The organism is Lacticaseibacillus chiayiensis, assembly GCF_004123795.1.
In the GTDB taxonomy this organism is placed as follows: domain Bacteria; phylum Bacillota; class Bacilli; order Lactobacillales; family Lactobacillaceae; genus Lacticaseibacillus; species Lacticaseibacillus chiayiensis.
In genome coordinates this window covers 1-115,343 of sequence record NZ_MSSM01000005.1, presented here as the reverse complement: position 1 = coordinate 115,343, position 115,343 = coordinate 1, and the positions used below count along the sequence as shown (strand labels likewise).

General features: G+C 47.5%; 118 protein-coding genes, 1 tRNA gene, 3 pseudogenes and 1 other annotated feature (1 of these 123 running past the window's edge). Of the genes and pseudogenes, 105 read left to right on the top strand and 17 right to left on the bottom strand.

Annotated features, from left to right (window positions below; all coding sequences use genetic code 11):
• From nrdR to rplT, 9 genes are all read left to right on the top strand, one after another.
• Window positions 1–275 carry the 3' portion of a transcriptional regulator NrdR gene (gene nrdR / locus BVJ53_RS02755; RefSeq protein ID WP_129301037.1) on the top strand. 193 nt of this gene lie to the left of the window's left edge, so 275 of the gene's 468 nt are visible here — the last part of the coding sequence; its start codon lies beyond the left edge, outside the window; it ends in the stop codon at window positions 273–275.
• A gap of 69 nt (window positions 276–344) precedes the next feature.
• The gene (locus BVJ53_RS02750; protein ID WP_129301036.1) at window positions 345–1,697 is read left to right on the top strand and encodes a replication initiation and membrane attachment family protein; all 1,353 of its coding nucleotides are present in this window, start codon (window positions 345–347) and stop codon (window positions 1,695–1,697) included.
• Window positions 1,697–2,653 carry a primosomal protein DnaI gene (dnaI, locus tag BVJ53_RS02745; RefSeq protein WP_129301035.1) on the top strand — a complete coding sequence of 319 codons (957 nt, stop codon included), beginning with the start codon at window positions 1,697–1,699 and terminating at the stop codon, window positions 2,651–2,653. Before BVJ53_RS02750 ends, dnaI begins: the two co-directional genes overlap by 1 nt.
• 462 nt (window positions 2,654–3,115) lie before the next feature.
• Window positions 3,116–5,089, top strand: coding sequence for a threonine--tRNA ligase (gene thrS / locus BVJ53_RS02730; RefSeq protein WP_129301034.1), 1,974 nt, complete (start codon window positions 3,116–3,118; stop codon window positions 5,087–5,089).
• 154 nt (window positions 5,090–5,243) lie between these two features.
• Window positions 5,244–5,633, top strand: a complete 390-nt coding sequence (locus BVJ53_RS02725; RefSeq protein ID WP_129301033.1) for a hypothetical protein — start codon at window positions 5,244–5,246, stop codon at window positions 5,631–5,633.
• Window positions 5,626–6,321, top strand: coding sequence for an enhanced serine sensitivity protein SseB C-terminal domain-containing protein (locus BVJ53_RS02720; RefSeq protein ID WP_129301032.1), 696 nt, complete (start codon window positions 5,626–5,628; stop codon window positions 6,319–6,321). Before BVJ53_RS02725 ends, BVJ53_RS02720 begins: the two co-directional genes overlap by 8 nt.
• Before the next feature lie 196 nt (window positions 6,322–6,517).
• A complete protein-coding gene (infC, locus tag BVJ53_RS02715; protein ID WP_171024638.1) occupies window positions 6,518–7,033 on the top strand; it encodes a translation initiation factor IF-3 in 516 nt (171 codons plus the stop codon).
• 77 nt (window positions 7,034–7,110) lie between these two features.
• Window positions 7,111–7,311 (top strand): 50S ribosomal protein L35, encoded by a 201-nt coding sequence (rpmI, locus tag BVJ53_RS02710; protein ID WP_003565872.1) that lies wholly within the window; start codon window positions 7,111–7,113, stop codon window positions 7,309–7,311.
• Window positions 7,312–7,345: 34 nt separating this feature from the next.
• Window positions 7,346–7,702 (top strand): 50S ribosomal protein L20, encoded by a 357-nt coding sequence (gene rplT, locus BVJ53_RS02705; protein WP_129301031.1) that lies wholly within the window; start codon window positions 7,346–7,348, stop codon window positions 7,700–7,702.
• Between the two features lie 193 nt (window positions 7,703–7,895).
• Here rplT and BVJ53_RS02700 read toward each other — a convergent pair whose 3' ends face one another.
• The 5 genes and pseudogenes from BVJ53_RS02700 to BVJ53_RS02680 form a co-directional block, all read right to left on the bottom strand.
• Entirely contained in the window at window positions 7,896–8,459 is a 564-nt protein-coding gene (locus BVJ53_RS02700) for an LOG family protein (RefSeq protein ID WP_129301030.1), read from the bottom strand.
• Window positions 8,460–8,536: 77 nt separating this feature from the next.
• Window positions 8,537–9,505 carry an NADP-dependent oxidoreductase gene (locus BVJ53_RS02695; RefSeq protein WP_129301029.1) on the bottom strand — a complete coding sequence of 323 codons (969 nt, stop codon included), beginning with the start codon at window positions 9,503–9,505 and terminating at the stop codon, window positions 8,537–8,539.
• A gap of 5 nt (window positions 9,506–9,510) precedes the next feature.
• A pseudogene (locus tag BVJ53_RS02690) lies at window positions 9,511–10,153 on the bottom strand (alpha/beta hydrolase).
• A gap of 15 nt (window positions 10,154–10,168) precedes the next feature.
• Window positions 10,169–11,137, bottom strand: coding sequence for a ring-cleaving dioxygenase (locus BVJ53_RS02685; protein ID WP_129301028.1), 969 nt, complete (start codon window positions 11,135–11,137; stop codon window positions 10,169–10,171).
• Window positions 11,130–12,029: a VOC family protein gene (locus BVJ53_RS02680; RefSeq protein WP_129301027.1), complete on the bottom strand. Its 900-nt coding sequence runs from the start codon at window positions 12,027–12,029 to the stop codon at window positions 11,130–11,132. Before BVJ53_RS02680 ends, BVJ53_RS02685 begins: the two co-directional genes overlap by 8 nt.
• A 241-nt stretch (window positions 12,030–12,270) precedes the next feature.
• Here BVJ53_RS02680 and BVJ53_RS02675 point away from each other — a divergent pair, with 241 nt between their 5' ends.
• From BVJ53_RS02675 to BVJ53_RS02620, 12 genes are all read left to right on the top strand, one after another.
• Window positions 12,271–12,807: a YqeG family HAD IIIA-type phosphatase gene (locus BVJ53_RS02675; protein WP_129301026.1), complete on the top strand. Its 537-nt coding sequence runs from the start codon at window positions 12,271–12,273 to the stop codon at window positions 12,805–12,807.
• The gene (gene yqeH, locus BVJ53_RS02670) at window positions 12,788–13,912 is read left to right on the top strand and encodes a ribosome biogenesis GTPase YqeH (RefSeq protein WP_129301025.1); all 1,125 of its coding nucleotides are present in this window, start codon (window positions 12,788–12,790) and stop codon (window positions 13,910–13,912) included. The genes BVJ53_RS02675 and yqeH overlap by 20 nt, the downstream gene beginning before the upstream one ends.
• Before the next feature lie 84 nt (window positions 13,913–13,996).
• Window positions 13,997–14,308 carry a YhbY family RNA-binding protein gene (locus BVJ53_RS02665; protein ID WP_129301024.1) on the top strand — a complete coding sequence of 104 codons (312 nt, stop codon included), beginning with the start codon at window positions 13,997–13,999 and terminating at the stop codon, window positions 14,306–14,308.
• Window positions 14,309–14,316: 8 nt separating this feature from the next.
• The gene (locus BVJ53_RS02660) at window positions 14,317–14,967 is read left to right on the top strand and encodes a nicotinate-nucleotide adenylyltransferase (RefSeq protein ID WP_129301023.1); all 651 of its coding nucleotides are present in this window, start codon (window positions 14,317–14,319) and stop codon (window positions 14,965–14,967) included.
• Window positions 14,960–15,559, top strand: a complete 600-nt coding sequence (gene yqeK, locus BVJ53_RS02655; protein WP_129301022.1) for a bis(5'-nucleosyl)-tetraphosphatase (symmetrical) YqeK — start codon at window positions 14,960–14,962, stop codon at window positions 15,557–15,559. Before BVJ53_RS02660 ends, yqeK begins: the two co-directional genes overlap by 8 nt.
• Window positions 15,560–15,562: 3 nt before the next feature.
• Window positions 15,563–15,922 carry a ribosome silencing factor gene (gene rsfS / locus BVJ53_RS02650; RefSeq protein WP_010487900.1) on the top strand — a complete coding sequence of 120 codons (360 nt, stop codon included), beginning with the start codon at window positions 15,563–15,565 and terminating at the stop codon, window positions 15,920–15,922.
• Window positions 15,919–16,656, top strand: a complete 738-nt coding sequence (locus tag BVJ53_RS02645; RefSeq protein ID WP_129301021.1) for a class I SAM-dependent DNA methyltransferase — start codon at window positions 15,919–15,921, stop codon at window positions 16,654–16,656. The genes rsfS and BVJ53_RS02645 overlap by 4 nt, the downstream gene beginning before the upstream one ends.
• 47 nt (window positions 16,657–16,703) lie before the next feature.
• Window positions 16,704–17,849, top strand: coding sequence for a nucleotidyltransferase (locus BVJ53_RS02640; RefSeq protein ID WP_129301020.1), 1,146 nt, complete (start codon window positions 16,704–16,706; stop codon window positions 17,847–17,849).
• 57 nt (window positions 17,850–17,906) lie between these two features.
• Entirely contained in the window at window positions 17,907–18,455 is a 549-nt protein-coding gene (locus BVJ53_RS02635) for a YceD family protein (protein ID WP_129301019.1), read from the top strand.
• 268 nt (window positions 18,456–18,723) lie between these two features.
• Window positions 18,724–20,142, top strand: a complete 1,419-nt coding sequence (gene gndA / locus BVJ53_RS02630; RefSeq protein WP_129301018.1) for an NADP-dependent phosphogluconate dehydrogenase — start codon at window positions 18,724–18,726, stop codon at window positions 20,140–20,142.
• Between the two features lie 387 nt (window positions 20,143–20,529).
• Entirely contained in the window at window positions 20,530–21,216 is a 687-nt protein-coding gene (locus BVJ53_RS02625) for a response regulator transcription factor (protein ID WP_003565833.1), read from the top strand.
• The gene (locus tag BVJ53_RS02620) at window positions 21,216–22,802 is read left to right on the top strand and encodes a HAMP domain-containing sensor histidine kinase (RefSeq protein ID WP_167470155.1); all 1,587 of its coding nucleotides are present in this window, start codon (window positions 21,216–21,218) and stop codon (window positions 22,800–22,802) included. Before BVJ53_RS02625 ends, BVJ53_RS02620 begins: the two co-directional genes overlap by 1 nt.
• Before the next feature lie 162 nt (window positions 22,803–22,964).
• On the opposite strand, the gene yidC is transcribed toward BVJ53_RS02620, so the two are convergent.
• Together yidC and BVJ53_RS02610 are read right to left on the bottom strand one after the other, a co-directional pair.
• On the bottom strand, window positions 22,965–23,951 hold the full coding sequence (yidC, locus tag BVJ53_RS02615) for a membrane protein insertase YidC (protein ID WP_129301017.1): 987 nt from the start codon (window positions 23,949–23,951) through the stop codon (window positions 22,965–22,967).
• 58 nt (window positions 23,952–24,009) lie between these two features.
• Entirely contained in the window at window positions 24,010–24,291 is a 282-nt protein-coding gene (locus BVJ53_RS02610; RefSeq protein ID WP_025013374.1) for an acylphosphatase, read from the bottom strand.
• 245 nt (window positions 24,292–24,536) lie between these two features.
• Between BVJ53_RS02610 and BVJ53_RS02605 the strand changes: the two genes are divergently transcribed.
• From BVJ53_RS02605 to BVJ53_RS02550, 12 genes are all read left to right on the top strand, one after another.
• Window positions 24,537–25,298 (top strand): TrmH family RNA methyltransferase, encoded by a 762-nt coding sequence (locus BVJ53_RS02605; RefSeq protein ID WP_129301016.1) that lies wholly within the window; start codon window positions 24,537–24,539, stop codon window positions 25,296–25,298.
• Between the two features lie 83 nt (window positions 25,299–25,381).
• Window positions 25,382–25,885, top strand: a complete 504-nt coding sequence (locus BVJ53_RS02600) for an HD domain-containing protein (protein WP_005684434.1) — start codon at window positions 25,382–25,384, stop codon at window positions 25,883–25,885.
• A 230-nt stretch (window positions 25,886–26,115) separates the two neighbouring features.
• A complete protein-coding gene (locus BVJ53_RS02595; protein WP_129301015.1) occupies window positions 26,116–26,502 on the top strand; it encodes a winged helix-turn-helix transcriptional regulator in 387 nt (128 codons plus the stop codon).
• A 380-nt stretch (window positions 26,503–26,882) separates the two neighbouring features.
• Window positions 26,883–27,929, top strand: a complete 1,047-nt coding sequence (pheS, locus tag BVJ53_RS02590; protein WP_129301014.1) for a phenylalanine--tRNA ligase subunit alpha — start codon at window positions 26,883–26,885, stop codon at window positions 27,927–27,929.
• 1 nt (window position 27,930) lies between these two features.
• Window positions 27,931–30,342 (top strand): phenylalanine--tRNA ligase subunit beta, encoded by a 2,412-nt coding sequence (gene pheT, locus BVJ53_RS02585; protein ID WP_129301013.1) that lies wholly within the window; start codon window positions 27,931–27,933, stop codon window positions 30,340–30,342.
• A 178-nt stretch (window positions 30,343–30,520) separates the two neighbouring features.
• A complete protein-coding gene (mltG, locus tag BVJ53_RS02580) occupies window positions 30,521–31,672 on the top strand; it encodes an endolytic transglycosylase MltG (protein ID WP_129301012.1) in 1,152 nt (383 codons plus the stop codon).
• A gap of 232 nt (window positions 31,673–31,904) precedes the next feature.
• The gene (gene udk, locus BVJ53_RS02575; RefSeq protein WP_129301011.1) at window positions 31,905–32,543 is read left to right on the top strand and encodes a uridine kinase; all 639 of its coding nucleotides are present in this window, start codon (window positions 31,905–31,907) and stop codon (window positions 32,541–32,543) included.
• A 66-nt stretch (window positions 32,544–32,609) separates the two neighbouring features.
• Entirely contained in the window at window positions 32,610–33,080 is a 471-nt protein-coding gene (gene greA / locus BVJ53_RS02570; protein ID WP_010487938.1) for a transcription elongation factor GreA, read from the top strand.
• 227 nt (window positions 33,081–33,307) lie between these two features.
• The gene (gene liaF, locus BVJ53_RS02565) at window positions 33,308–34,012 is read left to right on the top strand and encodes a cell wall-active antibiotics response protein LiaF (protein WP_129301010.1); all 705 of its coding nucleotides are present in this window, start codon (window positions 33,308–33,310) and stop codon (window positions 34,010–34,012) included.
• On the top strand, window positions 34,009–35,073 hold the full coding sequence (locus BVJ53_RS02560; RefSeq protein WP_167470154.1) for a sensor histidine kinase: 1,065 nt from the start codon (window positions 34,009–34,011) through the stop codon (window positions 35,071–35,073). The genes liaF and BVJ53_RS02560 overlap by 4 nt, the downstream gene beginning before the upstream one ends.
• Window positions 35,066–35,731: a response regulator gene (locus BVJ53_RS02555; RefSeq protein WP_010487944.1), complete on the top strand. Its 666-nt coding sequence runs from the start codon at window positions 35,066–35,068 to the stop codon at window positions 35,729–35,731. The genes BVJ53_RS02560 and BVJ53_RS02555 overlap by 8 nt, the downstream gene beginning before the upstream one ends.
• Entirely contained in the window at window positions 35,712–36,011 is a 300-nt protein-coding gene (locus tag BVJ53_RS02550) for a HesB/YadR/YfhF family protein (protein WP_129301009.1), read from the top strand. The genes BVJ53_RS02555 and BVJ53_RS02550 overlap by 20 nt, the downstream gene beginning before the upstream one ends.
• A 98-nt stretch (window positions 36,012–36,109) precedes the next feature.
• Here BVJ53_RS02550 and BVJ53_RS02545 read toward each other — a convergent pair whose 3' ends face one another.
• Window positions 36,110–38,692, bottom strand: a complete 2,583-nt coding sequence (locus tag BVJ53_RS02545; protein ID WP_129301008.1) for a YfhO family protein — start codon at window positions 38,690–38,692, stop codon at window positions 36,110–36,112.
• A gap of 145 nt (window positions 38,693–38,837) precedes the next feature.
• On the opposite strand from BVJ53_RS02545, the gene BVJ53_RS02540 reads away from it, so the two are divergent.
• From BVJ53_RS02540 to BVJ53_RS02520, 5 genes are all read left to right on the top strand, one after another.
• The gene (locus BVJ53_RS02540) at window positions 38,838–40,964 is read left to right on the top strand and encodes a peptidoglycan D,D-transpeptidase FtsI family protein (RefSeq protein WP_129301007.1); all 2,127 of its coding nucleotides are present in this window, start codon (window positions 38,838–38,840) and stop codon (window positions 40,962–40,964) included.
• Window positions 40,965–41,154: 190 nt separating this feature from the next.
• On the top strand, window positions 41,155–41,844 hold the full coding sequence (locus BVJ53_RS02535; RefSeq protein WP_129301006.1) for a rhomboid family intramembrane serine protease: 690 nt from the start codon (window positions 41,155–41,157) through the stop codon (window positions 41,842–41,844).
• Window positions 41,841–42,095: a YqgQ family protein gene (locus BVJ53_RS02530; RefSeq protein WP_129301005.1), complete on the top strand. Its 255-nt coding sequence runs from the start codon at window positions 41,841–41,843 to the stop codon at window positions 42,093–42,095. Before BVJ53_RS02535 ends, BVJ53_RS02530 begins: the two co-directional genes overlap by 4 nt.
• The gene (locus tag BVJ53_RS02525) at window positions 42,088–43,050 is read left to right on the top strand and encodes an ROK family glucokinase (RefSeq protein WP_129301004.1); all 963 of its coding nucleotides are present in this window, start codon (window positions 42,088–42,090) and stop codon (window positions 43,048–43,050) included. Before BVJ53_RS02530 ends, BVJ53_RS02525 begins: the two co-directional genes overlap by 8 nt.
• Before the next feature lie 22 nt (window positions 43,051–43,072).
• Window positions 43,073–43,480, top strand: a complete 408-nt coding sequence (locus BVJ53_RS02520; protein ID WP_129301003.1) for a rhodanese-like domain-containing protein — start codon at window positions 43,073–43,075, stop codon at window positions 43,478–43,480.
• Window positions 43,481–43,550: 70 nt separating this feature from the next.
• Here BVJ53_RS02520 and BVJ53_RS02515 read toward each other — a convergent pair whose 3' ends face one another.
• The gene (locus BVJ53_RS02515; RefSeq protein WP_010487958.1) at window positions 43,551–43,730 is read right to left on the bottom strand and encodes a DUF3042 family protein; all 180 of its coding nucleotides are present in this window, start codon (window positions 43,728–43,730) and stop codon (window positions 43,551–43,553) included.
• A 68-nt stretch (window positions 43,731–43,798) separates the two neighbouring features.
• Here BVJ53_RS02515 and miaA point away from each other — a divergent pair, with 68 nt between their 5' ends.
• Both miaA and BVJ53_RS02505 read left to right on the top strand, forming a co-directional pair.
• A complete protein-coding gene (miaA, locus tag BVJ53_RS02510; RefSeq protein WP_129301002.1) occupies window positions 43,799–44,758 on the top strand; it encodes a tRNA (adenosine(37)-N6)-dimethylallyltransferase MiaA in 960 nt (319 codons plus the stop codon).
• Entirely contained in the window at window positions 44,742–46,004 is a 1,263-nt protein-coding gene (locus tag BVJ53_RS02505) for a methionine gamma-lyase family protein (protein ID WP_129301001.1), read from the top strand. Before miaA ends, BVJ53_RS02505 begins: the two co-directional genes overlap by 17 nt.
• Before the next feature lie 97 nt (window positions 46,005–46,101).
• Here BVJ53_RS02505 and BVJ53_RS02500 read toward each other — a convergent pair whose 3' ends face one another.
• Window positions 46,102–48,192: an Orn/Lys/Arg family decarboxylase gene (locus tag BVJ53_RS02500; protein WP_129301146.1), complete on the bottom strand. Its 2,091-nt coding sequence runs from the start codon at window positions 48,190–48,192 to the stop codon at window positions 46,102–46,104.
• A gap of 306 nt (window positions 48,193–48,498) precedes the next feature.
• On the opposite strand from BVJ53_RS02500, the gene BVJ53_RS02495 reads away from it, so the two are divergent.
• The 3 genes from BVJ53_RS02495 (at window position 48,499) to BVJ53_RS02485 (ending at window position 52,857) form a co-directional block, all read left to right on the top strand.
• Window positions 48,499–48,861, top strand: coding sequence for a MerR family transcriptional regulator (locus BVJ53_RS02495; protein ID WP_010487965.1), 363 nt, complete (start codon window positions 48,499–48,501; stop codon window positions 48,859–48,861).
• A gap of 18 nt (window positions 48,862–48,879) precedes the next feature.
• The gene (gene glnA / locus BVJ53_RS02490) at window positions 48,880–50,220 is read left to right on the top strand and encodes a type I glutamate--ammonia ligase (protein ID WP_129301000.1); all 1,341 of its coding nucleotides are present in this window, start codon (window positions 48,880–48,882) and stop codon (window positions 50,218–50,220) included.
• A gap of 243 nt (window positions 50,221–50,463) precedes the next feature.
• On the top strand, window positions 50,464–52,857 hold the full coding sequence (locus tag BVJ53_RS02485) for a Xaa-Pro dipeptidyl-peptidase (RefSeq protein ID WP_129300999.1): 2,394 nt from the start codon (window positions 50,464–50,466) through the stop codon (window positions 52,855–52,857).
• A 245-nt stretch (window positions 52,858–53,102) separates the two neighbouring features.
• Here the strand turns inward: BVJ53_RS02485 and BVJ53_RS02480 are convergent.
• Window positions 53,103–53,176, bottom strand: a tRNA-Arg gene (locus tag BVJ53_RS02480).
• 175 nt (window positions 53,177–53,351) lie between these two features.
• Between BVJ53_RS02480 and BVJ53_RS15440 the strand changes: the two genes are divergently transcribed.
• The 16 genes from BVJ53_RS15440 (at window position 53,352) to recN (ending at window position 64,329) form a co-directional block, all read left to right on the top strand.
• Window positions 53,352–53,474, top strand: a complete 123-nt coding sequence (locus tag BVJ53_RS15440) for a hypothetical protein (RefSeq protein WP_129300998.1) — start codon at window positions 53,352–53,354, stop codon at window positions 53,472–53,474.
• A gap of 239 nt (window positions 53,475–53,713) precedes the next feature.
• On the top strand, window positions 53,714–53,923 hold the full coding sequence (locus tag BVJ53_RS02470; protein WP_129301145.1) for a hypothetical protein: 210 nt from the start codon (window positions 53,714–53,716) through the stop codon (window positions 53,921–53,923).
• Between the two features lie 175 nt (window positions 53,924–54,098).
• Window positions 54,099–54,167 (top strand) — a sequence feature (ribosomal protein L21 leader region).
• Window positions 54,168–54,197: 30 nt separating this feature from the next.
• Complete coding sequence (gene rplU, locus BVJ53_RS02465) at window positions 54,198–54,509, top strand: 50S ribosomal protein L21 (RefSeq protein WP_005684402.1); 312 nt, start codon at window positions 54,198–54,200, stop codon at window positions 54,507–54,509.
• A gap of 11 nt (window positions 54,510–54,520) precedes the next feature.
• Window positions 54,521–54,871 carry a ribosomal-processing cysteine protease Prp gene (locus BVJ53_RS02460; protein ID WP_129300997.1) on the top strand — a complete coding sequence of 117 codons (351 nt, stop codon included), beginning with the start codon at window positions 54,521–54,523 and terminating at the stop codon, window positions 54,869–54,871.
• 18 nt (window positions 54,872–54,889) lie between these two features.
• Entirely contained in the window at window positions 54,890–55,180 is a 291-nt protein-coding gene (gene rpmA, locus BVJ53_RS02455; protein WP_003564659.1) for a 50S ribosomal protein L27, read from the top strand.
• 74 nt (window positions 55,181–55,254) lie between these two features.
• Window positions 55,255–56,322 (top strand): M24 family metallopeptidase, encoded by a 1,068-nt coding sequence (locus tag BVJ53_RS02450; RefSeq protein ID WP_129300996.1) that lies wholly within the window; start codon window positions 55,255–55,257, stop codon window positions 56,320–56,322.
• 87 nt (window positions 56,323–56,409) lie between these two features.
• Entirely contained in the window at window positions 56,410–56,973 is a 564-nt protein-coding gene (gene efp / locus BVJ53_RS02445; protein WP_129300995.1) for an elongation factor P, read from the top strand.
• A 20-nt stretch (window positions 56,974–56,993) separates the two neighbouring features.
• Window positions 56,994–57,449 carry an Asp23/Gls24 family envelope stress response protein gene (locus BVJ53_RS02440; RefSeq protein WP_129300994.1) on the top strand — a complete coding sequence of 152 codons (456 nt, stop codon included), beginning with the start codon at window positions 56,994–56,996 and terminating at the stop codon, window positions 57,447–57,449.
• Between the two features lies 1 nt (window position 57,450).
• Window positions 57,451–57,858 (top strand): transcription antitermination factor NusB, encoded by a 408-nt coding sequence (gene nusB, locus BVJ53_RS02435; protein WP_129300993.1) that lies wholly within the window; start codon window positions 57,451–57,453, stop codon window positions 57,856–57,858.
• Between the two features lie 125 nt (window positions 57,859–57,983).
• Window positions 57,984–58,835 (top strand): bifunctional methylenetetrahydrofolate dehydrogenase/methenyltetrahydrofolate cyclohydrolase FolD, encoded by an 852-nt coding sequence (gene folD / locus BVJ53_RS02430; protein WP_129300992.1) that lies wholly within the window; start codon window positions 57,984–57,986, stop codon window positions 58,833–58,835.
• Window positions 58,828–60,177 carry an exodeoxyribonuclease VII large subunit gene (xseA, locus tag BVJ53_RS02425; RefSeq protein WP_129300991.1) on the top strand — a complete coding sequence of 450 codons (1,350 nt, stop codon included), beginning with the start codon at window positions 58,828–58,830 and terminating at the stop codon, window positions 60,175–60,177. The genes folD and xseA overlap by 8 nt, the downstream gene beginning before the upstream one ends.
• Complete coding sequence (locus tag BVJ53_RS02420) at window positions 60,170–60,397, top strand: exodeoxyribonuclease VII small subunit (RefSeq protein WP_010487989.1); 228 nt, start codon at window positions 60,170–60,172, stop codon at window positions 60,395–60,397. The genes xseA and BVJ53_RS02420 overlap by 8 nt, the downstream gene beginning before the upstream one ends.
• Complete coding sequence (locus tag BVJ53_RS02415; protein ID WP_129300990.1) at window positions 60,394–61,242, top strand: polyprenyl synthetase family protein; 849 nt, start codon at window positions 60,394–60,396, stop codon at window positions 61,240–61,242. The genes BVJ53_RS02420 and BVJ53_RS02415 overlap by 4 nt, the downstream gene beginning before the upstream one ends.
• A complete protein-coding gene (locus tag BVJ53_RS02410; RefSeq protein ID WP_129300989.1) occupies window positions 61,242–62,072 on the top strand; it encodes a TlyA family RNA methyltransferase in 831 nt (276 codons plus the stop codon). The genes BVJ53_RS02415 and BVJ53_RS02410 overlap by 1 nt, the downstream gene beginning before the upstream one ends.
• A 102-nt stretch (window positions 62,073–62,174) precedes the next feature.
• Window positions 62,175–62,627: an arginine repressor gene (locus BVJ53_RS02405; RefSeq protein WP_025012428.1), complete on the top strand. Its 453-nt coding sequence runs from the start codon at window positions 62,175–62,177 to the stop codon at window positions 62,625–62,627.
• A gap of 4 nt (window positions 62,628–62,631) precedes the next feature.
• Window positions 62,632–64,329, top strand: a complete 1,698-nt coding sequence (gene recN / locus BVJ53_RS02400; protein ID WP_129300988.1) for a DNA repair protein RecN — start codon at window positions 62,632–62,634, stop codon at window positions 64,327–64,329.
• Window positions 64,330–64,734: 405 nt separating this feature from the next.
• Here recN and BVJ53_RS02395 read toward each other — a convergent pair whose 3' ends face one another.
• The gene (locus BVJ53_RS02395; protein WP_049169511.1) at window positions 64,735–65,037 is read right to left on the bottom strand and encodes a hypothetical protein; all 303 of its coding nucleotides are present in this window, start codon (window positions 65,035–65,037) and stop codon (window positions 64,735–64,737) included.
• Between the two features lie 96 nt (window positions 65,038–65,133).
• On the opposite strand from BVJ53_RS02395, the gene BVJ53_RS02390 reads away from it, so the two are divergent.
• From BVJ53_RS02390 to ftsY, 26 genes and pseudogenes are all read left to right on the top strand, one after another.
• Window positions 65,134–65,844: a patatin-like phospholipase family protein gene (locus BVJ53_RS02390; RefSeq protein WP_129300987.1), complete on the top strand. Its 711-nt coding sequence runs from the start codon at window positions 65,134–65,136 to the stop codon at window positions 65,842–65,844.
• 66 nt (window positions 65,845–65,910) lie between these two features.
• The gene (gene gmk / locus BVJ53_RS02385; RefSeq protein WP_025012432.1) at window positions 65,911–66,537 is read left to right on the top strand and encodes a guanylate kinase; all 627 of its coding nucleotides are present in this window, start codon (window positions 65,911–65,913) and stop codon (window positions 66,535–66,537) included.
• A gap of 60 nt (window positions 66,538–66,597) precedes the next feature.
• Window positions 66,598–66,846: a DNA-directed RNA polymerase subunit omega gene (rpoZ, locus tag BVJ53_RS02380; protein WP_129300986.1), complete on the top strand. Its 249-nt coding sequence runs from the start codon at window positions 66,598–66,600 to the stop codon at window positions 66,844–66,846.
• A 218-nt stretch (window positions 66,847–67,064) separates the two neighbouring features.
• Window positions 67,065–68,264 (top strand): bifunctional phosphopantothenoylcysteine decarboxylase/phosphopantothenate--cysteine ligase CoaBC, encoded by a 1,200-nt coding sequence (gene coaBC / locus BVJ53_RS02375; protein ID WP_129300985.1) that lies wholly within the window; start codon window positions 67,065–67,067, stop codon window positions 68,262–68,264.
• Window positions 68,265–68,268: 4 nt separating this feature from the next.
• Window positions 68,269–70,686 (top strand): primosomal protein N', encoded by a 2,418-nt coding sequence (priA, locus tag BVJ53_RS02370; protein WP_129300984.1) that lies wholly within the window; start codon window positions 68,269–68,271, stop codon window positions 70,684–70,686.
• Between the two features lie 51 nt (window positions 70,687–70,737).
• Entirely contained in the window at window positions 70,738–71,694 is a 957-nt protein-coding gene (gene fmt / locus BVJ53_RS02365) for a methionyl-tRNA formyltransferase (RefSeq protein ID WP_129300983.1), read from the top strand.
• Complete coding sequence (gene rsmB / locus BVJ53_RS02360; protein ID WP_129300982.1) at window positions 71,681–73,021, top strand: 16S rRNA (cytosine(967)-C(5))-methyltransferase RsmB; 1,341 nt, start codon at window positions 71,681–71,683, stop codon at window positions 73,019–73,021. The genes fmt and rsmB overlap by 14 nt, the downstream gene beginning before the upstream one ends.
• Window positions 73,022–73,030: 9 nt before the next feature.
• A complete protein-coding gene (locus tag BVJ53_RS02355; RefSeq protein WP_129300981.1) occupies window positions 73,031–73,774 on the top strand; it encodes a Stp1/IreP family PP2C-type Ser/Thr phosphatase in 744 nt (247 codons plus the stop codon).
• On the top strand, window positions 73,771–75,759 hold the full coding sequence (gene pknB / locus BVJ53_RS02350; RefSeq protein ID WP_129300980.1) for a Stk1 family PASTA domain-containing Ser/Thr kinase: 1,989 nt from the start codon (window positions 73,771–73,773) through the stop codon (window positions 75,757–75,759). The genes BVJ53_RS02355 and pknB overlap by 4 nt, the downstream gene beginning before the upstream one ends.
• Window positions 75,756–76,660: pseudogene (gene rsgA / locus BVJ53_RS02345) on the top strand (ribosome small subunit-dependent GTPase A). Before pknB ends, rsgA begins: the two are co-directional and overlap by 4 nt.
• A gap of 284 nt (window positions 76,661–76,944) precedes the next feature.
• Window positions 76,945–77,595 (top strand): ribulose-phosphate 3-epimerase, encoded by a 651-nt coding sequence (rpe, locus tag BVJ53_RS02335; RefSeq protein WP_129300979.1) that lies wholly within the window; start codon window positions 76,945–76,947, stop codon window positions 77,593–77,595.
• Window positions 77,592–78,260 carry a thiamine diphosphokinase gene (locus BVJ53_RS02330; protein WP_129300978.1) on the top strand — a complete coding sequence of 223 codons (669 nt, stop codon included), beginning with the start codon at window positions 77,592–77,594 and terminating at the stop codon, window positions 78,258–78,260. Before rpe ends, BVJ53_RS02330 begins: the two co-directional genes overlap by 4 nt.
• Window positions 78,261–78,415: 155 nt before the next feature.
• Window positions 78,416–78,601, top strand: a complete 186-nt coding sequence (gene rpmB / locus BVJ53_RS02325; protein WP_010488015.1) for a 50S ribosomal protein L28 — start codon at window positions 78,416–78,418, stop codon at window positions 78,599–78,601.
• 222 nt (window positions 78,602–78,823) lie between these two features.
• Entirely contained in the window at window positions 78,824–79,186 is a 363-nt protein-coding gene (locus BVJ53_RS02320; RefSeq protein ID WP_010488017.1) for an Asp23/Gls24 family envelope stress response protein, read from the top strand.
• A 60-nt stretch (window positions 79,187–79,246) separates the two neighbouring features.
• Window positions 79,247–80,923: a DAK2 domain-containing protein gene (locus BVJ53_RS02315; protein WP_129300977.1), complete on the top strand. Its 1,677-nt coding sequence runs from the start codon at window positions 79,247–79,249 to the stop codon at window positions 80,921–80,923.
• A gap of 109 nt (window positions 80,924–81,032) precedes the next feature.
• Window positions 81,033–83,072 carry an ATP-dependent DNA helicase RecG gene (recG, locus tag BVJ53_RS02310; protein WP_129300976.1) on the top strand — a complete coding sequence of 680 codons (2,040 nt, stop codon included), beginning with the start codon at window positions 81,033–81,035 and terminating at the stop codon, window positions 83,070–83,072.
• Between the two features lie 23 nt (window positions 83,073–83,095).
• Complete coding sequence (gene plsX / locus BVJ53_RS02305) at window positions 83,096–84,121, top strand: phosphate acyltransferase PlsX (protein ID WP_129300975.1); 1,026 nt, start codon at window positions 83,096–83,098, stop codon at window positions 84,119–84,121.
• Window positions 84,122–84,174: 53 nt separating this feature from the next.
• A complete protein-coding gene (gene acpP / locus BVJ53_RS02300) occupies window positions 84,175–84,417 on the top strand; it encodes an acyl carrier protein (protein ID WP_129300974.1) in 243 nt (80 codons plus the stop codon).
• Window positions 84,418–84,819: 402 nt separating this feature from the next.
• Window positions 84,820–85,842: an ABC transporter ATP-binding protein gene (locus BVJ53_RS02295; RefSeq protein WP_129300973.1), complete on the top strand. Its 1,023-nt coding sequence runs from the start codon at window positions 84,820–84,822 to the stop codon at window positions 85,840–85,842.
• A gap of 2 nt (window positions 85,843–85,844) precedes the next feature.
• Complete coding sequence (locus BVJ53_RS02290) at window positions 85,845–86,798, top strand: ABC transporter ATP-binding protein (RefSeq protein ID WP_129300972.1); 954 nt, start codon at window positions 85,845–85,847, stop codon at window positions 86,796–86,798.
• Window positions 86,798–87,760, top strand: a complete 963-nt coding sequence (opp4B, locus tag BVJ53_RS02285; RefSeq protein WP_129300971.1) for an oligopeptide ABC transporter permease — start codon at window positions 86,798–86,800, stop codon at window positions 87,758–87,760. The genes BVJ53_RS02290 and opp4B overlap by 1 nt, the downstream gene beginning before the upstream one ends.
• Before the next feature lie 16 nt (window positions 87,761–87,776).
• Window positions 87,777–88,688 carry an ABC transporter permease gene (locus tag BVJ53_RS02280; protein ID WP_129300970.1) on the top strand — a complete coding sequence of 304 codons (912 nt, stop codon included), beginning with the start codon at window positions 87,777–87,779 and terminating at the stop codon, window positions 88,686–88,688.
• 203 nt (window positions 88,689–88,891) lie between these two features.
• The gene (locus tag BVJ53_RS02275; RefSeq protein ID WP_129300969.1) at window positions 88,892–90,685 is read left to right on the top strand and encodes an oligopeptide ABC transporter substrate-binding protein; all 1,794 of its coding nucleotides are present in this window, start codon (window positions 88,892–88,894) and stop codon (window positions 90,683–90,685) included.
• 91 nt (window positions 90,686–90,776) lie between these two features.
• Window positions 90,777–91,472, top strand: coding sequence for a ribonuclease III (gene rnc, locus BVJ53_RS02270; protein ID WP_010488038.1), 696 nt, complete (start codon window positions 90,777–90,779; stop codon window positions 91,470–91,472).
• Between the two features lie 19 nt (window positions 91,473–91,491).
• Window positions 91,492–95,046, top strand: coding sequence for a chromosome segregation protein SMC (gene smc / locus BVJ53_RS02265; protein WP_129300968.1), 3,555 nt, complete (start codon window positions 91,492–91,494; stop codon window positions 95,044–95,046).
• The gene (gene ftsY / locus BVJ53_RS02260) at window positions 95,046–96,041 is read left to right on the top strand and encodes a signal recognition particle-docking protein FtsY (protein WP_129300967.1); all 996 of its coding nucleotides are present in this window, start codon (window positions 95,046–95,048) and stop codon (window positions 96,039–96,041) included. The genes smc and ftsY overlap by 1 nt, the downstream gene beginning before the upstream one ends.
• Before the next feature lie 212 nt (window positions 96,042–96,253).
• Here the strand turns inward: ftsY and BVJ53_RS02250 are convergent, their stop codons facing one another.
• Together BVJ53_RS02250 and BVJ53_RS02245 are read right to left on the bottom strand one after the other, a co-directional pair.
• Window positions 96,254–96,568, bottom strand: coding sequence for a hypothetical protein (locus BVJ53_RS02250; RefSeq protein ID WP_129300966.1), 315 nt, complete (start codon window positions 96,566–96,568; stop codon window positions 96,254–96,256).
• 103 nt (window positions 96,569–96,671) lie between these two features.
• A complete protein-coding gene (locus BVJ53_RS02245; RefSeq protein ID WP_129300965.1) occupies window positions 96,672–96,863 on the bottom strand; it encodes a hypothetical protein in 192 nt (63 codons plus the stop codon).
• A 244-nt stretch (window positions 96,864–97,107) separates the two neighbouring features.
• On the opposite strand from BVJ53_RS02245, the gene BVJ53_RS02240 reads away from it, so the two are divergent.
• From BVJ53_RS02240 to BVJ53_RS02170, 13 genes and pseudogenes are all read left to right on the top strand, one after another.
• On the top strand, window positions 97,108–97,449 hold the full coding sequence (locus BVJ53_RS02240) for a putative DNA-binding protein (protein ID WP_129301144.1): 342 nt from the start codon (window positions 97,108–97,110) through the stop codon (window positions 97,447–97,449).
• Window positions 97,450–97,461: 12 nt separating this feature from the next.
• Window positions 97,462–98,898: a signal recognition particle protein gene (ffh, locus tag BVJ53_RS02235; protein WP_010488046.1), complete on the top strand. Its 1,437-nt coding sequence runs from the start codon at window positions 97,462–97,464 to the stop codon at window positions 98,896–98,898.
• 95 nt (window positions 98,899–98,993) lie between these two features.
• Window positions 98,994–99,269, top strand: a complete 276-nt coding sequence (rpsP, locus tag BVJ53_RS02230) for a 30S ribosomal protein S16 (protein ID WP_003564756.1) — start codon at window positions 98,994–98,996, stop codon at window positions 99,267–99,269.
• 12 nt (window positions 99,270–99,281) lie between these two features.
• Window positions 99,282–99,536: a KH domain-containing protein gene (locus BVJ53_RS02225; protein ID WP_025012452.1), complete on the top strand. Its 255-nt coding sequence runs from the start codon at window positions 99,282–99,284 to the stop codon at window positions 99,534–99,536.
• A gap of 310 nt (window positions 99,537–99,846) precedes the next feature.
• Window positions 99,847–100,152 (top strand): annotated as a pseudogene (locus BVJ53_RS02220) (helix-turn-helix domain-containing protein); the annotation flags it as partial.
• A 272-nt stretch (window positions 100,153–100,424) separates the two neighbouring features.
• The gene (rimM, locus tag BVJ53_RS02215) at window positions 100,425–100,943 is read left to right on the top strand and encodes a ribosome maturation factor RimM (RefSeq protein ID WP_129300963.1); all 519 of its coding nucleotides are present in this window, start codon (window positions 100,425–100,427) and stop codon (window positions 100,941–100,943) included.
• Entirely contained in the window at window positions 100,933–101,721 is a 789-nt protein-coding gene (gene trmD, locus BVJ53_RS02210; protein WP_129301143.1) for a tRNA (guanosine(37)-N1)-methyltransferase TrmD, read from the top strand. Before rimM ends, trmD begins: the two co-directional genes overlap by 11 nt.
• Before the next feature lie 199 nt (window positions 101,722–101,920).
• Window positions 101,921–102,268: a 50S ribosomal protein L19 gene (gene rplS / locus BVJ53_RS02205; protein ID WP_010488055.1), complete on the top strand. Its 348-nt coding sequence runs from the start codon at window positions 101,921–101,923 to the stop codon at window positions 102,266–102,268.
• Between the two features lie 521 nt (window positions 102,269–102,789).
• The gene (locus tag BVJ53_RS02190) at window positions 102,790–102,966 is read left to right on the top strand and encodes a hypothetical protein (protein ID WP_129300961.1); all 177 of its coding nucleotides are present in this window, start codon (window positions 102,790–102,792) and stop codon (window positions 102,964–102,966) included.
• A gap of 31 nt (window positions 102,967–102,997) precedes the next feature.
• Window positions 102,998–103,243 carry a DUF896 domain-containing protein gene (locus tag BVJ53_RS02185; protein ID WP_129300960.1) on the top strand — a complete coding sequence of 82 codons (246 nt, stop codon included), beginning with the start codon at window positions 102,998–103,000 and terminating at the stop codon, window positions 103,241–103,243.
• Between the two features lie 60 nt (window positions 103,244–103,303).
• On the top strand, window positions 103,304–103,525 hold the full coding sequence (locus tag BVJ53_RS02180; RefSeq protein WP_010488061.1) for a YneF family protein: 222 nt from the start codon (window positions 103,304–103,306) through the stop codon (window positions 103,523–103,525).
• Window positions 103,526–103,718: 193 nt separating this feature from the next.
• The gene (locus tag BVJ53_RS02175; RefSeq protein WP_129300959.1) at window positions 103,719–105,476 is read left to right on the top strand and encodes an ABC transporter ATP-binding protein; all 1,758 of its coding nucleotides are present in this window, start codon (window positions 103,719–103,721) and stop codon (window positions 105,474–105,476) included.
• A complete protein-coding gene (locus BVJ53_RS02170; protein WP_129300958.1) occupies window positions 105,466–107,274 on the top strand; it encodes an ABC transporter ATP-binding protein in 1,809 nt (602 codons plus the stop codon). Before BVJ53_RS02175 ends, BVJ53_RS02170 begins: the two co-directional genes overlap by 11 nt.
• 84 nt (window positions 107,275–107,358) lie before the next feature.
• Here BVJ53_RS02170 and BVJ53_RS02165 read toward each other — a convergent pair whose 3' ends face one another.
• From BVJ53_RS02165 to BVJ53_RS02155, 3 genes are all read right to left on the bottom strand, one after another.
• Window positions 107,359–108,141, bottom strand: coding sequence for a DUF1003 domain-containing protein (locus BVJ53_RS02165; RefSeq protein WP_129300957.1), 783 nt, complete (start codon window positions 108,139–108,141; stop codon window positions 107,359–107,361).
• Between the two features lie 40 nt (window positions 108,142–108,181).
• Window positions 108,182–109,576 (bottom strand): APC family permease, encoded by a 1,395-nt coding sequence (locus BVJ53_RS02160; protein ID WP_129300956.1) that lies wholly within the window; start codon window positions 109,574–109,576, stop codon window positions 108,182–108,184.
• A gap of 240 nt (window positions 109,577–109,816) precedes the next feature.
• Window positions 109,817–110,467: a lysophospholipid acyltransferase family protein gene (locus BVJ53_RS02155; protein ID WP_129300955.1), complete on the bottom strand. Its 651-nt coding sequence runs from the start codon at window positions 110,465–110,467 to the stop codon at window positions 109,817–109,819.
• Between the two features lie 82 nt (window positions 110,468–110,549).
• On the opposite strand from BVJ53_RS02155, the gene BVJ53_RS02150 reads away from it, so the two are divergent.
• The 7 genes from BVJ53_RS02150 to BVJ53_RS02120 all read left to right on the top strand — a co-directional run.
• On the top strand, window positions 110,550–111,284 hold the full coding sequence (locus BVJ53_RS02150; RefSeq protein ID WP_129301142.1) for a tRNA1(Val) (adenine(37)-N6)-methyltransferase: 735 nt from the start codon (window positions 110,550–110,552) through the stop codon (window positions 111,282–111,284).
• Window positions 111,274–111,558 (top strand): GIY-YIG nuclease family protein, encoded by a 285-nt coding sequence (locus tag BVJ53_RS02145; RefSeq protein ID WP_129300954.1) that lies wholly within the window; start codon window positions 111,274–111,276, stop codon window positions 111,556–111,558. The genes BVJ53_RS02150 and BVJ53_RS02145 overlap by 11 nt, the downstream gene beginning before the upstream one ends.
• Window positions 111,559–111,695: 137 nt before the next feature.
• Window positions 111,696–112,484, top strand: coding sequence for a 30S ribosomal protein S2 (gene rpsB, locus BVJ53_RS02140; protein WP_129300953.1), 789 nt, complete (start codon window positions 111,696–111,698; stop codon window positions 112,482–112,484).
• Window positions 112,485–112,568: 84 nt separating this feature from the next.
• Window positions 112,569–113,450, top strand: a complete 882-nt coding sequence (gene tsf / locus BVJ53_RS02135; protein ID WP_129300952.1) for a translation elongation factor Ts — start codon at window positions 112,569–112,571, stop codon at window positions 113,448–113,450.
• Between the two features lie 230 nt (window positions 113,451–113,680).
• Window positions 113,681–114,400 (top strand): UMP kinase, encoded by a 720-nt coding sequence (pyrH, locus tag BVJ53_RS02130; protein WP_010488080.1) that lies wholly within the window; start codon window positions 113,681–113,683, stop codon window positions 114,398–114,400.
• Complete coding sequence (gene frr, locus BVJ53_RS02125; RefSeq protein WP_129300951.1) at window positions 114,400–114,957, top strand: ribosome recycling factor; 558 nt, start codon at window positions 114,400–114,402, stop codon at window positions 114,955–114,957. The genes pyrH and frr overlap by 1 nt, the downstream gene beginning before the upstream one ends.
• Before the next feature lie 143 nt (window positions 114,958–115,100).
• On the top strand, window positions 115,101–115,343 hold a 243-nt coding region (locus tag BVJ53_RS02120), incomplete at its 3' end, for a helix-turn-helix domain-containing protein (protein ID WP_158280558.1).

Sequence of the window (115,343 nt, the reverse complement as noted above, 5' to 3'; positions counted from 1 at the left end):
AGATTCTGAAAGGGCTGATCCGGGCGGCAGAAAAACGGCCGGTCACCATGGAGCAGATGCAAGGAATCGTTGATTCGGTCGAAAATCAGCTGCGTGCCATCGGCGAAAATGAAGTTTCCAGTCAAGCGATTGGAGAATACGTCATGTCCAAGCTAGCGGATGTTGATGACGTGGCGTATATTCGTTTTGCCAGTGTTTATCGTCAGTTCAAAGATATGTCCGTCTTCATGCAAAAGCTTCAGGATATGATGAAGAAGGAGAAGGCCAAGAAATAGTGAGCAGGAAACAAGCGGACCTGAGGCAGCTGTCTCAGGTCCGTTGTCTGAAAAGAGGTGAATTTCGATATGCAGCGTCCGGATACGTTTATGCCACAAGCAGGTTTTGTATTGACCAAGGCAGGTTATTTTAGTGATTTTGACGAAAAAGTAGCTATTTCGCTTTATCAACCGCTCGTGGGTCCGATTCCCATGGCACTTTATCTAAGCTTATGGCAGGAAGTCAAAGACCGTGCTCTGGTGACGGATCGGCGACCGCAACTCTGGCTGTTGGATTTGTTGGATATCGACATTGATCAACTCTTTGTGGCCCGCGTCAAACTGGAAGCGGTTGGCTTATTGCGAACCTATACGCAGGTTGATTCACTGGGACGCTATTATGCCTATGAACTTTACCCGCCAGTGCAGCCGGATGCCTTTTTTAAAGACGATTTGATGGGCTTGTTGCTTTATGACAAGGTTGGCGAAAAAAGGTATGACGAACTGGTCGCACAATTCAGTCTGAAACCAGTTCGTCGCCCGGAATGGCAGGAGATTACGGCAAAATTTTTGGACGTGTTTCGGTTTGACCACAATTTGCGTGAGGAACCGAGTGCGGTCGTTGCGGCTAAAAAGGCCATGGATCAAAGTCAGCCCCAGTTACCGCGGCTGGGCAACGGTGAAGGTTATGATTGGGAGCTTCTGCAATCGCTGTTAGCCAACAGCAATATTCAGTCAGGTCAATTAGCCAAGCATCAAGAGGCACTTTATCAAATCGCTGGGTTTTACGGGATTCAACCGCCTGATTTTGCGCGGCTAATCAGTCGGGCGACCGATGTGATGACGGGCAAAATCGACTTGAACGCTTTGCGGCGGCTAGCCGAGCAAAGTTATACCCGTCAGCAGCCACGAACCAAGGTGCAGCCAGTGGCAACCAAACCGCCAAAAGTCGCAAGTGCTGACGAGGCGCTGTTGAAACGGGCAAAAAGTATGCCGCCACGTCAGTTTTTAACCGCGACCAAACAGGCTAAGAATGATCGGATGTATCCGGCCAATAATGAACTGCGAGCGGTACAGAGTCTTAGTGAACGCAACGTTTTTGATGCCCCTACCATTAATATTCTGATTGATTATATTCTCCGAACGAATGACAGTATCAATCAAGCGTTGATGGATGCCATCGCAAATAGCTGGTTGAAGGCCAATGTGACGAGTCCGGAAGCAGCGTTGCAGCAGATTCATACGTTTGAACAAGAAAAAGCCACCGGGAAAAGGCGTTATCAAGCTCAGAATAAAGGTGTGCGGCAGGAAAAGCTGCCAGATTGGGCTAAGGAAGGTTATCGACCCAAGAAAAAAAAAGTCAGCGAAGCAGATCGCCAGACGTTGGCTGCGCAGTTGGAAAAGTTACGCCAACTCGGTGATGAAAAGGGAGGGACGAACTAGTGGAAGATATGCGCAAACGCTTGGCAATGTTAATGGACTCTCGGCAGTGGCGGGAGCGATATTTTAAGATGGTCAAAGCAGCCTTGCAGGATTCTGATGTCCAGACCTTCCTTAAGCAACACGAGGCAGAGTTAGCTGACGATGCGATTGATCGCGGCACGGCCAAAATCTATGAATTCGTCAGTGAGCGCAACAAGATTGCCCGCGGTGACTTACCATTGGCACCCGGCTATCAACCCACGCTGGTCGTTGCCAACGGGCTGATTGATGTTGCATATGAGCCGACAGATGCAAAGATGGCGGCTGACGAAGAGGCAAAACAGGCATCGCTGGTGACTTCGGTTAATATGCCTAAAGATATTCACGATGCAAGTCTCACGAATTACGATCCGACTGATGAGCGGGTGGATGCGCTTCTGGCCGCAAACCGGTTTGTTTTGGCAGTTGTCGCTGATCCCAAAACTTTTCATCAAGGCCTGTATTTAAGCGGTCCATTTGGCGTTGGGAAAACCTATTTGTTAGGCGCCATTGCCAATGATCTTGCCAGCAAGGGCGGCATTGCAACCACGCTGCTCCACGTCCCGACCTTTGTTGTTGAAATGAAAAGTGCCATTGGCAGCAATACGGTCTTGAAAAAAATCGATCGTGTCAAACGCGCGCAGGTACTGATGCTTGATGATATCGGCGCTGAAAGTATCAGTCCGTGGGTACGTGACGATGTGCTTGGCATTATTTTGCAATATCGCATGCAGGAAAAAATGCCGACGTTGTTCAGCTCCAACAAAAGCATGGCCGATTTAACCGAATCCTTGGCCGGAACTGACCGCGGCAATTCCGAGATGCTAAAAGCACAACGCATTATGGAACGAATCCGTTTTCTGGCTAAGGAGGTCACGGTTGGCGGAGAAAATCGTCGCAATCCGATGACAAATAAAGTGCCAAACGATAAAGAATAACGCAATTTTCAGAAAACCGCTTGCACCCAGCCGCGCAATGTGGTTCAATGTAGCTATCGAAGACGGAAGCAATAAAGGATCATCCGACAGAGAGCAAGGCCACGGCTGAAAGTCTTGCAAGACCTGATCCGAACCACTTCTCGAGATTGCCGAAAAGGCCCGATTGCGCAGGTTACGCGTTTAATGAAGTGGCCCGCAGCAAGACTGTCGGCAACCTGGGTGGAACCGCGATCACAAATCGTCCCTGATGTCTCTTAGGAGATGTTGGGGACTTTTTTTTAAGCGTGAGCCAGCCCGGTTAGAAACCGGAGAGTAAGTGGTCTTGGGCGTGATGGCCGGTCTTTGGCCATTGCGACCAAGGCCTTACACGCAGATTTCTGGGCTGGCGAACGCGTTATGAAGTGAGCACCAACCACCTCCCCGGATGATCTCTTCGAAAAAACAACAAAGGAGTCTTACTTTATGGCATTAGATATTACGTTCCCTGATGGCAATGTAAAACAGTTTCCAGACGGCACAACGGTGAAAGCCATCACAGAAGGCATTAGCAATAGCCTGGCAAAAAAAGCAGTTGCCGGTAAGCTTGATGGCGAATTGATTCCGTACGACGAACCAATTGCACATTCTGGCAAATTGCAGATTATGACAAAGGATGATGCTGAAGGGCTGACAGTTTTGCGTCAGACAGCGGCGTTTGTTTTGGCTGCTGCACTCAAGGCTCTCTATCCTGATATCCATTTTGGTAACGGTGAAGCAATCGAGGATGGTTTCTACTACGACACCGACCGGTCAGATGGCCAGGTCAGCGTCGATGATTTGCCAACGGTTCAGAAGAAGATGGAAGAAATCGTTAAAGCCAACGCCGCTTTGGAACCGGTTGTCCTCAGTCGTGCCGATGCTTTTGCGCGCTTCAAAGACGATCCGTTCAAGAAGCAATTGGTCGAAGCAGCTGGCGATCCGATCAAGGGCTACAAGTTGGGCGACTTTGTTGATTTTGAAGAAAAGGTCCTGCTACCGAGTCTCAAAGATTTGAAGCATTTCAAACTGCTGTCAGTGGCGGGCGCTTATTGGCAAGGCAAGAGCAGCAATCCAATGCTACAAAGGATTTACGGCACCGCCTATTGGAGTGAAAAGGGCCTTGAAGACGATGCTCAACGGCGCAAGGAAGCAGCCGAACGTGATCATCGAGTGATTGGTCGCGATCTGGATCTTTTCTTTGTCGATCCTAAAGTTGGTGCCGGTCTGCCTTACTGGATGCCAAATGGCGCAACGATTCGGCGGGTGATCGAGCGGTATATCATCGACAAGGAAATTGCCGATGGGTATGAACATGTTTATACGCCAGTGCTTGCTAACCTTGACTTGTACAAGACGTCCGGCCACTGGGACCATTATCGTGAAGACATGTTCCCGCCAATGGACATGGGCGAAGGCGAAATGCTCGAATTGCGGCCGATGAACTGCCCGAGCCACATTCAGATTTACAACCATCATATTCGCTCCTATCGCGAATTGCCGTTGCGTATTGCTGAATTAGGCATGATGCACCGTTATGAAAAGTCGGGCGCCTTGTCCGGCCTGCAGCGTGTTCGTGAAATGACGCTGAATGACGGCCACACCTTTGTCGCCTTGGATCAGGTTCAAGAGGAATTCAAGAAGATTCTGCGCTTGATTATGGACGTTTATGAAGACTTCAACATCACTGATTACAGCTTCCGCCTTTCCTACCGTGATCCTAAGAATACCGAAAAGTATTTTGACGATGATGAAATGTGGACTCGCAGTCAGAGCATGCTTAAAGGTGCGATGGATGATTTGCATCTTGATTACTATGAAGCTGAAGGTGAAGCCGCCTTTTATGGGCCAAAGCTGGATATTCAGACCAAGACGGCCTTGGGTAATGACGAAACAATGTCAACCATCCAGTTGGACTTCATGTTGCCAGAACGTTTCAATCTGACCTATGTCGGCAAAGACGGTGAAGAGCATCGTCCGGTCATGATTCATCGTGGGATTGTCGGCACGATGGAGCGCTTCATCGCTTATCTGACCGAAATCTACAAGGGCGCGTTCCCGACTTGGCTGGCACCAACACAGGCTGTTTTGATCCCGGTTAACAATGATCTACACTTGGATTATGTCAACCGCATCAAGCGCCAGATGCTGGCAGCTGGCTTGCGTGTCAAAGTCGATGATCGTAATGAAAAGATGGGCTACAAGATCCGCGAAGCCCAGACCAAGAAAATTCCATATACGGTCGTTGTCGGTGACAAAGAACTCAACGATGCTGCCGTTTCGGTTCGACGTTACGGTGATGAGCATACTGAAGAAGAAGCCGGTAACATGTTCATTGACGCTATGGTTGCCGAAGTGAAGAACTACAGTCGCGATGGTAAGGCCAAGTCCACTGAAGCGAAGAAGGTTTTAGGCGATTAATGCAATTGCCTTAAAAGACATAGGGGAAGGTCTGGGCTATTTGACCAGTCCTTTTTTCTTCATCGTTGCTCCAAACCAGCCATCCTTTAGCCTTGATTGCCATGTGTGATACACTGGACACATTTACGACAGACATCGAAGAAAGGGTGACTAGGTGGTTATTGCGTTATGGACTTCATGGCTCGTTTTATTTTTTGTCACAAAAGTTTTGGCAGCCAGCTTGTATTTCGTTGTTTTGCTGGTTTACTTGAGGTTGCCCTGGCGAACTCCCAGTCAACGCGGCCGCTGGCTCATTGCGCATCGCGGTCGTGGTTTACTGGTGCTGATGGGGATCGTGATGCTTCTAACGGCACTGGCCGCGTATGGCATTGCCAATTGGTGGTTCGGCAAAATTGAATTTCAACCTCAAGGCGTGGCGGTTTTCGGCAGTGTCGGCATCGTTTTATTGTCATGGCTGATCGGCTTACCTAAAAAATTACGGGATTTTCGATACAAAATGACGATTGATTTACATCATGACAACGGAGATGACAACAATGACTGATGAGCCACAAATTCAAAATCCCCAACTGATTCATCTGATGCGACTTTTACGAACCGATCAAAATGAAGACACGCAGGCGGCATTTTATGCTGGTTTAAAAAGTGCCAGGTTTATGCTGCCAGTAGGAACGGCACGCACAGGTGATCCGACCGTGGTGATGCTCACCGATGACAATGGGCATGACTATTTGCCGATTTTTACGGATCAGGCAAACTTTGCCAAAAGTCCGGATCACGATCATTTTGCGGTTGCGACAATTGCTGATTGTGCTAATTTTCTATATGAGGATCGCGACATTTTCGGCGTGGTCATTAATCCGTATGACGAAAACATGGTGTTATCCCGTGCCAATTTGTTTTATGTTGCCAAACCGGATCAGGCCAAACATGGAGAGGCCGTTCGAATTAGCGAGGCAACTCAGGAAACCGCTGACCTTGTTGATCGATTACGTGATTATCTTCCTAAAATCCCCAGCGTGCACGCAGCTTATCTTGTCACCATGATTCGGGCTGACGACGCACAAAGCTTGCTACTGGTTGTCGATGCCGATAAAGATGCTGATTTACATGCATTGGTCGGTTTTGCAGAAGCCTATTTACCGGAAACTCAGCAATTTCATGTCAGCCCAGCCGACAATGAACTAGGTAGATATGTCAGCGGTGAGTTCGCACCCTTTTACCAACGATAACATTGATAGGATCCCTCTTGACGCGGACGGATTGCTCCTGTATAGTTATCGGTGTTGAGAAAAAGCAGAAGTTCCCGCTTCTCGCCCATGTCTTTAGACCTCTAGGCTCATTAGTTCGGTATTTAATGAACAGCGGGGTCTTTGTGGCCACGCTGTTTTTGTTTTTTCTCTGAAATTCACACGGAGGTGAACAACCATAGCAAGAGATCTGATAGTCAATGACAGTATTCGCGCACGTGAAGTTCGATTGATCTCCCAGACCGGTGAACAGCTCGGCGTTAAGAGTACGCGTGACGCCTTGGCCATTGCCGAGGATGCAAACTTAGATGTTGTTTTAGTATCGCCAAATGCCAAGCCACCGGTTGCCCGCATCATGGACTACGGGAAATTCCGATTCGAGCTGCAGAAGAAAGAGCGCGATGCTCGGAAGAAACAAAAGACTGTCACCATTAAGGAAATCCGCCTGAGCCCGACCATTGGTGAAGCAGATTTCAATACCCGGCTTAAGAACGCGACGAAGTTCCTGAAAAAAGGGGACAAGGTCAAAGTGAGCGTTCGATTCCGTGGTCGAGCAATTACGCACAAGGATCTTGGTCGTAAGGTTCTTGAACAGATGGCGGATGCCGTTAAGGAAATTGCTACTGTTGAAACGCATCCAAAGATGGATGGTCGCAGCATGTTCTTAATGCTTGCACCGCGAGCCGATAAGTAATCATCGGCTAATGTTACAAAGGCGTGCACGGCTTTGAGTAGTCGTGCGCGCATTGATGTTTAGAGGAGGAAAAAGACATGCCAAAATTCAAGACCCACCGCGCTTCCGCAAAGCGTTTTAAGAAAACCGCATCAGGTGCCCTTAAGCGCGGTCACGCTTATACGTCACACCGTTTCCACGGCAAGACGAAGAAGCAGCGTCGTCAATTGCGTAAGTCAGCATTGGTATCCCACTCAGATATGAAGCGGATCCGCCAGATGCTCAGCCAGATGAAATAATAAGCTATCGGATTTGATTTGAGGAGGAATTCTAATGCCACGTGTTAAAGGTGGAACAGTTACTCGTAAGCGTCGTAAGAAGGTACTGAAACTCGCTAAGGGTTATCGTGGTGCCAAGCATTTACTGTTTAAGGCAGCCAGTGCCCAGGTCATGGTTTCATATCGCTATGCATTCCGCGATCGTCGCGCCAAGAAACGTGATTTTCGGCGTCTCTGGATTGCTCGGATCAACGCAGCTGCTCGCATGAACGACATTTCATACAGCAAGTTGATGCACGGCCTGAAAGTTGCCAATGTCGACATGAACCGTAAAATGCTCGCCGATCTTGCAGTCAGTGATCCAGATGGTTTCAAGGCCTTGGCAGACACTGCTAAAAAAGCTTTGGCTTAATAACGTTATAAATGTGTTTACTGATCCGCGAACCAAAAATGGAGAAAACTTTATGTCCAATGGTCAGCATTCGAGCCATTTGCACTTAGGTTTTTAAACGGGTCGGTTTATGCTTACTTAAAAAAGCACGTCATTTCATTCATCTGAATGAAACGGCGTGCTTTTTAAATGAACCGAATGATCATTTGTCTGTCTAATGATATTGCCGTACCCCAAGCGGTTGGTAATTTGCGATAAACGTGCTAATTTCCTGTAAATCAGATGAAAACAAGATATTATCGAACGCATCCTGATCAAAGAACCCTTGATCCACAGCCGTTTGATACATCTGCTGCAATGGTCGATAGTAACCATTTTGATCAAATAAAATGGTAGGACTCGGGTTTAATCCGATGCGCGAAAACGAAATGGCTTCCGTGATTTCTTCAAACGTACCGGGACCACCGGGTAATGCGATATCGACATCAGCCAATTCAATCATCCGTGCTTTACGGATGCCCATATCCGCAACCACTTCCAGATGCGTTAGGTTGGGCATTGCCAGACCACGATCCGCCAGTACCTGGGGCATAACGCCAATCACCTTGCCACCATGTTCGAGGGTGCTGCCAGCCACTGCACCCATCAACCCCAGCTTGCCACCGCCGTAAACCAAGGTGTCACCACGCTGGGCAATCCAGGCACCGACCCGGGTAGCCGCCTGAAGAAATGCGTTATCAGCACCATGATTGGCACCGCAATAAACTGCAATTCTCATATCTTCCCGCCTTTCCGTGCATGCGGTTATCATACGGCGGAAAGAAGTTAGTCGCAAGCAGTTTTTCTCAAGGTGGGCTACAGATGGTTGACGTCTTTACGAACAGGATGGATGATATGCCGATTCTGCATGACGACTAATTTTCCCGGAGCATGATGTGTCTCTAACATTTCGTGGCCGGCAATAACACCGTTGACATCAAATGGAAAAGTCTGGGCAACGCGGACCTGTAAGCCCCATTTTTGGGCAACATCCGTGAGGTAAGCAAAGCCATCGTGAACGGAATAGTCTTTCGATGGATTTAGCTGCAAATGCTTCACGGCAGGCTTGCTGCTGAGATCAACGTCGGCATAAGCGGTCGTCACATATTGACCATCTGGCTTAACCAACTTCAATGCGGCACCGTGATCGGCAGCGCCAAAAACGGCATTGACCACCGCATCAGCTGCATCCGTCGGCAAATCATCGGTATAGCCGAAGACTTGATCCGCGCCTAATTGATTCAAATAGTCACGGTGCTGATCACCAGCCACGGCAATAACGTTTAATTTTTCGAATTTGGCAATTTGAACCAAAATGGCACCGACACCGCCACTAGCGCCAACAACGCCCAGCGTTTGTCCGGGCTTCAGATCTAACATGTAGTGAAGAATATTAAAGGCGGCCAAACCGACCTGAGGTAATGCCGCTGCATCCAGGAAGCTCAGAGCAGTCGGCTTTTTGTAAACCTTAGAAGTCGATGCTGTCACAAATTCACTATAGCCGCCGATTGGCCGATAATTCAAAACCACATCGCCAACTGCAAAATCATTAACGCCTTCACCCAACTTGGTAATGCGTCCAACCACATCTGTTCCAGGCACCACAGGAAACTTAACCTTACGAAACGCTGCCTGTTCACCCCGTCGCAATGAGGCATCATACGGATTCAGTCCAAAACCCAGAACCTGCAACTGTACCTGACCGGGTTTCGGTTCCGGAACAGGGGCTTCAATACTTTGAAAAACACTTGGTTTGCCATATGCTTCAAACCCAAAACGTTGCATCAGATTCACCTCCGTTGCCAATCTTGCAGTCGGCCGCTGTCAGCCAACCATGATTTGGCGTTTGCTAGCTCTGCCTCATTTAAATTGTGACTTTGATCGTGCCGAAAAATGGTGACGTCAGCACCTCGTTCCTTGAGATAAGTTGCCAGTACCTTAAAGTTCTGGGCAGGAACGATGGGATCTTTGTCACCATGAGACATCCAGACTTTGACATCACTTAAATCTTGTTGGGAATCGACCGTAGAAAGGGCCATCGGGTGGAAGAAGATGCCCGGTGTGAAAAGTATCACGCCGCGTTAACAAGGCACGCGCAGCAACATTTGCGCCGTTTGAATAACCGACAACGATAAATCGGTTATAGTCGATATTGAATTTTTGGCAAAGCTCGTTCAATACCGAAAAAAGCCAAGTCGTTTCCTGTTCTAGGTTGGCTAAATCAAATCCGCCGTTTTCGGAATGACGGAAATAACGGTTCATCCCTTCTTCCTGAATACGGCCACGAATTGACAGCATCGGGCTATTAGGCGACAGGTATTTGCCAATCGGCAGCAAGTCATTTTCATTACCACCTTGGCCGTGCAGCAATAACAAGGGAGAGACGGTCGGATCGCCTTTTACAAACGTATAATTGACATTTTCTTCTGCCATAACAACCTCCACGTATTAACGACCGCGCCAATCGGTTTTGACCGGCGTTAGCTGCTTCTCGATCTCAGCACGTTTGCTTTCCAAAAATGGCGGCAACTCTAAGTGAATGCCGGCTTCATCGTAGGTTTCGTCTTGTAAGAAGCCTGGTCCGGTTGTTGCGATTTCAAAAAGAATTTGGGGTGCTGCCCGGAAGTACTCGGATTTAAAGTAGAAACGATCGACATACCCTGATTGCGGCAGGCGATATTGCTTGATGCGATCAATCCAGGTGCCAAGCGTCTCGCGGGTATCAGTGGAGAAGGCCGCATGATGAATGTTGCCAAAGCCTTCAACCGCAATCGGCAGATCTTCGCGATGTTCCAAAATGACTTGAGCACCATGACCGCCATTGCCAACTTCGTAAAGTGACCAGTTGCCGTCTTCAGCGATCTTGGTATAACCCATAATTTCCGTTAATACATATTGCATGTGGCCTAGATTGAAAATCGTCACCGTGACCGGGCCAAGACCGGTGATGGCAAAAGCTTCCGGAACGTCATTGTGTTTCCAAGGCGTACCGCCCGCAACGCCATGATTGTGTTCATCGGAGATAAGTTGGAATTGCTGATCATCCTGATCGTGAAAATTGATGATTTTGGCGTCAAACTGCGTGCTGATGCCATCATTGGCAACGCTTTTTTCCGCAAACCGCTTGAGCCAGTAATCCAAAGCAGCATCGCTTGGGACGCGGAAACTGGCGCGCGAAATCATGTTGGTTCCCTTTTTGCCTTTTTCCTGATTTGGAAATGTGAAGAAGGTCATGTCGGTGCCCGCAGTGCCTTGGTCATCGGTAAAATAGAAGTGATAGGTGTCTAATGCATCCTGATTAACGGTTTTCTTAATCAAGTGCAGGCCGAGCGTTTTACTCATAAAATCGAAAATGGCTTGAGGATCGCTTGCCATGGCGGTGACGTGGTTCATGCCGAGTAACGGATGTTCAATCATGGAAATCCACTCCTTTGGTTTTAAAATAACTTTTAATGGACGAACGCCTTGCTTCGAACTTCGGCGGCAGACCAAGTTTCTCGCCTAAATGCTCAAGCGGCTCGTCCAACGTAAAACCCGGTGACTGGGTTGCAAATTCAATGCGGTTGTCAGCTAAGTCGCGAACGTAAAGACTTTTAAACCAGCCGCGATCGGCGAACTCTTCAACTTCGTAGCCATGCTGTGCGGCAATCGTGCCCAGCCGCGGCAACGCCTCTTCATGATCAACAGTTAAAGCAAAATGATCCATACTGCCACGGCCAAACCGTTTGACATCATTCGTCAGGCTTGGTTGTAATGTCAAAGTGTTGCCCGCTGCCAGCTTAAACTGTCCATGCTCGGCTGTTTGGCCTAGCATTGCTTCGAAGAAGACTTTCTCGGCCTCGTGGTCAGCAACGGGGATGTCAACATTGATCAGTCCGGTGATTTGCCGATTGCCGAGGATGTCGTTAGGAACCGTTAAATGATCTGGCAAAGTTTTCTGGCAGGCAATCAGTCGAACCGGTGTATCAGAAGGATCAACCAACGTAAGACGGTCCGCGGCTTCAGAAATCACACAACCGGCTTGTTGCAGCCGTTCAAACCAAAAAGGCAAAGAGTCGCTGGGAATTGCCAAATCGATTCCGCCTAATTGATTGCGCCCGTCATAACGGTGGCCAAGTCTTTCGATGACGAAAAAAGTCACGACACTGCCAGGCGTTCCCTGATAATCACCGAAAAACAAATGCCGGACGTGAATGTTTTCCTGATTAACCGTATTTTTAACCAATCGCAATCCCAAAACATTTGTATAAAAGTGAATGGTCGCGGTTGCGTCGCCAGTTAAAAGCGAGACATGATGCAAACGGGTCATGGTGCTGCCTCCTATTTTGAAATGCTTACTAAAAATAAGTATAACAGGCTTAATAACGTAATGCGAGCGTTTGACTTCAAACTTATCGTACCTTGTTTGCCACAATAAGGCGATTATTTCGTCTTTTTAAAAAAGCGCTTTCATTAAAGACGTGCTGTAAGCAATCGGCAAACGGCCTCGCGCTGAGTCATCTTTTCCGCTATAATATAATGATATGAACAACCGGAGAGGGGAAAGATTTGTGGCAGTTTTTGAGCCGACTTGGCTGGTAACGAATATCTTCAGTCTGACGCCTGCCAGTCTGAAACAGCAAGGCATTAAAGCGGTGTTGACGGATCTTGATAATACGTTAATGGCGTGGAATCACCCCGAAGGTACCGCTAAACTGAATCGCTGGCTTTCAGATCTGAAAAAAGCTGGCATTCAGGTAGTGGTCGTCTCAAATAACAACGCTAATCGTATCCACAAAGCAATGGCCAAACTTCAAGTCGCGTATGTTGCGCGAGCATTAAAGCCGTTGCCGGTGGGGATTACCAAAGCACGTAAAGAATTAGACTTGAAACGTTCGGAAGTGGTGATGGTCGGGGATCAGCTCCTGACCGATATCTGGGCCGGCAATCTTGCTGGTGTGCGCACGATTCTAACGCAGCCACTGGTCGAAAGCGATGCGTGGAACACGCGGATCAATCGGTTTTTTGAAGGCTTTGTGTTTAAAGCACTTGCTAAAAAACGGCAACTAAATTATCAGGAGGACATTCATGGACACCATCAAAAATGATGAAGAGCGCCGCTGCATAGGCTGTGGCGCTATTTTACAGACAATAAATCCAAAGCAACCCGGATACTTGCCTGCCGTTACTTTAGCTAAAGCTGATGTTGATGATGAGATTTATTGCCAACGCTGTTTCCGGTTGCGCCACTATAATGAAATTGCGCCTGTCACGTTAACTGATGATGATTTTTTACGCTTGCTGAATGCCATCGGTGAAAGCAACGCCCTGATTGTGAATGTGATTGATATTTTTGATTTTAATGGCAGTGTGATTCCCGGTTTACATCGATTTGTCGGCAATAATCCGGTTATTTTAGTGGGCAATAAAGCCGATGTCTTGCCGAAGTCGCTGAATCCGAACAGGTTAAAAAATTGGTTGCAGCAACAAGCCAAAGCGCAGGGGTTACGCCCGGTTGCGACGATGCTGGCCAGCGCCAAAAAAGGCTTTGGCGTTGACGAACTATTGTCAGCCATTGAAAAATATCGGGAGCATCGCGATGTCTACGTTGTCGGCGTCACGAACACCGGTAAATCGACTTTGATCAACCGAATTATTAAGGAATTAACTGGCGTTGAGAACCTGATTACCACTTCGCGTTTTCCGGGAACGACGCTGGATCGGATTATGATTCCGTTGGATGACGGTCAGTCGCTGATCGACACACCGGGGATTATCCACCGACACCAGATGGCGCATTTTGTCGGACCTAAGGATTTAAAACTGGTTTCACCGACATCGGTTATCAAGCCCGCTACCTATCAGCTGAATGAGGGACAAACAATTTTTCTTGGCGGATTGGCGCGATTCGACTATCTTCGCGGCGGTCGTCAGTCGTTCGTGATCTATACGGATAATCAGTTGCCGTTGCACCGCACCAAGCTGGTCAACGCTGATGATTTTTACCAGAAGCATGTTGGCGGGCTACTTGCGCCACCGCAAGCAGATGAAGTGGCCCAATTTCCGCTATTGGTACGGTTTGAATTCACCCCAAAAGAAAAGTCGGATCTTGTTTTTGCCGGACTTGGTTGGATTACCGTACCGGCCGGTGTCACAATTGCCGGGTATGCTCCTAAGGGTGTTGATGTCTTATTGCGAAAAGCCTTCATTTAAGCGTGATTACGATCGCAAGGATACGGCTAGTCCCCGTTAAGTCAAAGTTGGCGCAAGTGCCATCAGAGGAGTTGTTTTAAAAATATGTTAACTGGTAAACAGAAACGTTATTTACGGAGCCTGGCGATGACAACCAAACCGTTGATTCAAGTTGGTAAAAATGGCCTTGGTGATGCGTTTGTCACTGGTGTCAAAGATGCGTTAGAAACACGAGAACTGGTCAAAATTAGTTTGTTGCCAACCGCCGATGATACGCCGCGGGAAGTTGCCGATACTTTACAGGCCGCGATTACCGGTTTGGAAGTGGCTCAGATTATCGGCCGCACGGTGATTGTCTACAAAGAAGCAGCTAAAACCGAGCATCGCCGAATTAGTCTTGAAGTGAACGCACGGTAGGGATTGCGATGGAAAAGACGCAGAGTGTCACCTTAACTCAGCCGGTCATCTCAGTGGCAATGCGCGAACAGATTCTGGGTGTGCATCGTCGCAAGCAGGTGGGTCTGTTCGGCGGAACATTTAATCCGATTCACAACGGCCATTTAATTATGGCAGAGGCAGCCGGTACCGAACTCGGCTTGGAAAAAGTTTATTTCATGCCGGATAATCAGCCGCCGCATGTCGACACGAAAACCGCGATTTCGGCACGACACCGAGTGAACATGGTACAATTGGCCATTGCTGATAATCCGCTTTTTGGATTGGAAGGCATTGAAATTCGTCGTGGCGGCATTAGTTATACCTATCAAACCATGCAGGAATTACGCCGTCTGCATCCGGATACTGACTATTACTTCATCATCGGTGCCGACATGGTCGATTATTTACCCAAGTGGGCCCATATTGATGAACTTGTCAAACTGGTGACTTTCGTGGGCGTTAAACGCCGCGGTTACACACCAGTCAGTCGCTATCCGATTTTATGGGTCGATGCCCCGCTAATCGATATCAGTTCGACCGCGGTGCGTGAACGGGTGCAAAGTGGACGCAGCCTGCGTTATTTGGTACCAGACCCAGTTATTGACTATATTCAAAAAGAGGGATTATATCGTGAATGAACATCAGTATCCTGACAGCTTGACACATGGCTTGAGTCGCAAGGAAATCTTAAATCGACTACGCAATCGCTTGGATGAACCACGCTATCAACATTGTTTGCGCGTGGAAGCAACGGCTATTGAACTGGCTAAACGGTTTGACTTGGATGTTGATCGTGCCGGTTTGGCGGGGTTGTTGCATGATTACGGCAAAGAGATTCCGGTTGAAACTTACAAACGGGTGATTGTCGAAGATGGTTTTGATCCTAGCTTGTTGCAGTATGGACGCGGTGTCTGGCACGGGGTTGTCGGCGTTCATTTTATTCAAACCGAAGTTGGCATTACGGATAAGCAGGTTTTGACCGCCATTGCCCGGCACACAACCGGCGATCCGGAAATGACGCAACTAGACGAGTGTGTCTTTGTTGGCGATTTTATTGAACCGCAACGGGCTTTGCCAGTCGAAGCCAAGGCGCGGAAGGCTGCCGAAACGAATCTGGAAGAGGCTAGTCGCATTGAATTGGAAAATACGCTGATGTACTTGATCGGCGCGCGTAAGCTGGTCTTTCCTAAAACACTGTTAACTTATAACGCATTTTTATCAAAGGAGTAGTCTATGGTCGACGCAAAAACAATGTTAGAAATTGCTGTTAAAGCCGGCGATTCAAAGCGTGCCGAGGATATCGTCGCTTTGGATATGCGCGGCGTGAGTTTATTGGCAGATTATTTTGTCATTATGAGCGGCACTTCGGATCGTCAGGTACAGGCGATTGTGGATGAAATCGAAGAAAAAGAAGAAGCTGCGGGTGTTGATATTCGCCGCATCGAAGGCCAAAAGGGTTCAAAATGGATGCTCATTGATCTAAATGATGTGGTGGTCCATGTCTTTATGCCAGAGGAACGTCAATTTTATAATCTTGAGAAGTTGTGGCAAAGTGCACCGCTTGTCAACGTTGATCAGTGGGTTGAGGCATGATTTACACCACATTTGCTGAAGTTTATGATCAGCTGATGGATCAATCGCTGTACTTACGCTGGCGCGACTATGTCAAAAAAAGGGTGGTGCCGAATCATCAGCCATTGCTGGAACTGGCTGGCGGGTCGGGTTTTCTTGCAGTGATGTTGGCTGAGGCAGGGTACCAGGTCACGAATTTTGATCTATCGGCCGATATGTTGACATTAGCAAAAGAAAAGGCTGTTGATGCTGGGGTCGAATTGAATTTGATTCAAGGCGATATGCGGGATTTGCAAGATTTGCCAACGTTTCCGGTTGTCACGTGTTTTGATGATTCCATTTGCTATATGCCCGATCTTGGTGCAGTTAGGCAAGTCTTCGCCCAGGTGGCGGCATTGCTACCTTCAGGCGGGGATTTTCTTTTTGATGCCCACTCGCTTTACCAGATGGATCAGGTTTTTCCTGGCTATATGTACAATTATCAAAGTGATGACTTTGCCTTTTTGTGGAATAGCTTTGTCGGTGAAAAGCCGCATAGTATCGAACACGATCTGACCTTTTTCATCTATGACGAGGGCTTAGATGCCTACAAGCCGCTAACTGAAACGCACAAGGAACGAACTTATCCGCTGGAAGATTATTTGGCAGCGTTGCAGGCAACCGGCTTTGAAAAGATTGAAGTCACGGCTGATTTTGGCATGCAGCCAGTTTCGGCCAAGAGTACCCGTTGGTTCTTTCATGCGAAGAAGCGATAGCAAAAGCGAACATGATGTCATTGACGAAGACGATTCTGGAGGTGTTTATGCAAGCTGTTGGCATGATTGCGGAATTTAATCCGTTTCACTCGGGCCATGCTTTTGCACTAGCTAAAGCGCGAAGTTTAACACACGCAGATGTCGTTGTGGTGGTCATGTCAGGCAATTATGTGCAGCGTGGCGAACCGGCGATTTTTGATAAGTGGGTACGCGCAGAAGCAGCATTGAGTCATGGCGCCGATATTGTGATTGAATTGCCGGTCACCGGCGCCGTTCAAGCGGCCGATCAATTCGCCCAGGCTGGTGTGTCGGCCTTAGCAGCGTTGCATGTGCCGGCACTGGCATTTGGAACCGAGCATCCTGAGCTAGCCTATTTAAAGCTTGCCGAGCAATTGGCGGCCACTGATTTAACGGATCCAGGTTTTGCCGATTACACGCAGACCTATGCGACCCAGCTTAATGCTGCCTATGCGAAGGTGGCGGGGATTACTCAGACCGATCCGAATTTTATGTTGGGCCTGAGTTATGCTAAAGCGGTTTTGGCATTACAGGTGCCAATGCAGCTTTATCCATTTGGGCGACAAAGCGTTGGACATGATGACCAGCAGATCAAGGCTAATCTTGCCAGTGCTTCAGCGGTGCGGCAGCGCTTGCGTCAAAGGGAGTCCGTCGCAGATATTGTGCCATCAGACTTGATTTCGATTTATGCTGAGCAACAGCAATATGGCTGGTCACAATTTTTCCCATGGCTAAAATTTCGCCTGCAAACAGCTGATTTAGCTGAATTACGGCAAGTGGCGACGATGGCAGAGGGGTTGGAATACCGGTTCACCCAGCAGATTGATGGTGTAAATGATATGACCGAGTTTTTGCGCCGGGTTAAGTCAAAACGTTATACCTATGCTCGATTACGTCGGCTTGCCTTAGCCATCACGCTCAATATGACAACCGCTGCTGTCACGAAAGCTCGGCGCCTGCCACAGTTACATGTTCTTGGGTTCACCTCTGTCGGGCAGCAATATCTGCGCACTGTCAAACACGACCTGCCGTACCCCTTGCTCACACGTGTCAGTGCTGATATGCTTGCACCGGATGGGGTCTTGGCCATGACCCATCGCGCAGATCGATTGATTACAGCCATTAGCGGCGTTGAACAGAATTATGGTCGACCGCCACTCATTCCAGGCGTATGAATCGATTTTTTATCCGAAGGTCCTGGGCTTTCGAATGTATTTTTAAGGAGGATCGCCATGTTGAAATGGACCATTCAGGAATTAATGAAACATGATGAACAACCGCTACACTTTAGTACCACGTTAGATGTCAAAGCTGATTTGCAGGATCGTGATCCGGAGATTCTTGACGTGAGTCCCATTCAGGTGAGTGGGGATGTGTTGTATGATCGCGGCGATTTTTTGGTCAGTGTTAATCTGACCGGTACGCTCGTGGTGCCGTCCACTCGGAGTCTGAAACCGGTGACGATGCCGCAGAACTTTACTTTTAGTGAAATCTATTTAACAGATGAAGGCCATGCGGATCAGTATGAAGATGGCGAAATTTTGATGCCACTCGAAGAATCCGAACTGAACCTTTTGCCAGCAGTCGAGGATCATCTGTTGCTCAGCATTCCGATGCAAGTGCTCACACCGGAAGAAGTAGCCACTGGTGATATGCCTGCCGGAGATGAATGGGAAGTGCTTGCCGAAGATGAGTACAAGAAACGGATAGAAGAGGGAAAGAAGGCAGATAATCCCTTTGCAAAGTTGAAGGGGATGTTTCCGGATCAGGATAAATCGTGATGAGTCTGCCTGTTGCTAAAAAACCAGCTAAGCCTGAATGATAAAAGGTGAACAGATACTAGGTTCAAGTCATGAATTAAGCAGTGCCCACTGGCATAAGTCGGGGCACTGCTTTTTTATAGGTTTGGTCACTACTCAGTCTAAACTTGACTAGCTTGAAAATAATACAGTTTACCTGCCTGGCAAGCCTTCTGAAGACTGTTAAATCAAGGCTGTTTCTGCTAACATGAGTGGTGTAAATGTTGAAATTAATGAGGAGGTCCACGTGATGGATAAACCACAAATCGGGGTTGTTGGCATGGCCGTGATGGGCAAAAATCTTGCCTTGAACATTGAAAACCGCGGCAATACCGTTGCAATCTACAATCGAACCGGAAGTAAAACCAAGGCGGTTGTGGATGAGCATCCAGATAAGAAGTTGGTACCAAGTTATAAAATCGAGGACTTTGTTGCTTCGCTGGAAAAGCCGCGGCGTATTATTATGATGGTCAAAGCTGGCGCCGGCACTGACGCGGTCATCAAAGAATTGTTGCCGCTGCTTGATAAAGGCGACGTTTTAATTGATGGTGGGAATACGTTCTTTGAAGACACCATGCGGCGGAGTGCCGAATTAGACAAATCGGGCATCAACTTCATCGGGATGGGTGTTTCTGGCGGCGAATTAGGCGCGCTCCACGGTCCGTCGCTCATGCCAGGTGGCCAAAAAGAAGCCTATGATCTGGTTGCGCCGATTCTTGAAGCCATCTCTGCAAAAGCTGACGATGGCGCGCCATGTGTGACCTATATCGGGCCAAATGGGGCTGGCCATTATGTCAAAATGGTTCACAATGGTATCGAATACGGTGACATGGAACTGATTGCTGAAAGTTACAACTTGATGCGGAACTTCCTTGGCTTGGATGTTAAAGAAATTGCCGACATCTTCAGCGAATGGAACAAAGGCGAATTGGACTCTTATCTCATTGACATTACCGCCGATATTCTGACACGCAAGGATGATCTTGGCAGTGACAAGCCGATTGTAGATGTCATTTTGGATCGCGCGGGTAACAAAGGCACCGGCAAGTGGTCGTCACAATCAGCACTTGAATTAGGGGTTCCGCAAAGTGTGATCACGGAATCCGTTTATGCACGTTACATCAGTGCAATGAAGCAGGAACGCGTAGCAGCAAGCAAGGTTTTGCCGAAGCCAGTTGCTAACGTTTCGGTCGATAAAAAAGAAGCCATCGAAATGATTCGCAAGGCTCTGTACTTCAGCAAGTTGATGTCGTATGCACAAGGCTTTGAACAGATGCGCTTCGCTTCAGAAAAATACGACTGGAATCTTCAATATGGTGAATTGGCAAAAATCTGGCGTGCCGGCTGCATCATTCGTGCCCGTTTCTTGCAAAACATCACCGATGCTTACAACAAAAAGCCAGATTTGCAAAACTTGTTGTTAGATGATTACTTCCTGAATATCGCCAAGAATTATCAGGAAAGTGTTCGCGATCTGGTCGGTCTTGCAGTTAAGGCAGGCGTGCCGGTTCCTGGTTTCTCCGCAGCGATCAGCTACTACGACTCTTATCGTTCACCAGTTCTTCCTGCTAACCTGACGCAGGCACAACGCGATTACTTTGGTGCCCATACTTACGAACGCACCGATCGTGAAGGTATTTTCCATTATAGCTGGTACCACGAGGCTTAAAATCTTAATAACCAATCAATCGAGTCAATCCGCAATCAAGGCGGGTTGACTCTTTTTTAGTTAGAGGTTGAGCTAAAGATGTACATCGATGGCTTGATAGTCATTATCGATAGACCACTTATGAAAATAAAATTAGAGAAGTACTGAGCGAGTGGGTAACGGGGTTGAGTATGAGAGTGGACCTGTTTATGAGAATCTATCCGGATTGAAAAATGAGAAAATCACCGAGCAAACTTTTTTCAAAGGTAATTGTGCCCATCATCACGCGGCTTATAGCCAAAATGAGAAAACTGTGCTAAACTGGCTTAGCATCGTTTTTTAATGAGAAATCACGAATAAAGCTGCGCTGCGTGTGTGGTGCTACTAAGAAAGCATAAGGAGACCCTGATGAGTAAAATACTGATTATTGAGGATGAAAAAAATCTTGCTCGATTTGTCGAGCTGGAACTAAAACACGAAGGCTATGAAACAGAAGTCCATTTCAATGGCCGCACCGGACTTGAGGCGGCGTTGGCTGAAGACTGGGATGCCATTCTGCTTGATTTGATGTTGCCGGAGTTGAATGGCCTTGAAGTCTGCCGGCGGGTACGTCAGGTCAAGAATACGCCGATTATCATGATGACGGCTCGTGATTCCGTGATTGATCGTGTTAGTGGCTTGGATCACGGCGCTGACGATTATATTGTCAAGCCTTTTGCCATCGAAGAATTACTGGCGCGATTACGCGCGTTGTTACGCCGAATTAGCATCGAAGGCGAAAATAACACGGCCAAACAAACTACGATCAAATATCGTGATCTTGTGATTGAGAAGGAAAACCGGGTTGTTCGCCGCGGTGATGACATTATTGAGCTGACCAAGCGTGAGTATGAATTGCTCCTGACTTTGATGGAGAACGTCAACGTGGTTTTGGCCCGTGATGTCTTGCTTTCCAAGGTCTGGGGTTACAATTCCGATGTTGAAACGAATGTTGTCGATGTCTACGTCCGCTATATTCGTAACAAAATCGATCGGCCAGGTGAACCAAGTTATATTCAGACGGTTCGGGGAACCGGCTATGTCATGCGTTCGTGATGGCAATTAAACAGACAGTTACTGGGCAAAAGAAGAAAAGTCCCCGCATCTCGTTAAAGGTCAAATGGGCCGTAACGGTTGGTGTTGGGATTTTTGTCACTTTTGTCACTTTTTCGATGATTCTATACGGCGCGATGCGACAAATCCTTTTGAATCAGGAGCGCCGAACCGTCACGGACACGCTTAGTACCGTCGTCCAACGACTTTCCCCAGTCAGTGGCGATTTGACCATTGCCCAGGTTGTTCCGCGGTTGGAAGGGACAACAGCATCGGACCAACCTTCGTTACCGGCACCGAGTGAATCACGAGAACGAATTTTCTCCGATTCGGTGATTCAAAAGTTGGCGCAGGCTGATGTGAGCGTATCGGTTTTCTCACGTGATCGTACGAATATTTTTCAGTCGCGGGATACGCCCATCACATTAGGCAAGGTTCATGGTACCGAGGTACAAGAGAGCCATATTGGCGATTTTAATGGTCTGGTAGGCACTGCGCCGATATACTCGGCTACGAATTCTAACTTAATTGGTTATGTACAAGTAACGAATAAACTAACGGCGTTTCATGCGACCATGCACGAAATCACGTTACTAATCGTGGGTTTAAGCTTTGCGGCGGTATTGATTTCAATTCTGATTGGTTATATTTTGGCAACGCGCTTCTTAAAACCAATTAGATTAATCACGAATGCCATTGATGTGGTGAATGAGGAGCCTGAAAGTACTGTCCGAATACCGGCGCTCAAACGTAACGATGAGCTTGGTGATCTAGTGCTCGAATTTAACGGCATGTTAGATCGCATTCAGCGGTACATTGACCAGCAAGGCGAATTTGTGCAGGATGTATCACATGAATTGCGGACGCCGGTTGCCATTTTGGAAGGCCACCTGCAACTGTTGAATCGGTGGGGCAAGGATGATCCTGAGGTTTTAGATGAGTCTTTGAAGGCATCGTTGCAGGAAATCACTCGCATGAAGAGCCTGATTCAGGAGATGCTGGATCTGACCCGGGCCGATCAGGTGGATGTCCAATTTCCTAATGCCGTGGTCGATGTGCATAAAACCGTTCAACAGGTTGTCGCTGATTTTCGTATGATTCATCCCGACTTCACCTTTACGTTAGATGATGACCTCGAGAAGACAACGTATGTTCGTATGTATCGTAATCATCTAGAGCAAGTCATGATTATTTTAATGGATAATGCGGTCAAATATTCGACTACCCGAAAAGAGATCCACGTTTCGATGGCCCAAAGCAGCGGGGATGGCGTTGCTTTGGCCGTGCAGGATTTCGGCGAAGGCATTGCCGAAGCAGATCGGCATCGCGTATTCAACCGCTTTTACCGCGTCGACAAAGCTCGTAGTCGGGAAAAAGGCGGCAATGGGCTCGGTTTATCGATCGCTCAGCAGTTAATCGAAAGTTACCACGGCCAAATTGAAGTTGACTCGGCGCTGGGCCACGGCTCTATTTTCCGGATTGATTTGCCGACGATTACTGAAGCAAAAGCTAAGGCACTTAAGGCTCAGGAAGAAGCCAAGCAGGCGGCTGCGCCAAAAAGCGGTACCACGATTAAAAGTAATTTGTGACTTCGAAGTTGACAGAAAACGAGTAGCGCTTTTCACGCAAAATCGGCTGCAAAGACAAATTTTGTCTCTGCAGCCGATTTTGTTATCGCACGGTTGAAGGTGATCGCGCACAGTATCAAAAAAGCCGCTCGAAAAAACGGGCGACTTGGAAATTTGACCGGCTTATTTGCGCGGTCGCTGCTTACCGGCATTACGCTTGCGTAATTTGTTATGGTCGATAGCATCAGGATCTGCTGGCTGGTGACTGTTGCCAGTTGCGCTTGCCGTAGCGGTAACTTTGCCCCAGTCATCAAAGGTATGTTCATTTACGACAATGACTGGCGGATTTTCTTCCATTTCTTCATCGAGTCGCTTACGAATGTTAGGCGTTACGATATAAGTCACAATGGCTTGTTGAATGATAAGGATGATGCCGCCAGCGCCAAAATAGAGACCCAACCCAGCGTTATACATCATACAAAAAATAAACGTCATGATCGGGTTCAAAAAGGCTGTTGTCTGCATTGCCTTTCGTTGCTCCGGCGGCACGCCCTGCAACATGATCAGGCTGACAACGATGTAAGGCAAGGTTGCTAAAATCGTGACAATGAAGTTGGAATGACCTAACTGAATGCCAAAAAAGGTCGCACGCGAGATTTCCGGTGAGTACGCAATGGCCTGATACAGGCCTGAGAAAATCGGCAACTGAATGAGCATCGGCAAACAGCCCATGGACGGAATCATACTCGTTCCGTTGGCGGAATAAATTTTCCGCATGTAGTTATTCGCGGCTAATTGTTGTTCCGGGGTCTTGGCCTTTTTGGTTGCTTCTTGGACAATTTTCAGTTGTGGCTGAAGGATTTTTTGTTTTTCCTGATAGGCTGTCATGGTCCGTTGTTGTCGCAACATGAGCGGTAACACGATCAAGCGAACCAGTAAAGTGATCACGATTATCGCAATCCCATAGCTGCTTGATGTGCCAACAAACCCAGCGATCCATTCCATCAGATGCTGAAGTGGCAACCCAATGACTTTATAAAAAGTGCCAAAGAATGGATCCGTTGGTGGTTTAAGCGTGACCCCTTGTTTCGTAGTCGGTGAACACGCGGCTAATAGTAAAGGCAATAAGCCCACAATTCCTAGTGTAAATACTTTTTTCGACTTGTGCATGAATAATTTCCCTTCAAAATGTCATCGGGTTTAACTATACTGTATGGGCTGAATGGATTCAACCAGTGACGCGAAAACCGTGGAAATCAGGAATGTTTTCCAGTGGCTTCTCTTCATAAGTCGAAACGTTTGCATAGGGATTGGGGCCTGCTTTAACCTGGGCGACAAATTTGGCCAGATTAAGCGGTTCGCCGGCTGCCTGAATGAAAACAGAGCCGTCAGAACGGTTTTCGATGGTGCCACTAATGTTTAGATTATCTGCAATCATCTTCGTGGCCCAGCGGAAACCGACGCCTTGCACCCGGCCACGGACGACGATTTGTTTTGCGAGTTTGACCAAAAAGACACTTCCTTTCTTGCTATCACGCGCTCCTAGTATCAAAAGCTTCCAAGAGCGCTCATTTCGTGAGAAAACCGCCTGTGAAAAAGCATCAAAGTCTTCTACCGTGCTTTCTCCACAGTCCATACTAGTGTAGCATAAGGCTTATAGTTACGGCGACAATGGACTAAAGTTGGATTTTTAAAAAGATGGCTTGTCGCCAAAAGTGACAAACGCCGAACGTTGGCATTAGAAGGAGAATTTTTATGGAGTATATTTCATCACCTAAGAATGACAGAATCAAGACTGCTAAAAAGTTAACCGTTAAGAAACATCAAAAAGACGCCGGTCGCTACTTATTAGAAGGGCGCCACTTAGTTCAGGAGGCGCTGGCGAGTGGTCAGACGCCTTACGATATTTATGCTACCGAAAAGTATTTGGATGATCGCGTGCTCAAGCCGTTTTATGACAAGATCACCCAGATCTCGGAATCGGTGGCGGAACATCTCAGTGATACCGAAACGCCACAAGGTATCTTTGCCGTGATGCCGCGGCAGGCTGAGCAATTACCTGATCCCTTGAGTGGCCAATTTTTATTGTTAGATGCGATTCAGGATCCCGGTAATGTGGGCACCTTGGTACGTACGGCAGATGCTGCCGGCATTAAGACCGTGATTTTCGGGCAGGGAACGGCCGATGCCTTTGGACCAAAAGTTTTGCGGGCTATGCAGGGAAGTCAGTTCCACGTCCGCATTGTCTCCGCCAAGCTGATGCCGATCATCAAAGCGCTGCAACGTGCCGGCATTCCGGTTTATGGGTCAGAACTCAATGAGAAAGCTAAAAGTTATCGCCAGATTCAGCCAAGTGCCCAATTCGGTTTGATTGTCGGCAATGAAGGCAACGGGATGGATCCTGTTCTTTTAAAGCAAACCGATACAAACCTGTATATTCCCATTCGCGGAAAGGCGGAATCGTTGAATGTTGCGGTCGCAGCGGCAGTCATGATGTTTCATCTGGTTGGGGATTAAGAATCTATTATGAAGGTGCCTTTTGGGCGTGGAAGCTGTTATACTATAAGTGTGTTCATCAAACCACAAAAGGAGCAAATGTCTTGAGCAAAAAACGCGATTGGCAATCGGATGCTGAGTACGTAGGGTATGTGGCTGATTTATTGGCCAAGCCTGAGGTTCAGCGACTGGCAGAACACCCGCAACATCATTATTCTAACCGATTGGAGCACTCGATCAGTGTTTCCTATCAGAGCTATCTGATCGGGAAACGGCTGCATCTGAATGTTCGTGCGATCGCCCGAGCAGGCTTGTTGCACGATTTGTTTTACTATGATTGGCGCAAAACCAAGTTTGACTTGGGGACGCATGCCTTTATCCATCCCCGGATTGCTTTACGGAATGCTGAGAAGCTGACCGAATTGTCACCGATGGAAAAAGACATCATCATCAAGCACATGTGGGGCGCAACAGTTGGCTTGCCTAAATACAAGGAAAGTTTTGTTGTTTCCCTAGTTGATGATTATGCTGCGATGGATGAGGTCGTCGTACCATGGATGCACAAGCTCCGGCATCCGATTCACACTCACTTAAAAGCTTTAAATTAGGATCGTGAGATGACAGTGGAAGTTGCCGCTGTCCACACGGGAACCGCGGAAGCATTTCCGCGGTTCTTTTTTAGAAGAGAGACTGTCCCAAATGAACCTACTGAGTTACTTTATTAGCTAATTGAGCAAGTTTGTCTGGACTTTCTTATACATCGGGTTGTAATATTTTGCCAGTGTGGTATGCTTATACTATCTAAATGTAAGTAAGTGGGAATAATGAGGTGAGTAGAGTGGATGCAACAGTAACCAGTAAATCCGATTGTCAAAGTCAGCAAGTCGCTCTTTGTCCTAAATTTCAGCATACGTTTGAAATTTTAGGCAAGAAATGGAATGGTTTGATTCTGGAAGTGTTATTGAACAATGGCAACTCCCGTTTCAAGGATATTGCGAAGCTGATTCCGCGTTGTTCGGACCGGGTTTTGGTTGAACGGCTGAAAGAACTCGAGGGCGAAGGCCTGATTAATCGGTTGACCCATAAGGACTCAGCGTTGATCGAATATGCACTGACAGATAAAGGCCGCGCTTTGAATTCGGTGATGGCAGCAGCGCACGCTTGGGGCGATGCCTGGGTTTCGGATGAAGAGTGCCACGCTAATGAGACTCAGAAAAACGCGTGATTCACGCGTTTTTTCTTTTTAACGGGGGCCAACTGAAAAATCAGCTCTTGACGTCAGCGCTCAATTTGCTAAGCTTGTTCTATCTAAAAACATAAAAACCATGACGAAAGCCCAAACAGGCTGGTAAGACAGGGAGTGACGTTCAAAGGACTGCGAGACGTCTCTTACCAAAATGTTTGTCTTCACTTTCCGAGTTGACTTTTGAGGTGGCAACACTTAGAAAGCTCCGGCCTGGCCGTTACCTTGTTGAGTGCATGGATCAGTGTATGATCATGAACAAGGGTGGTACCGCGACGCTTCGTCCCTTTTGAAGAGGGACTTTTTTTATGCCTTCAAATGCATAAAATGCTGCTTGCAGTCAGTAATCAAGGAGGAAGAAAATGGATTTTCAAACCAAGCTCGAAGAACTTTTTCAACAAAACAACAACCGCATTAAAGAAGTCGATTCATTGGATGACTTGAATCAGATTCGCATACAGCTATTAGGAAAGAAGGGCCCGATTACCAGCGTTCTACGCGGGATGAAGGATCTCGCGGCTGACGAACGGCCAAAAGTCGGTGCATTTGCCAACAAAATTCGTGATGAGTTGAGTGCCGCGATTGAGACTCGTAAAGTGCAACTGGAACAGGCGGTTATTGATGCCAAATTGGCGTCGGAAACTATCGATGTAACGTTACCGGGCGATCCAGTTGTTGCGGGTACACCACATATCATTATCCAAATTATGGATGATCTTGAAAGTTTCTTTATGGGTATGGGCTATCAAGTTCTGAGCGGTCCGGAAGTTGAGGAAGATCATTATAATTTTGAAATGATGAACATCCCCAAAGACCATCCGGCGCGTGATATGCAGGAAACTTTTTATATCAACAATGAATTGCTGATGCGCTCACAGACGAGCCCAATGCAGGCGCGAACCATGGAAAAGCATGATTTCAGCAAAGGACCGTTGAAGATGATCAGCCCGGGCGTGGTTTATCGCCGCGATGATGACGATGCCACACACAGCCATCAGTTTCATCAAATGGAGGGGTTGGTCATTGATAAGCACATTACCATGGCCGATCTCAAAGGCACCTTATTGGCTATGTGTCAGCACGTGTTTGGCGCCGAGCGAACGATTCGGTTGCGGCCCAGCTATTTTCCATTCACGGAACCGTCTGTCGAAGTTGATGTTTCCTGTTTCCGGTGCGGCGGCAAAGGTTGCCCGGTTTGCAAGTATACCGGGTGGATTGAAGTCCTCGGTGCCGGTATGGTGCACCCAAATGTTCTGAGAGCGGCCAAGATTGATGCCGATGTCTATGGTGGCTTTGCTTTTGGCCTCGGTCCGGATCGGTTTGCCATGCTGAAATACGGTATTGACGATATTCGCAGCTTTTATACAGACGACTTGCGCTTCCTAACGCAGTTCAGCCAGGAGGGTTAAGATGAACGTTTCATATGATTGGTTAAAAGAACTTGTCAATGTACCAGTATCACCAGAGGAGCTGGCTGACAAAGTTTCCCGAACCGGAATTGAAATCGATGGGGTTAAGCACCCTGATGTCGGATTGAAGAAAATTGTGGTTGGTAAAGTGCTGACAAGTCAGCCGCATCCGAATTCTGATCATCTCAAACTTTGTCAGGTGGATGTTGGTGAAGCGGATCCGCGACAGATTGTTTGTGGTGCCCCGAATGTCGCTGCAGGACAAACGGTCATTGTGGCACTGCCAGGCGCGCGGATTGCGGATAATGTCAAAATTAAAAAAGGCAAAATCCGCGGCGAAGAAAGTCTCGGCATGATTTGTGCGCTTCAGGAAATCGGCTTTAATGAAAATGTGGTACCGAAGGCTTATTTAAACGGCATCTATGTTTTCAACGAACCACTGAAGCCAGGTAGTGATGCGTTAGCCGCGTTAGGCATGCATGATGCCATTTTGGATTTTGAAATCACACCAAACCGCGCGGATGCTTTAGGCATGCGTGGTGTCGCGTGGGAGGTCGGTGCCACTTATGCGGAAAAACCGCATTTTGTCGAAAAACCGTTAACTGAGGGCACGAAGCCGATCACCGATTATCTAAGCGCTGAGGTCAAAGATGCCCAAGATGCGTCGAGTTATCAGCTACGGGTCATCGATCGTGTTAAGGTTAAAGAAAGTCCACTCTGGTTGCAGCGGCGTCTCTGGAATGCCGGGGTTCGGCCAATTAATAATATTGTCGATATTACGAATCTAATTATGTTGGCATACGGTCAGCCGCTGCATGCGTTTGATTATGCCAAACTTGGTAGCCAGCACATCGAAGTTCGGCGAGCAAAAAACGGTGAGCCGCTAACCACCTTGGATGGTCGGGAGCATGAACTGGATGATCGCGATATTGTCATCACAAACGGTCAGGTGCCGGTTGCTTTGGCAGGGGTCATGGGTGGCTTGAATTCGGAAATCTCCGAAACAACCACAACCGTTGTCGTTGAAGCGGCCAGTTTTAATCCGGTTAATGTGCGGAAAACCGCCTTGAAATATAATCTGCGCTCGGAGGCGTCTTCCCGCTTCGAAAAAGGCATCAATGTGGCTGATATTAATGACGCGTTGGATGCTGCTGTCGCTTGGATGGCTGAACTGGGTGGCGGTCAATCCGCAAAAGGCACACTGAGTCCGACTGCTATTGAAGCCAAGGATGTGGTGGTAGATATCTCATTAGACCACATCAATCACGTCTTAGGCACTGAGCTGCAAGAAGACCAGATAACCAGCATTTTTCGGCAGTTAGGTTTTGGCGTCACAGTCGCAGACGGCTTGTTTGCGGTTGCGATTCCGCCACGCCGCTGGGATATTCACATTAAAGCGGATTTGGTGGAAGAAGTAGCGCGTATTTATGGCTTTGACAATTTACCAAGCACCTTGCCAACGACAACCATGACAATCGGGGAATATACTCCAAAGCAGAAACGCATTCGGCGGACGCGTCATCTACTTGAGGGATTGGGTTTGACGCAAGCGATCACTTATGGCTTAACAACTGCCAAAGCGGCCGAGCAATTCAAACTGCAACCAGGTAAACCAACCCGGGTTGATTCACCGATGACGACCGATCACGCTGTGTTACGCATGAACATGGTTACTGGGTTATTGGATGTCATTAAATACAATCGGGCTCGTAAAGAAACCAATGTGGCGATTTATGAGCAGGGCCGCATTTTCACCAAAACCGGAGATCAGGTTCGCCCGACTGAAATCGAGTACTTGGGCGGTGCATTGACCGGTCAGGTGACGACTAAGACTTGGAGCCAAGATGCCCGTCCCATCGATTTCTTTTATGTTAAAGGAATTGTCACCCACTTGCTTGAGGATTATTCCTTGACAGAGCCGGTGCGGTTTGTGGCTACGCAGACAGTGGCCGAACTTCATCCAGGCCAAGCTGCCGATATTTTTGTCGGTGACGAGCGTATCGGATTTCTGGGACGCTTGCATCCGGCATTTGCGCACGACCATCATTTGCCCGAGACATTTGTCTTTCAGTTGGATCTTGATGCGTTGTTCGTTGCACCAAAACAGGAAAAGATTGCCCAACCAGCGCCGAAGTTTCCGGCTGTCACACGCGATATTGCACTTCAGGTTGCCGAGACAATCACAAATGCACAAGTGATGGATGTCTTCCGTCAGCATGGCGGCGCTTATCTCCAGCAGGTCAAACTTTTCGATGTTTACTCAGGCAAACATGTTGCTGAAGGCCAAAAGAGTTTGGCGTATACCCTCACCTATCGTCGTGACGATCAGACCCTGACTGAAGACGAAGTGACGCAAGCCTTTGATCGCGTTAAATTGGCGTTAGAATCAGATTTAGCTGCTGAGATTCGTTAATCATCGGTCGCAATTTGCTACGCAGTTGGGTATGATGGTCACTAGGTTATTAAGCCGCTGTCGAAGATGATTTGGCAGTGGGTTTGGTTACATAAGCAGCTTGAATGCTTCTGGTTTGGATCACAGGTATGGTTTGGTTTAAGCCACGATGAGCAAAAGCGTTAAAGGGGGCATTTTTTTGGATAGGCGATCCCGACATGTAGAGGATAAACGGCGGTTGCGTGCCGATGAAAAAAAAGCGTCGCAGAAGATTGTCGCGTGGGTTCTGGGCATCTTGTTTGCGGTGCTCGTGATTGTTGGCCTGATGGGCTACCGGTATGTCCACTCCGCACTTCAGCCGGTGAATCCTAGTGGTCAGACATCTGTTAATGTGACGGTGCCTGTAGGTTCATCCACTAAACAAATTGCTGCCAAATTGGAAGCTAAGCACGTGATTAAAAGTGCCATGGTGTTCAATTATTACGTCAAGTTTCACAACATTGCCGATTTTCAGGCAGGCAGTTACCAGCTGACACAACGCGATTCGATGAATCAGGTGATTCAAAAATTGCGGGCTGGCGGCACAGAAGCCACCGCTGCCGGACAATTGCTTGTTAAAGAAGGCGCGACGATTGAGCAAATCGCAACATCCGTGAATAAGCTGGGCAAGTTAAATCAGAATCTGACAAGCAAGAAGTTCATGGCACTCATGAAAAATCAGACTTTCTTTGCTAAAATGGCCAAAAAATATCCGCAGCTTCTGAGTTCTGCTGCTTCAGCCAAGGGTGTTCGCTATCGCCTGGAAGGGTACCTTTTTCCAGCTACTTATAGTGTTAGTGCAGGCGAGACGGTAGAAGATTTGGTTGAAGCGATGTTAGCAAAAACCAACAGTGTCATGCAAAGTTACTACAAGAGTATCAAGAAACAGGGCTATACGGTTCAGGAGGTCATGACCTTAGCTTCGTTGGTTGAGCGTGAAGGGGTGACCCAAGAAGACCGTCGAACGATTGCCGGCGTCTTCTTGAACCGCATTGATGCGGGTATGCCATTGCAATCCGATATTTCGGTCATGTATGCTTTAAACACGCATAAAACCCATTTGACCAATAAGGATACCAGTGTTGATTCGCCATATAACCTTTACGTGCATACCGGCTACGGACCGGGTCCTTTTGATTCGCCAAGTGAGCAAAGTGTCAGAGCGGTGTTGAGTCCAAATGATCGCAGCAAGCACTATTTGTACTTTGTTGCTAACCTGAAGACCGGTGAAGTGCTGTATGCTACCACGCGTGAACAACACGATGCGAACACGGCTAAATTTGCTAGCGACAATGCGGCGGCTAATAAGTAAGCCGCGCGTCGGTCATAGCATGCATATCAACGGCTTTAGTGGCGCGATTTACTTTTTTGCTGATCTTGACAGGCAAGACGGAACAGTTTTATCGTGTTAGCAGCAATGGCAAAAGTTTAGTTACCCAATTAAAGAAAAACGGCCTTGGAAGTGATGGTTGAATGCCGAACATCATTTCCAAGGCTGTTGTGCGCAGTTTTTTGTTAAGGATCTAATGAAAGAAGGCCAGCAGATGCAGCAAAAGAAACCCATTGTGATTGGCGTGACCGGTGGCTCTGCCAGTGGGAAAACCAGTGTCAGTCGGGCGATTTTCGATCACTTTTCAGGGCATTCCTTGCTCTTGCTGGCACAGGATGCGTATTATAAGAAAAGTGACAAACCGTTCTCTGAGCGGAAGAAAATTAATTATGATCATCCGTTGGCATTTGACACACCGTTACTGAAGCATCACCTGGATGAGTTGATCCATCGCCATGCGGTTGATCAGCCAGTCTATGATTACACGGTTCATAACCGCTCGGATAAAACGGTGCATCTTGAACCTAAAGATGTCATTATTCTTGAAGGGATTCTGATTCTTGATGATGAATCATTGCGTAACATGATGGATATCAAGGTGTTTGTTGATACAGACGATGATATTCGGGTGATTCGTCGGATTCGACGGGATATGGTTTCGCGCGGGCGGACACTGGATTCCATCATTAATCAATATTTAAAAACCGTAAAACCGATGTATCATCAATTTGTAGAGCCGACGAAACGCTATGCGGATTTGATCGTTCCAGAAGGAGGTCAGAATCAGGTTGCCATTGATTTGCTGGTGACTAAGATAAAAGCCATTCTAACGGAACGCGGTTTGCAAGAGTAGTCATTGACAAATGGCTTCCGGATTAATAAAGTGACTAAGGAAAATAAGAAGCGAGGTAAGTATTTTATGGCAGACAAAAGCTATCCGATGACAGCAGAAGGTAAAAAGAAACTTGAAAATGAGCTTGAAGAATTGAAAACCAAGAAACGCCCAGAAGTTATTGAGCGGATCAAGGTGGCCCGGGGGTTCGGCGATTTGTCCGAAAACTCCGAGTATGAAGCGGCCAAGGATGAACAATCCACACTTGAAAACCGAATCGTGACGATTCAGACGATGTTGCGGTACGCTGAAATTATTGACGCCAAGGCAGTTGCCAAAAACGAAGTCTCCATCGGTAAAAAGGTCACCTTTGAAGAGGACGGTGATGAGGAAACGTACGAAATCGTCGGGGCAGCGGAAGCCGATGCATTTAATGGTAAGATCAGTAATGAAAGTCCCATTGCCCAAGGACTTATTGGTCGCAAAGTCGGCGATAAAGTCACCATCAACACCCCAGGCGGCGAAATGACCGTGACGATTACAAAAGTTGAAGGTTAATTCTTATTCATAAAGTCTGGCTGGCAGTCGCATCCTGATCAAGAGGACGCGGCTGCCGGCTTTTATTATGAGTGAGTGTCGTTTGCCAGTGAATATCAGCCTTACGCCCTAAGCTAGCGAGCATTTGATTCGTTATAATAAGTCAAGGATATGGTAGTGGGCTACGAATTAGGTGATGCCTCTCTACCAGATAAGTTCACGATTTTGATTAAAAGGAGGGATCGCAAATGCGCCGCTGGCAACTGTTTTTGGGGATTGAATTTGCGCTCTTACTCTGGCTAGGATTCCAGATCATCACGAATCCCATGGCGTTGGCAACGATCCTGATTGGTTTTCTGTTTCTTTTCTTAGGCATGCATTGGCACCGACTCCGCACTTTCAGCGTCACATTTGGCGGTGTTTTAATGGTGCTGGGAATTTTTATTAATCCTGCTATCTGGCTAATATTGCTGGTGGCTGGCATCTTTTTGATGATGGTGCTGACTAAGCCAAAAGCAGGTTTTTCGGTTTGGAATCATAAACAGTACGTGGCCCCAGTCACGGAAGCTCCTGGCAAAAAAGCCGGGCGCCGAACGATTCGTTCCTGGGCGCGGCGGCAAACGATTGCACCCAGTTATGACTGGGATGACATCAACATGGTAGTGCCAGCCGGTGATACCATCATTGACCTAGGCGACACTTTTTTACCCAAAGGCGACAGCGTGATTATGGTTCGCAAGGGCTTTGGTAAAACCAGGGTTCTGGTTCCTGTGGGTGTTGGCGTTGCAGTGGAACATGCGACGTTTTATGGGCGGCTACATTTTGAAGATTCCGATTCGATGTTGCATAGCCAAAGCGTGACAGCCTATTCGCAGGATTATGACGATGCGCCACGCCGAATCCACATTATCACGAATGTGGTGGTGGGCGACTTGGAGGTGCTGGCAGTATGAGGAGACGGATGTTAGTCGTTTTCTTTCTGATCCTGATGGTTTGGACGATTTTAGTCGAGACTTGTTTGGTATTTATGCTGGCAAAAGTGACCCATCATGATTTCTTGCAATTATTGTTAGCGAACGTGCTTTCAGCGCCGTTATTTGTTTATCTTTTTATTGGCGCCTTGCTGATTAGTTCCGGTGCTACCATAATCGTGTTGTGGCGGCTACGAGTGATGCGTAATCAGTTAGATAGTCGGCTGGCGCAATTAAATGCCGGACAATATCAGGCACCGATTTTTAACCGCTCCCAGCAAGCAGTTACCGCATTAGGCCAACAGCCGGCTGACTTGCTTGAAGCGTTACGGCAAAAAATGATACGCTTACAACGTGAAATTGAACGTTATAGCAATACGCCTGTCCGGTTTTCCGGCGAAACCCGTGAGGCCATTCTGACCGGTGAGAGGCACCGGTTAGCCCGAGAACTGCATGACTCCGTTTCCCAGCAGTTGTTTGCGGCGATGATGATGTTATCGGCATTGCGGAGTGTTGCCGAACGTGATCCCAAGCAGGAAGCTTTGCAGAAGCAGTTGGATACGATTCAAAAGGTCATTAATGAAGCCCAGGCGGAAATGCGAGCGTTGCTATTACATCTACGTCCGACCAACCTTGAAGGTAAGTCGCTAAAGCAGGGAATCATTCAGTTGTTGAAAGAATTGCAAACCAAGATTACAATCAAAATCACATGGCAATTGGATGACATTAAGTTAAATGCTGCGACTGAGGATAATCTTTTCCGAATCGTTCAAGAGTTGCTTAGCAATACTTTACGCCATGCGAAGGCCGACAGCCTCGAAGTTTATCTGAAGCGGTTGCAAGATATGGTTATTTTGCGTATGGTTGACGATGGTGTTGGGTTTGATCCAAAAGAAACTAGTGGCAACGGGAACTATGGTCTTGCTAATATCAAGGAACGCGCGGCGGCCATGGGCGGAACAGCCAAGGTCGTGAGTGTAGTTGGTCAAGGAACCAGTGTTGAAGTCAGAGTACCGTTATCAAAGGATGTTGCGCATGATTAAAGTATTGATCGTTGATGATCACGAAATGGTTCGATTGGGACTGGCGACGTATATTGGCGTTCAGCCTGACTTAGAGGTGGTCGATCAAGCTGAAAACGGCCAGGAAGGTGTCGATATGGCTTTGAAGGATCGGCCTGATATTATCTTGATGGATCTGGTAATGCCGGTAAAAGATGGTATCACGGCAACCAAGGAGATCCTGAAAGCATGGCCTCAAGCGCGGATTATCATTTTGACCAGTTTCATCGATGATGCCAAAGTATATCCAGCCATGGAGGCAGGGGCGGCAAGCTATATTCTTAAAACCGCAACGGCGGAAGAAATTGCCAAAGCCATTCGTCAGACTGCTAAGGGCGAACGGGTACTGGAGCCGCAAGTGACCACCAAAATGATGAACCGCATGAACCATCCGCAACCGCAGTATGACGAACTGACGAACCGTGAACGTGAAGTTTTGCAGTTGATTGCGCAGGGTAAGTCGAATCAGGAAATTGCCTCGGCGCTATTTATTACTTTAAAAACGGTTAAAACGCACGTCTCAAACATATTAGCCAAGTTGGATGTCGAGGACCGGACCCAAGCAGCGATTTATGCACTCAAGCATGGTCTGGTCAAAAATGATCAAGGAGATGATGGGGTTGCAACTCGCGATCACTGATAAAGCAAGTCAATGGTTTCACCGTGAATTGAATTTACCGGATCAAGGTGCCGGCATTCGCTTCTTCGGGAAAGCTTATGGCAAGACCCAGGTTCATGATGGCTTTAGCGTGGGCATGACAAGGGATGATCATCCCGAGCATCCAATCATGTCGGTTGATAAAGACGGTGTGACGTATTTCGTCAATCCGACTGATGCATGGTTCTTTGAAAACCTTACGATGACGGTTGATTACGATGCCCATCTGGATGAACCTAAATACGAATTTAAGGAAGAATAGGCTAGTTTGCTGGCATACTTCGCATGTTAGTGATCTGCCACAAATAAAAAAGGATCCTTTGGCCAGTTGTTATTGTCCAAGGATCCTTTTTGCTTATTTCACGATTTTCTGCAGGTCTGGCGGTACGACCAGCTTGCTGTCAGAAGCAAGCCAATAATCGTTATCAGGCTGCCCCATCCCAATAGTGGCGATGTGTAACGCATGGTAACGCGATAGTGCCCGGGCTTAAGCGGGATCGCCATGAAAAAGCCTAGACTGGTTTTGACTGAAACCGGACGACCATTAACGTGGACGTGCCAGCCTGGTGCCGTGGGAATCGTTGTTTGCAACATTTGGCGTGATTTAAGGATGGTGACATCAGCAGTGATAGTGGTGTCAGTGACGCGCTTAACCCGCCAACCGCCTACTTGTAACTGTTTGAGATCATGCTGAATAATGCCGACATCAGCTTGATACAGGCCGAGATTATCAAACCACGCTTCTTTTTTATTGAGCTGAAACGTTAAGGCTTGTTCTTCTAATCCTCTTTTAGGTGTGACGTTCACTGTTATCGTGTCATTAAAACTGTCAGGTAGGACCACAGTTTTTCCATTTTGCTTGAGGTTCACTAGGTGATTGGCAAATTGACTGCCAAGCGTCAGAACGTAGCACTTTCCTGCTTGTGGTTTAAAACGATAGGTCACAGTATGGCGGCCCTGACCAACCTTGGTAAATGTCGAAGTGCCATTTGATGTTGTGCGGCGAACGCCAGAAAGCGTCGGTTCGGGGAGTGGCACCGCGCTAAAATAAGGAACGGTGTCTTTTCCCAGGGCGGCCTGGAGAATAAACGATTGATTGGCAACAGGCGTATCACGATAAAGCTGCTGTTTCAGTAAATCGGTACTGGCCGCAAAGCCGATTTGTTGAGCGAATGGCGATCGCAGAATTTTCCAAGGGCCAACTCGATTCACTTGTCGATACCACTTTAAATCAGGCCGTTGCCCGGCATCAGGGAGAGAAGACCGCGCATGAGCCGGCGTCAAAAAGTACTTCATCCCCATCAGACTATCGGTGATTAACGTGCCATTGGTGTAAGCCACTGATCCATCGTCTTCGGGTTGGCCAATTTGTCCAAAGAATTTCGGCAAAGCAGGCTCGAGCAGCGAGTTAAATTGATCGGCTCCGCGATAGTCGCCGGTCATCGGATCGTTACGCGTCCGAATCGTGGTTTTGCCAATGCGAAAAAATCCGTGATCGTCTTTCTTAACGGCGTTGACTCCTTGAATCAGTGCCGCGGTATAATCGTGGTAATCACGGTGGTCGAGGTAAGCCAACTGATTCAGCGTCAGAATCATGCTGCCGCTCATATCGACTAGGACGATGGCAAAGCCAAACCATAACGGCCGATGCTGGTCGAGACTGAGCCACACTAGTACCAGCAACAGTGAACCGATGCCAAACACGAGATTACCGAAAGTCAAAAAGCTGAAGTGGTTCAGATTAAGTGCCACATCAACGTAAATCAGCCCGAATACGATTAGCAAAATGACGAGCTTTTGAAGCGATAATCCTGTTTCTATCTTTGTCAGGCTGTTGATACCTAAACTCAGGAACCAGAAGCACAAAACAAACGTAAAACGGTATGGATACCAAACCGGAAATTGAAAACCATGCCACAATAAATCCAGCGGTTCGAACATGCACGAAAGCAGTAAAAAACCGGTCATCAAGGCAGCGGCGATTTTTTGCCGCCATGACTGCTGTTTGGATAAAAAGAAAAGAACTACCAGAACACATCCTAAGGCGCCAATGTAAATGTTCGGGAACCCCGAAGGCATTTGATCAAAGTTGAAACTGCCCGGGATCAGCTTGCTCAACAAGTGATCTGGTGCGTATTCAAAACGCCACTGGAACGTTTTGACCGTATAAGTAGCTTTGGATTGGGTCAGTTGAAACCAAGTCGGAAGGAGCACCACGGCGCTGCACATACCCGCCATTAAGCTTGCGACCGTGAAGCGCAACCCGATGCGCCATGTATGCCGCCAAGACATGGCATGGGCACCGAGCCAATAAGCAGCGTACAATACCAGAAACAAAGCAATCATGTAGCCTGTGTAAAAGTTGATGATAAGGGCAGCCGCCAGCCAGCTGATGTAGGCCATGGTCCGTCCCTCGGTGAACATTGCCTCTGCACTTTGAACGATCATCGGTAGCAAAATCGCTGCATCTAACCACATCAAGTTGAAACTATTCGCCATAAACCAACCACTGAGTGCATAAGCCAATCCAAAAGCAGGAATCATCAGCCCGTTAACCCCGTGGCGTTTGGCATACCATCCCATGGTCAAGCCTGCTGTGCTGATTTTTAGAATCATGATCAAAAAAGCAGCAACATCCAGCATGTCAGTGGGGAAAAGAACCACCAACAAATTAAATGGACTCAATAAATAATAAGCAAAGACGCCAAACATATCGCCGCCTAATCCTTTATTGAAGGCATAAAAAAGCTGTCCCGGATGACCGAGCAAGGTTTGACGAAGATAGGCAAAAAAATCAATATACTGCTGACCTAGATCAACCGTGAGCACGCTGCTGGAGCCAAATGGGAAGACCCCGCGAATGGCAAAATAAAAACCGACTAACAATCCCGGCAGTAAAAAGCTAAGGATCAGCGGATTGTTTTTTAACCATCGTTGTCGCACAAGGACCCACCAACTTCTAAATTAAAATTAATTCCGGTTCATTTTCGACCGGCATCGTTATTTCAAGCATATCATAAGACACATAGCGTTTTGCCGGGTTCTTTGCTACACTTTAAAAGATAGAGATTTCAAAGGAGCATTCAGGGTGAAGTACATTCGTACACCGCAGCCGAAACGGAATAAAAGTCGCATTCCGTTTCGCCTAAATTTATTGTTTTTCATTGCGTTTCTTTTGCTAGCGGCACTGGTTGCCCAACTGGCTTATTTGCAGATTCTAAATGGTCCCCGATTGGCTGCCGAAGTCGATCGGACAAACAAAACAACGGTCACCGGCAATGTACCGCGAGGGTTGATTTTCGATAGCAAAGGTCGCGAACTTGTGACTAATAAGGCGAACAATGCCATTACCTATACCAAGAGTGTCGGAACCAAACCGCAGCAGATGTATGACATTGCCAATCAGTTGGCCAAGTTAATTGATAAGCCAGCAGATAACCTGACCCAACGTGATTATATTGATTACTACCTGGCTCAGACCAAGGTGGCAAACCGAATCACCAAAAAACTACCTAAGCAGATTCAAAAATTGCCTTCAGCGGATGCTGATAAATTATACAAATATCAAGTCGCCTATGTTCGTAAGCATATGCCGACATTAACACCCATTCAAAAAGAGGCAGCCGGACTTTATAAAATCATGAACGGCGCGACGCAGCTATCTACGGTTTATTTGAAAAACCAAAACGTCACTGCCCATGAAGTCGCCGTTGTCGGGGAGCGATTGACACAGATGCCAGGCGTTAACCTCGGCACTGATTGGGAACGGTCATATCCTAATGGCGAGTCGATGACCTCGATTATTGGTCGGGTTTCTAACGAAAAAAGCGGTCTGCCTGCCGATGAACTGAACGCATACTTAGCAAATGGGTATGCACGCAATGATCGTGTCGGCACCAGTTACTTGGAAAAAGAATACGAGAATGTTTTGAAGGGTTCAAAGAGCCAGACTCAGGTTGAAATCGGCAACAATAACCAAATTGTCCAGTCGGTTTCTAAATTCAAAGGGCAGCAGGGTGCCAATCTGAATCTGACCATTGATTCAGCATACCAAAAGAAGGTCGAAAAGGCCTTGGATGACACCTTTAGTTCAGTTCGCTCAGCTGGTGCGGGCAGTTTATCGGATGGTGCTTATGCCGTGGCAATGGATCCAAATACCGGTCGGATTCTGGCCATGGCTGGGCAGCATCAGAATGTACAGACGCATAAGGTCGAAGACGACGCGCTTGGCGTTATCAACCGTGCTTTTGTTGTCGGATCTGCGGTCAAGGGGGCGACAGTTCTCGGTGCGCTTCAAGACGGCGTTATTACGGTTGACCACAATACGCAGGCAGATACGCCGATTTATTTGCCAGGGACGCCAGTAAAAAAATCCGTTTACCCTATCGGAACGTTCAGCTCACTGGATGCTGCCTCAGCGCTAGAAGTGTCCAGTAACATTTACATGATGTGGCTGGCGATGAAGGAAGGACATTATGCATACTCACCGAATAATTATCTAAAACTAGACAACGACATTTTCAGCAAGATGCGTGGCTACTTCAATCAGTTCGGCTTAGGGCTTAAAACCGGTATCGATTTACCTGGTGAAATTGCTGGTTTTGAAGGTCCTACACACAACAGTTCTGGCAACTTATTGGTAGGGTCGGCATTGGACTTGGCTTACGGAAACTACGATAACTACACCTTGATCCAGATGCTGCAGTACATCAGTGCAATTGCCAATAATGGATACCGCATGCGTCCTTACCTGGTGAACAGTATTAGTCAGACACTGAGCGATGGTAGTAGGGGGCCGATTTTAAGCACGACTCAGCCGTCTGTGACCTCTAAAGTCGAGAATACGCAGGCACAAATCGATCTAGTTAAACAGGGGATGTGGCAGGTTGTCCATGGTACGAATGCGTGGACGACGGCAACGTCTCTAAATTCCTTGAACCCTGGGGTCGCCGGAAAAACCGGGACCGCGCAAGGTTTTGCCCGGCAGTCAAAAGGGTCGCCGTTAACCGAGACTATTACAGAAAGTTTTGTTGGTTTTGCCCCGGCGAAGAATCCCAAGATTGCGATCGCGGTTATTATTCCCAATTTGAAGGCTGAAACCACGACGCCTTATCAGTTGCAAATTGCCAAAGAAATGTTTAGCGATTTCTACAAGATGAATGACATCAAGGAAGACAAAGGCTATTCGATCCATCAAAAGACAATCAATGGTTAAACGTTGTTTTGTTGGCAGCGTGTGTAAAAAATGCTAAACTACTACAAGAACATGGCCGTCAAGTGATTGATTGGCATTGGTGGCAATGAGAAAACAACAGGGTCACCTGTTGTTTTTTTAGCGAGATTACTATTAGGCGACGGTTATAAACGCACTTGTTGCTCGGGGAGTCAGGTTAGAAAGGATTTCAATGAACTACGCAAATTGGCGCTCACGCTTTAAAAATTCAGCCTATGTGACCAACTGCATTTTGGCCGTCACGATTTTGGTGTTCATTTTAGAGACACTTTCCGGTGGCAGCACCAATACTGGAGTGTTGATCGCTTATGGGGCTCGTGCTAATCCGTTGATTTTATACGGTCAGTGGTGGCGGCTGATTACACCGGTATTTGTTCATATTGGCTTAACGCACATCTTGATGAATGGCTTTTCCCTATACTTTTTGGGCGAAATGACGGAACGCTTATTTGGTCACTGGCGGTTCTTTCTACTTTATTTCATTTCCGGTTTCGCCGGTAACGTGGCAAGTTTTGCTTTCAGCCCCAATACTTTGGCAGCAGGAGCAAGCACAGCGATTTTCGGATTGCTGGGAGCTTGTTTGATGTTGGGGGATACCTACCGCGAGAATCCCGTTATTCGTCAATTGGCGCGGCAATTTTTACTTCTCGTCGTCTTGAACCTAGTGTTTAACCTTTTCTCAAGCGGTGTTGACATTTATGGGCACATTGGCGGTGTGCTAGGCGGTTTCTTGGCGGCTGGTATGCTAGGAGCACCAGCGCTTGGTCGTATGGGCACTGTCCGGCGGGTCGCTTCGACTGTGACTTTGATTTTTGGACTGGCTGCCTTGATTTTATTTGGAATTCAGCGTGGAATCGTATGAAAACTTATTATGATGTTTTGCAATTATTAAAGGGTTATGGCACGTTTATCCATGTCGGCAAACGGGTGTGGGATATTGAATTGGCAGCACTAGAATTAGACCGCTTGCATCAGGCAAAATTGATTGACGATAAGGTTTATCTGAATGCGAAAGTCGTTCTACGGCATGCGCATGAGCAAGAAAAGCAGGATCCCTTGAATCACGATTTACCTTTGCATTCGGATCAACGGAGGAATGATCAAAATGAATAATCAAAAGTTAATTGGGGTTGACTTAGGCGGCACAACCATTAAATTTGCTATTTTAACGCAAGCCGGCGATATCCAGCAGCGCTGGAGCATCGACACCAATATTCTAGATGAAGGCAGCCATATTTTGCCGGATATTGTGACGTCAATTAATGAACATCTAAAACTTTACAACATGTCGCCAGCCGATTTTGCCGGCATCGGCATGGGCTCGCCAGGTTCTGTTGATATCAAAGCAGGCACTGTTATCGGTGCGTATAATTTGAACTGGAAAACGTTACAACAAGCAAAAAAAATCATTGAAGCGGGCACTAAGATTCCTTTCAACATTGATAACGACGCCAATGTTGCGGCGTTGGGTGAACGTTGGAAAGGCGCCGGTGAAAATGACCCGGACGTGACTTTCGTGACGCTTGGCACCGGTGTTGGCGGCGGCATTATTGCAGATGGCGAGCTGTTACATGGCGTTGCCGGATCTGCCGGAGAATTGGGCCATGTGACCGTTGACCCGGTCAATGGGTATCTTTGCACCTGTGGCAAACGCGGCTGCCTCGAAACAGTAGCTAGTGCGACAGGCGTGGTGCGGGTTGCCCGTGACATGGCAGAAGAATTTGCCGGTGACTCAAAGTTGAAGCAAACGTTGGACGATGGCGACGAGATTTCCAGTAAAATTGTTTTCGATTTGGCTAAAGATGGCGATCGTTTGGCTTTGATGATCGTGGACCGGGTTTGCTTCTATCTTGGTTTGGCCTTAGCGAACGTAGGCAACTTATTGAATCCGAAGTTCATTGTCATCGGTGGCGGTGTGTCGGCAGCAGGCGACTTTTTGCTTAAACGTGTTGATAAATATTTCAAAGAAAACACGTTTCCGAATGTTCGTGAAACCACCAGACTGCGGTTGGCCACACTGGGAAACACAGCAGGCGTCATCGGAGCCGCAAGTCTGGCACTAAAGTAAACGAAAAAGGAGAGTTGTGTAAGTGTTAACTTATCTGTTAATCCTTGTTGGATTATTTTTAATTTACTGGGGCTTCAGCTGGCTGTGGAGCTATTACCAAAAGTCAAAATTTAAGGCTATCGGTGGTGAAATTGCTCCCGAAGAATTTGAACACACGATGCGCAAAGCCCAGATTATTGACTTGCGCGAGCGTAACGAATTTAAAGCGGGTCATATTCTTGGTGCGCGCGACCTTCCCTACACGCAGCTGCGTGAACGGTTAGGTGAGATGCGTAAAGACTTGCCGGTCTATCTCTATGACAAAACCGGTGTTCTTTCGTTGCGGGCAGCTCGGCGTCTGCGCAAGAACGGTTTTGAGAAGATCAGTTGGTTAAAAGGCGGTTACGATAATTGGTCAGGTAAAACCAAAAAAAGCCCAACCAATTATTGAGCCGTACATAGGCAGCAAAAAAAGCAATCGACCAGTGCGATTGCTTTTTTGTTAAGCGGCGCCTGCTAACTTAGCCTTGATGAGCTGAGAAACGTTTGCGATTAGCTTTGCGTCGATTTTCATTGATTTCATCGGCCTTGGTTTCAACAGGTTCGACATAGTTTTTCTTAAAGGCGAAAACACTGCCGGCAATGGCGCCAAGGGTCATTAGCGTGCCAACGAAAAAACCGCGTGCAAATTTATGTTTCATGAGAATCCCCCCTGATTGGTGATCTGTGATACTAAATTTATTATACTATATTGATGGAGCTTAATGAAATGGATAAACCGGCAAAACGCATCGTCATGATTGTTGGCCCGACAGCTGTGGGTAAAAGTGATCTCGGCATTTACTTAGCTCAGCAGCTTCAAGGTGAGGTCATCAATGGCGATGCGTATCAAATTTATCGTCATATGAATATCGGTACAGCCAAAATCATGCCTGACGAGATGGCTGGCGTCCCACATCATTTATTGGATATCGTCGAGCCAACGATGCCATACACGGTTGCCAAGTTCAAAGCAGCTGCTGAAAATGCAATCACGACGGTCAATAATCGGCATCATTTGCCGATTTTAGTTGGTGGCACCGGTTTTTATCTGAATAGTTTACGCTTGAATCTGCCACTGGGTGGTAAAGCGCCGCCAAAAAGTGTCCGTCAGCGATGGCAAAAGGCATTAGCCGAGCACGGCGCGCTCTGGTTATGGACGCAGTTGGCGCAGCGTGACCCTGTCGCGGCCAAGCAGATTGAACCTGCCAACACACGTCGAGTCATTCGCGCGCTGGAAGTCATCGAATTGACAGGCAGACGGTTTTCCAAACAACCCCAACCTCAACCGCTTTATGACACACTGGTCATCGGCTTGACCACGCAGCGAGCGATTTTATACGAGCGGATCAATGTGCGGGTGGATGCTATGATGGCTGCGGGACTGGAAGAAGAAGTCGCTAATTTGTTAAAAAAAGTTCCGCCTGATGCACAGGCGATGCAGGCCATTGGCTACAAAGAACTGGTTCCATATTTCGAAGGTCAGGCTAATTTGGCTGACTGTGTGGCGCTCATCAAGCAACATTCGCGCCACTTTGCTAAACGGCAGCTGACCTATTTTCGCAACCAAATGCCGACACACTGGTTTGATTTGGTTGCCCATCCAGAAGAAAAACAGGCAGTGGTTACCTTAGTGCATCAGTGGCTGAAGCAACCGGATAAAGGAGAAAAAGATGAGTTGGACAGATAAATTTGATCCCGCCTTATTAAAAATGGTCAAGGAAGTCGATACCCAAATCGCACCGCAACTGGCCGCGATTGATGAACGTATCTTGGAAAACCAAGATAAAGTTTTAAATAGCTTTCAGAAACATCATGTTGCCGAAAGCTATCTAACCGGGTCGACCGGTTATGGACACAATGATGAAGGCCGCGATGTGCTTGAGGCCATTTATGCTGACGTTTTAGGCGGTGAAGACGCGCTCGTTCGGCCGCAATTTGTCTCCGGCACCCATGCAATCGGGGTTGCATTGCTTGGACTTGTCCGCCCAGGTGATGATATTTTGTACATCACGGGCAAGCCATATGATACTTTGCAAGAGGTGCTGGGGCTTGCTGGCAACGGCATTGGCAGTCCTAAAGAATATGGTATCGGGGTTGATTATGTCGATCTTTTGCCGAATGGGGCAGTCGATAATGATGCGGTTAAGGCGCGATTGACCGATAAAACAAAAGTCATCGCGATTCAGCGTTCGCGTGGATATGCGACCCGCGATTCGTTTACAGTTGATCAGATTGCGGCGATGATCAAAGTCGTCCGCAGTGTTTTACCGAATGTCTGGATTTTTGTTGATAACGCATATGGCGAATTTTCCGAAACAACCGAGCCGCTTGAAGTTGGTGCCGACGTCATGGCCGGGTCGCTGTTTAAAAATGCTGGCGGCGGTATGGCTAAAACCGGTGGGTATATTGTCGGTAAGAAGGATTTGATTGAGCGCATCAGTTATCGCTTTACAGTGCCTGGTCTTGGTGGTGCCGAGGGGGCGACTGTCGGTGCGCTGGCTGATATGTATCAAGGCTTCTTTATTTCGCCACAAACAACCGGCAATGCGATTAAAGGCGCGATCTTTGAAGCGGCCTTATTTGCAAAGTTAGGCTTAGATGTGTCGCCAACCTGGGATGCGCCGCGGACAGACCTGATTCAAACGGTTAATTTTGGTAATCAAGCTGATATGGTCAAGTTTGCCAAGGCGATACAGGCCAATTCGCCGGTTGACAGCTTTGTGACGCCGATTCCGGAAAAAATGGCTGGTTACGAAGACGAGGTCATCATGGCCGGTGGGACGTTTGTCGCCGGCTCGACAGTCGAATTTTCCGGGGATGGTCCGTTGCGCCCTCCCTATACGCTTTATTTGCAAGGCGGGTTGACTTACGCGCATATCAAGCTGGCAACTATGGGAGCGGCACAATCGACTTTTTTTGATCAAGCAAAATAAACAACTTGCATGCAAAAAACGTCAGCGTCACTGCAAACGGGCAGTACGTTGGCGCTTTTTTGATCTAGTTTTACCACTGGAAGATTTTAAATCTATGTTAATGTTCGGCTACAACCTGCACGTAAGGCTCACCGTCCGCACCGGTCACAATACCCTGAATCTCTGGTGTAAATCCGGGAAAACGGCGAATGCCGGCAAATAATGTTTGAAAATAGTGAATGGCCACGGCTCGCCAGCGTTCACCTGGCACGACAACGAAAATGCCTGGAGGATACGGCAATGCTCCGGCAACGGCGATTCTGCCTTCCGCAGCTTGCAGTGGCACGGTGTCAAATTCTCCACGGACAAAACAGCGGTCAGCCGCTTGTGGCGTCATGGCAGTCGGTATGTTATTTGTATTTCTGAAAAGTAACTGTTGCTGCCGGGCTAATTTAGCTTCGCGGAAAAAATCGGACATTTGCTGACCCAGTTCGCGTAAAGTCAGATTCTTGTATGCCTCACCAGTTTCAGCAATTAATTTTGGCAATGTCTCGGCAACGGTTTTGTTGGCAAAGAATTCTTTTTCAAATTGTTGCAAAACTCGACGCAGGTGTTGCCAATCGGTCGCGGCAGAACCCGGTGTCACCAAAAATAGCAAACTGTTCAAATCGGCCTTTTCTGGGACAATTCCGTGATCAAGTAAGTAGCGATCAACCAACCAGCCGCTAACACCCAGCGTTTTTGTGGCCGGTAAAAGCACCGTGATTTTTCCAGGATCAAGAAAGGCTTGGTTCGTTTTTAAGTGTAGGAGTTGATGCCACTTGGCGTTAGGCGCCATTGCCCAGGGTTCCGCAGAGGTCGTTGCCTTTTCCGGGGGGATTGCGGTTAATGTCGGATTTTGATAGGCCGAAAACAAGCGAGAATCACTTAAAGAGCGACGGAAGGCGAGCGCTGCCTGAAGAGCATCGATCCAGATTTTATGACCCCGGCGGCCTTGATTGATCGCGGTATTAGCGACCAACGATGCATAAAGTGGGTAGGAGTAGCTAGTGGTGACATGTTTAAGGTACGCATGGTTAAATTGTTCGTGCGTGACATAGCGTGGTTGGCCTTTGATGTGTGCATCTTTTTTATGGATCTGGGACGCTTGGCCGAAGCCAGATTGTTGTTTGTGAACGCTTTGTGTGACGATGATACCGGGATCATCCGGACCCAATGGCACCTGTAAAGGATCCATCGGCTTCATGGCCGGAATGAATGGCTCATAGCCGCCCCAAGCCGCATCAAAGGCGATGTAGTCCGTTAGTGGGCCAAAAAGATCAAGCAACTGACAGATGTTAGGGACAATACCATCGAAGGTTTCCAGTTCAAGAATGGCAAGCCTAAATGGATGTGGTTCATTAGCTTTTTGCGGATCAATGGCGGCCGCCAGTTGACGTAGTCGGTTAGCGCTGATATCAGTCAGATCAAGTGGGCCGATTAACCCCTGCTGCGTACGGAGGGTGTCAAGGTAAATCGGGCGGGCTCCATTTTGCACCAGCGCGGCATTATAGAATGATTTGTGATTATTGCGGTCAAATAAAACCAGATCACCCGGTGTCAGCAAAGCACTGGCGACAATATTATTGGAGCCGGTTGTTCCATTGGTAACAAAATAGGTCTCATCGGCATGGTATAACCGAGCCGTGGCTTGTTCTGCTGTCAACGGACTGCCGCCATGTGTCAGCATATCGCCCAGCGAAGTGACGACATCGCTAGTATCGCTGGCAAAAAAAGTATCACCATAAGCTTGATAAAGTAAATAACCGGCAGGCGCTAATCGATCATAATGGCCGCTGTGGTGACCGGGAGTGGCAAAACTTGTTGGGTTTTCCTGCGCAAAGGTTAATAGATCATTTAGAAAAGTGGGAATCATGGTCTGTTCGTAGCGAGTGGCTGCCGCGGTGATTTGGGTGAGTAATGCCGAATCAAGTCGTGGTGCTTCAGTCACGATCAGCTCGCCGTTTGAACTATTTTGACATTGGCCAATGACAAAGACTGGCAAAGGCAGTTCACTGGCAACAAGTTGGGCAAAGACATTTTGATCGGCCGCATGTACCACCACTGCATTGAAAGCGGCCAAAGGGTAATCATCAAACGGAAGCCAATCGATAGGTAAATTGACAGATTTCATGTTCGGGGTATATCCAACGTGTAAATGTAAGGTCATGATGACAAGTCCTTTCAGAAACCAAGCTACTGTTATCATACGTTTCATGGTTCAAAATACCTAGAGAAAATCTGACTCAAGGTAAGGTTTCGAATTGCCCGGACGATACGAACGAGAGTGGCAAGTTGACTTGGCGGAAAGCGTTTCTCATCTTCAATGACAGACTCAATATATTGGTCTATAACAAGTTAACCGTAAAAGTAAAAACATTTCATTTTTTGCGGTAAATGTCAGAAAAACTTACATGTTGCGTTGACACCGGTTATCTGGTTTGATAAGCTGACATCGTTGTAAAGGAGGATGCCTATGGCTGAGATCGCTGATCTGAGAACGCGATCGGTTTTGCCGATTGGTACAGTTATGTTGTTAACAGACTTGACGGCCCGCCAGATTCGTTACTATGAAGCACAGGGGTTGGTCAAGCCTGAGCGCAATGCCGGCAATCACCGAACTTATTCGCTTAATGACGTTGATGAACTGCTGGAAATCCGCAGTCAAATGGCAGATGGTTTCACGCTGGCTGATGTTAAGCGGTTGAAGCATCCACGTCATCGAGAGGATAGCGATGCCGAAGTTCGTAAAGTGTTGCGCGACGAACTGTTGAATCAGAGTCGACTTAATCAAAGCCCGGATCCGGGTCCCACCATTGGCTTCCGACAATCACACTAAAGATAGGAGCTCACGTGTATGGCAAGAAAAGCAATTACCGCTGATGAGATTCGCCAGACAGTTAAGGATGAGAATGTCTTATTCTTGCGCCTGATGTTTACCGACATTAACGGGATCATTAAGAACGTCGAGGTGCCGATTTCCCAGTTGGAAAAGGTGCTGAATAATAAGATTACCTTCGATGGTTCGTCAATTGACGGTTTTGTTCGAATCGAAGAAAGCGATATGCTGCTCTATCCGGATCTTAACACTTGGCTATTGTTCCCGTGGGAGAATGATCACGGTAAGATTGCCCGGCTGATCTGCTCGGTTCATCGTCCAGACGGCACACCTTTTGGCGGCGATCCGCGTAACAATCTGATCCGTGTCGTGAATGAAATGAAAGAAGCCGGCTTCACAGCTTTCAATATCGGCCCTGAACCGGAATTCTTCTTGTTTAAACTGGACGAAAACGGTAATCCGACAACGAAGCTGAATGATCATGGTTCTTACTTCGATTTTGCGCCGCTTGATATGGGCGAAAACTGCCGGCGTGATATTGTCCTTGAATTGGAAAAGATGGGCTTTGAAGTTGAGGCTTCCCACCATGAAGTTGCGCCAGGCCAGCACGAAATCGACTTCAAATATGCCGATGCGTTAGAGGCTGCCGATAACATTCAAACTTTTAAACTTGTGGTCAAAACCATTGCCCGCAAACACGGCTTATACGCGACCTTTATGCCAAAACCGCTTCATGGCATCAATGGTAGCGGTATGCACATCAACATGAGCCTCTTCCACGATAAGGGCAATGCTTTCTATGATCCAAATACCGATGATCAGTTGAGTGAAACAGCGATGCACTTTCTTGCTGGCGTTTTGCGCCATGCTTATGCGTTGACCGCGGTTAACAACCCAACCGTTAACTCGTACAAACGGCTGGTACCAGGATTTGAAGCGCCGGTGTATGTGGCTTGGTCAGGCAAAAACCGGTCACCACTTATTCGAGTGCCACAGTCGCGCGGACTGTCAACCCGCTTAGAGCTACGTTCGGTTGATCCGACTGCCAATCCTTACTTAGCCATTGCCGCGATTCTTCAGGCGGGGCTTGATGGCGTTAAGAACAAGCTGAAGCCGGAAGAAGCGGTAGATCGCAATATTTACCGGATGCAAGACGATGAACGCAAAGCAAATCATATTCAAGACCTCCCATCAACCTTGCACAATGCATTGAAGGCATTAGCGGCTGATGACGTGGTCAAGGCTGCCCTGGGTGAACATCTGTATCAAAGCTTTATGGACTCGAAGAACCTCGAATGGTCCGCATACCGCCAGCAGGTTTCCGAATGGGAACGACAACAATACCTGGAATTGTATTAATTTCAGCCACCCAAAAGCTGTTGTTAACCTTTTCTTTGACTAACTGGTAAAAACAGTCAAGCATTCACTATATTTAAAAAGGCTTCGGGCGCGATTTCGTCTGAAGTCTTTTTTCGCTATCAGTGAAAGTCACCATCGTCACAAAGCGCGTTTACGCTGATTAACGGATTAATAGTTGAAAACGCTAAATGAGATGGCTACACTGAATTTATCACATTTCTCTCATAAAGGACGGCACTGCTCATGAAATTAAACCAATTCGCGCGGTTGACACCTGAATTTAGTCAACAATTGACGGAACTTGCCCGCATCGGCTTGCCGGCGGATCCTAAAGGTAACTTTGCAGATACGGCTGCGGCTATGTACGCGGCTTTTTTCCCGGAGGCTTATCAGCCCGCCGCCAAACAAGATAAATTCGCTCAGATTGCTGTTGATTCCCGACAGAATCTGGCTGAATGGTTGGCATCGGGACCCGCACAGATGACCCGGCGCGACTTTTACAATGTGGCCCTGCAACTGCTGGGATTTGAAGCCTTCATTGATTTCGATTTGGCGGATCCGTTGGCGTATTTAGCGGCAACAAAGCTACCAAGTGTTGACCATGATCTGCTTGACACCGCGGATTTTCTTAAGGCTAGTTACTTATTATTGGCGACGCGAACCAAACATCTGGTTAACTTTCTCGATGATTTAGCCAACCGTGGCTTTTTCAAAAACTTTCAATCGTCGTCAAAGCAACCGAAGCCGTTATTGTTTAATGGCAAAGTGCAACAGGTTTTCGATGCCCGCCAAGCCATTCGTGAGGTGGTATGGATCGAGTCTGATGTTGATTCAGACCATGATGGGAAACGGGATCTTTTAGAAGCGACGATTTATCGACCAAAAGCCACTGAGCAAGGATTGAAGGTTCCGGTTTTATTTACTGCGAATCCTTATTTTCATGGGACTAATGATGTGACGGCCGCGACGCATGTTCCGGAAACAGTTTTGGCAGTTAAATCGCATGGAGCCTCGAAGGCGGAAGTGACGGCTGGACCGGTTCAAATTGATGATTTACCGAAGCGGGCCGTTACTGGCGAGGCGACAGAGGCGGAGGCTTATGCCGAAGAAAATAGTATGTATGCCTTCAACGACTATTTTCTCGCGCGGGGATTTGCCGTAGTTTACTCAGCCGGGGTCGGGACGCGGTATTCAGACGGTTTTCGAACGATTGGCGGGCCGGAGGAAACTGCCGGCGCCGTGGCGGTCATCGAATGGCTGACCGGTAAGCGCCGGGCGTTCACAAACCGCACTGCAGGCGTTGCTATTAAGGCCTGGTGGTCAACCGGCAAAGTTGCCATGACCGGCAAATCATATTTGGCCACGTTAGCCATTGCTGCGGCGACGACCGGCGTTGAAGGGTTGAAAACCATTATCGCCGATGCCGGCATATCAAGCTGGTACGATTATTACCGCGAAAATGGACTGGTCGTGGCGCCCGGCGGCTTTCAAGGCGAAGACGCGGATGTTTTGGCAGTCGATACGTTTTCGCGGCAAAAATCTGGCGGCGATATGATTCGCATCAAGTCGGCTTGGGAGCGGCATCTTGCTGCGATCACACGCGATCAGGATCGGACAACTGGCGCCTATACCGCGTGGTGGGATGCGCGTAATTACCGCAAAAATGCAGCTAACGTCAAAGCTGACGTGGTGCTGATTCAGGGACTCAATGACTGGAATGTCAAGCCTAAAAACGCGATTCGTTTCTGGCAGGCAATTGCGGATTTGCCGATTCAAAAGAAACTGATCCTCCATCAAGGACAACACGTCTATGTCCACAATGTTCGCTCGCTAGACTTTTTGGACATGATGAATTTATGGCTGACACACGAGTTATTAGGGGTAGCCAATGATGCTGCAGGTGCTTTGCCTAACGTTATCGTGCAAGATAACGTGACCCCGCAAAGCTGGTCGGCCTATACCGATTTTGCTAATCCGGAAGCGGAACATGTGACAACTGAGGTCAATCTGAAGAATGACTTTGAAGCAGCTACTGATCAGTTTACCGATCACGCAACTGCTACGTTTAAGGCGCAACATGACACCAGTGCCAGTTTCGAAAAGGCCATTATCACCCCTAACAGTGCTTACGCTAACAGCCGGTTGTGGTTGACTCAGCCTGTACTTGATCGTGATCGGGTCCTGGAAGGCATTCCGCATCTTGAGCTGACGTTGGCAGTTGATGCGCCAACTGGCATTCTTAGTGTTCGGCTCGTGGATCTAGGTGAGGCCAAACGTTTTGGCGAAACCGCAGCCACCGTTGCGCCAAATGATTTACAGTTAGGTTTTGATTTTAAAACAACCGACATTGTCGAATTCAAGCCGGCCGCCAAAACGACCCCAAGTAAACTGATAACGTTAGGACATATTAATTTGCAAAACCCTAAAAATGCCTATGAAGTGCAGCAGATTACACCTGGCCAGTTTTTTCACGTGAGTCTGGATCTGCAACCGACGCATTATCACTTACCGACCGGGCGTCAGCTTGCATTGATCATCCATGGAGCCGATATGGCGCAAACCATTCGTCCGACAAAAACCACGCATTATCAGGTTGACTTAGCGAAAAGTACCTTAACATTGCCATTTCGACTTTAAAAAACCGTCTCCACTTTCGAACAACATCTTTTACGCCATCACGGGAAAAGGTCGTGAACGGGACGATCATCAGGGATGCCAAATTAATTTATGTTGGGTTGATCACCGATTGCGGTTAAAGAATGAGGTGTCTAGGGAGGCGGTTACAGGCACTAAAGCTATTTAGAGGTAACATTTAACTAACCTTGGGGGAAACAAAAAGCCCGAAACGTCAGGCTTTGTTTAGACAAACTATTTAACTTAAGTGTACCAGCCGGGATTTGAACCCGGGACAAACGGTTTAGAAGACCGTTGCTCTATCCAGCTGAGCTACTGGTACAAATCGTTATTAAGTATACGAGAAGCGAGGGTACGCGTCAACGGAATGTTGAGGAATGAACTTGAACTTTGTAAGCGCTCCTGCTCACGCTCTTGACTTCCTAACAATAAGTGAGTAACATACACTCAATCGCTACCGAAGGCCATTCACATTTTTTAGGAATGGAGGGATTCTGATGGAATATCGAATCCAACTGAACATGAAGACGCAAGAATTCATCGCTATTGATCCGCACAATGCTAACCACACTGGCAAAGGTGAGACAATTGAAAAAGCGTTACAACAATTGAAGAAATAATGTCTTGCTGCTAGTGTGTGACTTATTACCAACGGCTTTTTGGCCAAGGGACTGGTGACATGAACACGTTCTATGCTATATTAGGTTCCTTGGCAGGGGCAGGCTCAGATTTTTTCTGGGCCTTTTTCTTTGGCTCGAAGTCGCGGACTAAACGTTTCCTTGTTGAAACTGTTTGGCTTGGCTATAATTCCATCCAGGGGGTGGCATTTATCATCATTTTGCTGAATATCTTCATTTTAATGGTTACCGCCGCATTGCTGATAACGGTAACCACCCAACTCAGACAACCGATTAATTGGGTCGTTGATGGCATTTTATATGTAGCCTTATTGATCATTAATGCAGCGTTTGGCGGCTGGTTGACTTTCTTTACCCTGATTTATGCGCTTTATATGCCTGCAGTCATCATTGGTGTTTGGCTTTACCGTGAGCAACACTTGCCGCAGTAAATCAGTTTTTGAGAACCGCAGACTTAAATTGGGAGCATCCGACCAAGTAAGTGGTGCCAAGCCAAGTTGAAAAATGGCTGGCAGATTTGTACCAAACGGAAAAGCCGCTATTATCGGCGATATGCTTGCAACTTGGCTTGCTATCTGGTAGTATTAATCCGTTGTATTTGGCACCCCTCCTATGCAACCGCACATCGTTAGGTTTTAAGCGTAAGCACCTAACTTGGCGAGTCTTCAGGGGAAAAGCCGAGAGGCAAAACAGGAGGTGCACACAGTGTACGCAATTATCAAAACAGGCGGCAAACAGTATAAAGCTGAAGTCGGCGAAGCCATTTATGTTGAAAAGCTTGATGCCGAAGAAGGCAAACAAGTTACTTTTGACGAAGTGATTATGGTTGCTGGTGAAGGTGATGCCAAGATCGGCACACCAACCGTAGCCGGCGCAACCGTGACTGGCAAAGTCGAAAAACAAGGGCGCGAGAAAAAGGTTGTTACTTACAAGTACAAGCCTAAGAAGCACTCTCATCAAAAGAAGGGCCATCGTCAGCCATACACGAAAGTCGTTATCGACGCGATTAACGCATAAGAGGTCAGTTTATGATCAAGGCAGTTTTTCATCGTGATGAGCATGGCGATATCGTCAGTTTCGAACTGAGTGGCCATGCCGACGCCGGCAAAACCGGTAATGATATCGTCTGTGCTGCTGTATCAGCCGTGAGTATCGGTGCTGTCAATGGTGTCGAAGCCTTAGCGGGCTTTAAACCTGACGTTGATGCGGATGAGGTTAATGGTGGCCATTTGCAAATGGCACTTAAGTCAGCAATCACTGGCGAACAGTTGCACATTAGTCAGATTTTGTTGGAAAATTTATTGCTCGAACTGCAGAGCATCCAAGATCAATATCCTGATCGCATTTTGATTACGACAAAACAACTAAAACAAAATTAATTCTCGGAGGTGTACGTTATGTTAAAGATGAATCTACAATTCTTTTCTCACCATAAAGGTGGCGGTTCAACATCTAACGGCCGTAATTCTGCAGGCCGGCGTTTGGGCAGCAAGCGTGCCGATGGTCAGTTCGTTAAGGCAGGCAACATCTTGTATCGCCAGCGCGGTACCAAGATCCATCCTGGTGAAAACGTTGGCCGCGGCGGCGACGATACCTTGTTTGCGACTGCTGACGGCGTTGTCAAGTTTGAACGCTTCGGCCGTGACAAGAAGAAGGTTTCAGTTTATCCGGCAGCAGCTGCTGAATAATATTGATGACGTCCCGGTAATCGGGACGTTTTTTTTTCAAAATTTTAAAATGACGTCAATAGGGAGTGGTTTGGATGGATCGAATAACAGCATTGCAGGCGCGGATTCTGGACAAAAAATTAGATGGCTTTTTTGTCACCGATGCCACCAACATTACTTATTTGACAGGTTTTACCGGTGAAGAAAGCGCCTTGCTGGTGACGCCGGAGAAAGCTTATTTTATAACCGATTCCCGGTTTACCGAGCAGTTTAAGCAACAGGTACATAACGCCAAACTGGTGTTGCATCAAGATGGTTTGTATAAGGCGGCGGGAGATTTAGCCAATCGGTTGCAGTTGACTCGCATTGGTTTTGAAGCCGTTCATCTAAATTATGCCGATTACGAAGCATTTGATCTTTTAACGCAGGGAACACTAGTGCAAACACGTGACTTTGTCGAAACACAACGCGAAGTCAAAGACGAGGAGGAACTGGCTTTAATTAAGAAGGCAGTTGCCATTGCTGAAAAAGGGTATCAGCATGTTCTTGATACGATCAAACCAGGGATGCGGGAAATTGACATCGCCAATGACTTGGACTTCTTCATGCGTCAACTTGGTGCCAGTAATGTCTCTTTTGAAACAATCGTAGCTTCCGGCATGCGTTCGGCAATGCCGCATGGCGCCGCAACGGAAAAGAAGATTGTCAAAGGGGATATTGTGACCCTCGATTGGGGTTGTATCTATCATGGTTATATGTCCGATTTAACGCGGACATTTGCAGTCGGTGAGCCGGGAGCCAAACTCAAGACGATTTACCAAATTGTTTATGCGACCAATCAAAAAGTGCAACAGGCTTTGAAACCGGGTGTGACGGGACGAACGATTAATGACTTAGCGCATCACACAATTAATGATGCCGGCTATGGTCAATATTTTGGCCATGGTACCGGACATGGCATTGGCTTGTCGATTCATGAAGGTCCTGGCGCCTGGGGTCCTTATCTCGATGTGCCAGCTGCAAAAGGCAATGTCGTAACCGATGAACCTGGCATCTATGTTCCGGGTCTTGGCGGTGTCCGAATCGAAGACGATTTGTTCGTAACAGCAGACGGTAATCAAAGTCTTAGTCAACCGGCACCGGCTGAATTATTGGTCCTGTGAGGCGCTCTACGTGGCATGGCTGTTGCAAGCATCTTCACCGCTTGCTAGAATAGATTTAGCTTACAACTGAATGTATGGAGGAAGTTCATGATATCTGTTAATGATTTTAAGAATGGTTTGACGATTGAGGTCGACGGTGACCTGTGGCGAATCGTTGAATTTCAACACGTTAAGCCAGGCAAGGGTTCGGCATTTGTTCGTTCGACTTTGAAGAACCTGCGCACGGGTGCGGTGCAGGAAAAAACGTTCCGATCAACTGAAAAGGTTGAAAAAGCGCAGATCGACAGTAAAAACATGCAGTACCTTTATGCTGATGGTGATAATTACGTCTTCATGGACACCGATACTTACGATCAACTGACGCTTCCCGGTGATGAGATTCGCGACCAGTTGAATTATTTAAAAGAAAACATGAATGTTAAAATTATTATGCACGGCAATGAAACTTTGGGTATTGAGTTGCCGAAGACCGTTGACTTGGCGGTAAAGGAAACCGAACCGGGCATTCGTGGCAATACCAGCAGTGGCGGTTCGAAACCAGCTACCATGGAAACCGGCCTAGTCGTTCAGGTGCCGTTTTTCATCAACACTGGCGATGTGCTGACGATTAACACGGATGACGGTACTTACATTTCACGTGCCAATAATTAAGGCTTAGGAGGGTTCTCGCCATGGCTGAAGAAACCAATATCATATTAGCAAATCGGACAGATGCCCAAGGAACCATTGAAATTGTTCCTGAAGTTTTAGAAGTCATTTTGGGCATTGCTGCCAGTCAGGTGGACGGTGTTTATCAAATGCGCGGTACATTAGGGTCTTCAATTAACGCCTGGTTTGGTCGTGCCAACCACGGCAAAGGCGTTAGTGTGACAGTTGCCGATGATAAGATTATGGCTGATGTCTACGTCTATCTGGAATACGGCGTCTCTGTTCCGAAAGTGGCTTTGACCATGCAAGAACAGTTACGTGAACAGTTACTCTTTATGACGGATTTGACGTTAAGCGAAGTGAATGTGCATGTCGTTGGCGTCATTCCTGAAAAAGCGGAAAAAGTCAATCCGGATGATCTGTTTAAAGATGACGACACCGATGAACCATCAACAACAAGCAGCAAGGATGACGATTAACATGGAATCACGACACGCGATCCGTGAAGCTGCCTTTCGAGCACTTTTTGCTTTGGCAACGAATCCGGAAGCAGATAAAAGCGCAGTATATGCAGAGGTTTTACCTAAAGATGCTGAAGTGCCCCCTTATTTAAGCGAATTGGTGGAAGGCGTCTTGACGCATCAGGAAGCGTTGGATGCTGCTTTAACCCCTCAGCTTAAAAAAGGGTGGACGTTGAGTCGTTTGACCAAACCGGATTTAATGATTCTGCGCTTGGGCCTGTATGAAATTCGCTATGAAGAAGCGATGCCGGAAGCTGCGGCAATTAATGAAGCCATCAATTTGGCCAAACGTTATAGCGATGACCAATCTGCTAAGTTTGTAAATGGCATTTTGGCTAATTTTATTGAAGCATCGCCGAAAGCGTAAGTTAACCCGGTCAAAGACAATTACTTTGGCCGGTTTTTGCTTTATACCGGTACTTGACGCGATCGAGAAATCGATAACGTTGATTTTTAGATCAGACAATGCTAATCAAATGGAGAGTGGTTTTTGTGGCAACGCGATTGGATGGCAAGGTAGTTTCAAAACGCATTCTTAGTGAACTCCAGCAGACAGTGACTGATTTGGCACAACAAGGCGTAACACCGACACTTGCAGTCATTTTGGTGGGATCGGATCCGGCCAGCCAGGTTTATGTGCGTAACAAACAACGGCGCGCGGAGGAAATCGGGGTTCGTTCCCTAATGTTTAAGTTGCCAGAAGAAACCTCTCAGGAAACCCTATTGGCTAAGGTAGCTGAATTGAATCAAGATCCTGATGTGGATGGCATTCTGGTCCAGCTGCCGTTACCCAAGCAACTTGATGAACGAGTTGTGATTAATGCGATCGATCCTGATAAAGATGTGGATGGCTTTAGTCCGGTGAGCGTGGGCCGCCTGTGGACCAATGAACCGACTGTTGTGGCCTCGACGCCATATGGGATTATGGCGCTCCTAGATGCCTATCAGATTGATGTCACTGGTAAGCGCGTGGTCATTGTTGGCCGCTCGAATATTGTGGGCCGACCATTGGCTGGTCTGATGGTGAATCACGATGCTACGGTAACCATTGCCCACAGTAAAACGCACGACCTTAAAGCGTTGACGCGTGAAGCGGATATTTTGGTTATTGCAATTGGCGTGCCGCATTTTATTGGTGCCGATGCAGTTAAACCGGGCGCAACAGTCATTGATGTCGGTATTTCGCGCGGAGCTGATGGTAAACTGCAAGGCGATGTCGATGCCGAGGCGGTTGATGCTATTGCCGGTGCTTTAACGCCGGTACCGGGTGGCGTGGGGCCAATGACGATTGCCTCGCTAATGGCCCAAACAGTTGAACTGGCAAAGAGGCGATTGCATGGTTGATTCCGACCAGTACTTAAGTGTCACAGCACTTACCCAGTACCTAAAACGTAAATTCGATGCAGATCCTTATCTGGCAAAGGTTTATCTAACCGGTGAAATTTCTAATTATCGCAAACGGGTTGGCAATCAATATTTTTCACTTAAAGATGATCACGCCAAAATTGGTGCCTTGATGTTCCGGAATGCCTTTAGCAAGTTGCAATTCAATCTTGAAGAAGGCATGAAGGTTCTGGCAGTTGGCCGCGTCAGTCTGTATGAACCAAGCGGCGAATACCGGCTGATTGTGGAACGTTTGGAACCAGACGGCGTTGGCGCACTCTACCAAGCCTTTGAACAGTTAAAGAAAAAGCTGGCTAGCGAAGGGCTATTTGATCGTAACAAACGCCCGCTGCCGTTGTTTCCTAAACGTGTGGCGGTTGTGACCAGTCCCAGCGGTGCGGTGATTCAGGATATCATGACCACTGTGGCGCGCCGTTATCCGATTCTACAGCTGACCCTTTTTCCGGCGGTTGTCCAAGGCGATCAGGCGGCGGATTCGATTGTCAAACAGCTGAACCGCATTAAGGCCATGTCGGGCTTTGATGCCGTGATTATCGGCCGCGGTGGCGGTTCAATTGAAGACCTGTGGCCGTTTAACGAAGAGAAAGTGGCGCGGGCTTTAGTCGACATGCCCATTCCGATTGTGAGTTCAGTCGGACATGAAACCGATACAACGATTACCGACTTTATTGCCGATCGTCGTGCTGCCACACCAACAGCTGCTGCTGAAATTGTAACGCCTGTGACCTTGGTAGACGCACTTAATCGCATCTCGGAAGATCGTGTGCGTCTGGTTAATGCGATGCACAACCGACTCCAAAATGCTGCAAGCCGACTTCAGCGCTCTGCAGAAAGCGTCGTCTTAACCCAGCCTGATCGTTTGTACGACCAGTACGTGCAACGCGTTGATCAATTGCGGCAGCGGCTTAATCAAATCATGGTCAATCAATTGCGTGAAAATGACCATCGTTTGGCCATGGCGACGCAACAACTTGATGGACGCCAATTACTGATAAAAGTCGTGAACCTCAAACGGCAGCTGGTCGATGATCTACACCGCCTGGATCGGGCGGTCGTCAGTGTGGTTAAAGTCAAGCGTCAAGCGGTAGCTAATGCAGCGCTGGGGCTGGACCATTTGAGTCCGCTGAAGATACTCGGCCGGGGATTTGCTTACGTGACAGATGATGCCGGGCAGATGCTTAAGAAGACGAGTGACTATGCCGTCGATGCCGATATCCACATTCATGTTGCGGATGGCCAAATTGGCGCTCGTGTAATAGCAAAGGAGAAGAAACATGGCTGAACCTACGTTTGAAGAGAAACTTGCCCAACTTGAAGCAATTGTCAATCAACTGGAGCAAGGCGATGTACCACTTGAAAAGGCTTTGGATCAATTTAAAGCCGGCGTGAAATTGAGTCAGGAACTTGAGAAAACGCTGAAGTCAGCTGAAAAAACGGTGACAGAAATGGTGAGCGACGATGGCACCACGCAACCGTTTCAACCTAAAGAAGGCCAACAATGAATCCGATCTTAAGTCAGTGGCGGACAGCCGTTGAGCATACATTAAATGAAACACTGGCAAAGGTGCCTAACCCGCATTTGCGTGCTGCGATGGCTTACTCCGTCGATGCTGGCGGCAAACGATTGCGGCCTTTGTTGTTGTTGAGTGTTGTGGCAATGTATGACGGTGTGATCGCTGAAGCCTTACCAGCAGCTGCTGCACTTGAATATGTGCATACTTATTCATTGATTCATGACGATTTGCCCGCGATGGATAATGATGATTTGCGGCGCGGCAAGCCAACGAATCACAAACAGTTTGGCGAAGCGTTGGCGATCTTGGCCGGTGACGCACTTTTAACCGATGCCTTTGCCTTATTGAGCCAACATTATCCGGAAAAAGGCGCTGCGCTGGTTCAGATTCTTGCTGAAGCGGCTGGCAGTTCCGGGATGGTTGAAGGCCAAGTCCTCGATATGGACGGTGAGCGGGTTAACTATGATCTGGCGACACTGAAGCATATGCACCAAGCTAAAACCGGTGCTTTGATTCAAGCCGCTGTGGCGATGGGTACCGTATTCATCACGATTCCCGAAGCTGATCAGGCAGCACTGGCGAATTTTGCGACTGCTTTTGGCCTCGGTTTTCAGATCAAAGATGATATTAATGATGTCACCAAAACAACTGCTGAGTTAGGCAAAACAGCGGATAAGGATGTGGCCGAACATAAAAACACTTTCCCCGAGCTACTTGGACTAAAAGGTGCTGAGCAGGCGTTGGCAACTCAGATTCAGCAGGCTGATGCAGCGTTAAAGAGCTTAACTGTTGATGCTGCGGCACTTCAATCGATTTTGGCGGTGTTGAAATAATGGAAAAAGTCAAAAAAGAACGGGTAGACGTCCTGCTAGTTGAACAAGGGCTGTTTGAATCACGGGAGCAGGCTAAACGCTCCGTCATGGCCGGTGAAGTGTATGATCAGAATAATCAACGATTAGATAAGCCTGGTGTCAAGATCCCAGGTGACGCGATCCTGCATGTGAAAGGCAAAAAAATGTCGTATGTCAGTCGCGGCGGACTCAAACTGGCCAAGGCTCTGAAATCGTTTCACCTTGATCTAACCGGGAAAACGGTTTTGGATATCGGTGCGTCTACGGGCGGTTTCACCGACGTTGCGTTACAAAACGGTGCCAAGATGAGCTATGCCTTGGATGTCGGCTATAATCAATTGGCATGGAAGTTACGCGAAGATCCGCGGGTCAAAGTGATGGAACGCGTGAATTTTCGCTACAGTAAACCGGAAGATTTTACTGACGGCCCGGTTGAATTTGCGATGACGGATGTTAGCTTTATTTCATTGAAGTTGATTTTACCACCACTAAAGGCGATTCTGATTCCCGATGGCCACGCGGTTGCGTTAATTAAACCGCAGTTTGAAGCTGGTCCGGCCCATGTCGGCAAGCACGGCATTGTCCGTGATCCCCAAGTGCATCGCGATGTTTTAAAAATGGTCGTTGACTTTGCCAGTGCGACTGGTTACAACGTTTTGGGGTTAGACTATAGCCCGATTAAAGGCGGAGAAGGTAATATTGAATTTTTAATTCATTTGCAAAATGCCGAACAAACTCCGGGTGAGGTCGCGTCAAATGTGGATATTGAGGCAACTTTAAAGGCAGCTTATGCCGAATTGAAACGCCCTTAATGTATATTTATGCAAAAACGTGGCAACCCTGCAGTGCATGCGCTATGCTAAAGCTGAAGCATTCTGAGCTACTGGGATGCCATTTTTGATAGAGGTGAGCATATGCGCAAGCGTGAACGACAAGCAATCATCCAGCGGTTAATTCGGGATGAACCCATTGAGCGGCAAGAAGACTTGGTGGCGCGCCTTAACGATCTGAACATTCCGGTAACGCAAGCAACCATTTCACGCGATATTAAAGAAATGCAGTTGATTAAAGTGCCAGCAGGTGAAGGCCACTATCGTTACAGCATGCCGGTTGAAAAGCAGCTTCCTGCAACTGACAAATTGAAGCGGACGCTTGTAACAGCGATGAAGTGGGGCGAAGCCATGGATAACTTCGTCCATTTAGCGTTGTTACCGGGAACGGCTGCAGCAGTTGAAACGTTAATTGAGCAGCTAGACGATCAGCGTATTTTTGCAACGATTAGTGGTGATGCCTCTATTTTGATTATTTGTCGGTCGGCGCAATATGCGTCAGCAGTGTTGTCTGAACTTGAGGCAATGGTGGGGTGAAGCAATGTTACAAGAGTTAGCAATTCATGATTTTGCTATCATTGACAACTTGGCACTGAGCTTTCAGCCGGGGATGACGGCACTTACAGGAGAAACCGGTGCCGGTAAGTCAATCATTATTGATGCAGTCGGTCTGCTTGCCGGTGGGCGCGGATCAGTGGACTTCATTCGGACCGGTACCGCCAAAGCCAGTTTGGAGGGCTTGTTTGATGCGCAAGCTAATCCGGCTACTGAAGCCAAATTGCAAGCATATGGGGTCATGGATCCGGATCAAAATGACACGGTTTTATTGCAGCGAGAGTTATTCCGAAGCGGTCGCAATGTTTGCCGTGTCAATGGACATTTAGTGAATACCGCAACGTTGAAGGCAATTGGTGAAACGCTGGTGGATATTCATGGCCAAAACGAACATCAACAGTTGATGCATCCCGAGACGCATCTAGGTTTACTGGATGCGTTTGCGGGGGATGATCTGCTTAAAATCCGTCAACAATATGCCGAAATCTACCGTCATTACCAACATACGCTCCAGGCAGTCAAGCAAAAACAGGCAAACGAACAGGAATGGGCGCAACGACTGGATATGCTGAAGTTCCAGGTTAATGAAATTCAAAGCGCAGATCTGCAGCCGCATGAAGATACGGATCTAAGTGCCGAACGGGAGCGCCTGGCCAATTTTCAAAAGATTAATTCCGCGTTACAGGAAAGCTATGCCTTGCTAAGCGACGAAGAGGTTAATGCGCTTGACCAAATCGGCCAGGCAATGTCGAGCATGCAAAGTATCGCGGATTTGGATCCTGATTTTGCGGCCATTGCGGATAATCTGCAAAGCGCCTATTACAGTTTGCAGGATGTCCAAAATGACTTATCTAACGAGCTTGACGACCAGGAATTTGATGAGGGTCGGCTTGATGAGGTTGAAAAGCGTCTTGATTTATTTAATCAGCTCAAACGCAAATACGGTGAAACACTTGACGAAGTGATTGCCTATGGTAAACGTGCGGCCGCAGAATTAAACCAGATGGAGCAAGCCGAAACTTCGGTCGAAGATCTGGACAGTACTTTAAAGGAATCTCGAGCGCAGTTGCAAAAACTGGGGTTGGCCTTGTCCAAGCGACGGCATGCAGCGGCCAAAGAACTGACCAAAGCGATTCATGAACAACTGGCATCACTATACATGGATAAGACAGTCTTCTCGGTTCATTTCACGAAGGCCAAAGATTTTCGTCCTGACGGTTTGGACGAAGCTGTTTTCTATATTCAAACTAATCCCGGTGAAGAAGCAAAACCACTGGCTAAGATTGCCTCTGGTGGTGAACTGTCGCGTTTGATGCTTGCGATGAAAACTATTTTTGCTCGGTCAGAAGGTGTGACAGCCATTATCTTCGATGAAGTAGACACAGGCGTATCGGGCCGGGTCGCTCAGGCGATTGCCAATAAAATCAGTTTGATTGCCAAATCTTCGCAGGTTCTTTGTATTACGCACTTGCCGCAAGTTGCCGCTATGGCTGATCATGAGTATGTCATCAGCAAGAACGTTTATGACGGGCGAACTACCACGCAAGTTAACAAATTAACGGCTAAAGCGCGGGTCGATGAAATTGCCCGGATGCTGGCTGGTGAAAAGATCACCAAACTGACGGTTGAACACGCGGAAGAGTTGTTGAAAATGGCCGATGAATTTAAACACGGTCGGACATGAATTTATTTGGTATTCAAGCCTAGGCAATCGGGTTCCAGCCGTGCCAAACTTCGCAATCTCCGGCCAGCTGGGTTGGCGACGCGAAGTTAGAGCGGAGGCATGGCTGATTCTTATCTGGCCTACGATTGCTCCGCTTTGGCACTAATATCTTAACAACTCGAACGAACTATCCTTGTGGAAGAAAAAAAGAACGTATTCCCGTAATCAATTTGGAATGCGTTCTTTTTTATTTTGGGTGTCGAAAATTATGATCCATTTTCATCATTTTTAGTTTTAAAGAAGTGCCAGCTGCAAGCTCTGTTGTAAAGCACGCGATGATGCAAACTGCTTATTCAACTTGAGTTAGAAGAGGCGGTTCTTAATATGCAGTTTTAAAGTCGAATCGGGATTAAGTCCAAAAACCTGCTAATCAAAGCGCTTGATAAAGTTAACACTTGTGCTGGTCATGACGCGGAAAACGTTGCTGTGGTATGCTTTGACTAGAAAACGGTTATTGCCGAGTGTCCGAATAATGTGGCCAACAAAAGGTGATGATTCGTGATTGAAGAAGAGTGCCACTTTATAGTGCCGCTGCATGGCCTGGTCAATGAAAAGATCCACCTGATGCATTGGCATGCGGGCAGTGGGCGCTGCCAGATCGAATATTTCGCGATAAGAAGCCACAAGATGCTGGGTGACGCTTTGCAGTGCTGATGATTTGTTTTCCATGATCAAGCCTCCGAACGTTTGTTTGTAACTTCATTATACGAACATGTGTTCAAACTTGCAACTATTTTTTTAACCTACGATCGCTTCAGTCACAAGATGATATGCAAACGGAGGTGTTTTAGTTTGACCCTTGCAGTTGTTTTCGGTGGTGGCGCGGCGCATGGCGCATATCAGGCAGGCGTGTGGACTGTTTTGGGTCCGCGACTGGCGCCGACTTTTGTCATTGGTTCTTCAATCGGCGCTATTAACGCGACGGCAACAGCCCGCATGACGCCATTCCAATTAGCGCGCTGGTGGCAATATTTTACAGCGCGTCAAATGAACGGTCCGGTGTTTGCCCGCCGTAATTTTGTTCCATTGCTCGATCAAATGCTGAAGATGCCCAAACGCGATGACCGAGCGGTGTTGGTTGTGACAACCTCGCTGCCGGACTTTAAGGCTCATGTAGCGCGGCTAGATGTGCTCGATGCTACGGATGCCAGAGAATGGTTATTAGCGTCGAGTGCGATGCCGGGTGTGTTCACTCCAGTTAAACGACAAGGCATTAGTTTTGTGGATGGTGGCGTGGTCAATGATTTACCGGTTGATCTTGCCAGAGATATCGGTGCCGATTTTGTTGTGGCGATCAGCGGTGAAGGCATTGGCCGTATTGGTCATGATCACGGTGATTGCTATCTAAAACCCAGTCGCCGGTTGCCGCAACTCTTTGATTTTAAACCGGGCGCAATCGCTTCCATGCTGGAGTTGGGTCGTCAGGATGCCGAAAATGCGTTACACCGCATGACGTTTTTGTTACCAGATCAGTGAAGCAGTTGAAATCAGCGTCGAAAAAGTGCAAAATGTTCAGTAATACTTAACGAAAGAGGTTCACACATGCACGAACGGGGGATGCTGATTGTTTTGTCCGGCCCGAGTGGTGTCGGCAAAGGAACGGTTCGTCAGGCCATGTTGAATGGCAATTATCGGGATTTTCAATATTCAATTTCAATGACCACACGCCAAATGCGGCCCGGTGAGGTTGACGGGGTTGATTATTATTTCAGAACCAAGGCGCAGTTTGAGCACGAAATTGCGACAGGTGGTATGCTTGAATATGCGAAGTACGTCGACAACTATTATGGTACGCCGCTGAAATATGTAAATGAGACGCTTGATTCCGGGCGTGATGTGTTACTTGAAATCGAAGTCAATGGTGCCATGCAAGTGCGCAAGAAATGTCCCAACGGCGTTTTTATTTTCCTGACGCCGCCAGATTTAGGTGAGTTGCGCCATCGGCTAAAAGGCCGTGGTACCGATGACGATGAAACGATTGATAAACGCATTCGCAAGGCAGCTTCGGAAATCACGATGATGGAGAACTACGATTATGCTGTGGTCAATGACAAGGTTGATTTGGCTGTGAAGCGGATTGAACGCATTATTGAAAGCGAACATTTACGAGTGCCACGCGTGATTGATCGGTACAAAGGCATGTTGGCAAGTGCCGACTTAGCCAGATAATGACAGGCTGACTGCTTGCGATGGCAAAGCGGCTATTATGACAAAAAGGAGTTTCGTCTTATGATTATTTATCCTTCTATTGACAAGTTATTAGAAAAGGTGCCATCACGGTATTCACTAGCTGTGTTGGCAGCAAAACGTGCTCATGAACTCGAATCCGGCGATTTGAAAATGTTGTCTGACTACAAGTCTGATAAGAGTGTCGGCAAAGCGCTTGAAGAAATTGCAGCTGGTGATGTGGTCATCGATCCAAAGTCCAAGTTACTCGAACGCGATGCTGAAAAGCTGGATCGTAAGGAGCAAGCATAAACTATACATGCTGGTCATCCATTTGGGTTTGTGCTAATAGGAAAGGGAGGCAGGGACATTGCAAAAAGTCCACTGCCTCTTTTTTGAGTGCGAGCGCGTTATTCTGCGCTGATCTTCAACGATTGTCATCCAGACTTTGGGTTCTTGCAAGCATGCCGGCATTCCGCTAGCTGTTTGCTATAATGAATCTAAGAATACGGAAGCAAAAGAGGTGCCTCATGAAGAAGCAACAGATAGCCTTGTTTGTCACTGGCGGTATTGCTGCTTACAAAACGCCGTTACTGGTCCGGGCTTTGGTCAAAGCGGGCCATGACGTACGCGTTGCGATGACAACAAGCGCTGAAAAGTTTGTCACGCCGGAAACACTTGCAATTGTTAGTAAGCACGCCGTTTTAACGGATGGAGGTGAATTTGATCATCCCGAACATGTCGCTCACGTAGCTTTGGCTCACTGGGCCGACTTAGGCGTTATTGTGCCAGCTACGGCCAATACCTTGGCAAAACTGGCGGCAGGCATGGCCGATAACGTGGTGACGACGACTTTATTGGCAATGGCCGCTCCCAAACTCATGGTCCCGGCTATGAATGATCAAATGTGGCAAAATCCACAAACGCAATACAACATAACAAAGCTAACCGAGCAGCAAGGGTATCTTTTACTCCCACCGGCAACTGGCCAGTTAGCGGAAGGCTATGTCGGTGTTGGACGAATGCCAGAGCCAAATCAGATTGCCCTCTATATCGAAAACTTGGATGAACCGCGACTAAAAGACCGGCATATTATCGTATCAGCTGGGGGCACCAAGGAACGGTTGGATCCGGTACGATTTTTAACCAATGATTCGTCTGGTAAAATGGGCACCGCTATTGCCAATGCAGCTGCTGGTGCCGGTGCTACCGTCAAGCTGGTTACGACGAAGCAGTTGCCGGTTATTCCCGGCGTGACAGTTAAACAGGTGACGAGCGCTCAATCAATGGCGGATACCATTTTGAATGAGTTTGCGGAGGCCGATGCCGTGGTGATGGCGGCGGCGGTGGCGGATTACCGGGCACCGATGATCAGTGACCATAAATTGAAAAAGGCTGATGCTAATAGCGGCTTAACGTTGACCTTGGTTCAGAATCCGGATATTCTGGCGATGTTAGGCCAAAAGAAAACCCATCAGGTGGTGATTGGGTTTGCCGCCGAAACCAACGACGTGTTGGCCAATGCCCAAGCAAAGCTAACGAAGAAAAAAGCAGATATGATCGTCGCCAATGCTGTTGATGCAACGCACGGGTTCAACGCCGATACGGATGCTGTTACTCTATTGCGGCCAAACCAGCCGCCAGTCACGCTACCGGAGATGCCTAAGCATCAGGTGGCTGCCGCATTGGTTAAACAGCTAGCAACGATGTTACCGAAACAAAAGGGGTGAGCGCTTGGCAACGATTGCCAAAGTGATTGTGGATGTTCCGACCATGCAAACTGATCGGCCGTTTGATTACCTAGTGCCACCACGTTTGGATGGTGCACTTCAAGTAGGCATGCGTGTTTGGGTGCAATTTGGAAAAGGGGATCGCAAGGTTAGTGGCATGGTTGTGGCTATTGTCAATCAGAGTCAATATGATGGCGAGCTTAAGCCACTCTTAGACGTACTCGATCCAGCTCCAGTACTTAACCAGGAAATGTTGGCGCTGTCCAAATGGTTGGCGAAAACCACCTATTCGTTTTGGATTGCTTGCATGCAAACCATGTTGCCGACCATGTTAAAAATCGATGCTGTCAAGGTGGCTGAGCCGCTTGCGCTGTCTGCTGATGAGCACACGCGGTATTTCGGTCAAGCGGACAGCGTCGCCATGAATACACTGACTGACGAACAGCAGATTGCACTGATGAAGTTGGCACAAGCCGGCAAAGTGGCGATTTCATACATTAAAAAAGATCGTGCGCGCGTCAAAAAAGTCTTTTATCTTATACCGCAATTATCGCCTGAGCAGGCTGAGGAGCAAAGAAGGCAGGTACGCAAAAACGCCGTCAAACAGCTTGAACTACTTTCCTTCATGAAAACATGGTCGGCGGAACATCAGCGACCCCTGTTAACGGAAGTGGAGCATCGCCATCATCTGACAAAAGCAGTTATTAATCAGGCAGTGGAAAAAGGCTGGCTGAAACTGGAAGCGCATGAAACCTACCGAGATCCATATCCGCAACTCCAGCATCAACCGTTGACGCACCCACTGCCGCTTACAGACGAGCAGCAGGCAGTGGTCAAAACCATTAACGCGGCTGTTAAAGCTAATGAACCTAAGACGTTCTTGTTGGAAGGCGTAACTGGTTCCGGCAAAACTGAAGTCTATCTTCAGGTAATTGCTCAAGTGTTAGCAGCTGGGCAGACAGCCTTGATGCTGGTTCCGGAAATTGCCCTTACCCCGCAAATGGTGGATCGGGTCAAAGGACGGTTTGGCATGCGTGTGGCGGTCATGCACTCAGGCCTGTCAGACGGTGAAAAATACGATGAATGGCGGCGCATTGCCCGCGGTGAAGCCCAGGTGGTCGTTGGCGCCCGTTCCGCCGCCTTTGCACCGCTAAAGCATATTGGCGTCTTCATTATGGATGAGGAACATGAAACCAGCTATAAGCAAGACTCATCGCCGCGTTACCATGCACGTGATGTCTTGTTAAAGCGGGCACAGATTCATCATGCGCCTGTGGTTTTAGGCTCCGCGACGCCTTCACTGGAATCACGCGCTCGAGCAGAAAAAGATGTCTATACGCTTTTGCGCTTACCACACCGAATCAATGATCAACCGTTGCCACCGGTTCACATTGTGGATATGCGCGAAGGCTTTGCCAAGGGTGCGCAGGAGGACTTTTCCGCTCCGTTGTTAGACGCTTTGAAGTTGCGGCTTCAGCGTCATGAGCAAAGTGTTTTATTGCTGAATCGCCGTGGTTATTCAAGTTTTGTTATGTGTCGGGATTGCGGTTATGTTGCAAAGTGCCCTAACTGTGACATCAGCCTCACGTTGCACATGGACACGTACACGTTGAAGTGTCATTATTGTGGCCACGAAGAAGCCATTCCACGCCGCTGCCCGCAATGCGGTTCGGATAAAATCCGTTACTTCGGCACTGGTACGCAAAAAGTTGAAGCGCAACTGCAAAAGTTGCTGCCAGATGCACGGATTTTGCGTATGGATGTCGATACCACGCGGCGCAAAGGTGGTCATGCGCGGATCTTGAATGCTTTTGGGGCCCACCAGGCAGATATTTTGTTAGGGACCCAAATGATTGCTAAAGGACTGGATTTTCCTGACGTGACACTGGTTGGTGTGATTAATGCCGACACGGCACTAGGTTTGCCGGATTTTCGGGCAAGTGAAAAGACTTTTCAGTTGTTGACGCAGGTTAGCGGCCGTGCTGGGCGTGCCGACAAGCCCGGTGAAGTATTTGTTCAGACCTTTAATCCGGATCATTACGCCATTCAATATGCCAAGCGTCAGGATTACGAAGGCTTTTTTCGGCAGGAAATGGCGGTTCGCCATCAAGGCAACTATCCGCCATATTTCTTTTCAACTAAAATCGGTGTCAGTCACGTCGATGAAACCCAAGCAGCTAAAGCTATTTTTTCGTTGGCAAAGGAGCTACGCGACCGGCTTTCCGATCAGGTGATGATGCTTGGCCCGACACCTGGACCGATTGCCCGCTTGAAGAATCGCTATATTTATCAGATCGTTCTAAAATACAAACATGAACCCGCGTTGGCTAAAACATTGCAACACATTCTTGAAGAAACTCAACAAAGCAGTCGACAGGGCTTTCAAGTGACGATTGATCCCGAACCACTGTCATTTGTTTAAAAACAACAACCGATTCGCTAGTATTAACGAACTTAAGATTTGGAGGAAAATATGACTTCAGTAATTTTCTTAGGCACACCCGATTTTGCTGTGCCCATTCTAGAAGGTCTGATCGACCGCAACTATGATGTCGTGGCGGTCATGACGCAGCCAGATCGGAAAGTCGGCCGCAAGCAGAAGGTGGCTGCCAGTCCGGTCAAGCAGGCTGCCGTCGCCCATGGCATCCCCGTATTACAGCCGGAAAAACTTAGTGGCAGCCCCGAATTAGCCAAGGCCATTGCTTTAGCGCCTGATTTAATTGTAACGGCAGCTTATGGGCAGTTCTTGCCGACCAAGTTTTTGCAGGCAGCACATATCGCGGCAGTCAATGTTCACGGATCCCTGCTACCAAAATATCGCGGCGGTGCGCCGATCCAATACAGCATTATCAATGGCGATGCCGAAACCGGCGTGACGATTATTGAAATGGTGAAGAAAATGGACGCCGGGGACATGTTTGCCCAAGCTAAGTTACCACTAACCCGCCAAGATGATACCGGCACCGTTTTTGCCAAGCTGTCATTGTTAGGCCGCGATTTGCTGTTGGCGACACTGCCGAAGATTGTTGACAACACAGCAACTCGCATCCCACAGGATCCTGAAAAAGTGACGTTTGCGCCCACGATTACCAAAGAGCAGGAACATCTTAATATTCACTTGTCAGCACCAGCCTTGGATCAGTGGGTGCGTGCGCTTCGGCCTGATATCGGGGGCTATGTTGATTTGAATGGCCAGCGCACGAAACTGTGGGCAGTGACGCCGCTGTCTAAAAAAACGGATTTACCTGCCGGCAGTATCGTGGACCGTAATAAGCATCAATTGGTGCTGGCTGCGGGAGATCAAACCACCTTTCAAATTGACGAATTGCAACCGGCCGGTAAAGGCAAGCAACATATTGCTGACTATTTGAACGGTCCTGGCCGTGATTTCACAGTTGGACAGCAGGTGATCACCGATGAAGCCAAATAATCCGCGATTACTGGCAGTTCAGACGTTGACCCGCGTTGTGGGCAAAGGCGGTTATTCCAATCTGACGCTTGATCACGCCATCACTAAGTATCGGCTTGACAGTCGGGACGCTGGCTTACTGACCAACATCGTTTATGGTGTGATTCAGCATCAATTGACCTTGGACTATCTACTGAAACCGTTCGTCAAAAAACGTCAGCTGGATCCCTGGATTCGGTGTTTGCTGCAAACTGCGGTTTATCAGTTACAGTATTTAGATAAGCTGCCAGCGCGCGCAGTGTTTTATGATAGCACTGAAATTGCCAAACAGTTGGGGCATCAAGGTATCGCTAAGTTTGTGACCGGTGTGTTGCGCGAGGCGCAGCGTACAGGTTTCCCGGAGCCTGAATCCATTCGCGATCCGATCGAACGACTTGCTATCACTAGTAGCACGCCAATTTGGCTTGTCAAAAAGCTGCGGGAACAGTTGGGTGTCACTAAAACTGCCAGTATACTGGCGGCAATTAACCAACCTGCGCATGCATCAATTCGCGTCAATACCACCAAAACAACACCAGATGCGTTACTGAAAACCTTAAAGCCGAAGTTCCCCGAGTTGCGGGAAAGCTCACTGACACCGATCGGTCTAATTGCTCCTGGTGGACATTTAGCAGGCACGCCTGAGTTTGCTGCAGGCGATTACACCATGCAGGATGAAAGCTCGATGTTGGTGGCGCCGAGTCTGGATATTCAGCCAGGGGATGCTGTGTTGGATGCGTGTGCAGCTCCCGGTGGCAAAACGACCCACATTGCCCAGTATCTTGATTCTGATCAGGGTGGCCGCGTCACGGCATTGGACCTCCATGCCAACAAAATTCGGCTAATAAAACAAAATGCCAATCGTTTGGGATTAGCCGATCGAGTTTCTGCACAGATGTTGGATGCACGTCAGACCGATACAACTTTTGCCCCAGAATCGTTTGACAAGATTTTAGTTGATGCTCCATGCTCCGGCTTGGGACTGATTCGCCGAAAACCGGAAATCAAGTACACCAAGCAGGCAGATGATCCGCTGCATTTACAACAGATTCAGCTGGCGATTCTTAACAGCGTAGCGCCGACATTAAAAATCGGTGGTCGCCTGACGTATAGTACATGTACAATGGTTAAAGAGGAGAATCAGGATGTTGTCGCGCATTTTTTGGCAGCTCATCCCGAATTTGAACAGGTACCGGTTTTGACGCTCAAGCCATTAACCAAGACTCATGGGGCACCGGCACTACAACTATTTCCAGACGATTATGATACCGACGGCTTTTTCATTGCCAGTATGATTCGCCGTAAATGAGGGGTTTGTATGGAGTTTGCTTATCGCACTGACATCGGTCGGCGGCGACCAAATAATCAAGATTATGTTGGCATTTTCAAGAACCAATCCGAAGCAACGCTTGCCCTAGTAGCTGATGGGATGGGTGGCCACCGCGGTGGTGATGTTGCCAGTGAAATGGCAGTATCGCATCTCGGTTATGCTTTTGAAAAGACCGATACAGCTGAAATCGAGTCAATCGTGCGTTGGCTTATTTTTGAGTTGCAACAAGAAAATGACATGATTTTACAAAAGGCTAAACAGTACACTGATCTTTCCGGTATGGGGACAACGGTGGTGGCGGTCATCATCAGCGGTACACGATTTGTTGTGGCCAATATCGGCGACTCGCGCGGGTACCTTTATCGTAACGGTCACCTGATTCAGATTACTGAAGATCATAGCCTGGTCAATGAGCTGGTCAAACATGGCGAATTGACCCCTGAAGAAGCCAAACGTTTTCCGCAGCGTAATGTGATCACCCGTTCTTTAGGAGTCAGCAGTGATGTTGATGCAGATGTAACGATTTATGACATGGAGTATGATGATTATCTTCTGCTATGTTCAGATGGACTAACTAACATGGTAGACAATGAAAGCATTGCAACGGTTTTGCGCGAAGATATGCCGATTGGGAGCAAGGCCCAGGAGTTGATTCTTCAAGCGAATGCTGCGGGTGGACCGGATAATATTAGCGCCTTGATCATTCATCAGGATCGGAGGGAGCCGTCATGATCGAGCCGGGAATGATTTTAAATGAACGCTATAAGCTCATCAAAACATTAGGCGAAGGCGGCATGGCCAACGTCTATTTGGCGCACGATCTCATTCTCGATCGCGACGTTGCGGTCAAGGTTTTGCGGCTTGATTTACAAAACGATCCTGACACGGTTCGGCGATTCCAACGTGAAGCTATGGCGACCAGCGAGCTGGTGCATCCTAATATCGTGTCGATTTACGATGTCGGCGAAAGCCATGGACAGCAGTTTCTGGTCATGGAATATGTTAAAGGCTCTGATTTAAAGCATTATATCGTTGAGCATTTTCCGATTCCTTATCAGCGCGTCGTCGATATGATGGAAGAAATTCTCTCGGCAGTTCAAACGGCCCATGACCACAATATTATTCACCGCGATTTAAAACCGCAGAATATTTTGATTGATGCAAACGGACATGCCAAAATTACTGATTTCGGGATTGCTGTCGCGTTATCGGAAAATTCCATGACGATGACCAATTCGCTGTTGGGATCGGTTCATTATCTATCTCCGGAGCAGGCTCGGGGGAGTATGCCGACACGGCAAAGCGACATTTATGCGCTCGGGATCATTCTCTTTGAAATGCTGACAGGTTCGGTTCCGTTTGAAGGTGATTCAGCGGTCTCGATTGCGTTGAAGCATTTTCAAGAAGAGGTTCCTTCCGTTCGGGCGTTTGATCCCCATATTCCGCAAGCTCTTGAAAATGTTGTCTTCAAGGCAACTGCCAAGAATCCAGCAAATCGGTATACCAGTGCGGAGGCCATGGCAAGCGATTTGAAAACTGCCTTGAGTCCTACTCGAGCCCATGAAGCCAAGTATGTGATACCTAAGGACGATCTGGATGAGACCCGGATTGTGCCGATCGTTCCCAATGGTCCGACATCGCCGAACAACCATAATGGCCACGCAGATGAACCAGCCAAGCAACCTGTTTCGGAGAATCGCCCCAAAAAGAAGCGCCGTCGATGGGTGATGATGGCTATTGGCGCTTTTGTGGTGCTTTTACTTTTAATTGGCATGGGCGTGGTGATTGCTAATCAGAAATCGGATGTCAACGTACCTGATTTACGCGGTATGACGACTGCACAAGCCAAGACGGCGCTCAAGAGTGCACGGTTAAAGATTGGCAAGTATCGTTATGCTTATTCAACCAAGATAGATAAGGGGTTGGTGATTGATTCCGACCCGAAAAGGCAAGTCAGCGTCAAAGAGTTATCAAGTGTCAACTTGATTGTAAGTCGTGGGCAACCGCGTTTTAGACTGGATGATTATATTGGCCAGGATTACAGTGATGTGAAGGCTGATTTGCAAAAACGCGGCGTGACGGTAAAAGAAAAACAGATTAAAACAAATGAAGCGAGTGCCGGCAAGATTTTAAGCCAAAGTATTAAAGCCGGAACAAAAGTTATTGCCAGCAAAACAACCATTACATTTGGCGTTGCCGAGCCGGTCAAAGTCAATAAGGAAAACACAACATTTGCCTTACGTGATCTGACCGGATATACGGAGAAAAGCTTACGCGACTATGCCAATGAAGTCGGCGTAAAAATTGTTATCAGCCAAAGTTATTCCGATTCTGTCGATACCGGTATGGTGATCAGTCAGAATCCGGCTGCGGGCACGCAGGTTCAGTCCGGCGCTACGGTGAACGTGACGATTTCTCAAGGCCCAGATCCTAATGAGGTCAAAACCGTTTCGAGGACTATCTCGATTCCTTATCAAGCACCGTCTGCTTCTAGCAGTACTAGTGCAAGTGCAAGTAGCAGCGGCGTGACGCCAAATGGCATTCAGGTTTTTATTGGTGACAAGACGCACAACATTAATACCATCAACAAGACATTCAACATTACGGCCGATGACCAAGTCACGATTACGCTGCAGGTCAGCAAGAAGTATCCAGGTAGCTACCGCATTGTGCGAGATGGCACGGTGATTGCGCAGGAGGACAATATTACCCAATGAGTGATGAATTAACAGGAAGAATTATTAAACAAATCAGTGGGTACTATGATATCGCGGTTGGCGAAAAGATTTATCGTACCCGCGGCCGTGGCAGTTTGCGCAATGACAATATTACGCCATTGGTCGGCGACTTTGCTGCTTTTCAACCGGGTCGCGGGGATGATGAAGCTATCTTTTGCGGATCCTCCCGCGGCATAATGCCTTGGTACGTCCACCGGTTGCCAATGTGGATCAAGCGTTATTAATTACTTCTGCGGTTGAGCCGGACTTCTCTTTAAACTTGTTGGATCGCTTTCTGGTTTATCTTGAAGGACACGCCATCCACGCTGAAATTTATTTAACCAAAACCGACCTCGCTTCTGCCAAGTTGCTTGAAAAGATTCGAGCTTCATTGACAGGCTACCGAGTAATCGGCTACCCTGTTTTTGCACCTGAACACGTTTTTAATTCAACGGTTTTAAAGCAGGTTCAGGCAAGCTTTGCGGATAAACTAACGATTTTTACCGGGCAAACAGGGTCGGGAAAATCGACTTTAATCAACCACTTGGTACCGGGACTGGATTTGGCGACAGCTTCTATCAGCCGTGCGCTGAATCGCGGCCGGCATACGACGCGGACAACGGATTTATATCCGATTCACGGTGGTTTGGTAGCTGATACGCCGGGCTTTTCGTCGCTGGGTTTGCTTGATGTCACGCTGGCTGACTTGCGCGATCGCTTTCCTGAGTTCGTTGCCTTGGCACCTAACTGTAAGTTCCGCGGGTGTCAACACGTCAGCGAGCCGCACTGTGCGGTCAAAGCTGCTTTGGCTGCGGGCAAAATTATGGCAAGCAGGTATAAAAATTACTTGCAGTTTCGCGAAGAATTAAGCGGCAAGCGGCCAGTTTATAAGAAAAAGTAATCGATCATGTGTGGACTGGTTTTTAACCGTGCCAGCTCACGCTTATATTAACGCGTTCACTGGCACAGAAATCTGCGTGTAAGGACCTTGGTCGCAATGACCTAAGCCCGGGCCATCACGCCCAAGGCCGCTTACACTCCGATTTCTAACCGTGCCAGCTCACGCTCACATTAACGCGCTCGCCAGCGCAGAAGCCTGCATGTAAGGATCTTGGTCGCACACGCCCAAGGCCACTTACACTCCGGCTTCTACCCGCGCTGGCTCGTGCTCACGGAGGAATCTATATGAAAATTGCCCCATCAATTTTAAGTGCTGATTTTGCTTATCTAGCTCGCGATGTTGAAAAAGTCGAACAAGCGGGAGCGGATTTGTTGCATGTGGATGTCATGGATGGCCATTTTGTCGGTAATCTGACGTTTGGTCCGTTGGTTGTTCAGGCATTGCGTCCGGTGACCAATCTGCCGTTGGAAGTGCATCTTATGGTGAGTGATCCGGGCGTCTGGGCGCCGGAGTTTGCCGAGGCCGGTGCCGATACGATTTTGGTACACGAAGAAGCAACCAGCCATCTTTATGGCGTCTTGCAACATATTCGCGCTGCCGGGGTTCGTGCCGGGGTGGTTGTGAACCCCGGTACGTCATTGAGCAGTTTGGATGAAGTGCTGCCCCTTGTTGACCAGGTTTTGGTGATGACGGTCAATCCTGGATTCGGTGGTCAGAAGTTTTTGACGCCAATGGTAGACAAAGTTGCCCGATTGTATCAACTTAGGCAGGAACGGGATTTGCATTTTGCGATCGAAGTCGATGGCGGGATTAACGACCAAACAGTGAAGGCGGCAGCAGCGGCCGGCACCGACATCTTTGTGGCGGGTTCCTATGTGTTCGGCGCGTCAAATGTCGGTGATGCGATTACGGCTTTGCGTGAGGCGGTCAAATGACAGACGTCAATATCATGGCTGGCGGGCCACAGGATAATCTTTCGGGTGATTGGCAACAATTAACCGGTAAATGGATCGGGGTTGATCGTGGCGCCTTGCGATTGGTCAAGGCAGGCATTCAACCCGTGCTGGCAGTTGGCGATTTTGACTCGTTGACGTCGGAAGAATTTCAATTGGTTCATGACCGGGTTCAAGAAATTGAACAGGTTCCTTCGGCAAAGGACGATACGGATACTGAACTGGCGATGAAGGTGGCCTTAACGGATTTTTCTGCGGACAAAGTGACGCTGGTCGGGGCAACCGGCGGCCGACTTGATCATCTTTTGTCCAACTTGTTTTTGCCGCTTCAGCCACGTTTTCTTGTTGACATTGAGCGGATCCATCTTCTAGATGAGCAAAATCACGTGGATTATTACGGTCCGGGAACACATGAAATTCAGCCGTTATCGGGTTATCGTTACGTGGCTGTTATCAATTTAACGCCGGTAACAGATTTGGCCATTATTGGAGCCAAGTATCCGCTAAAGTCTTGGAGCGCCGCATATCCGTATGCGTGGGCATCAAACGAATTCATCGGAAACAATTCATTTACGGTCAGATGGACGACAGGTCAAGTAGCGATCATTTACAGTCGTGATCGCGTTGGTCAAAAAGCTGACAATTAGCCAGCAATTGACGAGCAATGGGTCAGAATTAAGCGGCTAAATCATGGCTGTCAAGTAATTTTACTTTGCAAAACTTCTTGCATTTGCCGCGGGCCTATGATAAGTTAGTTGAGTGAAAAATTCGAGGGTGACCTTGAGAAAAAGGAGGTCATATTGTGGCTAAAGATGTTATTACAGGTCGTCATACCACGTTTGGCAACAAGCGTTCACACGCTTTGAATTCAAGCCGGCGCACATGGAAAGCCAACCTGCACAAGGTTCGTATCCTTGTTGATGGTAAACCAAAGCGGGTATGGGTTTCTGCACGTGCCCTTAAATCAGGTAAACTGACCCGGGTTTGATCCCATAAATACAAAAAGATCCTGACAATGAATGTGATGCACCCTTCATTGTCAGGATCTTTTTGCTTATCCAGCAGGGAGCTGAAACAACCGCAAAAAGAGAACCTAGGCAAGCATTCATACAAACGCGGGCGCTTTTAATGCTTTCTTGCCTATGCTACACTAACTGTTAGAATTGTACGCGGTGTGGAAGATCATCGTGAATGGCTAGGAGGATTCAGCATGGCGGTCAAAATCAAAACCAAGTATGGGATTATCGACATTTCCAACAATGTCATTGCGACAGTAGTTGGCGGTGCCGCAACATCGATTTACGGCATTGTCGGGATGGCAAGCCGCAACCAGATTCGGGATAATCTCAATGACATTTTGAAGCGTGAAAATTATGCGCGCGGTGTTGTGGTACGCCAGACTGATAATGGCGTCAAGATTGAAGTCAATATCATTGTCAGTTATGGCACCAAAATATCCGAAGTTTGCCGAAATGTCCAAGACAAAGTAAAATACAACCTCGAAACGATGTTGGGGGTCACAACTGACGAAGTGACCGTCATCGTCCAGGGCGTCAAGGTATTAGGCGACTGACATTAAGACACTGTCATCTGACGGTGTGACGATATTAAAGTTCTTCGAGGAGGATGTTTCGTGGCAGTAACCGAGATAACGGCGACTAAATTCCAGGACATGATCCGGGTAGCCGCACATCGCATCAATAAAAATGCTGATTTTGTGAATTCATTAAATGTTTTTCCGGTGCCTGATGGCGATACCGGAACCAATATGAATCTGACGTTCCAAACCGGTGCCAAAGCAGTGTTGGAATCCAATGATGCTAAGGTTGGCGATCTCGCCAAACACTTAGGCAAGGGGTTGCTGATGGGCGCCCGGGGTAACTCGGGGGTCATCAGTTCCCAGCTTTTCCGTGGTTTTGCCAAAAGCGTGGAAGGTAAAGAGAGTCTGACCGCTCAGGATTTGGCTGACGCGTTTGCTCATGGTGTCGAGACGGCTTATAAAGCGGTGATGAAGCCGGTTGAAGGCACTATCCTAACTGTTGCTCGCGAAGCAGCCAAGGCTGGCTTAAAGGCTGCTAATGGCTCAGATGACGCTTTGGTCGTTATGACGGCCGTTGTTAAGGGTGCTAAGCGGGCATTAGCCAAGACGCCGGATCTGTTGGCGGTTTTGAAAGAAGTCGGGGTGGTCGATTCTGGCGGTCAAGGTTTGGTCTTCATCTACGAAGGATTTCGTGAAGGTTTATCCGGGGAAGTTAGTTCGGATGTTCATGATGTCACGGACGAAGAAATGACTGAAATGATCAACGCTGTCCACCACCAAAGTGCCCAAACTCAACTGGATCCGGCCGACATCGTTTATGGTTATTGTACCGAAATGATGGTTGAACTTGAGACCGGCGATCATTTTAAGCACTTTGATTACGAACCGTTTCGTAATTATTTAAATACCCTTGGTGACTCGACATTGGTGGTTGCTGATGAAGAAGTGGTAAAAGTTCATGTTCACACTGAACATCCTGGCATGGTTTTTCGTTACGGCCAGCAATTCGGGGAACTTTTGAAAATCAAAGTCGATAATATGCGCTTGCAACAGGAAAGCATTATTGAACGAGAAGGTTCGCTAGATGCTCATGCCAGTGACCTACCACTCGCGGAAATGGGTGTTGTTGCTATCGCTGCCGGTCAGGGACTTGGCGAGTTATTCAAGAGTCTGGGCGTGACATACGTGTTAAATGGCGGGCAAACCATGAATCCAAGTACCAATGACATTCTAGACGCTGTGAAGACTGCTCACGCTAAGCATGTGATCGTCTTACCAAATAACGGCAATATTTTCATGGCGGCAGAAGCTGCTGCCAAGGCGGCGAGTGACGTGGAAGTAGCCGTTGTGAAAAGTAAGACCATCAATCAAGGCATGACGGCTATGCTTGGGTACAACCCAGACGCCGATTTGGCTACCAACCAAAGTGAAATGACCGCACAATTGCCGAATGTGATTAGCGGTTCGATTACGCAAGCGATTCGTGATACCACCATTAATGGCCTTTCTATCAAGAATCACGATTGGATGGGGATTATCGACGGTACGATTAGCGTTACTGATCAGGATCGGCAGCAAGCGGCTATTGCAATGGTTAACAAGATGATCAACGATGACAGTGAAATCGTCACGATCATTGTGGGTGCTGATGCCAATCAAGACGAAGCTAAGAAAATTGCAGACGCGGTCGGCAAAGCGCACCCGGATCTGGAATTTGAAATTCACCAAGGCGATCAGCCGGTTTATCCTTATCTTGTCTCAGTCGAGTAAACAAGTTGCTTTATTGCCAAGGTGTCCCGCATGCGGGGCACTTTTTTGCGACATGAACAGGTAAGCCTGTTTTATCGTTTGCCGGCTTATTGCGAAAGGAGGGATGATGATGGCGCTCACGGACCCAGTTAGCGTTTTGCCTGGAGTCGGTCCTAAGCGTGAAGAAGGCTTGGCCAGTTTAGGCATTCATACGGTCGGCGATGTCCTTTTTTATTTTCCGTATCGTTATGATGACCTTAAAGTTAAAGACCTTGCGGAAGCAGCCGATCAAGAAAAGCTGACAATCAAAGGCGTCGTGGTGGCTGATCCTGTCATTAGCCGTTTTGGTCCGCACCGCAGCCGGGTGAATGTCAAGCTACAGGTCGAACGCAGCGTCATTCTGGTCACTTTCTTCAATCAGCCGTGGTTAAAAGATCGTTTTCAGATGGGTGACGAAGCAGCAATTTTTGGCAAGTGGGATGCCCAGCGCCGCAGTCTGACCGGTATGAAAATTCTGGCCACCCAGTCACAGGATCAGCCATCCATGGCAGCGATTTATACCGTGAATAAAAACATCCGGATGGGTACGTTGCTTGACCTGATTAAAGCGGCGTGGGCGCGTGATCATCAGCATATCCATGACCTGATTCCTGCTAGCATTCGTGAGCATTATCGGTTAATGACGGATGAACAGCTGGTACATGGCATGCATTTTCCCGACACACCGCAGGAAGCCAAGGCGGCGCGCCGAACCGGTGTTTTTCGCGAATTTTTCCTGTTTCAACTGCAAATTCAAGCACTTAAACAGCTTAATACCAATAGCAGCAACGGTCTTGCCATTCCGTATGACAATCAGGCGTTGCGCGCATTGATTGCAACACTGCCGTTTTCATTGACCAACGCGCAAAAACGGGTAGTGAATGAAATCTGTGCCGATATGCGTCGGCCCAATCATATGAATCGGCTGTTGCAAGGCGATGTAGGCAGCGGGAAAACGATTGTCGCAGCCATTGTTCTGTATGCGGCAGTCACGGCCGGCTATCAGGCTGCTTTGATGGTGCCGACTGAAGTGTTGGCGGAGCAGCATTTTGCCAAGTTGCAGAAACTTTTCGCCGATTTTCCGGTTAAGCTGGGGCTTTTAACAGGGTCGACAACCGCGAAAAGGCGACGCGAATTGCTGGCCGATCTCCGAATGGGCACGGTTAATCTGATCATCGGCACCCATGCGTTGATTCAAAAAGGCGTTGATTTTAAAGCCTTGGGGTTGGTAGTGATCGATGAGCAGCATCGTTTTGGTGTCAATCAGCGTAAAGTGCTTCAGGAAAAAGGCCAGAAACCCGATTTATTGTCCATGACGGCAACGCCAATTCCTAGAACCCTGGCGATTACGGCTTATGGGGAAATGGACGTTTCCACCATTGATGAATTGCCGGCCGGACGTAAGCCGATCACGACCACCTGGCTGCGCAAGAACCAAGTCGGTCAGGTATACCGGCTGATCCGCAGCCAGGTGCAGGCAGGAAGTCAGGTTTTTGCCATTACCCCGCTGATTGCGGAATCGGAAAAAATTGACCTGCAAAATGCCGAGCAGCTTTTTGCAGATATGCAAAAAGCGGTTGGCAATCTTGGACAGGTTGCGTTGTTGCACGGCAAAATGAAGTCGGACGAAAAAGACCAGATCATGCGGTCGTTTAGCCAGGGTGACATTGCGGTGCTGGTGTCAACGACGGTGGTTGAAGTTGGGGTGGATGTACCCAATGCGACGGTGATGGCCATTTTCGATGCCGATCGTTTTGGCCTATCGCAACTTCATCAACTTCGTGGCAGGGTGGGTCGTGGCAGCAAGGCAGCGCAGTGTTTGTTGATTGCTGACCCTAAAAATGAGCAAGGGATTGCGCGCATGCAAATCATGACCAAAACCAATGACGGCTTTTTATTAGCCCAAAAAGATTTGGAAATGCGCGGTTCGGGTGATATTTTTGGAGATAAGCAGTCAGGGCTGCCGGAATTTAAAGTGGCTGATCCTGTCGGGGATTTTCCAACGCTGGAAGCTGCTCAACAGATTGTGGCCCGGATTTTTAAAACTGATCCGCACTTGCTGGACCCTGAACATCAACCGCTAGCCGCTTATTTGGCAGCTAGTCGGCAGATGACCGGCAGTTTGGATTAAATGCGAAAGGAAAGAAAGATTTTATGAAAATTGCAATTGATGCAATGGGCGGTGACCATGCGCCGGAAGTTGTGATTGCCGGAACGGAAAAGGCGCGCGACCATGACGCCGATTTGGAATTTATCCTTTATGGGGATGAAGCCAAAATCAAACCTTTGATTCATAACCAGGATCGGCTGACGATTGTGCATACAGCCGAAAAGATCAACAGTGACGATGAACCGGTTCGGGCAATTCGGCGCAAGAAGCAAGCTTCCATGGTGTTGGCGGCTCAGGCAGTCAAACAGGGTGAAGCGGCCGCAATGGTTTCGCTCGGTTCTACCGGTGCACTGTTAGCAGCAGGTTTATTCATTATCGGCCGGATACACGCTATTGAACGGCCGGGCTTGTTGCCAACGTTCCCGACTGTTGACGGCAAAGGCTTTGTGATGTTGGATGTCGGCGCCAATGCGGAAAACCGTCCGTATCACTTGTTGCAATACGCGATCATGGGAAGTTACTACGCCAAAGATGTCCGCGGCGTCAACAATCCACGCGTGGGTTTGCTAAACAACGGCACAGAAGCAAACAAAGGTGACAAGTTGCACCAAGAAGCGCACGATCTTTTGGCTGCGGCCCCCGGAATTAACTTCGTGGGCAACGTCGAGTCCAGTGATATTCTCAATGGACCTGCCGATGTCGTCGTCACCGACGGCTTTACTGGTAACGCAACGTTGAAAGCAATTGAAGGCACTGTTCGTACTGTCATGCACATGTTAAAGGGTGCCATTTATGATGGTGGGATTTCTGGAAAATTAGGTGGTCTGTTTTTGAAAAACAACCTTAAGTCAATGGCGCAGACCTTCGACATCTCTTCTTATGGCGGCGCCGTCTTGCTTGGACTTAAAGCCCCGTTGGTCAAGGCTCACGGCGCGGCTGATGCTGACACGGTTTATTACACCTTGTTGCAGACAGCCAAAATGGTTAAGAATGGCACGGTAGCCAAAGTGGTGGATTATTTTGACGCTCACCCTGAAGTTGCCGAAGCGAAGACCACCGACAAAGCGTAGACAAGCGCGTCGGAAACAAGTAAACTAAATTGGCAAATGAATGGAGGAGCGGCATGAGTGAAGACGAAATTTATCAAAAGATCGCAGGCTTGATTCAGGATCATTTTCAATTAAGCCCTGACAAAATCAGTCCAAGCTTGAATTTCAAGCAAGACCTTGATGCAGATTCGATTGATATTGTCGAATTTGTTTTGGAACTCGAAGATGCATTCGGCGCAGAAATTCCAGACGACGATGCAGAAAAGATCCAAACGGTTCAAGATGCGGTTGATTATATCAAAACACATCAAAAATAATGACTTTGCGAGCTGCCAGTGATGGCGGCTTTTTATTTTGCTATTTAAAGCAGGCGACATAGTCTTCAGATGGCCTAAGTCAATTCATGAAATCCGGAGATTTGCTAATTTTTTTGTTCTCATCAGTCACATCCAAAGAAAGGACGTTTTCTTCAAAGTAGCCGGATTTTCTGATATGATCAGTTTGCAACATCATGTTGAGGATGATGTTTTTTCCTTAAAGTCCCCCGCCTTGTGCGTGAAGCGAAGATGAATTCAACCGCAAATTTCACGTTTTAATCGCGTTGGGACGCAATTTTGGCTTGCATAACTACTATAATTTCTTTATACTTAGAGACAATTATTTCAAAAATCTCATCTTGTTTTAATCTTGCGTCAGGAACGCAACGAGGAGGAGTTCGTTTGGATAAACCTGAAGATTTGCTGCTAGATGTGCAACATCTGCACACCGGATTCAGACTTGGAGATGCTTTTTATGATGCTGTCGATGATGTCAGCATCACGTTACGAAAAGATGAGATTCTGGCGATTGTAGGTGAATCAGGCTCCGGCAAAAGTACTTTGGCCACCAGTATTATCGGGCTTCATGATATGCGTAATACAAAAGTGACTGGTGATATTTTGTATAACAACCTGAATCTGGTCGGGTTAAATGAAACCCTGTTTGATCGGATTCGCGGTAAGGATATTGGCATGATTTTCCAAGACCCTTTAGCTGCGTTGAATCCGTTAATGCGGATTGGCGAGCAAATTGAAGAGACACTGGTTTACCATACCAAGATGAACAAGGAAGAACGCGATAAACGGGTATTGGAACTGCTGAGTCAAGTTGGCATTCCTAATCCTAAACGAACAGCGCGTTCTTATCCGCATGAACTATCTGGCGGGATGCGGCAGCGGATTGTGATTGCCATTGCGATTGCCTGCAAACCACCAATTATCATTGCTGATGAACCAACTACCGCTTTGGATGTTACGATTCAGGCACAAATTCTGGATCTCTTGGAAGACATTCAGCGAGAAATGCATTCAGGCATTATTTTAATTACCCATGACCTTGGCGTTGTTGCCGAAACCGCTGATCGCGTGGCGGTGATGTATGCAGGGCAGATTGTCGAAAGCGGCACGGTGATGGATGTCTTCAAACATCCGACCCACCCGTATACGCGTAGTCTGTTGCGCTCAATGCCGCAAGCCGAGTCTGATGATGACGAGTTACACGTTATTCAAGGCGTGGTACCGTCATTGAAAAATATGCAGATGAAAGGCTGCCGATTTGCTCCACGAATTCCATGGATTCCGGCATCTGCTCACGAAGAGCATCCGACCATGCATGAAGTCGCACCTGATCATTTTGTTCAATGCACGTGCTACAAAGACTTCTATTTTCCGGATGACGACCAAGCGGCTGAAAAAGGTGAGTAATTATGGCAATGATTGAAGTAAGAAATCTAAAGATCCATTATCCCATTCGTTCTGGCTTCTTTAACCGCGTGACAGATCATGTGCTGGCAGTTGATGGGATCGATTTTGACATTGAACAAGGGGAAACATATGGACTGATTGGCGAATCCGGCTCCGGTAAGTCAACGACAGGCAAGGCAATTGTCGGACTTGAACCGGTGACGTCTGGTTCGATCATGTACAAGGGTCAGGACATCACCAAACGTAGCGTTCGCAAGCACATGCAATATAACAAGGATGTGCAGATGATCTTTCAGGATTCACTGTCCAGCTTGAATCCCCGTAAGCGAATTGAAGATATCATTGCAGAACCGATTCGTAATTTTCAAAACTTGACCAAAGACGAGGAGCGGCATCGCGTTCAGGAACTGCTGGATATTGTTGGGATGCCGAGTGATGCCTTGTACAAGTATCCGCACGAATTTTCCGGTGGTCAGCGTCAGCGGATCGGGGTTGCCCGAGCCATGGCGACGAATCCTAAGCTCATTGTTGCCGATGAACCTGTATCGGCTCTGGATCTGTCCGTTCAAGCACAAGTGTTGAACTTTATGAAACGCATTCAGGAAGAATACAACATTTCGTACTTGTTCATCTCACATGACTTAGGTGTTGTGAAACATATGTGTAAAAAGATGGCGATCATGCACCGGGGACGATTCGTTGAAATCGGAACTCGCGAAGATATTTATAATCACCCGCAGCATATTTACACGAAACGTCTTTTGTCGGCAATTCCTGATGTCAATCCGGATGATCGCGAAAAGAACAAAGAACATCGGCGCGAAGTTGAACGCATCTTTAAAGAAGAAGAATCAAAATATTATTCCAAGGAAGGCCGCGTTTTGAATCTCCAGAAGATTTCCGATACCCATTCCGTTGCGCTGCCAGATTCAACAATGAAGGGAGTGCATGATTAATGTGGAAAACAATTCTACGCCGGATCTTAATCATGATCCCGCAACTGTTTTTGTTGAGCGTTCTGGTTTTTATCCTCGCGAAAATGATGCCGGGGGATCCGTTATCCGGTAGTTTTCAACAAGGGCAGAGCGCTGCGCAGATGGCGGCCTTGCGTCAGCAGTATGGTTTAAATAACCCGTGGTATATTCAGTATGCCAGTTGGGTTGGCAACATGCTCCACGGAGATTTGGGTCAGAGTTTCGTATATAAACGGTCAGTTACCGGACTGATCGGTGAACGGGCTGTGAATACATTTTGGTTGGCGTTGATGTCCACCGTAATTCTTTACGTTATCGCTATTCCAGCTGGTGTGATTGCCGGTCGTTATGAAGGTAGCAAGCGAGATTCTGCAATTTCGGTTACATCGTTCATCTTAATGGCTGTTCCACCTTTTGTTTTCTACTTGTTAGCGCTCATTTTCTTTGGTTTCTTCTTGCAGTGGTTTCCAACTGGGGGGAGCGTGTCGTCAACGTATAATCCGGGAACACTGGGTTACGTCTGGGATCGGATTTATCATATGATCTTGCCGGCGTTAGTGGCGGGCATTATCACGACGCCAAGTACGATTCAGTATCTACGTACAGGGGTCATTGATAATACCAACCAGGATTTTGTTCGAACCGCTCGTTCTAAAGGGGTGCCGGATCGCGTCATTTTCAATAAACATATTCTGCGTAATTCCTTATTGCCGATTGCGGCGTTCATGGGCAATCAGATTACCAGCCTGCTCGGTGGCTCGGTAATATTAGAAACGGTCTTCAGTTACCCGGGAATGGGGCAACTTTTTGTTTCCTCGATGACTAGCCGCGATTATCCGGTAGTTATCTCGCTAGTGCTTTTGTTCGGCTTCCTGACGCTGCTTGGCAACTTGCTGTCAGACATCATCATGAGTATTGTGGATCCGCGGATCCGGATCGAATAGAAGGTGGGGAAAGTTTATGCAAAACAATGCAAATGAAGTGGCGGCTAACACCACAAAAATTGAACAATCGCCTTCTAACTTCAAGGTGATCGTGAATGAATTTCGTAAAGATAAAGTGGCAGTCGTCTCACTAATCTTGGCAATCGTCATTATCCTCGCTTCGTTTATCGGTTCCATGGTGTTTAACGTTGGCGGTGCTACGCAAGTTAACATTATGGATCGTTATACAGCACCTGGCGTCAATGGATATATTCTCGGCACTGATGAAGGCGGGCGCGATATGTTCAAATATCTGTTCTTCGCTGCCCGCAACTCGATTACCATTGGGATTTCCGTCGCATTGATTATCGAGTTTGTCGGGGTTGTTCTTGGAACAATTTCTGGTTATTTCGGCGGTTGGATTGATGCCGTGATTATGCGATTGGTTGACTTTTGGATGATTATTCCATCGTTACTGGTTATCATTGTGTTAGTTACAATCGTCCCGCAGTATAACGTTATTAGCATTATCCTCATCATGTCAGCCTTCTACTGGATGACGACAACACGACTGATGCGATCCTTGGTGCTGTCTGAAGCGCGAAGTGAATATGTTATGGCATCAAAAACGTCAGGAACATCTGATTTTAAAATTATGTTTACTGGTGTTTTGCCTAATATTAGTTCGTTGATTATCACCGACTTGACACTGACGATCGCCAGTTCTATCGGAATCGAAACTGCTCTATCTTTCTTAGGCTTTGGATTGCCGATGCAAACACCAAGTTTAGGGACCTTGATCGGTTATGCATCGAATCCTGATTTGATCTTTAATCGCTGGTGGGTCTGGTTCCCGGCCGTGTTGGTTCTGCTGACGCTGTCTCTCTCAATTAATTTTGTCGGTCAGGCGCTGCGACGTGCGGCTGATTCACGGCAGCGTCGCGCCTGATGATCTGTTTAGTTTTCTGAAAATTTATAAAGAAACGCCCAATGTTAATCGAGGGGGCTCTTTATTTTCTTTATTTTTGAAGAAAAAAAGAAAAAATTGTGGCTAACCATTGGCCTTTTCATTCTAATTATGCTATCATTTAATTCACATGAAGCGTTGCTTCGCTTACATATTGCGATGACGGCGCGGAAGGGGGAAAAAGTATGAAAAAGCGTTCTGTGCTCGGAATGATCACGCTCGCTACCGCTCTGTCGATTACCTTGGTAGCTTGTGGCAGTAAGAGTTCGAACTCCAGCTCAAGCACAGCTAATAAGGCGGTGAAGTTCCCAGTCTCTTATAACAACACTGCAAAGGCAGTTAAAGGCGGCAATGTCAATGTTGCGGTGGTTGATGATTCACCATTTAAGGGGGTCTTCAACGAAGAACTCTACACTGATCAGTACGATTATGATTACATGGGTCCTGCCTCTGAATCTCTATTTGCTTATAATAGTAAGTTCAAATTCAATAACAATGGTGCCGCAACTTTGAAGCAGGATAATAATGCCAAGACAATCACTATCACCATTAAGCCAAACGTTAAGTGGTCAGATGGCCAACCAGTTGTTGCTCGTGATTTGGTTTATGCTTATGAAATCATGGCTAACAAAGGTACCAAGAGTCAGCGGTATACTGAGTCGCTTCAAAATATTGAAGGTTTGACCGAGTATCATGATGGCAAAGCAGATTCCATTTCCGGCTTGACGATGCCCAAAGGTGATAATGGTAATACGATGGTTATTCACTTCAAACAAATGAAGCCTTCGTTTAACACTTCAGGAAATGGTTATTTCCTTGAAAATGCAGCACCGTATCACTATCTACACGACATTGCCTTCAATAAGTTAGAGTCCAGCGATAAGGTTCGTAAACAGCCGCTATTCTTTGGCCCTTACAAGATTAGCAAGGTTGTTGCTGGGCAAAGTGTTCAATATACTCCAAACAAGTATTACTGGAGGGGTGCACCAAAGCTAGATAAAATTACCTTTGAAAATGTTTCGTCTGCTTCTATTACTTCTGCATTAAAGAACCATAAGTATGATGTGGTTTACGGCATGCCTGCAGATTCTTATAACGAATGGAAGAATATTTCCGGGTATAAGAATCTTGGACATCAATCGCTGGCCTATAATTACCTCGGCTTCAAATTAGGCAAGTGGGATAATAGCAAGAATGAAAACGTCTATAATCCAAAAGCGAAGATGGCGAATAAGAGTCTTCGTCAGGCAATGGGTTATGCACTGAACAATGATGAAGTGGCGGCTAAGTTCTACAACGGTACGCGGACGCGCGCGACAACTTTGATTCCGCCTGTCTTTGGTAAAGATGTACATGCCAATATCAATGGTTATGACTTGAATATCAAGAAAGCCAACAGTTTACTTGATAAAGCCGGCTATAAGAAGGGCAAAGATGGTTATCGAACCGATCCTAACGGTAAGAAGCTAACCATCCACTTCGCAACAATGGCTGGTGGTTCGACGGCACAACCGTTGGCACAGGATTACATTCAGCAATGGAAGAAGATTGGTTTGCGCGTTAAGTTAACAACGGGTCGCCCAATCGAATTCAACTCCTTCTATGATAAGATTCAAAATGATGATAAAAATGTCGATGTTTATGCGGCTGCTTGGAGTCTTTCATCTGATCCTTCACCAATGGATTTGTTCTCACAGAAGGCACCGTTTAACTATACAAGGTTCGTCTCTAAAAAGAATACTGAGTTGCTGAACAATATTGATGGTCAGAAGGCCATGGATCCGGCATACCGTGCTAAGGCATTAATTGCATGGCAGAAATATGCCAACGATGAAGCCTTTGCGATTCCAACACTTTATCGTGAAGAAATCTTCCCGGTTAACAAACGCGTTAAGAACGCAAGCGTTGATTATGCATCAGCTAATTACTTGAACTGGGCCAAACTTGCTGTTACCAGCAACAGCACAGCGAAGAACTAGTCAAAGCAACTCTAAAAGGCATCTGCAATCGCAGGTGTCTTTTTTGGTGCGCTCTTGTATAATTAGAAGGTGATAAAAAGGAGGGCTCTTCATGGTTGCCTCAGAGTTTGTGAGTGAATTGCGTCAGCGTTATGGGATTGAATTTCACGATCTCAGTCTATTGGATGAAGCCTTCACGCATTCCTCGTATGTTAACGAACACAAAGAATTAGGGTTAAAAGATAACGAGCGACTTGAATTTCTTGGTGACGCGGTGCTTGAACTGACCGTTTCCGACTACCTGTATCGTAAGTTTCCGGATAAACCGGAAGGTGATTTGACCCGTATCCGTGCTGCGGCGGTTCAGACAGCAGCCTTTTCTGCATTTTCAAAAGAGGCGCATTTTGATCGCTATATCAAGTTGGGAAAAGGCGAAGAAAAAGCAGGTGCGCGCAAGCGGTTAACGTTGCTTGAAGACCTGTTTGAAGCGTTTAACGGCGCCTTATACTTGGATCAAGGCCGCAAAGCCAATATCAAATTTGCTGAACAGATTATTTTTCCTAAGATTGATGCTGGTGAGTTCTCGGCTAACCAGGATCATAAAACCGCGTTGCAGGAAACCTTGCAGCAAAATGGCGATGTGGCTATTGTGTATCACCTCCTGGACGAAAAAGGTCCTGCCCATGAACGGCAATTTCACGTTGACGTGGAAGTTGAGGGCCGAGTATTAGGGACAGGGTTCGGTAAGAATAAAAAAGCGGCTGAGCAAGCTGCAGCCAAGGCAGCTCTAGCCCGCTTGAAAAAGTAAGAACTAGAATGGGGTCATCATGGAATTAAAGCGTTTGATCATTAATGGCTTCAAATCATTTGCAGACAAAACCGAAATTGATTTTGTATCGGGTCTGACTGGGATTGTCGGACCGAATGGTAGTGGAAAAAGTAACATCACCGAGGCGATTCGCTGGGCATTAGGTGAACAAAGTGCCAAAAGCTTGCGCGGCGAACGAATGGGTGATGTTATCTTTGCAGGTACGGATAGCCGGCCTGCTTTGAATCGTGCCGCCGTTACCATGACTTTCGACAACAGCGACGGTTATCTCAAAAATCAGCCGGCTGAAGTTTCGGTGACGCGTCGATTGTATCGCGATGGCACCTCGGAGTTTCTGCTCAATAATCAAGATGTTCGGTTAAAGGATATTGTCGATCTGTTCATGGATTCCGGCTTGGGACGTGAGAGCTTTTCATTTATTTCGCAAGGCCGGGTTGAAGCGATTTTTAATAGCAAACCAGAAGAACGCCGGGGCATCATCGAAGAAGCCGCTGGCGTTTATAAATATAAGCAACAGAAAACCAAGGCTGAGCGTGAGTTAGCCAACAATGACGATAATCTGGCGCGGATTAATGACATTATTGTCGAGTTGAAGCATCAGGTTGAGCCGCTGCGGGAACAAGCCTCACTAGCTAAGGATTATCAGCAGCAAACGGCAGATTACAAAGAGATTCACCAAACGCTTTTGGCGCTGGAAATCGAACAGCTGGCGGCGGAGCAGGAAAAGACCCAAGGCGAAGCGAAAGTGACTAAGGCGACCATTGCGGCGCTAACGGCAAAAGTCAAGGATCTAGAGAATCAGTCTGAAGAATTGAGTGCGGTGGATCATCAACATGAGGAACGGTTAAATCAGCTGAATGACCAAATTTTAAGTCGCTCGATGAAGGTGGAAAATCTCAGTGGTGAAGCTAACCTCTCTAGCGAACGCTCAGCCAACGCGGCGACAACACTGGCTGATTTAAAGGACCGATTAACTCACGCCCAACAAGCTTTATCAGAAGCAAACCAGCGGCTGGCCAACTTAACCAAGCAGCTCGATGCTTCCCAGAAAAAGCAAAAAGATCTCAAGGAGCAGTTGGCCCAACAAAAGCAAGCCAGTCAAGACCCGGTTGCTCTGAATCGTCAGTTGGAGTCTGCCCAGAATCACTACATTGATTTGTTGAAAGCCCAAGCCGACAACAAAAATGCGCAGGCAGCTTTGCAAAAAGACCAACAACTTGCGGCAAGTCAAAACGCTGCGCACGATCGCCGAATTTATGAATTGAGTAAGCAGGCGCAGGATCAGGAGGCCAAGGTCAATACGCTGCTAAGTCAGCAGCAAAAGTTACAGGCCAAAGCAGAGGCACAGCAAACTGCCGTTGAAAAAGCTAAAGCCAAGTTAAACCAACTGCAACAAGACCACAGCGCCCAGCAGCAAACTTATCAGGATGAAATGGCAACTTACCAACGCGCCCGCGCCCGGTATGAAACCTTATCAGAATTGAATGAAGACTATGCGGGCTTTTATAATGGCGTTCGGGTCGTACTGAAGCATAAAGCAACTTTGCCAGGTGTGGTTGGGGCAGTGGCCGAATTGTTGGAAGTGCCCACTGATTATCAACAAGCGTTTGATTTAGCGTTAGGTAGCAATCTACAGGCCATTGTTACCCGTGATGAAGCAGCAGCCCAACGAGCTATCAGCCTGTTAAAACAACAGCGAGCCGGTCGAGCGACTTTTCTGCCAGTTGCCGTGATGCGGCCACGGGAACTGCCGAGTGCGGTTTTGCAACTTGTCAAAGGCGCAGATGGCTTTTTAGGCACGGGTTTGCAACTTGCCCAATATCCAGCTGATCTAAAGTCAGTGATGGCTAATCTGCTAGGGAGTGTCTTAATTGTTGATACCCTACCGCACGCGATTACCATTGCCAACACCACTCATCACCGATATCGCATTGTGACCACGGCTGGGGATATTTTAAATCCAGGTGGCTCACTGACAGGCGGACAGGTCAAACAAGGCAGGCAAGCCTCACCACTGGCCCGCAATCAGGAAGCTCGCCATCTCAAAGTTCAACTCCAGAACCTGGTTGAAGATCTGAAAAAGAAGCAAACTGCCTTGACTGAACTGACCCAACAGGAGAATGCCGCCCAAACCGCGTGGCAAGACGCTCAGGCGCAGTCTCAGGCATTAGCGGCTGATCTAACGACAATTACCAGTCAACACACTGCGCAGGCAGAGACGTTACGCCAGGCGCAGCGGCAACTGGCTGCCGCACAGCAGGCCAATACTGCTCAGGCTGATCTAAGCGCCAAAATGACCGAGCTTCATCAAGCTGGCAAAAAAATTGCCCGTGACATCGAAGACGCTCAAGTAGAAATTGAACAGTTGAAAACTGCTGCGGCTGCTGCGGCCGATTCCCGTTCGAAACAAGCAGCAGCCGAGAATGCGTTGAAGACGAAGCTGGCCGTGGTGACTAATGATTTGCAGACGCTGCACGATCAGCATCAGCAGTGGCAAACGCAGGCCAGGGATGCAGATGAACAAATCACTGAACTTCAGCAACGCATTGAGCACATTACGGCCACGGCTAAAGAAACAGCGGCAGAAAAATCAAGTCGTACGGCTACGATTGCCAAGTTGCAAGAAGAACTGAAGCGCTTGAAAGCCGAGCAAACCAAAGTCACCCAGACCAAGGCAGCTAATCGCGGCAAATTAAGCGAGATTTCTGCCAGGATTACAACGACTTACGAGCAGCAGCATCAAGCCATGGCTTCCTCCGAACAACAGGCAGTGGCGCTGAACCGAGTGAAGTTGGCTTTGGATGCTCGTCTGAACACATTAGCCGAGGATTATCAGGTCACTTACGAAGCGGCCAAAGCTGCCGTAACCCCGGATCACGCGCCGATTCCTGAATTAAAAAGCAAGTTGAAGCTCTTGAAACGGGGGATCGATGAACTAGGGCCGGTTAATTTGAATGCGATTGAACAGTTTAAAGAAGTGAATCAGCGTTACGGGTTTCTCACCAAGCAGCAAGATGATCTTTTGGCGGCTAAACAGCAGCTTGAAGAAACGATGCACGAATTGGATGAAACCGTCAAAACACGATTCAAAAATATGTTTGACCAGACGAATAGTGCGTTTGAAGCGATTTTTCCGCAAATGTTTGGCGGTGGGCATGCCCATCTCAGCTTGACCGATCCTGATGATCTATTGGCGACCGGGATCGAGATTTCTGCACAACCGCCTGGCAAAAAATTAACTCGACTGTCATTGCTGTCGGGTGGCGAACGGGCGCTAACTGCGATTGTGCTGCTCTTCGCGATTCTAAAAGTCCGTCCGGTGCCATTTTCGATTTTGGATGAAGTTGAAGCATCACTGGATGATGTCAATGTTAACCGCTTTGGCGAGTTCTTGCGCCATTATGCCAGTGCGACGCAATTTATCGTGATCACGCACCGTCACGGCACGATGATTGCGGCTAATGTCTTGTACGGCGTGACCATGCAGGAATCCGGTGTGAGTCGGATTATGGCAGTCAGTCTAGATCAATCACAGAAAGAGGCGACAAGTTAATGGGACTTTTTGATGCGATTAAAAAAGCGTTCACCGGGGAAGAGCCGGAAACGCCGGAAGAAAATAAATATGATGAAGGTCTTGAGAAAAGCCGCAGCAGTTTTGGTGAGAAGCTTAATGCGTTATTTGCCAATTTTCGAACGGTGGATGAAGACTTTTTCGATGACCTTGAAGAGATGCTCATCGAATCCGACGTCGGGTTTGAAACGGCGGTTCGTTTGAGCGATGAATTGCGCCAAGAGGTTAAGCTTAAAAATGCGAAGGATCCTAAGGCTGTTTCGAGAGTCATCGTTGAGAAGTTGGTGGATATGTATGGTGAGGCCGGCAAGGATGAAGATAACCAGCTCCACTTTGCCGAAGAAGGGCCAACTGTCTTTCTGTTTGTGGGCGTTAATGGCGCCGGCAAGACAACCACAGTCGGCAAGCTGGCGCATCAGCTTAAAGAAGAAGGCAAACGCGTCTTGTTAGTGGCGGCCGATACCTTCCGTGCTGGAGCCATTCAGCAGCTGCAAGAATGGGGTCGGCGCGTTGATGTGCCAGTGGTAGCCACAAAAGAAGGCGGTGACCCCGCTGCCGTTGTTTTTGATGGCGTTAAGCGGGCAAAAGAAGAAGGCTACGATGTGGTGTTGGTGGACACCGCCGGCCGTTTACAAAATAAAGTTAACCTAATGAATGAGTTGAACAAGATTAAACGCGTGATCGTCCGCGAATTGCCAGACGCCCCGCAAGAAGTCTTGTTAGTGCTGGATGCCACAACCGGCCAGAATGCGTTGAATCAGGCGAAAGAGTTTAACCAGACGACTCAAATTACCGGTATCGTGTTAACCAAGCTGGACGGTTCTGGCAAGGGCGGCATTGTCTTGGCTATCCGCAATGAGCTGCATGTACCGGTCAAGTTAGTGGGACTGGGTGAAAAAATGGACGACTTGCAGGTATTTGATCCGACGAAGTTCGTGACCGGCTTGTTTAAGGGCCTGATTGAAGTCAAAGCCTAAGTCAGTACAATCAAAAGAACAGAAAAAAGCGTTGCACCCGTTCGTTCAAGTGCAACGCTTTTTTATATGAGCGTGAGCCGGCGCGCTTAGGAGTCGGAGTGTAAATAGCCTTGGGCGTGATGGCGAACTTTGCCATTGCGACCGAGGTCCTTACACGCAGACTCCTGCGCCGGCGAACGCGTTAACGTACATCAATCCAGCGCGTGGATGATTTAGGCTGTCTGGACTTTCTTTTCCCGGCCAAAAATAACTTGCAAGATAACCAAGACAAGGTAGCCGATCAGCAGGTAAGTGAACCAAGCGGATGGTTGGACTTTACTTGCAAACCAGTATTGTTGCCATGCCGTATTGCTCATGATCCATGCAAATAGCCAGCCTAAAAGACCGAAGATGGTGTTGATAATAGCAAAGAACCATAAATTGCCGTTTTCATGATTGCTCAGATAGACACATGAGAAAACCAAACTCCATAATCCCCATGCAGCAAGAACAGCAAACACGCCCCAGTAAATAAAGGTTGCGACCATATTCTTCCCTCCAATTTTTCACATGTTCAGTGTACCACGAAATGAGGTAAAACCGGAAATGTGTATCCGCTTTCGCAGCTCATCCCCGAAGGCAGCTTTCTGACTACACAAGCTGGACATACTCCTTAATCAGCGTCACTTTATCTCGGTCGCTACGATGATACACCAGCTCTTGCGCTAGTGCGATCGCCAGAAAAAGATAATCGTTTTCATCAAGCATATGGAGGGTAGCGTCAACTAAATCATCGGTATTTTTAAAACCTTCTGCAAGCATTTTTAGATCCGTTTTTGGCATGTGAAACCCCGTCCTTTCCAAATTAACGACAAGACGATTGTAACCGGTTACATTATAAAGACCAATATGATATTCGTCCAGTTTGTCGTTATTTTTTGTAACCATGCTAAACGGTGAGATGCGTTGATCTATTTGCCACTGCTAATTGACCATTTCCGGCGATACCGGTATCCTTATACAAGGACCATGTTCAAGCGGCCAGAGACTGATGTGCCGGCAATCATGGGATTAAAGGAATGACATGATGGAAATTGAAAAAAATTATCGCATGAACTCATTGTTTGAGTTTTATGGCCCGTTATTGACGGATAAGCAACATGCGTATTTGGCGTTGTATTACGGCGATGATTATTCGCTGGGCGAAATCGCGACTGAGTTTAACGTGTCGCGCCAGGCGGTTTACGACAATATCCGACGAACCGAAGCCAGTCTGGAAGAATATGAAAAGAAACTGCATCTTTTTGCCAACTACCAAGCGCAAAATGAGGCGGTGGATGCGCTTGTGGGTTATGTTCGCATCCATTACCCGGATGACAAAGCCTTGAGCACATTATTAGAACGAGTCGCGGATCAAACCGCGAAATAGCAGGGGGATACTATGGCATTTGAAGGATTATCGGAACGATTACAAAAAGCCTTTAGCGGATTACGGCGCAAAGGTAAGGTCAGTGAAAGCGACGTTCGCGAGGCCATGCGGGAAATTAGGCTGGCGCTGCTGGAAGCCGATGTCAATTTTGATGTGGTTAAGACCTTTATCAAAAACGTTCGCACTAAAGCAGTTGGCACAGAAGTACTCGAAAGCCTGACCCCGGCCCAACAAATCATTAAAATTGTCAATGACGAGTTAGTCAAAACCATGGGCGAAGCAGCGGTTCCACTTAACAAGGCACCGCATATTCCAACCGTGATTATGATGGCAGGGCTGCAAGGGGCCGGGAAAACCACAACAGTCGGCAAGCTGGCCAAATATTTGATGGACAACGAAAAGGCACGGCCTTTATTGATCGCGGCTGACGTTTATCGACCGGCAGCGATTGATCAGTTGCAAACCATTGGTAAGCAGCTGAATGTGCCGGTATTTGAGATGGGTACCGACACCGACCCGGTTGAAATTGTGCGGCAAGGCCTGGCCACCGCCAAGGAAAATAAGAACGATTACGTCCTCATTGATACAGCCGGTCGCTTGCAGATTGATGAAAAGCTTATGAACGAGCTTAAGAATATCAAAGCACTGGCGCATCCGAATGACATTTTACTGGTTGTGGATGCCATGACCGGTCAAGCAGCGGTTGATGTTGCCAAAGGCTTCAATGAGCAGCTGGATATTACCGGGGTTGTTTTGACGAAGTTAGATGGCGATACGCGTGGCGGGGCGGCATTGTCGATTCGAGCAGTCACGGGCAAGCCGATCAAGTTCATCGGTCAAGGCGAAAAGATGGATGCCCTGGATGTTTTTTATCCAGATCGGATGGCTAATCGGATTCTTGGCATGGGCGATATGCTGACGCTGATTGACAAAGCCCAAAAGAACTATGATGAAAAGCAAGCTCAGGAAGTGGCCGAGAAGATTCGTGAGAATTCGTTTGATTTTAACGATTTTCTCGATCAGATGGACCAAATCAGCAAAATGGGGCCGCTTGAGGACATCATGAAGATGATTCCCGGAATGGCGAATAATAAGGCACTGGCAAATGTCAAAATGGATCCTAAGGACATTGCCCACATGAAGGCCATTGTTTATTCGATGACTCCGCAAGAACGGGAAAATCCGGATTTGCTGAATCCGAGTCGGCGGCGGCGGATCGCTGGTGGTTCCGGCCGGCCGGTTGTTGAAGTCAATCGAATGATTAAACAATTCAATCAAAGCAAGCAAATGATGAATCAAATGAGCAAAGGCAACATGAAAGGTCTTGACGGACTCATGGGTGGCGGTGTTTCCGGCAAGCTAGGAAAAATGGCGATGAATTCCATGGTCCGCAAGCAAAAACGCAACAAGAAGAAGCGGCTTAAAAAGGCCAAGCGATTCCATTCATAAGCCAAGCAATTTTCTGTGTAAAGAAAAAAGGCTTTACAGCTTAAATTTTTTTTGCTATGCTATCAAGGTTGATAAATGAGCAGGAGGTGGACTTAGTGGCAGTTAAAATTCGTTTAAAGCGGATGGGTTCAAAGCGTAAGCCTTTCTACCGGATCGTTGTAGCAGACTCACGTTCGCCGCGTGACGGTCGTTTCATCGAGGCCGTGGGCTATTACAACCCGTTGACTAATCCAGTCGATTTAAAGTTAAATGAAGAAGATATTTTGAATTGGCTTCAAAAAGGCGCACAACCTTCAGATACTGTACGTAACTTGCTTGGTAGCAAGGGCATTATGCAGAAGTATCATGAAGCGCGCTTTGCTAAGAAATAAGGGCGGTCGTAAATGGTGGATATCGGTAGTTTGATCAAAGCCATTGTTACCCCACTGGTTACCAAACCAGAAGCCGTAAAGGTGACGGCACATGAAACAGGCGAGTATATGGCCTTTGATCTGGCTGTTGCGCCTGAAGATGTCGGCCGCGTGATCGGCAAACAGGGACGGGTTGCCCAGGCAATCCGAACCATTGTATACAGTGTTAAAAGCCCGTACGATAAGCGGGTGCGGCTCAATATTTTGGATGCGCCGCATACAAAATAAAAAGGCTGGCGCATACCGCGTCGGTCTTTTTGTTTTGAACTGACTGGCATAGACATAAGGAGGAAATTAACAGCACTCAAATATTTCGAACAATATGGAATCAAGCGGTACAACATGGACAGAATAATTAAGTGGAAGCTGTCTGTGTGTTCAAACCAAGTTAACTAGCGAAATGTATTGACAAGAACCTGAATCGGTACTGTATGATGGTTCTTACCAAAGTTCCGCTAGTTAGCATTGATTTGAATGCCTACTCTGAGCTTCCTCTCAAGTGGCGTTTAACCAGCTAATTGAGAGGAGGTGACAACTTTTGATTAAAACGCATAAGATTAAGCTCTATCCCAATGCAACCATGCGGCGTGAACTGGAGCGATTGTTTAATTATCGCCGGTTTTGCTGGAATCAAGCCTTAGAAACATGGAATAGCATGTATGATGGTTCTCTGGTGATGGCGGACAAAACTTTGCGACCAAATGAACGCAAAGTACGGGACGAACTGGTTTGGAATAAAGCCGATTGGCAGTACGAACAGTCAGCCCGAGTTCTGCAGCTCGTGGTAAACGATTTAAGTAAGGCTTGGAAAAACTACTTCAATTCGAAGATGCCAGGTCACGATGACTATCATTGTTACCAGTGCGGGGTGAAGTTGCGGCGAGACGAAAATGCGGTTGAAAATCTGATAGCTTATGCGAAATCAAAGGTTACGGGGTAGGCTATACCCTTAAAGTTCAGGAGACGGTCACTGTCATGATGAATTGTTTCAGAGTGGGAATACCGTTGTTGACGGGACTAAATGAAATGTAGGATTGTCAATCAAGAAAGGAAATATATAAAACCTTTATTGGTGTCAAAGAGACATTCTTCCACGTTTTATATAGCAGTGATTGTATGCCCGAGTATTATGATATTGGCACGATTGTGAATACCCATGGCATCCGCGGCGAGGTTCGTGTACTTGTGACGACGGATTTTCCGAAGCAGCGGTTTCAGGTGGGAAAGATAGTCTATGTTGCCACTTCACCAAAAACAGCGCTGACGATTCAGTCGGTTCGCGAGCATAAAGGGCTCACGATGCTGACGTTTAAAGGCTATACGGATATCAACCAAGTTTTACCGTTTAAGGGGAAAAAGCTGCAGGTCACTGATGCTGCCTTGCAGCCGCTCGACGCCGGCAGCTATTACTATAAAGATATTATCGGCTTGACGGTGATTGATGAGCATGGTCAAACACTCGGCCAAGTTAGTGAGATCCTCAGTCCCGGCCCTAATGATGTCTGGGTGATTCCACGTATCGGTAAAAGCGAAATTTTGTTGCCGTTTTTAAAGTCTGTGGTACAGTCGATTGATCTGGAACGCAAGGAAGCGCACGTCATCGTGCCGGAAGGGTTGATTGACGATGCAGATTGATGTTTTAAGCTTGTTTCCAAATATGTTTGAGCCATTGCGTGAAAGCATGATCGGGAAAGCCCTTGAACGCCATTTGCTTAACTTTGATGTGGTTGATTATCGCAGTTATAGCCATGACAAACACCATCACGTCGATGACACGCCTTATGGTGGCGGTGCAGGGATGTTGCTTAAGCCGGAACCGCTGTTTGAGGCCATGGATGGGGTTAATCAACGCCATCCGGGACCTAAGCGGGTCATTTTGATGGATCCGGCAGGCAAAAAATTCGATCAGCAAGCCGCGCGGGAACTCTCCCAAGAAAAACACCTTGTCTTCATTTGTGGGCATTACGAAGGCTATGATGAGCGGATTCGGACACTTGTCACCGATGAATATTCACTTGGCGACTATGTTCTGACTGGAGGCGAACTGCCAGCAATGGTCATGATTGATGCCATTGTCCGGCTTTTGCCAGGCGTTTTGGGTAATGACGAAAGTGCCCACACCGACAGTTTTGAAAATGGCCTGCTCGAGTACCCGCAATACACCCGTCCGGCTGAATATCGCGGCATGAAGGTGCCGGAAGTGCTGCAAAATGGCAACCATCAGCTAATTGCGCGCTGGCGGTTAAAAGAAAGTCTGCGCCGAACCTATCTGCGGCGGCCGGATTTGCTTGAACAGGTCGAGCTTGATGATGCTGCCAAAAAACTGTTACGCGAGGTTAAAACAGAAGAGGCCACAAAAGCAGCAGAAAGACGATTGAACGCTTTCGACCAGAACACAGAGGATACCGATTGAGAATAAAGCGCGAAATGATAGGACGCTTTTGGCGGAATCTGTATTGTTGTGTCGGTGCATAGTGGCTGCCAATCTTGTAAAGAATTTTATCTTTACACGCATCACCGGACATGCTAAACTTACTGATTGTGATACGTCACATATCAACGGCATTCCGCTGTTCGGGATGATTATGAATGTCGGCAAAGGAGAAAGACCAATGAACCCATTGATTCAAGAAATTACCAAGAAACAGTTACGCGACGATATTCCTGACTTCCGTGCAGGTGATAACGTTCGCGTCCACGCCAAGATCGTTGAAGGCGAACGCGAACGTATTCAGCTCTTTGAAGGCGTTGTAATCAAACGCCGCGGTGTTGGCATTTCCGCTACCTACACTGTTCGTAAAATCTCAAACGGTGTCGGTGTGGAACGGACATTCCCGTTACACTCCCCACGGGTCGAAAAGATTGAAGTCACCCGTCACGGCCAAGTTCGTCGGGCAAAACTCTACTACCTACGCGCACTCCGCGGCAAAGCAGCACGTATCCGCGAAAAGCGTCGTTAATCTTGGAAAAGGCCGGAAACGGTCTTTTTTTGTTTGAGCGCGAGCAGGAGCGCTTAGAAATCGGAGTGTAAGTGGCCTCAAGCCTAAATGGCTGGGCTTTGGCCTTTAGGCTTGAGGTCCTTACACGTAGATTTCTGCGACTGCGAGCGCGTTATGGGAGTTAACGGTGATTCCGGCCTCAAAAAATGGCTGCGCTTTAGCCATTTTGGGCTAGAGGTCCTTACACGCAGACTTCTGCGCCGGTGAACGCGTTATGGGAGTTAATGGGGATTCCAGCCTCAAAAAGTGGCTGGGCTTTGGCCATTGCGACCAAGGTCCTTACACGCAGGTTTCTTGGCTGGCGAGCGCGTTATGGAAGTTAACGGGGATTCCCAAAATGGCTGGGCTTTGGCCATTTTGGGCTAGAGGTCCTTACACGCAGACTTCTGCGCCGGTGAGCGCGTTATGGGAGTTACGTGAATTCCAGCTCTAGCCCAAAACCACCCCACCACTGCGCCGCGACAGACTCGAGGTGAAGGCCTATGAATGATCAGTTTATTTATGTTGTCTATTACGCAGACCGGTTGGCGCCTATCGAGTTGCTCAAAGCCTTCTCTTCTCGGCGCCGTGCCGCAGAATATGTTGCGATGTTACAAAATGCGCCGTATCCTGATCATGAAGCCGCGAATTATCACTACCACGCGGTTCAACTAAATTAAGTGATGATTTTAAAACTTAGGGGGCAACATGATGGCACAACAACCAAAAGAACGACTGGATCGGATCAATGAGTTAGCCAAGAAGGATCGCAGCGTAGGGTTGACACCTGAGGAAAAAGTCGAACGTCAACAGCTACGTGAAGCTTATTTAAAAGATTTCCGTGCGGGTTTACGCAATCAAATCGAGCATACACAGGTTTTTGATAAAAAAGGACATGAAATCACCAGCAAAAAAGTCCAAAAAATTCAGCGTGAACATGGCTGGCGAAAAGATTAGTCTTTTCAACAACAAATCGCTTTAGTACAATGAGAAATGAAACTTGAAGGAGGCCGCACATTGCTAATCACAATACTTGTGGGGATCATTGCGTTACTGGTCGGCTTAGCAGGCGGGTTCTTCGGCGCACGGGCATATATGAAAAAGTATTTTCAAGACAATCCGCCTGTGAACGAAGACATGCTGCGCACCATGATGATGCAAATGGGACAAAAACCATCTGCTAAGAAACTGAACCAAATGATGGCGCAAATGAAACAAGCCCAACGTAATGCTAAGTAATTGCTAAGAAAACGCGATGACAGTGATCCTTTCTGTCATCGCGTTTTCGCGTCCTAACGTTGATTGTGCTATCATGAGAGAATATTCATAACTAACGGCGCTTATGAGAAAACATAAGTCATTTATTTCATAAAACAAGCAGCCTGATTCTGAACATGCGGATCAAGCTGACGATTTAAGGAGCAGCATTGTTGTGGGAATTTTTAGAAAATTAGGGTGGTATTTCAAACAGGAGTGGCGGCGTTACCTACTAGGTGTGACTTTTTTACTATTAGTAGCGTTGGTTAATTTAATTCCGCCAAAGGTCATCGGCGATTTGGTTGATGCGATGAGTAAATCACGGCTGTCTGGCAATTATCTTGCCCTTATGCTAGGCCTGCTGCTGTTTTCCGGCATTTCGCAGTATCTCTTCCGCTATGGCTGGCGTAATGCAATCTGGGGCGGTGCCGCAAAGTTGGAGCGCACGTTACGGACCCGTCTATTTTGGCATTTTATGAAAATGGATGCGACTTTTTATCAGAAACATCGCACCGGTGATTTGATGGCGCATGCTACCAATGATTTAAACGCGGTGCAAAATGTGGCTGGTGCCGGGATTTTGACCTTATTTGATTCATTCATCACTGGAGGCACGACGATTATCGCGATGATCTTGGTGGTTGATTGGCGCCTGACAATTGTGGCCATTTTGCCGATGCCTCTACTGGCCGTGATGGCACGTAAGTTGGGCACCAGACTGCATGCAGCGTTTTCCGAGTCGCAGGCGGCATTTTCGCGGCTGAATGATAAAACGCAGGAAAGTGTCAGCGGTATCAAGGTGATTAAAACATTTGGCCAGGAAGCGGAGGATACTGCCGACTTTAACCGGATTGTCGATCGGACCGTGCAAATTAATCGCCGGGTGAATTTTATTGATGCGTTGTTTGATCCGACGACTAGTCTAATTATGGGGCTTACCTATGTGATTACGATCATTTATGGTGGCTGGCAAGTGGTGCACGGCCAAATTTCGATCGGCCAACTGGTTTCATTTGTGACCTATGTTTCGGCGTTAGTCTGGCCCATGTTTGCGATTGGCCGCTTGTTTAACATTCTTGAACGCGGAAATGCCAGTTATGATCGGGTCAACGAGCTGCTTCAAGAGCGCTCGACGATTCTTGAAGCCAAAGACGCGATTACCACGCCGGCACACGGTAATATTAGGTATCAAATCAACAAATTCAGTTATCCCAATGATCAGCAAGTGGCTCTAAGTCGGGTTCATTTTACCCTGCTGGAAGGCAACACACTCGGGATTGTCGGTAAAGTCGGCGCTGGCAAAAGCACGATTTTCAAACTCTTGTTACGCGAATTTGACAATTACGATGGCTTCATTGAGTTCGGCGGTCATAATATCAAGGATTATTCGCTTGATGCGTTACTTGATTCGATCGGCTATGTTCCACAGGATAATTTTCTGTTTTCAACTACGGTCGCGGACAATATTCGCTTTTCCGCCTTTGAAAAGAGCCAGCAGGATGTGGAAAATGCTGCCAAGGAAAGTGCGGTCCATGATGATATCAGAAAATTCACGGCAGGCTATGAAACATTAGTCGGTGAAAAAGGTGTCAGCTTATCCGGGGGCCAGAAACAACGGTTGGCCATCGCCCGCGCGGTTATCAATGCGCCTGAATTGTTGATCCTAGATGATGCCCTGTCAGCAGTGGATGCGAAAACCGAAGAAGAAATTCTTACCAATATGAAACGTGACCGAGCCAATAAAACGACAATTATTGCGGCACACCGCTTGAGTTCGGTGATGCATGCCGATGAAATTATCGTTCTCGAAAATGGCCAAATCATTGAACGTGGCACCCATGCCCAATTACTGGCTAAGCATGGGTGGTATGCCGAAATGTGGGCAAAACAGGAAATGGAAGCTGCGGAGGAAGGTGACGTGCGTGGCAAATAAAGGTTACGAAAGTGCATGGTCTAAAAGTATTCCGGTGCGCCAACAGATTAAAATTATGCGTCGGCTCATGGGCTTTACCCGCCCGTATAAACGCCAATTCATCGGCGCCATTGTCGCTGCGGCGTTATTGGCAGGCATGAATGTCTTGCTGCCAAAGATTCTGCAGATTTTTATGGATCGTTATTTGGCGAATCAAAGTGCGACCGTCAAAATTTTGTTATTGTTTGCGGCCTTATATGCATTTGGCACTCTTGTTAAAGCCATCTTTCAGTTTTTCCAAACCTTTTTATTCAATATGGGCGCTGAACGTGGACTTGAAGATGCGCGGCGGCAGTTATTTGCCAAACTGCACACACTGGGCATGCGGTATTTTGATCAGACACCGGCTGGCTCGATTGTCTCGCGGGTCACGAATGATACGATGACCTTCTCTGATTTCTGGAACGTTATTTTGGCGGTCATTGTCGGTCTGTTCTCGGTTATCAGTAGCTTTACCATTATGTTTGCGGCAAACCCTAAAATTGCATTGTTGGTGGCCGCGTTCTTACCCATTTTGCTAGTGGTTGTTTGGTACTACAGTACGTATAGCTCCAAAGTTTATCGTCACATGCGCGAAAAGCTTTCCGAGTTGAATACTCAGCTGAATGAATCGATTGAAGGCATCAGCATTATTCAGCAATTTCGGCAGGAGAATCGGATTAGCCGCGAATTTGAGGCGACCAATCAGGAATACCTTGACGCTCGTAAGGCTATGATTCGTGTGAACTCCTTGCTGCTGTCGTCTGTGATCAACCTATTATATTCGCTTGCATTGATTGCTGTTTTGTGGAGGTTCGGGCTGATTTCAATGCACAGTTACGTTGAAGCCGGTTTGGTATACGCGTTTACCACTTATACGGCTAACTTCTTCAATCCGATGGTTAACATGATGGATAACCTGTCGTTTCTGCAAGACGGCGTGGTAGCTGGCAGCCGGATTTTTCGGATTCTTGACAGCAAAGAATATGCGCCTGCGCAGCACCCTGACGCCCATGCGGTCATTCAGCAAGGTAAAATCGAATTCCGCCACGTTAGTTTTGCCTATGATGGCAAGCACGATATTTTGCATGATATCAGTTTTGTTGCTAACCCCGGTGAGACTGTAGCATTAGTCGGCCATACCGGCTCTGGTAAAAGTTCGATTATCAATGTCATGATGCGATTTTACGAGTTTGGTGAGGGGCAGATTTTAATTGATGATGTCGATATTCGTGATTATCCGATGGAAGAATTGCGGAAGAAGTTAGGTCTGGTGTTGCAAGATTCCTTCATGTTTTATGGAGACATCAGTAGCAATATCCGCTTGTTCAATAATCAGATTACGGATCAACAGGTTCAACAAGCGGCTGAATTTGTTCAGGCGGATCGCTTCATCAACAAATTACCGGATCGCTATCATGCCAAAGTTATTGAAGGCGGGAGTGAGTTTTCCAGCGGCGAACGTCAGCTCATTTCATTTGCCCGTACGGTTGTGACGAATCCCAAGATTCTTGTGCTGGATGAGGCAACCGCCAATATCGATACGGAAACCGAGTCAGTGATTCAAGAAGGCTTGCGGCGTATTCGACAAGGACGAACCACGATAGCCATTGCCCATCGACTTTCGACGATTCAAGACGCCAATCTTATTTTGGTGCTGAATGCCGGACGGATTGTCGAACGCGGTACGCATGAATCTCTACTGGCAAAACAAGGTCGCTATTATGAAATGTATCATCTGCAAGTCGGCGATAGTAGCAGTGAGTCTACTGAAGAATAATGGCTACCCGAAAATTTTGTGTTAAAAAAAGACATCCTCTGCTTGGTGAGCGTATATGACATACCTCACTAAACAGGGGATGTTTTATTTTTTCGCCTTTTCTTCATGCAAGGCCTTATTGGTTTCATCCTGACTAGCTTTAAGTAGCTCAAGCTGTTGTCGGGTTTCTGTCAGCTGGTTGACCATCTCGCCCATGACTTCGACTGTTAGTCGCTGACTTTCAAATAAATTCGGGTTATCATCGGCAATAATATGGTCCAATTTGGAATGAAGCAAGCGAATTTCTTCTTCTGACTTAAGATTAACATGATAGTCATTTTTTGCTTCAAGTCGATCGTATTCGGCTGCACGGTTCTGACTCATCATAATGAACGGCGCTTGCAACGCTGCCACCATACTCAAGAAGAGGTTCAACAAAATGAACGGAAACGGATCAAACTTGTGGCCAAAGATGCCCACGGTGTTAAGAATCATCCAAGCCACCATAAAAATCGAGAAGATGATGATAAACGGCCATGAACCGGCATACTTGGCAACTGCATCAGCAATTCGTTCGCCGAATGTGTTTGTCGCTTCCATGTTGTCATAAACATCGGTCAGTTTAAAATCATCCTTGACCAATGCTTGCGACATTTTGCGGTTGATCTTCTCATGTGCCCGTTCATCTTGGCGTTGCTGACGCCGCATTCGTTCGAGTCGATAATTTAATAAATGAGCATTACAGATAAAACTGTTCTTAGTGGCCTTGGGATAATCGTTCTTGATCATGTTGACGAGTTTGGTTTCCAGATCACTTAAGAAAAGCCCATCACTGATGGCGTATACTTGACCATCCACAAGGCAGGTTGCTGTTTGTTTATTGACCAATAGTTATTTTCCTTTCTTAGAGTTAATGTCATGCGAATTGTTATCTGATTTTTGCTTCGGAAACATGCCCATGTCTGATGCCATAACTGAAATAAATAATCAAGCCAAATGCAAACCAAGCGAGACTCATGAGCCAGGTTTCGACACTTAATTGGGTCATGAGTAATAGACAAAAGAGAAACGACACGATTGGCGTCACTGGGTAACCAGGAACGTGGAATCCTTCGTTTGTGATTGCTTTATGTCGGCGTAAAGGAATGATGCCGATGGAAACAAACGCAAATGCAATCAACGTGCCGATGTTCACGAGGTTGACCAGCTGGTTTAACGGTACCAGTCCGCCCATGATTGCGATAATAGTGACCACTGTCCAGAGAGCATTTTCTGGCAGGTGTCCGCTAATGTGGCCAAACCAACGAGGAAGCAAACCGTCACGGCCAATGGCATAAATTAGTCGGGATGAACTGTAAATCATGGTGACCATCATTGTGAACATACCGGCCAGCGCACCCACCGAAATGAAACCGCCGAGACCGCGTAAATGAACCGCTCCGAGCGCATACGCAACCGGATCAGCTACGTCCAGTTTGGTAAATGGCACCATCCCTGTCAAGACAATAGCGACTAAAACGTATAAGATTGTGGCAATGATCAAGGTACCGATAATACCACGAGGCAAGGTGTGTTGAGGTTGTTTTACTTCAGGAGCCGATGCCGACACTGCATCAAAGCCAAGGTAGGCAAAGAAAACCATGGCAGCCCCAGCAAGAACGCCTTTGGCACCAAATGGTAGGTAAGGGTGCCAATTCGCCGGCTGAACGTAAAAGAAACCGACGATCACGAAAATAAGAATAATCAGTAACTTAACTAAAACCATGAGTCGATTGATCGCCATCGAAGACTGTATGCCGCGCGAAAGCATGACACCGATTAGCAAAACAACAAGGACAGCAATCAGGTTGACGTAAGTACCGTGGCTAGGTGAAAACGGTCCGGCAATTGCTGCGGGCAAATGAATATGAAAACCTGTCAGTAAGCTGGCAAAGTAGGCGGAAAAGCTAGTCGAAACCGCGGCAACCGCCAACATATATTCAAGGATGAGCGCCCAGCCAATGATCCATCCAAAAACCTGCCCAAAAACGATGTTGCCATAAGCATAGGCAGAACCCGCCACCGGCAGTGCCGAGGCAAATTCCGCATAACACATGGCGGCTAATGAACACACAATCGCCGCCAAGATGAACGCAATCGTGATCGCAGGGCCACTCGTTGTAGCGGCAACGGTACCAGGCAAAATAAAGATCCCGGTACCGATAACGGCACCAATGCCCAATGCAATCAAATCCCGTGTCGTCAAACTCCTTGTCAGTAAATCATCGGCTTTAAGCGTAGCCGCCAAATCTGGCTTACGGGTCATTCTTTTCCAAAGATTCATGAACAAACTCTCTTTCTTGGTTGTGAGCGTGAGCAGGAGCGCTTACACGGAGCTCTTTGCGACTGCGAACGCGTTATGGAGAAGCTAATTCCTTGCTTTAGTGGAAGGGTCGTGAATGCAAACTCCAGGACTGACATTATAGTATGTGAACATTCACCAGCTTTTGCACTAAAAGTACAAAACGCCATACCCTTTCAACATAATAAGTCCATCCAACGAAAAAGGTTCGACAAGCGAACCTCAAACTTCCCCATGTTCTTTTTCTTCCAAATATTTCTTCTTATCAGGAATGTACTTATAATTCGGATTGATCGCGCGATCTAGCGCTGTAAAACGTTCTTGCAATTGATCGCTAAATGCCGTAAGTGCTTCATCGTTCAACCGACCTTTTGGTGGGTCAACTGGTGACCCGAAACGGACAATTGCAGGTTTGCGTTTAAACAATGACCAAAAAGTTCCTGGGCCTTGATAAACTGCCGGTACAATCGGCGCTTTTGCCAGCTTGGCAATCAGAATCGCGCCACCTTTCATATCTGCGGAATACCGCGATCCAGTTGGAAAAATCATCAATGCTTTATTCTCTTGTTTTAAAGCGCGAACGGGAACCTTAATCGCGCTGGGACCTGGATGAGCACGGTCAACCGGAAAGGCACCAACCTTAACAAGCAACCAGCGCAGCATAGGATTTTTAAAAAGTTCGCTTTTTGCCATAAATGAAAAACGGTGCGGCCAAGCGGCAAGTGCGAGGAAAACGGGGTCGAGCCAGGAGCGATGAGGCGCAACCAGGACAAATGGCCCTTCAGGCAATTGGTGCTTATCCTGAGCCTTAACGTGTCCGTTAATGAGCCAGAGTAAACCGGCTACGACATAACGCAGAAAACTATAAAACATGGCTTATTCTTCCTTCATGGTTAAACTTTTGTGGTAAATTATACCATTGTAAGCCAACTTTCGGAGGAAAAAGGTGTTGGAGATGTCATTATTGCCAGGTGAACGGGTCGATATGCTAGCCAGTCGCAACATTAAAATCATACAAAGTGCCGCGGTTTTCTCGTTTTCATTAGATGCGGTTTTACTGGCTGATTTTGCCCAAATCAAACGTCACAGCCGCGTGGTTGACTTAGCAGCCGGCAATGGTGCGGTCGGACTTTTTTTGGCGCGCGAAACAGATGGCCAAGTGACCATGGTTGAGTTGCAACCGCGGTTGGCAGATATGGCGCGTCGCAGTGTTGAATTGAATCATTTAACAAATGTCGATGTGCACGCGGGTGATTTAGCACAGACAACACATGTGGTTGCCAAAGATTCTGTTGATGTTGTGACGTGCAATCCTCCCTATTTTAAGGTGAGTGACCAAAGCATTACGAACCCGAATGATTATCTTGCTTTGGCGCGACACGAATTAACCACTGACTTCGTGACTGTGGCAAAAGTCAGTGCCGATTTGTTGAAATATCAAGGTAAAGCCTATTTTGTTCACCGCCCGGAACGCTTGGCGGAATTGCTGGCAACTTTGACCTCGGCTGGGTTGGCACCTAAGCAATTGCAATTCATTCATCCGCGCGAAGATCGAGAAGCAAATATGGTTTTGATTGCCGCCATTAAAGCTGGACGACCAGATGGCTTGCGAATCATGCCGCCGCTGATTGTGCATGAGGCAGACGGCAGCTATTCGCCAGTCGTCAGGAGATTGTTGCATGGAGAGTAAATGTTACTACTTTTACGTGCTTTTGTGTGCCGATGGAACGTTCTATGGCGGATTTACGGATGACGTTGAAGCGCGATTAGCAACGCACAATGCCGGTAAGGGTGCGAAGTATACGGCATCGCGGCTGCCGGTTCGACTGTTGTACCATGAAGCTTTTTCTGAAAAGCATGAAGCACTGTCGGCGGAGTGGCATTTTAAACATCAAAGTCGCCACCAAAAAGAGCAATTTTTAACCGCGCATCATGTCAAGTGGCAGGGCTTGTCAAAGTTGTGAAAAGTCTGTATACTTTATCGAGTGCGGTATGCACAAACCACATTGACTAACTGATCGTGAGTGGGGTGCTTCTTTTGAAGTCCACCTGCGAGCTGACGTTGTCAAGAGGAATAAAACCATAATGGAGGAACAAACACATGGCAGTATTAAGCATGAAACAGCTTCTTGAAGCTGGTGTACATTTCGGGCATCAAACCCGGCGTTGGAATCCTAAGATGAAACCGTATATCTTTACGGAAAGAAATGGTATCTACATCATCGATCTGCAAAAGACCGTTAAGATGATTGACGATGCTTATAATTTCGTTAAGGAAGAAGCACAAAACGGCGGCGTCTTTTTGTTCGTTGGAACAAAGAAGCAGGCACAAGATGCCATTGCTGAAGAAGCAACCCGCGCTGGTCAATACTATGTCAATCACCGTTGGCTTGGTGGCACCCTGACCAACTGGAACACGATTCAAACACGGATCAAGCGGCTTAAAGACATTAAGAAGATGGATACGGATGGCACTTTTGATGTCCTTCCTAAGAAAGAAGTTTCACTTCTGAAGAAGCAACAAGAAAAGCTTGAAAAATTCCTTGGCGGTATCGAAGACATGCCACGGATTCCGGATGTCCTGTTCATTGTTGACCCGCGCAAAGAAAAGATTGCAGTTCAGGAAGCACAGAAGCTGAACATTCCGATCGTTGCGATGGTTGATACAAACACTGATCCTGATGATATTGATGTCATCATTCCTTCTAACGATGACGCGATTCGTGCCGTTCGTTTGATTACTTCCAAGATGGCTGATGCGATCATTGAAGGTAACCAAGGTGAAGACCAAGGAGACGAACAGGATCAGCAGCCAGCTGCCGATAAGAAGGCTGACTCTATGGAAGATATCGTGGAAGCCGTTGAAGGCGACAACAAGAGCGCTAACTAATTAATTTAACATTAAGCTGTCTGAGGGTTTCGCATACTGCAAGATCTGCAGGCAGCTTTTTTACAATCAAGGAGGATCAGATTCATGGCTCAAATTACTGCTGCACAAGTTAAGGAATTACGCGACCGCACCCAGGTTGGGATGATGGATGCCAAGAAGGCGTTGGTTGCAGCTGACGGCGATATGGACAAGGCAATTGATGTCCTACGCGAAAAGGGTTTGGCAAAAGCGGCTAAGAAGAGTGGCAACATTGCGGCTGAAGGCTTGGCAGAAATTGCTATTAACGGTAACACCGCCGCGATTGCTGAAGTGAACTCGGAAACTGATTTTGTCGCATCAAATGACCAGTTTAAAGACTATGTCAACAAAGTAGCAGCGGCGATTGCTGCTACCAAGCCATCTGATCTTGACGCTGCCAAGGCGACCAAGATGAGTGATGGCCAAACAATCGATGAAGGTGCTGTTGCGTTGACTGCGGTTATTGGCGAAAAGATCAGTTTGCGGCGATTCCAAGTCGTTACCAAGACGGACAATGAACATTTTGGTGCCTACTTGCATAACGGTGGACAAATTGCTGCTTTGACGGTTCTGGATGGTGCCGATGATGATACTGCAAAGGATGTCGCAATGCATGTTGCTGCTATCAATCCTGAATATTTGGATCGCAGCAAGGTGCCAGCTGATGAATTGAAGCATCAGACAGACATTTTCACTGAAGAGACCAAGAATGAAGGCAAGCCTGAAAAGATTGTACCGCGCATCGTTGAAGGCCGGGTTAACAAGTGGCTGAGTGAGATTTCATTGGTTGATCAGGAATTTGTCAAGGATCCGGATCAAACCGTTGCTAAGTACGTTGCTGCTAAAGGCGGGACAGTAAAAGGTTACGTTCGTTATGAAGTCGGCGAAGGTATTGAAAAGAAACAAGAAAACTTTGCTGACGAGGTCATGGACCAAATCAAGGGTTAATGGCCCAGCAAAAGGGGACTGTCGACGAGGCAGGGCCCTTTTTCTATGGCAAAATGGAGGCGCTCCTACTGCTTTTTGAATTAACGAAAAATCGCACATGGCAGCTGTCATGATTATTTGCCATCCAGTTGAAGAGCTGGTAAAACAAGGCAGTTGTCTGCAGCTTCTTGCCGCAGAAATGTTGCGACTATGGTAAAATAGTGCCAGCAACCAACGGAGGGATAAGATACATGGTCAAATATAATCGGATCGTTTTAAAAATTAGCGGAGAAGCGCTAGCAGGAGAGGCTGGATTTGGCATTAAGCCACCGGTCATCGCGACGATCGCTGAACAAATCAAGCAGGTGCATGAACTGGGTGTGCAAATCGCCATTGTTTGCGGCGGGGGTAATATCTGGCGCGGCGAAACCGGTGCCGAAATGGGCATGGAACGCGCGCAAGCCGATTACATGGGCATGTTAGCTACCGTCATGAATGCACTGGCCTTGCAGGATAATCTGGAAAGCCAAGGCGTCCCGACTCGGGTACAAACGTCTATCGAGATGCGGCAGATCGCGGAGCCTTACATTCGACGCAAGGCCATTCGCCATTTAGAAAAAGGCCGTGTGGTGATCTTCGCTGGCGGTACCGGTAATCCATACTTCAGCACAGATACAACAGCGGCGTTACGTGCTGCAGAAATTGGCGCTGACGTCATTTTGATGGCGAAGAACAATGTCGATGGCGTTTACTCCGCCGATCCTAATAAAGATACCCATGCCGTGAAGTACGAAAGCCTCACACACATGGACATCATCAATAAGGATCTGAAGGTCATGGATTCAACTGCCAGCACGCTGTCAATGGACAATGACATCGACTTAGTTGTCTTTAACTTGAACGAGCCCGGTAATATCAAACGTGTTGTGGAAGGTCAAAAGATCGGCACCACAATCGAAGGGAGAAGCTAATGGCAAATCAAATTATCGAACAAGCAAAAACCAATATGGGCAAAACTGAAGAGTCACTGCAGCGCGAACTAGGTAATATTCGCGCAGGACGTGCCAATGCCAGTTTACTTAATCAGATTACGGTGGAGTATTATGGGGCGCCGACTCCGCTGAACCAGATGGCAGCTATCACTGTTCCTGAGGCACGGGTCTTACAGATCAGCCCTTATGACAAGTCTGCACTGAAAAATATCGAAACGGCCATCAATGCCAGTGATCTGGGCATTAATCCGGCCAACGATGGCGACGTGATTCGCCTTGTGATTCCGCAACTCACAGGCGAACGACGTAAGGAAATTGCCAAAGAAGTCGGTAAGTTTTCCGAAAATGCCAAAATTGCAGTGCGCAATATCCGGCGTGAGGGGCTCGACAAACTGAAGCGTCAGGAAAAAGACGGCGATATCACCGAAGATGAATTGCATCGGCTTGAAAAAGATATGCAAAAAGTCACGGATGACGCAACTAAGCGCATTGACGACATTGCCGCGGCTAAGGAAAAAGAAATCACCGAAGTTTAATGGTTGTGGGCAAGAGGCTGAGTCATAATTTGCAGCCATAAGAAAAAAGGTGAACAACGCACCGTTTATCGGAATGCGATAATCCCTTTATGGTTGTCAGATGAAATATCATAATTCATCTGATGATCATGGAGGGATTTTCTATGCCCAGATCTAAGCATACAGCTCAAGAAAAGTTACTCATATTGGAGGAGTTCAGACATTCGAAGACAAGTATCAGTAGTTTCTCCCGTCAACACGGTCTTGGTGATCGTACATTACAACGTTGGCAGGCGCGCTATGAACGTGATGGGATTAAGGGATTAGAGGAAGCTCGAAAGAATCAACATTATACCAGAGAGCTAAAGCTTGAAGCAGTGCTTGCTTATCTTAGTGGTGAAGGGTCA

Coding starts and splice junctions, on each gene's coding strand:
- opp4B (WP_129300971.1), top strand. CDS start 86,798: ATGTGGAAAACAATTCTACGCCGGATCTTAATCATGATCCCGCAACTG.
- BVJ53_RS02700 (WP_129301030.1), bottom strand. CDS start 8,459: ATGAGAATTGCAGTTTATTGCGGTGCCAATCATGGTGCTGATAACGCA.
- efp (WP_129300995.1), top strand. CDS start 56,410: ATGATATCTGTTAATGATTTTAAGAATGGTTTGACGATTGAGGTCGAC.
- BVJ53_RS02390 (WP_129300987.1), top strand. CDS start 65,134: ATGATATGCAAACGGAGGTGTTTTAGTTTGACCCTTGCAGTTGTTTTC.
- rimM (WP_129300963.1), top strand. CDS start 100,425: ATGCCCGAGTATTATGATATTGGCACGATTGTGAATACCCATGGCATC.
- BVJ53_RS02525 (WP_129301004.1), top strand. CDS start 42,088: ATGAATAATCAAAAGTTAATTGGGGTTGACTTAGGCGGCACAACCATT.
- BVJ53_RS02685 (WP_129301028.1), bottom strand. CDS start 11,137: ATGATTGAACATCCGTTACTCGGCATGAACCACGTCACCGCCATGGCA.
- trmD (WP_129301143.1), top strand. CDS start 100,933: ATGCAGATTGATGTTTTAAGCTTGTTTCCAAATATGTTTGAGCCATTG.
- coaBC (WP_129300985.1), top strand. CDS start 67,065: ATGAAGAAGCAACAGATAGCCTTGTTTGTCACTGGCGGTATTGCTGCT.
- pyrH (WP_010488080.1), top strand. CDS start 113,681: ATGGTCAAATATAATCGGATCGTTTTAAAAATTAGCGGAGAAGCGCTA.
- recN (WP_129300988.1), top strand. CDS start 62,632: ATGTTACAAGAGTTAGCAATTCATGATTTTGCTATCATTGACAACTTG.
- yidC (WP_129301017.1), bottom strand. CDS start 23,951: ATGCACAAGTCGAAAAAAGTATTTACACTAGGAATTGTGGGCTTATTG.
- BVJ53_RS02420 (WP_010487989.1), top strand. CDS start 60,170: ATGGCTGAACCTACGTTTGAAGAGAAACTTGCCCAACTTGAAGCAATT.
- BVJ53_RS02635 (WP_129301019.1), top strand. CDS start 17,907: ATGTTGAAATGGACCATTCAGGAATTAATGAAACATGATGAACAACCG.
- BVJ53_RS02750 (WP_129301036.1), top strand. CDS start 345: ATGCAGCGTCCGGATACGTTTATGCCACAAGCAGGTTTTGTATTGACC.
- udk (WP_129301011.1), top strand. CDS start 31,905: ATGCAGCAAAAGAAACCCATTGTGATTGGCGTGACCGGTGGCTCTGCC.
- rplS (WP_010488055.1), top strand. CDS start 101,921: ATGAACCCATTGATTCAAGAAATTACCAAGAAACAGTTACGCGACGAT.
- BVJ53_RS02485 (WP_129300999.1), top strand. CDS start 50,464: ATGAAATTAAACCAATTCGCGCGGTTGACACCTGAATTTAGTCAACAA.
- BVJ53_RS02515 (WP_010487958.1), bottom strand. CDS start 43,730: ATGAAACATAAATTTGCACGCGGTTTTTTCGTTGGCACGCTAATGACC.
- rpe (WP_129300979.1), top strand. CDS start 76,945: ATGAAAATTGCCCCATCAATTTTAAGTGCTGATTTTGCTTATCTAGCT.
- rpmA (WP_003564659.1), top strand. CDS start 54,890: ATGTTAAAGATGAATCTACAATTCTTTTCTCACCATAAAGGTGGCGGT.
- BVJ53_RS02440 (WP_129300994.1), top strand. CDS start 56,994: ATGGCTGAAGAAACCAATATCATATTAGCAAATCGGACAGATGCCCAA.
- BVJ53_RS02680 (WP_129301027.1), bottom strand. CDS start 12,029: ATGACCCGTTTGCATCATGTCTCGCTTTTAACTGGCGACGCAACCGCG.
- pheS (WP_129301014.1), top strand. CDS start 26,883: ATGGATTTTCAAACCAAGCTCGAAGAACTTTTTCAACAAAACAACAAC.
- BVJ53_RS02495 (WP_010487965.1), top strand. CDS start 48,499: ATGGCTGAGATCGCTGATCTGAGAACGCGATCGGTTTTGCCGATTGGT.
- BVJ53_RS02155 (WP_129300955.1), bottom strand. CDS start 110,467: ATGTTTTATAGTTTTCTGCGTTATGTCGTAGCCGGTTTACTCTGGCTC.
- rplT (WP_129301031.1), top strand. CDS start 7,346: ATGCCACGTGTTAAAGGTGGAACAGTTACTCGTAAGCGTCGTAAGAAG.
- BVJ53_RS02405 (WP_025012428.1), top strand. CDS start 62,175: ATGCGCAAGCGTGAACGACAAGCAATCATCCAGCGGTTAATTCGGGAT.
- nusB (WP_129300993.1), top strand. CDS start 57,451: ATGGAATCACGACACGCGATCCGTGAAGCTGCCTTTCGAGCACTTTTT.
- smc (WP_129300968.1), top strand. CDS start 91,492: ATGGAATTAAAGCGTTTGATCATTAATGGCTTCAAATCATTTGCAGAC.
- ffh (WP_010488046.1), top strand. CDS start 97,462: ATGGCATTTGAAGGATTATCGGAACGATTACAAAAAGCCTTTAGCGGA.
- BVJ53_RS02160 (WP_129300956.1), bottom strand. CDS start 109,576: ATGAATCTTTGGAAAAGAATGACCCGTAAGCCAGATTTGGCGGCTACG.
- BVJ53_RS02245 (WP_129300965.1), bottom strand. CDS start 96,863: ATGCCAAAAACGGATCTAAAAATGCTTGCAGAAGGTTTTAAAAATACC.
- frr (WP_129300951.1), top strand. CDS start 114,400: ATGGCAAATCAAATTATCGAACAAGCAAAAACCAATATGGGCAAAACT.
- BVJ53_RS02660 (WP_129301023.1), top strand. CDS start 14,317: ATGGAAAAGACGCAGAGTGTCACCTTAACTCAGCCGGTCATCTCAGTG.
- greA (WP_010487938.1), top strand. CDS start 32,610: ATGGCAGACAAAAGCTATCCGATGACAGCAGAAGGTAAAAAGAAACTT.
- rpsB (WP_129300953.1), top strand. CDS start 111,696: ATGGCAGTATTAAGCATGAAACAGCTTCTTGAAGCTGGTGTACATTTC.
- BVJ53_RS15440 (WP_129300998.1), top strand. CDS start 53,352: ATGGAATATCGAATCCAACTGAACATGAAGACGCAAGAATTCATCGCT.
- BVJ53_RS02460 (WP_129300997.1), top strand. CDS start 54,521: ATGATCAAGGCAGTTTTTCATCGTGATGAGCATGGCGATATCGTCAGT.
- BVJ53_RS02625 (WP_003565833.1), top strand. CDS start 20,530: ATGAGTAAAATACTGATTATTGAGGATGAAAAAAATCTTGCTCGATTT.
- tsf (WP_129300952.1), top strand. CDS start 112,569: ATGGCTCAAATTACTGCTGCACAAGTTAAGGAATTACGCGACCGCACC.
- BVJ53_RS02605 (WP_129301016.1), top strand. CDS start 24,537: ATGGAGTATATTTCATCACCTAAGAATGACAGAATCAAGACTGCTAAA.
- BVJ53_RS02280 (WP_129300970.1), top strand. CDS start 87,777: ATGCAAAACAATGCAAATGAAGTGGCGGCTAACACCACAAAAATTGAA.
- BVJ53_RS02555 (WP_010487944.1), top strand. CDS start 35,066: ATGATTAAAGTATTGATCGTTGATGATCACGAAATGGTTCGATTGGGA.
- BVJ53_RS02620 (WP_167470155.1), top strand. CDS start 21,216: ATGGCAATTAAACAGACAGTTACTGGGCAAAAGAAGAAAAGTCCCCGC.
- rpmI (WP_003565872.1), top strand. CDS start 7,111: ATGCCAAAATTCAAGACCCACCGCGCTTCCGCAAAGCGTTTTAAGAAA.
- BVJ53_RS02530 (WP_129301005.1), top strand. CDS start 41,841: ATGAAAACTTATTATGATGTTTTGCAATTATTAAAGGGTTATGGCACG.
- glnA (WP_129301000.1), top strand. CDS start 48,880: ATGGCAAGAAAAGCAATTACCGCTGATGAGATTCGCCAGACAGTTAAG.
- BVJ53_RS02720 (WP_129301032.1), top strand. CDS start 5,626: ATGACTGATGAGCCACAAATTCAAAATCCCCAACTGATTCATCTGATG.
- BVJ53_RS02695 (WP_129301029.1), bottom strand. CDS start 9,505: ATGCAACGTTTTGGGTTTGAAGCATATGGCAAACCAAGTGTTTTTCAA.
- BVJ53_RS02330 (WP_129300978.1), top strand. CDS start 77,592: ATGACAGACGTCAATATCATGGCTGGCGGGCCACAGGATAATCTTTCG.
- pknB (WP_129300980.1), top strand. CDS start 73,771: ATGATCGAGCCGGGAATGATTTTAAATGAACGCTATAAGCTCATCAAA.
- BVJ53_RS02355 (WP_129300981.1), top strand. CDS start 73,031: ATGGAGTTTGCTTATCGCACTGACATCGGTCGGCGGCGACCAAATAAT.
- BVJ53_RS02250 (WP_129300966.1), bottom strand. CDS start 96,568: ATGGTCGCAACCTTTATTTACTGGGGCGTGTTTGCTGTTCTTGCTGCA.
- BVJ53_RS02225 (WP_025012452.1), top strand. CDS start 99,282: ATGGTGGATATCGGTAGTTTGATCAAAGCCATTGTTACCCCACTGGTT.
- fmt (WP_129300983.1), top strand. CDS start 70,738: ATGACTTCAGTAATTTTCTTAGGCACACCCGATTTTGCTGTGCCCATT.
- BVJ53_RS02275 (WP_129300969.1), top strand. CDS start 88,892: ATGAAAAAGCGTTCTGTGCTCGGAATGATCACGCTCGCTACCGCTCTG.
- plsX (WP_129300975.1), top strand. CDS start 83,096: ATGAAAATTGCAATTGATGCAATGGGCGGTGACCATGCGCCGGAAGTT.
- BVJ53_RS02535 (WP_129301006.1), top strand. CDS start 41,155: ATGAACTACGCAAATTGGCGCTCACGCTTTAAAAATTCAGCCTATGTG.
- BVJ53_RS02640 (WP_129301020.1), top strand. CDS start 16,704: ATGCAAGCTGTTGGCATGATTGCGGAATTTAATCCGTTTCACTCGGGC.
- pheT (WP_129301013.1), top strand. CDS start 27,931: ATGAACGTTTCATATGATTGGTTAAAAGAACTTGTCAATGTACCAGTA.
- BVJ53_RS02500 (WP_129301146.1), bottom strand. CDS start 48,192: ATGACCTTACATTTACACGTTGGATATACCCCGAACATGAAATCTGTC.
- BVJ53_RS02150 (WP_129301142.1), top strand. CDS start 110,550: ATGTCATTATTGCCAGGTGAACGGGTCGATATGCTAGCCAGTCGCAAC.
- acpP (WP_129300974.1), top strand. CDS start 84,175: ATGAGTGAAGACGAAATTTATCAAAAGATCGCAGGCTTGATTCAGGAT.
- gndA (WP_129301018.1), top strand. CDS start 18,724: ATGGATAAACCACAAATCGGGGTTGTTGGCATGGCCGTGATGGGCAAA.
- miaA (WP_129301002.1), top strand. CDS start 43,799: ATGGATAAACCGGCAAAACGCATCGTCATGATTGTTGGCCCGACAGCT.
- BVJ53_RS02410 (WP_129300989.1), top strand. CDS start 61,242: ATGGAAAAAGTCAAAAAAGAACGGGTAGACGTCCTGCTAGTTGAACAA.
- rsmB (WP_129300982.1), top strand. CDS start 71,681: ATGAAGCCAAATAATCCGCGATTACTGGCAGTTCAGACGTTGACCCGC.
- BVJ53_RS02190 (WP_129300961.1), top strand. CDS start 102,790: ATGAATGATCAGTTTATTTATGTTGTCTATTACGCAGACCGGTTGGCG.
- rsfS (WP_010487900.1), top strand. CDS start 15,563: ATGGTCGACGCAAAAACAATGTTAGAAATTGCTGTTAAAGCCGGCGAT.
- BVJ53_RS02320 (WP_010488017.1), top strand. CDS start 78,824: ATGGCGGTCAAAATCAAAACCAAGTATGGGATTATCGACATTTCCAAC.
- gmk (WP_025012432.1), top strand. CDS start 65,911: ATGCACGAACGGGGGATGCTGATTGTTTTGTCCGGCCCGAGTGGTGTC.
- BVJ53_RS02290 (WP_129300972.1), top strand. CDS start 85,845: ATGGCAATGATTGAAGTAAGAAATCTAAAGATCCATTATCCCATTCGT.
- recG (WP_129300976.1), top strand. CDS start 81,033: ATGGCGCTCACGGACCCAGTTAGCGTTTTGCCTGGAGTCGGTCCTAAG.
- BVJ53_RS02470 (WP_129301145.1), top strand. CDS start 53,714: ATGGTTACCGCCGCATTGCTGATAACGGTAACCACCCAACTCAGACAA.
- yqeH (WP_129301025.1), top strand. CDS start 12,788: ATGGACACCATCAAAAATGATGAAGAGCGCCGCTGCATAGGCTGTGGC.
- liaF (WP_129301010.1), top strand. CDS start 33,308: ATGCGCCGCTGGCAACTGTTTTTGGGGATTGAATTTGCGCTCTTACTC.
- ftsY (WP_129300967.1), top strand. CDS start 95,046: ATGGGACTTTTTGATGCGATTAAAAAAGCGTTCACCGGGGAAGAGCCG.
- BVJ53_RS02415 (WP_129300990.1), top strand. CDS start 60,394: ATGAATCCGATCTTAAGTCAGTGGCGGACAGCCGTTGAGCATACATTA.
- BVJ53_RS02145 (WP_129300954.1), top strand. CDS start 111,274: ATGGAGAGTAAATGTTACTACTTTTACGTGCTTTTGTGTGCCGATGGA.
- BVJ53_RS02560 (WP_167470154.1), top strand. CDS start 34,009: ATGAGGAGACGGATGTTAGTCGTTTTCTTTCTGATCCTGATGGTTTGG.
- xseA (WP_129300991.1), top strand. CDS start 58,828: ATGGTTGATTCCGACCAGTACTTAAGTGTCACAGCACTTACCCAGTAC.
- BVJ53_RS02185 (WP_129300960.1), top strand. CDS start 102,998: ATGGCACAACAACCAAAAGAACGACTGGATCGGATCAATGAGTTAGCC.
- BVJ53_RS02665 (WP_129301024.1), top strand. CDS start 13,997: ATGTTAACTGGTAAACAGAAACGTTATTTACGGAGCCTGGCGATGACA.
- BVJ53_RS02240 (WP_129301144.1), top strand. CDS start 97,108: ATGGAAATTGAAAAAAATTATCGCATGAACTCATTGTTTGAGTTTTAT.
- rnc (WP_010488038.1), top strand. CDS start 90,777: ATGGTTGCCTCAGAGTTTGTGAGTGAATTGCGTCAGCGTTATGGGATT.
- rpoZ (WP_129300986.1), top strand. CDS start 66,598: ATGATTATTTATCCTTCTATTGACAAGTTATTAGAAAAGGTGCCATCA.
- BVJ53_RS02395 (WP_049169511.1), bottom strand. CDS start 65,037: ATGGAAAACAAATCATCAGCACTGCAAAGCGTCACCCAGCATCTTGTG.
- BVJ53_RS02450 (WP_129300996.1), top strand. CDS start 55,255: ATGGATCGAATAACAGCATTGCAGGCGCGGATTCTGGACAAAAAATTA.
- BVJ53_RS02505 (WP_129301001.1), top strand. CDS start 44,742: ATGAGTTGGACAGATAAATTTGATCCCGCCTTATTAAAAATGGTCAAG.
- thrS (WP_129301034.1), top strand. CDS start 3,116: ATGGCATTAGATATTACGTTCCCTGATGGCAATGTAAAACAGTTTCCA.
- BVJ53_RS02645 (WP_129301021.1), top strand. CDS start 15,919: ATGATTTACACCACATTTGCTGAAGTTTATGATCAGCTGATGGATCAA.